A 110,541-nucleotide genomic window follows, 5' to 3' on the forward strand; every position below is an offset into this window, starting at 1 on the left:
CCGAACCTCGCGCCCGTCCGCGAGGTCGTCGACTGTGGCGTCGACGATCTCGGGGGAGTGTCGCCAATCACCGACGACCACATCAACCCCGACTACGCGTGGCCCGCGCTGCGCGAACTGGAGTCCATCGCCGACGATGCGGGCGTCCCTCTCCGCGAGCGCCTGCCGACCCACGACCACTACATCGAGAACGGCTGGCTCGCACCGCGAATCGAGCGCGCCATTGACCGCGACGACGAGGCTGGCGAGCGCTACCGGGCGGTGCTCTCGGCGGCGAGCGACTGACGCCGCTCAGTTGTCGGCGTGCGTACGGTTTTTCGACCCATCGTCGAACAGCGGCGTCCCGTCGGCCTGCGGCCCGAGCTGTGGTCCGGTCGGGTTCGCCGGGTCGATGTCCCGAATCCGCCGGTAGTCCGTCGAGCGCTCGGCGGGCGTCCGTCCGATGGCCGCAATCATCTCGACGTACTCGGCGAAACTCCGGTACTCGCCGAACTCGCCGCCCGCGCGCTTGGTGATTTCCTCCGAGAGGATAGTGCCCATGAAGTCGTTCGCGCCACACGAAAGCATCTTGAGGCCCTGCTGGTCGCCGTATTTCACCCAGCTCGACTGGATGTTGTCGATGTTGTCGAGAAAGAGTCTGGAGACCGCGATCATCAGTTCGTCCTCGTCGTCGGTGGCTCCGGACTCGACGATGCCGCGCTCGGCCAGCGGCGTGTTCGGATGGATAAAGGAGAGGGGAACGAACTCGGTGATGTTTCCAGTTCGGTCCTGCAACTCGCGCACCCGCTGGAGGTGTCTCACCCGATGAGCGGCGTTCTCGACGTGGCCGTACATGATCGTCGCGGTCATGTCGAGACCCACGCTGGCGGCGGCCTCCATCGCCGTCAGCCACCCATCAGTATCGATCTTGCCCGGACAGATGACGTCGCGCACCTCGTCGACGAGAATTTCGGCCGCCGTTCCGGGCACCGAATCCAGCCCCGCCGCTTTCAGTCGGCCATAGACTTCCTCGTAGCTCCAGTCGGTGCCGCGACGGGCGTGATAGGCCTCCTCGGGCGTCATCGAGTGGAGGTGCACTCCACTCGTGCTCATCGCGTCCATCTGTTCGAGATAGGTGCCGGGGTCGGTGTCGTAGGCCGCCGGCGGACGGTAGTTCACCGTTTTGGGGGCGTCGTCGTAGCCCGCGAGGATCTCGTGGTGGTCGTCGTCGAGCGCGAACGCGGGATGCAGCCCCGAAACGGAGGTGACCTCGTAGATGCCGCGTTTCGCTGCCTGCTCGACGATCTCCCGTGATTCGGCGGGCGTCTTGGTGAAGCCACCATGACTCTCCTCGCTGTCCGATTGAAACCGGTGTGAGCTGTCCTTGAAGTTGCAGAACAGACAGCCAGTATTGCAGGCGGTCGTGACGTTGTTGTTGAGGTTCGCGACGAAGGTGACGCGCTCGCCAACTACCTCCGCCCGGCGGCGGTCGGCGGCTTCGAGCACCCGCTCTTTACGCTCGGGGTCGATTCCCGAACTTCCTGTACCAGTGGTGATGAGTTCGATGCCGTCGGCGACCGCGAGGCGCTCTCTCCCCTGTGCCTTCCGGAGAGCGTTCTCGAAGGACTGGTCAGTCTCGGGAACGTACTCGAAGCCGAACTCCCCGCGCGAGCGCTGCATGAGTGAGAGGCGCGGCGAGTGCGTTAAAATCCCACGGTGGTCGTCAGGCGGACTGGCCCGACGGCGAGGGCTCGGAGAGTTCGCCGTCGAGGTCCGCAAAGCAGTCCGGACAGACCATCCGTATCGTCTCGGTCTCCTCGCCGGGACCGCTCTCGTCGATGAGGACGGCCCGGCAGTTCGGGTACTCGCGCGGGCTGAGGTCCGTTCCACAGAGCGCACAGTCCGTCCCGGCCGGGGTCGTCTCGGGCGTCTCGCCGGGTGGCTCCGGGTTCTCGCTCATCGGTCGCCCCCCTCGAAGCGAGCGCTCAGTTCGTTCCAGCAGCCACGACAGAGCCGGTAGGACGACTGGTCGCCGTCCGCGGAGTCGTCTTCGAGTCGGATGCGCCACTGAGACTCGCCACGCGACTCACACTTCGCACAGATGGATTCGGTCATGTGGGAGGTTCTGGCCACACGCTTGGTGACGGAGCGACCTATATGTTTGCTCGCGCGATGACAACCGCTTAGTTCGCCGCCGCCGACCCCCTCCCATGACCAGCGTCAAGGAGTTCCGTGTCGAGCGGGCGGCCACGCCCGACGAGCTCGGTCGCGGACGGTTCGTCTTCACCGACGCCTACTCGATCTTCGATTGGGGGCGCATGCCCGACGCCATCCCCGAGAAGGGCCGGAGTCTCTGTGCGATGGGCGCACACAACTTCTCGCTGCTCGAAGCCGAGGGGATCCCGACACACTATCGAGGTGTCGTCGCCGACGGCTCGGTGACCGACCTCGAAGACGCGGACGACGCGCCGCGTGAGATGGCCATCGATCTCGCGCAGGTGCCAGACCTCCCGGTCGAGGATGGAGCCTACGACTACGGAGCCTTCCACGTCGACGCGGGCGACAACTACCTGATTCCGCTCGAAATCGTCTTCCGGAACTCGGTTCCGGAGGGGTCGAGTCTGCGCTCGCGGCGCGACCCCGAGGCGGTGAGTCTCGACGCCGCCGAGTGGCCCGACGAGTCGGTGGAACTGTCGGAACCGGTCGTCGAGTTCTCGACGAAGTTCGAGGAACAGGACCGCTATCTCACCCGCAAGGAAGCCGACGCGATCGCCGGCCGGGCGACGCTCGACGAACTCGCAACCCTCGCCCGCGAGGTGAATCGCGTCGTGACCGAGCGCGCCGAGGAAGTGGGGCTGACCCACGAGGACGGCAAGATCGAGTGCCTCTATCACGACGGCGAGGTGCGCGTCGCGGACGTCGTGGGAACGTTCGACGAGAACCGGTTTTCGTACGACGGGCACGAACTCTCGAAGGAGGTGCTCAGGCAGTATCACAAACGCACCCAATCCGAGTGGGTCGCGGCCGTGGGCGAGGCGAAAGGCGAGGCCGCCGAGGGTGGCAAAACCGACTGGCGGGCACTCTGTGAACCCGACCCCGAACCGCTCGCCCAAGACGTCATCGCTACGGCGAGCGACCTCTACACCGCCGGCGCGAACGCCTACCTCGGTCGGGAACTGTTCGACGCACCCGACCTCAATAGCGCGGTCGCAGCAGCAGGTGCACTGGAGTAGTTTCGAAGCGCTTTCGCCCGCCCGGACGAGTCAGTATCCATGACCGCTTACACCGCCGTCGTCACCGTGCGACTGAAGCGGGGCGTGCTCGACCCCGAGGCCGAGACCACCCGACAGGCACTCGAACGGCTCGGCTTCGAACTCGGCGAACTGCGCGCGGCCGACCGCTTCGAGATCGACCTCGACGCCGAAAGCGAGGCCACCGCCGAAGAGCGCGCCGACGAGATGGCTGAACGCCTGCTTGCGAATCCCACGATCCACGACTACTCCGTAGCAATCGAGAACAGATGACGGTTTCAGTGATCCAGTTCGGCGGCTCGAACTGCGACCGCGACGCCGTGCGCGCGCTCGACGCGGTGGGTGTCGAAGCCGAGCGCGTCTGGCACGAGGACGGACTCCCCGACGATCCCTCGGGCATCGTCCTCCCCGGTGGATTCTCCTACGGCGATTACCTCCGCGCGGGCGCGATGGCCGGGCGCGCACCCATCGTCGAGGCGGTCCGCGACGCCGCGCGCGAGGGGGTTCCGGTGCTCGGCATCTGTAACGGCGCGCAGGTCGGCTGCGAGGCGGGGCTCACGGTAGGAGCCTTCACCACGAACGCGAGCGCACGCTTCCAATGCGAGCACGTCCATCTTCGTGTGGAGAACGCCGAGACACCGTGGACGCGCGCCTTCGCGGCGGGCGAGGTCATCTCGCTGCCCATCGCCCACGGCGAGGGACGCTTCGAGATCGACGAGGCGAAACTCGCCGCACTCGACGACGAGAACCGCATCCTCTTTCGCTACTGCGACGCGGATGGAAATCTGACGACGGCGGCGAACCCCAACGGCTCGACGGGCGCGGTGGCGGGTCTCTGCGGCGAGCACGGGAACGTCGCCGTGTTGATGCCCCATCCAGAGCGCGCGACGCTGCCGGAACTCGGTGGCACGGATGGACGGGGAATCCTGCGCGGGTTCGCCGAGTGAAGTCGGGCGACCGTGGGTTTTTGTCCGTGGCGATGATACTGCTTTACATGGGTGAGCGCGCGTGTTACCTCGCGATCTGTCCGAACTGTGACCTGCAGGTGTCGATCGCCGACGATACCTGTCCCGAGTGTGGAGCCGCCATCGACGCCGGCGAATGATTCCGAACTGATGGATCGGCCGCTATCGGTCGAACAGCAGGCGAGAACGATCGACTGAAAAGTTCTATCGCGCCAACGGCATCCCGTAACTCTTCTCGCGCTCCATTACCGTCTCCCACGTCCGTTCGCACCCACAGGAGACTTGCGAAAACACGGACGGGTCCTGTCGGAGATCGAAGTCCTTGATCGCGGTTTGAACGTGGTCGTCACACTCCCCGCAGTTGTGCGGACCTCTATCGGAGCCGTGGCCAACAGGATCGGAGATCACGAGCGCGTCGGCGTCGGCGGTCGATTCTAGAACTTCAGCCACCGACCAGAGCCACGGCGGGCGATAGCCACCGTCGTGATACAGTTCCTCGACCATCGTGTGGCGCTGGACATTGCATGGGTTCATCGACACGGTGTGGGCGTACTCCGCACAGCGCCGGACGGACGATTGCATGTCCGCGACGGCCTCCGATTCGCTGAGGAAGGGGGGTTTCATCAGGAGATACGCTTTGATACCCGCGCCCGCATCTTGGGCCTGCTCGCTCGCCGTGACGAAATCGGCAAAATCGAAATACTTGTTCACGCAGTCGTGGCGCACCCTGTCGGTGGCGGTCTCCAGTCCGACCGCCACGTCGACCGCGAGCCCCTGTTCGGTGAAGTCGGCGAGGCGGTCGTGCTCGACGAAATCGGGTAAGGATTCGACGACGATGCGCTCGCGGTCGCCGAAGGTCTCGGCGATCGCTCGGCGGCTTTCGGCGGGCACTTCGCGTTCGTCGAGGAAGCTCCCAGAAGTGTAGATCTTGATCAGCGGACACGGCTCGTCGCTGTTTTCGCGTTCGTGGTCGAGACAGGCGTCGAGTTGGTCCACGAGCGCGTCGTGAGGGACCGTCCCGCCCTCGACCGACTCGGCGACGTAGCCACACATCGTACAGCCACCGGCGCGCGCCCAGCGACAGCCGCCAGTGTTCAGGATGATGGTCAGACTATCTCGTACGCCATCGGGCGTGTTGTCCTCGTCGACCCACACCCGGGTCGGTTCGTGCGGGTCGTAGGTTCGGTCGTTGCGCGCGCGAATCTCGCGCATCGCGGCGTTGTGGGCGTCCATGCCCTTCCCCGTCTCGTAGACTTCGGGGCTCGGCTGACTCATTGGATGGGGTACCGTGCCGAGCGCCAAAACCCCACCGTCCGCTGCCCGTTTCGTGATCTCGTCGTTCTCGTCGCCTACCGCTCCTCGACGTGGCGCACGTCGACGGCCATCCCCCGGGAACTTTCGACCATCGCACGCCCGTGCGTCGTCGCGCGCCCGACCGCGAACGCCTTCGGCCCCCTGACGACGACCTCATCGCCGACTCGAATCTCCTCACTCGCATCGACGATTCCCGGCGCGAGCACGCTTCCGTGGGGGACGAACTCGTCGATCTCGACGGTCTTGGTCGGTGCGTCGCTCGCGACCCAGCGGTGTGCGCCCGCGAGCGTGAGTGCGAGCGTTCCGTACTGGGGCACCATCGTGGCGAGATGATCGTCGCCGTGGACTCTTAGCTTCGGATAGCGCCCCTTCGTCGAGATATCCTCGAATAGGTCGTCGCCGGCAGCGGGGCCGAACTGGTAGTCGGCGATCGCCCGGACGGTGTTGTGCTCGCGCTCGCGTTTCGAGTATTTGAGTTCTCCTTCCAGCGCACCCGCGAGGTTCGACAGGGAGTCGCCCGTCGTGGGGTGATTCTCGACGGTGTACTCGAAGTCGATGTCGAGGGAATCCTCGACGCGCTCGGTGATCTGTCGGTAGTCGTCTGGCACGTGGGCGATGACTCGGGAGTACTGGTTGCGCGCGAGGTAGGCTTCCAGCACGTTCGCAACGAACTCGACCTCGCCGGCGGTCCATTCGCCCGTGACCACCGAATCGTAGTGCTGGGCCGGGTATGTACATTCGAGCTCCTGGGGCACGACGCCGATGGGCGAGGTCATCGACACGGTGTGCGCCCGGAACTGTATCGCGTCGTGGAACTGACCGTGGCTCTGGGATTCGCTGTAGGGTTTCGTCGCCGAGCAGGGCACGAGCACGAGCGGATTGGAGAATCGACTGCGATAACGGGTCGTGACGCGTTCGGCGAAGCGCTGGATCTCCACTCGTCGAAGGCTCTCCTCGCTGGCGGCGAGCAACTCGTTGCGACGGAAGACCGGTGCGTGCGCTTCGAGATACGAATACTGCTGGTCGAACCGTCGGAGGGCGGCGGTGAGCCACGCCTCGTGGCGGACCTGTCCTTCGAGATAGTCCCGCAACCGCCCCCGGCGGATGCGCTCGCGGGCGATGCGGAGTTGGGCGGCGAGCGCGTTCTCGTTGTGGGCCGCACAGTCCTCGCGGTCGAATTCTTCCACATTCTGTTGGCAGGCCGGACACGCACAGGGCAGTTCGTCGAGGCCGGCGAGAAAGTGCTCGCCGTCGCTCGTGAGATATTTTCCTTGTGTGCCCTTCACGACCGCACGATCAGCGTCGAACAGGTCGACGCCCGCGTACGCGAGCAGGGCGACGTTCGCCGGCGTCGCCACGCCCGGCAGATAGAGCGCCGCGTCGCCGGGGATCGCGTCTTTCACGTCGACGATGCCCTCGACGAACGCGCGGCCGTGGCCGACCAGCCCCTGTGAATTCGAGAGGACGTAGGCGTCGCTGCCGTATTCGGTGGCCGTTCCGGAGGAAATCACGGCCGCACTCGGACCGTCGATGGCGGGTGGCGAAACGGCAAATGCATCCTCGACTTCGTCGGGGGTGCCGGCCGGCAGCGCCCGATGTGGAAGGACGGTGAGCGCGTCGGGATCGCCGGCAGGCGGTTCGCGCGCTTCGGGCCAGAGACTGCCCGCATCGGTGATGCTGTCGCCGACGAGTGCGGGCGTCGTGAGCGGTTCCGCGAGTCGGAGTTCGCCGATGCGCGCCGGCCCGTCGCGCTCGTGGATTTCGAAGTGGTCGGTCATGACCGGAGTTCGTCGTGCTCGTCGTATTCGTCCATCGGTTCGTGTAGCACCCGACACCCGAGCGAAACGTTATCACTACCCATGACGTAGTCGATACGGCGTTCACCATGACGAAAGAAGTGATCTGTGGCGAGGTAACCGGAGACTGTGCGTTTCACGTGCGCTCCGACGACGAGGACGAGGTCGTCGACGTCGTCCAACGACACGCCGAGACGAAACACGCCATGTCCCTCTCGCGCTCCGAGACGCGCGACCTCGTTCAGGACGCGTAGGTATCTCGGCACGCACGGGACGTTCGTCGCTCGTGTTTCCCTCTCTTCGCCAGCGCCCTCACTGCCGATCCACGGCGTCGAGGCGCTCGATGTGAACCGCACTCGGCACTCGCGCGAGCGCACTCTCGGGCCAGCCGCGATGAGCGAGCGTGAACTCCCCATCGGAGTTCGTCTCGACCAGTCGGCGAACGCCCTCGGCCGCCTGCTCGTAAGCCTGCTCGTCCATCCTGTCGGGTACCTCGGCGGTGAGCGGGTAGGTCTCCGAGAGCGCACGTGGGAGCGGGCCAAAGGGCGGAACGACGCGCCAGGATTCGTCGTATGCGGCGTTGGTGTCGCCCTCGGTCAGCAGAATCTCGCCGTCGACCGAGAGCCGTGCGAGGCGCTCGTGATGACGGCGGACCTCCGGCCGGCGGGCGCTCTCGGCCGAGAGGTAGAAGAAGGCGTCTTTCGAGGCCGGATCCTCCTTTTCCAACTGGTCGGCGTGATCGAGCAGCGCGCGATAACCGTCGAGCATCGCCGGATGGCCGCGGGCGCGCGCCTCGACGAGTTCGAGCAGGTCACCCCGACGGATGGCCTGCTTGATGCGCCGGAGTTCGCCGAAGCTCACGTAGAGGTTGTGCTGGGCGAGGCGCGTCTCGCGCTCGTCGTCGGGCATCGCGCGGAGTTCGTCGGGCGTGTGTGCGACGCAGACCGGACACTCGCAGGGGAGATAGTCGAGTTCCGGGAGGCGTTCGGTGCCGCGGACAGTGAGATAACGATCGTCGCGGGCGTAGAGCGCGTAGGCCGCCGAATCGAACAGGTCGCAGCCGAGTGCGACCGCGAGCGCGAACATCATCGGATGGCCCGCCCCAAAGAGGTGGACGGGAGAGGCCACACCCAGCCCGCGCTTCGCGGCCGCGATCACGTCGACCATCTTCCCGTATTCGTAGGCGTTCATCAGAGGGACGACCGCGCCGATCGGGTGGATGTCGAGCCCGGTCGCGCGGGCGTCGCGGGCGGCCCGCTCGCGCAGGTCGGTGTGAACGCCACCCTGTACCGGGGCGTTGACGAGCATTGCGCCGGTGTCGACGTCCTGGATCGATTCGAGTCGGTCCTGTGTGGTCGCGAGTTCGTCGGCGGCGCGCTCGCGGCCCGCCTCGGGCGGCGTCGGGATGTCGACCGGCGTACCGATATCGGAGCCGATCTGATACTGGAACTCCAAGATTTCGGCGCTCGTGACGTCGATCTCGCCGTATTCGGCCAGTTGGAACGAGCCCGAGTCGGTCATGATCGCGCCGGAGAAGTCGAGCAGGTCGTGGAGACCCTTCGAGAGCGCTTCCTCGCGGTAGTCGCTCTGAGAAATGATATAGCCGTTAGTGATACATATCTCCGCGCCGAACTCGTTTTCGAGCCGTGCGGGCGAAATCGTCTGGAGGTTCGGGTTGACGACGGGCATGAGGGCTGGTGTCTCGACGACCGTGTCGGACTGTGGCACCCGAAGTTCGCCGATGCGACCGGCGGCGTCGGCGCTGCGGAGTTCGAAAACGTCGTTCATGGGGAGATTCGGCCGGCGCGCGTCTAAGGCACTCCGCTTTCCGCGCCGAATCGGGCGTGATAGAGCAGGCAGAGCGCGCTGCGCCCGTCGCGGAGGTCATCGTTCGCGAGCGCACCGAGTAGATCGTCGTATTCGGCCGTATCGACCCGGATGGATTCGTTGTCGTCCAGTTCCCGTGAGCCCGTGGGCCGGCAGCCGTGCGCGACGAAGTGGTGATGGACCGAATCCGCGAGGCCGTTGAGCGGTTCGACGGTCGTGAGGAGTTCCATTTCCGCGGCGATATAGCCCGTCTCCTCCTCGAACTCGCGTCGCGCCGCCTGCTCGACCTCCTCGCCGGGTTCGACGGTGCCGGCCGGCAGTCCGCGACTCATCCGCTCGACCGCCTGTCGCCACTCCTCGATGACTACGACTTCCCCCTCGGGGGTGAACCCCAACACGACGACTGCGGCGGGATCGGCGACCGAATCGAACCCCGTCTCGGTGCCGTCGGGCAGGCGCACTCGCTCGTGGACGACCTCGAAGCCCGGGCAGGAGTAGGCCGTGTTCGATTCGAGCGTCTCCCAGGCGAGCGGGTCGGGGTCGCTCACGCGAGGAACTCCCCTAACAGCTCGTTCACCTTTTCGGGCACGTCGTTTTGCACCCAGTGGCTCGCCTCTGGCAGGCGCTCGATGCGGACGTCGGAAACCCACCGGCCGAGGCCCTCGGTAAGTTCGACCCCGAGCGCACGATCCCGTTCACCCCAGATCACCAGAGTCTCGGCCTTGATCGTCGGGTCTCGTCCGTTCGATCCCGCCAGCCCGAACCACCGACGCAGTTGGGCGCGGCCGAACGCCCGATAGTAGTTGAGCGCCGCCGTGAGCGCTCCAGGCTGGGCGATGGCGCGTTCGTACCGTTCGATATCGGACTCGTCGAACGCCGCGTTCGTCAGATCGATGCGCAATATCAAGTCGAGCCAGCCATCGGTTCGTTCCAGAACCGCTTCGGGAATCCGAGGAAGTTGGAAGAACAGCGCGTACCACGACCGGGCGAGCTGTGCCGGCGAGCGCAGTTCGCGTTCGAGCGCCGCGGGATGGGGTGCGTTCAGTACAGCGAGCCGTTCGAGGCGCTCGGGATGACGGTGGCCGAACTCCCACGCGACGACGCCGCCCCAGTCGTGGCCAACCACACTCGCCCGCTCGGCCCCGAAGTGGTCGATGAGGTCGGTTACGTCGCCCGTGAGCCGGTCAAGACGGTACGAATCCACGCCAGGTGGCTTCTCCGAGCGGTTGTACCCCCTCAGATCCGGCGCGACGACGTGAAAATCCGCCGCGAGCGCCTCGATTTGGTGACGCCACGCGTACCAGAACTCGGGAAAGCCGTGCAACAACACCACGAGCGGGTTTTCCGGCTCGCCGGCCTCCACGTAGTGCAATACGACGCTATCGAGGTGTGCCCATCCGTGGGTCCACGGTGTCGCCGAGTCGTTCACGGCACACCCACGCTGATAAATCCCATTCGGCGATACCGAATCGAGCTATCTGGACGATGGACGCCCGTACGGATGGTCATTGCTCGATACCCGGTACGTCCTCGCGTTCGACGCCGTCGAAGTCGAGCACGAACTCCGGACCGAACGCGGCGGCCGGCGTCTGAAAGCCAGCCCCGACCGCGCCGTCGAGTACGCGCCGGGCGATTTCGGTCGCGGTTCGTGCGGTGAACTCGTAGGTATCCGGTGTTTGGAGGCGAGCGGCGGCGCGCTCGCCCGCGCCGTTCTCGACTGCGCCCCAGACCCGCGTGGTGCTCCGGGCGCGCTCGTCGGCGGTCGGGCCGCTGACTGCCGCGTCGACGGCCCCGTTCAGCAGTCGTTGGACCGGCGCGGTACCGAGTAGGGGTGTCAGAACTCCCGTCTTCTTCATCACCGATGCGGCGTACTTCGGGACCGTCGCGTAGGTCTCGACGTTCGGAATGCCGGTCGTGTAGTACGCCGTCGCAACGTCGCCCCACGGGATCGTCACTGCCGTACTCGCACCGCCGCCGAGGTCGATCTTCCGAACCTTCCACGCCGGCGGCACGGTCTCGATCGCGCCGTCGATGCGCGCCGCACCGCCGTGCGAGAGTCCCTCAACGACCGACTTCAGAGTACCCGGCGAGAAGGTTCCCAATCCATCGATGGCGAGGCTGAGCCGCTCGGCGTCGGGAAGTTGCGTGTGGAGATACGCCGCGAGACAGTCCGTGGGCACCACGTCGAAGCCAACGCCCGGCAGCAACGTCACGCCGGCCTTCTCGGCGTCGCGGTCGCGCTCGGCGGTGGCCTCGAACGCACCGATTTCGCCCGTGATGTCGAGGTAGTCCGTCCCGCTCTCGATGGACGCAGTCACGAGCGGGTCGGCCGTGGCCGAAAAGGGTCCCGCACAGTTCAACACCGCGTCGAACTCCTCGATGTGCGATGCGACGACCGACGGATGGTCGAGGCTAAACACGCGATGGTCGAGCCCCCGGTCGGTCGCCTGTCGTTCGACCGGTTCGGCACGCCGGCCGGCGAGTGTCGGTTCCAGTCCCGCTTCGTCGGCGGTTTCGGTGATGAGCGCGCCCGTGTAGCCGTACGAGCCGTAGATGAGCAGGTCGTCTCCCATGCGCCGCTGTTGGGCGGGGATATGCAAAACTCACGGGGTAGCGCACACGGACTGACGGCGAGCGGAGCGAGCGTCGGACGGAGTACGCGCTATCTTTGGTCCAGATTTTCCCCTGAGAGAAGCGCGTCGCTGCGCGAGGTGCAAAATGGTGGGATGAATGGGCCGGCGCGAATTCGAATCGCGGTTACGGCCACCCGAAGGCCGAAGGATACCAAGCTACCCCACCGGCCCGCACTCGGTGTCAGGGTCACGGGCGTGTTAACCCTTCCGTTCTACCCAGTCGCGGTGAGATAGACCGCGACGACCGCGAGCGCGATGCCCGCTCCCTTCTGGAGCGTCAGCGAATCGTCGAGAAAGAGCACGCTCAGCAGCGAACTCCCGACGAGGAACATCCCGTAGACGGGTGTGACGACGCTCACCGGGCCGGTCGCGAGCGCGCGGTAGTACGCGAGGATACCGACTGCAAGAAACACGCCCGCACCGACCATGTAGAGAGCGGTTCTGCCGGCGAAGTACGTCGCCACCGACTCGTTTTCGTAGATCGTGAGACCGACTGCCGAGACGAGGAGGATGCCGTTGGCGACCATCGCGACCACGCTCGACGGCGCGTTGTCCATCGCGAGCGACGCCAACGGGGTGAAGATGCTGTAGCCGACGAGCGCGACGAGCGCCCAGCCCAGATAGTGCATACCCCTCCGATTCACCCGAGCCATACATATCCTTCAGCCGCGGCAATCGTCAGTAGCGCACGAACCCACCGGTGTCGAGCCAGTTGTGCGCGACCGTGATGGCGTGGTCGGCGTGGAGCCGTTCCGGACCGAGGCGCACGCGCCGGTCGGCCCACTCGGCCAGCAGCTCCGCCTCGCGTTCAGTGAAATCCCGATGATCCGACAGCACGAACGCCGGCTCCGCGGGCGGTTCGGTCTCCACGACCGATTCGCCCTCCTCGTGGAGTTCGAGCAGTGTCCCATCGAGTTCGTCGAGCACACCCTCGAACCCGCGCCGCGAGATCGACACGCCGGGCGAGCTTTCGGCGGCCATGTGGCCGATCGCGCCGTCCTTCTCGTCGAGCGCGCCCCGAATCAGCGCGGCCGTCGAGCGCTCGTCGGGGTTGAGGTTTCTGAGTTCGGATCCCTCGAAGCGCACGGTGAACTCGTCCTGCAGAACGAGCCAGACGCGGACTTCCTCGCGGATCGCGTGTGAGAGACAGAACGCCGAGTTCACACAGCGACAGAGCACGTCCAGTCGCCCCGCCCCCGTGAGATCGTCGAGCGAGAAATCGGCGGCGAGCGGCACTTCGTGACCGAGAACGACGAACTGGCGCATGGCGCGACTCACCGCTCGATCGGAATAGCGCCGTCGATCACCAGGTCAGCCCCTCGTATGTCATTCCGTCTCGGGAATCGACGATGCGCCGGCCGTCGACCACGATCTGCTGCTCCATGTCGTCGAATTCACCGTCGAGCGCCGCGAACTCGTCCCAGTCGGTGACGACGAGCGCGCCGTGGGCGTCGGTGAGCGCCGCCCCGGCCGACTCGACGTACTCGACGTCGGGGAACTTCTCGGCCATCGCGTCGCTGGCGACCGGATCGTAGGCGGCGACCTCGGCCCCACGGTCTAGCAGTTCGTCGATGACGAGCGTCGCGCGCGACCCGCGGATGTCGTCCGTGCCCGGCTTGAATGCGAGACCGAGCACAGCGATCCGTCGGTCCTCGACGTCGATGTGCCGTTCGAGCAGTTCGAGCATCCGTCGGGGCTGGCCGTCGTTGACCGCGACCACGCTGTCGAGCAGTTCGGGAGTGTAACCCGCCTCGCGGCCCGCCGCCCGGAGGGCGTCGGTGTCCTTCGGGAAACACGAGCCGCCCCACCCCACACCGGAGCGGAGGAACTGCGAACTGATGCGCTCGTCGAGACCGATGGCCTCCGCCACCTCGTAGGAGTCGACGCCGAACTCCTTGCAGAGGTTGCCGAGTTCGTTGATGAGGCTGATCTTCCCGGCCAGAAAGACGTTGTTGGCGTATTTGACCATCATCGCCTCGCGCCGGCCGGTCTCGACGATGGGGATACCGTCGTTGTCGGCGACGAGCGGCTCGTACAGTTCGTCGAGACGATCGAGTGCGCGCTCGTCCTCGGCTCCGAAGACGAGTTTGTCGGGCCCCATGAAGTCGGCGACCGCCGACCCCTGACTCTGGAACTCGGGATTGACCGCGACGCCGAACTCCTGTCCTGCTTTCTTCCCCGAGACTTCTTCGAGCAACGGTTCGAGCCGTTCCTCGACGGTGCCGGGGATCACCGTGCTCTTGACGACCACGAGGTGGTAGCCCTCCTTCTCGGCGAGCGCCTCGCCCACGTCGCGCGTGCCGGCTTCGAGCGCACCGAGGTCGATGCTGCCGTCCTCGCGCGAGGGCGTCTGGAGCGCGAGAAAGGTGATGTCGGTCTCACGGAGGGCGGCGTGGTCGGTCGTCGCAGTCAGTTTCGTGCCGGCGTGGGTTTCGACCAGTTCGGCGAGGCCCGGTTCGTGGATCGGCGTCTCGCCGGCGTTGATGGTGTCGACGATATCGGTATCGATATCGATGGCGGTCACACGATGTCCGAGGTCGGCGAGACACGCTGCAACCGTCGTTCCCACGTAGCCGCTGCCGACGACGCTCACGTTCATACACCCCGTTCCCCGGCGGCCGCTTTGAGGATTGGGGTGTTCTCGTGTGGGGCAAACAGTAATGAGGGTTTGTTCTGTATCGTGAGATATGGTGGATGCTACCATCGACGTCGTCGACCGTGGCGTGCTCGAAACTGACCTGAACTACCTCGTCGAGGGCAACACGCTCGGCAGCCACGACGAACCGAACCCCGACACCGACTACGTCGAAATCCCCGTCCCGAACTTCGTCATCGACCATCCCGAAGGCACCATCCTCTGGGACACCGGCTCGCATCACGAGGCCGGCGAGGGCCACTGGCCCGACGGACTCGTCCAAGCCTTCTATCCGAAGGACGCCCACGAACACCGCCTCGACGACGACCTGGAGGACGCGGGCTACTCCATCGACGAGATCGACTGCGTGTTCCAGAGCCATCTCCACCTCGACCACGCGGGCGGCCTCGAGTTCTTCGACGGGACGGATACTCCCATATTCGTCCACGAAGAGGAACTCAAATTCGCCTACTACAGCGCGAAATCCTCGGAGGGGAGTGCGGCCTACGTCCTCGACGACTTCGACCACGATCTCAACTGGCAGGTGCTCCACCGTGAGGAGGAGACCCACTTTACGGATGTCGAGTTCATCCGCCTGCCCGGTCACACGCCAGGAATGACCGGCACGATGATCCATCTCGACGACGCTACCGTGGTCTTCGCCGGTGACGAGATCTACATGTCCGAAAACTACGACGACGAGATCCCGCTGGGCGCGGGCTTGCTCTGGAGCCACCGTCACTGGTTCCGGAGCATGAAGCTCCTGAAGGAACTCGAACGCCGCCACGACGCCGACATCGTCTACGGCCACGACCCCGACCAGTTCGCGGCCATCCAGGACGGGTGGTCATGAGCTACGACCGCTCGGTGTCGGCTCCCGAGCACACGATGGAGCCGGAGACGGTCTGGCACCTCCAGATGCCCCAGATCAGGTTCGGCCGGAACGCCGTCGGTGAACTCGGCTATCAACTCCGTGACCTCGGCGTCGCCGAGAACGCCCACGGACTGGTCATCACCGACCAGAACCTCACCGACCTCGGCCACGCCGAGCGCGTGACCGACGAACTCCACGACGCCGGCTTCGAGACCGACACCTACGACGACGTCGAGCGCGAACCGTCCATCGCCGACATCGACGATTGCCTCTCGTTCGTCCGTGACGAGCAGGGTGAGGGGGGCTACGATTTCTACGTGGGATTCGGCGGCGGGAGCTGCATGGACACGGCGAAGGCGACCCGTGCGGTCATCGAAAACGGCGGCGGAGCGCTCGATTACGTCGCCGAACCCACGGGCGAGGGCGAGACGCTCACCGAATCGAACGTGCCCCTGATACTGATGCCGACGACTGCGGGCACAGGAGCCGAAACCTCGCCGGTGGCGATACTTTCCGTCGAGGAAAAGGAGGTCAAAGAGGGGATTTCGAGCAATCACGTCCGGGCGGACGCCGCCGTCTTGGACCCCACCTTCACGACGACCCTTCCCCCGGACATCACGGCGAAGACGGCGATGGACGCGCTCGGCCACGCCATCGAGGGCTACACGACGCACGAGTTCGACAGCCTCCTGCACGCGGGCGACCCGGCCTCGCGACCCACCTACGCCGGCCGCACGCCCGTCACGAACCAGTTCTCGGAGGCCGCGATCGACCTGCTCTCCTCGAACGTTCGACAGGTCGTGAACAACGGCGACGACATCGAGGCCCGCTCGGCGATGTTGCAAGGGGCGCTGTTCGGCGCGATTGCAGGGCTTACGGCGGGCGCGACGCTCTGTCACGCGATGGCCTACCCGGTTGGCAATAGCTACCATACCTTCCACGGCGAGACCATCGCGGTGCTCACGCCCGCGAGCACGCTCGGCTACAACGCCGCGAGCAACCCCGAACGGTTCGCGCGTCTCGCCGAGATGCTCGGGGCCGACACGTCGGGGATGAGCACCCGCGACGCGGCGATGGAAGCCAAATCGGAGTATATCCGCCTCCAGCGCGACCTGAACGTGCTGCCGAGTGGACTCGCCGACCTCGCGGGCATCACCGAGGACGACCTCAACTGGCTCGCCGAACAGACCACCGAAACCCAGCAGCGACTGCTCCGGACGAACCCGCGGCCCGTGACGACCGAGGACGTCCACGACATCTTCGCCGACGCACTCCACAACTGGGAGTAGCTCTCGAGTGTCCGTGCGACGCGGTTCGTTTTCCTCCTCGTCGATCACACCGCCACGAAATCGCTCGATGTCTTCGACCCGAACGTTCTCGTGCCGTGATTGTGGTCGGTGGCTCCCAGAGATTGTACACGAAAGTATATGTAGTTTGGAGAACATCTAGGCGGGATGACTATGAGTTCGATGATCAACGACGCCGACGGACGATCGCCGCGCGAGGATGTCGAGTTCCTCGCGCGCTCGGCCCACCGCGTCGGCGTGCTCGGCAGGCTGGCCGACCGACCCCACGAGCGGGTCGAACTACGCGAGGCCACAGGTGCATCCTCACCCACGCTCGGGCGCGTGCTCGGCGATTTCGAGGGACGGCGCTGGGTCGTCCGGCAGGGCCACCGATACGAGCTCACGCCGCTTGGGGAGTTCGTCGCCGACCGTTTCGAGGACCTCCTCGACGCGATGACGACCGAACGAAAGCTCCGGGACGTCTGGCGATGGCTACCACGCGAGATGGAGGGGTTCTCGGTCGAACTGTTCGCCGATGCGGTCGTTTCGTATCCCGGCCCTCGCTACCCCTACGAACCGGTCGAGCGCGTCACGCACCTGATAGAGCGAACGGACGCGATGTTCGGCTTCGGCACCACCGTCTTCAAGACCATCAACGTCGAGGCGGTCTGTGAGGGTGTGCTCGACGATATGACGTACGAGTACATCTACTCGCCCGACGTGTTGGAGGCGACCGTCGCCTGTGCTCCCGAGCGGGTCGCCGCCGCGGCCGCGCGCGATAATTGTACTATTCTCGTCCACGACGCGCTGCCCGACGAGGACCGCTGTGGTCTCGGCATCTTCGACGACTGTATGGGGATCTGCTGTCACGACTCGGCAACGGGGATGCTGGAAGCCATCGTCGACACTGAATCGGCCGCCGCACGCGAGTGGGCCGTCTCAGTCTACGACCGCTATCGGGCCGAGGCCAGACCGCTCGACCCCAAGGAGGCAGAGGCGCTCGTTTCGTCACACCTCGCCTCGTGAACGACGCGAGGGTGGCCCCGTGCCCGATCGGCGGTTTCACGCCGTGAAATATTTCACTAGAAATCTATACTTCATCCCCGAGTCTATCCGTGTGTGGAGGAGATGACCAATGCGACAAGCGAACGAAGAGATACCGACCAAGATCGACATCCCGAACGCCGTCGTACAGCAACAGACGGGGTTCGGCGATGCGAGCGAGTACGGCGAAATGGCCGCGGAATATTTCCGTATCACCGGCGGGACCGATATCTCGCCACTACTCGAAGGACTGCCGGACGACCTGTGTCAGGTTCCACACTGGGGCTACATCGTCGATGGAGCCATCAACGTCCGCTACACCGACGGCACCGAAGAGGACAGTACGGCCGGTGAGTTCGTCTACTGGCCGCCGGGACACACCGTTCGGGCCGACGAGGACTCGGAGCTTCTCCTGTTCAGTCCGAACGAACACGAAGCCGTCTTCGACCACATGCTGGAGAAGATGAACGAGTAGTCCCCGGTCAGCAACACCTCTTTTTCGATCGATGCCGAACGGCTACCCTAACAACTGATGCCGGCTCGTTTGCCTGTATTACCCACCGAGATCGTGGCCTCTCACAGAGACGAGCGTTTTCACACCGTGAAACATTTCACTAGGAATCTATACTTTCCGCCGACGAGTAGTCACTTCTCGTTGGAGGTACCAGCGATGGCAACAGAGCGACACCGACTGGACGAAACGGCAGTGAACGAGTTCGACGAGGGGTTCCGCGGGGAGGTCATCGGGCAGAAGGCGGCGGGATACGACGACGCGCGCGTGATATACAACGCGATGATCGACAAGCGCCCGGCGCTCATCGCGCGGTGTGTCGACGTCGCAGACGTGGTGGCGGCCGTGAACTTCGGCCGCGAGCACGACCTCGACATCGCGGTTCGCAGCGGCGGCCACAACGGTCCGGGTCTCGCGCTGGTCGACGACGGCATCGTCGTCGACCTCTCCGAGATGACCGGCGTCCACGTCGATCCGGAGGCGAAGACCGCACGGGTCGAACCCGGCTGCACGTGGGGTGACGTCGACCACGCGACCCACGCCTTCGGGCTGGCGACCGTCAGTGGAATTATCTCCACGACCGGCGTCGGCGGTCTGACGCTGGGTGGTGGGCACGGCTACCTCACCCGAAAACACGGGTTGACCATCGACAACCTACTCTCGGCGGACGTCGTACTGGCCGACGGACGGCTGGTCCACGCGAGCGCCGATGAACACGAGGACCTGTTCTGGGCGCTGCGCGGCGGCGGTGGCAACTTCGGCGTGGTCACCTCCTTCGAGTTTCGACTTCACGAGGTCGAAACGGTGGTCGCCGGACCGCTGTTCTGGCCGATCGAGGAACTCGAATCGACCATGCGCTGGTATCGTGACTGGCTCGCCCAGACACCGGAGGACGTCTACGCCTTCTATCTCGTCGCCGAGGTGCCGGGCGATCCGTTCCCGCCGGAGATCCACGGCGAGAACATCTGCGGGCTAGTGTGGTGTTATCTGGGACCGGAAGACGACATCGACGAGATACTTCAGCCGGCACGCGAGGTCGCAGAGCCGCTGTTCGAACACGTCGGCGCGATGCCCTACACGGCGCTCCAGGGGTTGTTCGACGGTCTCTACCCGCCCGGCGACCAGTGGTACTGGAAGGGCAACTTCGTCGATGAACTGACCGACGACGCCATCGCCGAACACGAGCGCTTCGCCGCGGTGCCGACACCACAGTCGACGATGCATCTCTATCCCATCGACGGTGCCGTCCACGACGTCGCCTCCGACGCGACGGCGTGGAACAGGCGCGACGCCAACTGGTCGATGGTCATCGCGGGCGTCGCCCCGGACCCCGACGAGCGAGAGACCATCACCGACTGGGCCCGCGACTACTGGGAAGCACTACACACCCATTCGGCCAGCGGCGCGTACGTCAACTTCCTGATGGAGGAGGGCGAAGAGCGGATTCGGGCCACCTACGGCGACAACTACGAGCGCCTCCAAGCGGTCAAAGCCGAGTACGACCCCGAGAACGTCTTTCACGTGAACCAGAACGTGAAGCCCGCACCGGTCGAGTGACCGCCCGTCCGGGAGACCGCTCGTTCAGGCGTGTTCCCCGATGTTCTCGCTGTCGCGGAGGCTCGCCCGCCTGACCTTCCCGGTCTCGGTCTTCGGCAACTCCTCGACGAACGCCACTTCGCGTGGATACTCGTAGGCCGCGAGGCGCTCTTTGACGTGTGTCTGTAGCTCCTCGCGGAGTGCCGCCGACGGTTCGTGGCCGTCGGCGAGCACCACGAACGCCTTCGGGATCTCGCCGCGCTCGTCGTCGGGCACGCCGATGACCGCTCCGTCGGCGACCGCCGTGTGGCCTGCGAGGCTCTCTTCGACCTCCTCCGGGCCGATGCGATAGCCCGCCGAGATGATGACGTCGTCCTTCCGGCTCTTGAACGTCACGTACCCCTCGGCATCCATCGATCCCAGATCCTCGGTGAGCAGCCAACCATTGCGGACTTTCCGGTCAGTGCGCTCTGGCTTGCCCCAGTATTCCTTGAAACACACCGGGTTGCCGTCGTATCGAACGGCGATTTCGCCCGTATCACCGGTCTCGACGGTGGCTTCGGCGGTTTCGGGGTCGACGATTGCGACCTCCATGCCGGGGGCGGCCCGCCCCATCTTGCCCTCGCGGAACTCGGTCAGAACTGTGCAGTCGCCGATAGTGAGGTTCGCCTCCGTCTGTCCATATCCCTCGTGGACCGCCGCGCCGGCGAAGGTCTCTTCGGCCCAGTCGACGATGGACTGACCGAGCGACTCGCCGCCGCTGGCGATGGTCCGCAAGTCGGCGACGTCGTACTCGGGTGATTCGACCTGCATCATCATCCGAAGCGCGGTCGGCGGCGCGAAGTAGTTCGTCACCTCGTACTTCTCGATCAGTTCGAACGCTTTCTCGGCGTCGAACGGTCCGCCGGCGTAGGCGAGTACGGGTTTTCCGTAGTAGAGCGCCGGAAAGAGCACGTCGAACAGCGAGGCGACCCACGCCCACTCCGAGGGCGTCCAGAAGACGTCCGCATCGTTCAGTTCCACGTTGCAGAAGGTGGTGAGAAAGAGCGGGAGGTGGCCCAGGAGGACGCGATGGGCGTGGCGCACGCCCTTCGGTTCGCCGGTCGTCCCCGAGGTGTAGATGACGATGGCGTCGTCTTCGGCTTCCGTCTCCCGGGTCTCGAACTCGCTCGAAATGCCGTCGATGGCGTCCCAGAGGTCGGTTTCGTTCTTCTCGGCTGTGGCGTCCACCGTGACGACCGTCGCCAGCGAATCGCACTCGTCGCGTACCTCGCGCAGCGCATCGACGTTCGATCCGTCGGCGATACACGCCACCGCACCGCTGTCGCCGAGGCGATAGGAAAGCGCGTCGGGCCCGAAGAGCGTGCTCAGCGGGACCGATACCGCGCCGAGTTTCCACGCCGCGACGTGGGCGAAGACGGTTTCGGGCTTCTGTGGGGCGTTCACGCCCACCCGGTCGCCGCGCTCGACACCCTGTTCGTGGAGGTAGTTCGCCAGCCGGTTCGAGATGTCTCGTAACTCGTCGAAGGTGTACGACCGCTCCTCGCCGGCCTCGGTCTCGGCGTACAGTGCCACTCTGTCCTCTCCGGCCCATCGGTCACAGAGATAGCTCGCCATGTTGAATGTGTGAGGGATCTCCCACTCGAAGTCGTCGTGGAGTCGGTCGTAGCTCTCCCAGTCGTCCTCGTAGAAGTGATAGGCGGCGAGGCGTTCCGTGTCGGATTCGTTGGTCATCGGTATCGATCCCCATAGCAGTACGGCTGGGGACGTCATAAAACTCCGTGCCGGTCGCTCCTCGACGTCACCGGATGACGACAGACTCTTGAGACGCCGCGCGCGTTGTAGGTCCATGAAAGCCGTCGTGCTGGCCGCCGGCGAGGGCACGCGCCTCCGGCCGCTGACCGAGGAGAAACCGAAGGGGATGGTCGAAGTCGACGGTAAACCCATCCTCACGCACTGTTTCGAGCAGTTGGCCGAACTCGGCGCGACCGAACTGCTCGTCGTCGTCGGCTATCGCAAGGAGGCCATCATCGAACACTACGGCGACGAGTTCGAGGGCGTACCCATCACCTACACCCACCAGCGCGAGCAGGCCGGCCTCGCCCACGCCCTCCTGACCGTCGAGGAGCACATCGACGAGGACTTCATGCTCATCCTCGGCGACAACATCTTCAACGCGAATCTCACCGACGTCGTCGACCGCCAGCGCGAGGACCGCGCCGACGCCGCCTTCCTCGTCGAGGAAGTGCCGATGGAGGAGGCCAACCGGTATGGCGTCTGTGACACCAACGACTACGGCGAGGTCACCGACGTCATCGAAAAACCCGACGACCCACCGACGAACCTCGTGCTCACGGGCTTCTATACCTTCACACCCGCCATCTTCCACGCCTGCCACCTCGTCCAGCCCTCCGCCCGCGGCGAGTACGAACTCTCGGAGGCCGTCGACCTGCTCCTGCGCTCGGGCCGGACCATCGACGCCGTGCGGATGGACGGCTGGCGCATCGACGTCGGTTATCCAGAAGACAGGGACGAAGCCGAACGCAGACTCCAAGCCGCACGTGGCGACCTCGAATCGGAAGGCGAGGCGAGCGCCGACGCCGCCGTGGACGCCGAAGAGTAGCTACGTCTGCAACCGCTCTCGTACCGTGTCTTCGAGCGAGTGCTCGACGCTCCAGCCGAGTGTTTCGCGGGTGCGCGTCGTATCGACCGGGAACCGATCGACCAGCGTCTCGCCCGAGCGTGGGTTTTCCACCAATTCGACGTCCACCTCGACGTCGCGCTCCTCGCTCGCGACGCGGGCGACGAGTTCGGCGATTGCCATCACGCTCGGGTCCTCGTCGCTCCCGAGTTCGTACTTTTCGACGCCTGTGTCGCCGGCGGCGAGCTGGTCGACCATCCGCTCGGCGCTCCTGACGTACGCCCGGGCGACGTCCTCCACGTGGATGTAGTTGCGCGACTGACTGCCCGGTTCGTACACAGTCAGGGTCTCGCCGGCGAGCGCGCGGTCGAGGAAGAAGTTCGTGACGGTGCCCTTCGAGACGCGCTCGCCGTCGATTTCGTGGTCACCGTAGAGGTTCGACTTCAAGAAGAGGTGTGCTGGGAACGTCCCGTCGGCGAGGTCCTCGATGGCGTGCTCGTTCAGCAGTTTGGTCCGACCGTACCAGTTGAGCGGATTTCGAGAATGGTCGACGGTGATGGGGAACGCTTCAGGGTCGCCGACGGTCGCCATGCTGAACGGAAAGACCAGTCCTGTACCCGTCTTCCGACAGTACCACGCCACGTTCTCGGTGCCCTGTACGTTGACCTCGTAGGCGAGGTCCTGGCGATTTTCGCAGTCGGGAACCCCCGAAAGTGCGGCCAGATGCATCACGATGTCCGCGCCCGCGAATGCTTCTTCGACCCGCCCTCGGTCGCGCACGTCGACGTGCTCGACGGTCACGTCGCCGATCGCCCGAACGTCGCCCAGATAGAAATTGTCGAGCGCCGTCACCTCCCAGTCGGGGTAGGCAGCAGTGAGCTTGTCGACCACGCAACTGCCGATGTAGCCCGCCGCGCCGGTCACGGCGATAGTGGGGATATCGGCCGTCATCCGCGGAACCTCCGGGCGAGATCGTCGACGCCCTCGCGGAGGGTGGTCTCGGGGTCGAAGCCCGTCTCGCCCACACGGTCGAAGTTCACGTGATAGGACGGTCCGGGGTGTTCGTCTTCGAGGTATGTCACGTCGACTGCATCGATTGCCTCGCTAATGAGTGTGGCGACGTCCTCGATCCGGTAGTTCTCGTCGTTCGCACCGACGTTGTAGACGGGTTCCGACCAGCTTTCCGGTTCGAGCGCCGCCGCGCGGTAGGCACGTGCGGCATCCCGAACGTGGATGAAGGGTCGCCAGTTCGAACCGTCGCCGTAGACGGTGAGCGGTCGGCCGGTGAGCGCGCGGAAGACGAACTGGTTGACGACGAGATTGAACCGGATGCCCGGTGCGTCGCCGTAGACGGTGCTCAGGCGCAGCGCCGTCCCGCTCATCCCGTGCTCGTCGGCGTACTCGGCGAGGAGCTTCTCGGATTCGTGTTTGGTCTCGGCGTAGGGATTGATCGGGTCCGGGTCGGTCTCCTCGTCGATGTCGGTGCTCGTCGCTCGTCCATAAATATTGCACGAGGAGGCGAGCACGGTGCGTGTGACACCCGTCTTTCCGGCGGCGGTCAGCACGTTTCGGGTCCCCTCCAGATTGGTCGCGTAGGTCTGCTCGCGGCGGTCGTGGGTGCTGTCCGCGCCGGTGATGGCCGCCAGATGGACGACCGTATCGACGTCTCTGACGGCGCTCTCGACGTCGCCGTACTCGCGGACGTCGCCCTGCCGGAACTCGCACTCCTCGACACAGCCCATCAGGTTCCGTGGCGACCCGGTCGAGAGGTCGTCGAGCACCACCGTTCGATTCACGCGATCGTCGTCGACCAAGAGGGGCACGAGCGCGCTGCCGATGTAGCCACAGCCGCCGGTGACGAGCAGGTCGGTCACGATTCGAGGACGTCCGGCAGGAAGCGGTCCTCGTGGGCCGCGATGACCGCTTTTCGATCGGTCATCGCGTCGAGCACCTCACCGATCCCCGCTTCGAAATCGACCGACCCGCCGCCGATGAGCGCGTCGTATCGCTCATGGTCGATCTCCATCCGGTGGGTCTCGTCCTCGTCGCGCGGGTTCTCGATGTGCTCGACAGCGACGTCGAGACCGTGCTCGTCGCCGACCGCCGCGATGGTCTCGGCGATCTCGACGATGCTGATGGCTCGGGTGACCTGATTGTAGACGGTGTGGGAATCGGGCCGGTCGTCGGGGTCGCCGAGTGCGAGGCGGGCGAGGCCCTCGACGGCGTCTTCCAAACTGACGAACGGCTTTCGCTGCTCGCCCTTGCCATACACAGTCAGGGGATAGCCCGCGACCGCTTGCGCCGCGAACCGGTGGGCGACCACGCCGAAGTAGTAGTCGAAGTCCAATCTCGTATGCAGTCGGTCGTCGGCACGCGTCTCGTCGGTGCCGGCTCCATAGACGATGGCCGTCCGCACGTCGCTGATGGGGATGTCGAACTGGCTGTGGGCCAGTCGGAGGTTGGCCGCGTCGTGGCTTTTCGTGAGGTGATACCACGAACCGGCCATCGCGGGGAAGGGGACCGCATCGTGCTCGCCCTCGTGTTCCATCGTCGCACCGCCCTCCGGAATCGGAAATCCGGGCGCGCCGTACACGCCGGTGGTGGTGGTCTCGATGAAATGGGTATCTGTGAAGCCGGCTTCGTGCAGACCCCACACCAGATTTCGCGTCGCCTGCAGGTTGTTGTGCTGGGTCTCGTTGGCGCGCTCGCCGTTGATCTGTGAGTAGGGTGCGGAAGGCTGGGCGGCGGTGTGGACGATTGCTCGCGGCTCGTGGACCGCGAGCAGCCGGTCCACGAACGCTCGGTCCGTGAGGTCGCCCTCGACAAAGGAGAGATTCGTGTAGCCCTGCTCCTCGGCGGCCGCCAGCCGGTCGTCCATCGAGGCGACCGCCGTGGCACTCGTCGCGCCGACGGAGGCGACCCACTCGCGGCGGGCGAAGTTGTCGACACAGAGCACCCGCTCGTCGGTTCGGTCGGCGATTCTGAGCGCGGTCGGCCAGCCGACGTAGCCGTCGGCCCCGGTGACGATGATGGTCATGAGTTACTCGCTGTCCGAGTAACCGAGCGGGTCGGCAAAAACGTTTGCCGTTCTCTCGCTTGCCACCGACGCTCGATAGTTCGGCTCCCGGAGGCGAGAGAAACGACTGTCACGGGCGGCTGAACGAGCGAAAAGGGTGACTGGGCGAACGCTATTCGACGGTCACACTTTTAGCGAGATTGCGGGGTTTGTCGATGGAGCGGCCGAGCTGGTCGGCGGTGTGGTAGGCCAGCAGTTGGAGCTGGACGTTGGCGAGGACGGCGGCGGTCCGGGGATGGGTTTCGGGGATCTCGAGTACGTGGTCGGCGTAGCGCTCGACGTCCGACTGCCCATCGGTGACGGCGATGACGGGCGCGTCGCGTGCCTCGACTTCCTTGACGTTGCCCACCGTCTTGCGCGCGAGTTCGCCGTCGCCGGTGGTGATGGCGACCACGGGCGTGTTGTCGGTCACGAGCGCGAGCGGGCCGTGTTTGAGTTCGCCCGCCGCAAAGCCCTCGGCGTGGCGGTAGGTGATCTCCTTGAGTTTGAGCGCGCCTTCGAGCGCCACCGGATAGTTCAGCCCGCGCCCGATGAAGAAGTACGCATTCGCGTCGAGATACGCCTCCGCGACCGCCTCGGCGGTCGAGTCGTCGATGACCTCTTGGACTGTGCTCGGAAGGTCACGCAGCGCGCCGAGCGTCTCGCGGTCGTGGTCGTCGGTGGCCGCGAGCGCGAAGAGGTTGAGCGCCGCCAGTTGGGAGGCGAAGGTCTTCGAGGCCGCGACGCCGATCTCGGGCCCCGCGCGTATGTAGAGGGTGTGGTCGCACTCGCGGGCAACCGTCGACCCCACCACATTCGTGAGCGCGAGCGTGCGCGCGCCGCGTCGCTGTGCCTCCCGGAGTGCGCTCAACGTGTCGGCGGTCTCGCCACTTTGAGTGACGCCAACGACGAGCGAATCGCCCAACGGCGGCGGCGAGGTGACGTACTCGCTTCCCAGAAACGCCTGAGCAGGGATGCCCGCCTCGCGGAACAGCTCCGCACCGTACAGCGCCGCGTGATAGGAGGTGCCACAGGCGACGAACTGCACGCTCTGCGGGCTGACGCCAGCGAGTTCCTCCAGTTCGACCTGCCCGCCGAGTTCGTCGACGCGCCCGCGCAGACACTGCCGGAGCGCGCGCGGTTGCTCGTGGATCTCCTTCAGCATGAAGTGGTCGTACCCACTCTTGCCCGTCTCCTCGGCGTCCCACTCGACCGTGTTGACGGTCTTTGTGACCGGCTCGCCGTCGACCGTCGAGACCGCCCAGCCCTCGCCGTCGATGCGTGCGACCTCGCCGTCCTCCAGATAGACCACGCGGTCGGTGAAGTGGCGGAAGGCGGGCACGTCGCTCGCGAGATAGGTCGCGCCGTCGTCGATGCCGAGCACTAATGGTGAGTCCTGTCTGGCACAGAACACCGCGTCGCTCCCCGCAAAGACGGCCGCGATGGCGTAGCTGCCCTCGATGCGCTCGGTCGCCGCGCGGAAGGCTTCTTCGTGACTCGCGCCGTCGGCGAGCGCCGACTCGATGAGGTGGGGCACCACTTCGGTGTCGGTGTCGCTCAGGAACTCGTGGCCCGCCGCCGTGAGTTCGTCCCTGATCTCCTGGAAGTTCTCGATGATACCGTTGTGGATGACCGCGACCTCGCCCTCGCAGTCGGCGTGTGGGTGGGAGTTGCGGTCGCTCGGCGGGCCGTGCGTGCTCCAGCGGGTGTGGCCGATGCCGACGTGACCGGAGAGCGTCGTGTCTTCGAGCGCCGCTTCGAGGTTTTTGAGTTCGCCCTCACGCTTTTCGATTTCGACGGTGCCGTTGGCGAGCGCGACGCCCGCCGAGTCGTACCCGCGGTATTCGAGCTTCGAGAGACCGTGCATCAGCACGTCCAGCGTCTCGTCGGGCCGGCCGACGCAGCCCACGATGCCACACATCAGCCCATCACCTCCGCGTCGGCGGGTATCTCGCCGCGCGCTCGCACGCCCGCGTGCAGTCGTGCGCCCGGACCGACCAGCGTGCCGGGTTCGAGCGTGACCCCACCTCCGGTGTCGACCCGGTCGGCGACGACCGCCCCGAGCGAGCGGTCCTCGTGGATGCGCGTTCCCACCCGGACGTCGGTCTGGCCGCCGGGCACGAGCGTGTCCGCCCCGAGGGTCACGTCCTGGCCGGCAATGCAGTCGAGTATCGTACTGCCCGGTCCGACGCGCGTGTCGCTATCGAGTACCGTGCGCGCGACGGTCGCGTTCGCCTCGACTGTGACGTTGCGTCCGAGCGCGACGTCCGGACCCACCACCGCACCGGGACCCACTTCGCAGTCCGGACCGACGACCACGGGAGCCTGTAGTGTCGCCGCCTCGTGGACGAGCGACGAGTCGTCGACCCAGACGCCCTGTTCGCGCGCCGGTTCGTCCACACGACCCCGTGCGAGGATTTCTTGAGTCACGGTCAGGAGGTCCCACGGGTAGGTGGCGTGTGGCGAGAGACCCTCGACGCGCACCCCACGGATGTCCTCGCCCGCGTCGATGAGCTGGGCGAGCGTGTCGGGCAGTTGGAGTTCGCCGTCGCGGCGGTCGGTCTCCTCGATGGCGTCGAAGATCGTGGTTCGAAAGGCGTAGACGCCGGCGTTGATGAGGCGATACTCGTCGGAATCGGGTTTCTCGACGATCTCGTCGATGCGGCCCTCGCGGAGGTCGACCGCTCCATACCTACTCACGTCGCGGTGTTCGAGCACGCCGAGCGTGGCGGCGGATGCGGGGTGGTTCTCGAACTCGGCGACGACGTCGGTGACCAGCCCGGCGTCGAGGACCCGGTCGCCGTTGACGAGCAAGAACGGCTCGTCGATGACCGAGCGCGCCTGCAGGAGGGCGTGGCCGCTGCCGAGCTGTTTGTCCTGGATCACGTAGTCGAGGGGCGTGTCGCGGTAGGTCGGTCCGAAGTGTTCCTGGACGCGGTCGCGCTTGTAGCCGATGACCACGGTGATCTCCTCGATGCCGGCGTCGATGAGGGCGTCGAAGACGTAGCCGAGGATCGGCCGGTTCGCCGCGGGCAACATCGGTTTGGGACGGTTGTGCGTCAGCGGGCGGAGGCGGTTTCCCTCCCCGGCCGCGAGGACGACGGCGGTGCGAACGCTCATTGAGTATCTGTCCACGGCGAGCGATTTCAACGTTCTGGCTGGCCGCTCGGGCTGGCACGAAACGACTCCGACGACGCTTTGAGGACCGCCCCGGAATCGCCGCCGTGTCCATCGGCAGCGTCGTCGCCGCCGTCCGGCGTCTGCTCGCGCCGGGCGGGGACCTCACCGAACGCGCGGTCACCAGCGGCGTCTGGGTCGCGCTCACGAACGTCGTCGACCGCGTGCTCCAGCTCGCGATGGTGCTGTTGGTCGCGCGCCTCATCGGTCCCGGCTCCTATGGGGTGATGGCGCTCGCACTGGTGGTGATGAGTGCGCTGACCCAGCTCTCCCGGTTGGGCATCGACGCCGCGCTCATCCAGCGCGAGGAGAGCGATGTGGATGCCTATCTCGACACGGCGTGGATGATGCAGAACGCGCGCGGGCTGGTTGTCGCGGCGGTACTGTTCGCCAGCGCGCCGGTGCTGGCCGGCTTCTTCGACGAGTCCCAACTCACGCCCGTCCTGCGCGTGCTCGCGCTCTCGCCGCTGCTGTCCGGTCTCCAAAATCCCGGACTGCTCTATCTCAAGAAGGACCTCCGCTTCGACAAGCAGTTCGTCTACACCATCGCGGGCACCGTTCTGTACGTCGCGGTCGCGCTGGCCGTCGCGCTCGTCACCAGGTCCGTGTGGGCGCTCGTCTTCGGACTGGTCGCCAGCGATTTCGCTCGACTCGTGGTCTCCTATCTCATCGTCGACTACCGGCCGCGACCCCGCTTCGACGTCGACCACGCGCGCGAACTGTTCGGCTACGGCAAGTGGATCTTCGCTTCCGGCGTCGTCCTCTTTCTCATCATGGAGGGCGACGACGCCTTCGTCGGCTGGTATCTCGGGACCGCCGTCGTCGGTCTCTATCAACTGGCCTACCGCGTCTCGAACGCGCCCGCGACCGAGGTCACTCAGACCATCTCCAGCGTGGTCTTTCCGACGTATGCGAAGATGCAGAGTGACGACCGCCAACTCAGGGATGGCTTCTTCAAGACCGTTCAGCTCACGACGTTCGTCTCCTTCCCGATCGCGGTCGGCATCGCCGCCGTCGCGCCGACGTTCGTCGATACGTTCCTCACCGAGCAGTGGGACGCGATGGTCCCCATGATCCAGCTGCTCGCCGCGTGGGGGCTGCTGCGCTCGCTGGGTGCGACCACCGGCCCGCTCTTTCAGGCCATCGGCAAACCCGACGTCCCCACCAAGATCCAGTTCGGAAAGTTACTGATTATCGCGGCATTCATCTACCCCGCGACGGCGCGCTACGGCGCGGTCGGCACGGGACTGGTCATCGTTGGCAACTCGCTCGTGTTCTCCGAGCCGGTCGCGACGTATCTGGCGACGCGAGCGGTCGACGGCTCGTATGCGCGACTCCTTCGCCTCGTCGCCTACCCGGCCCTCGCCAGCGCCCCGATGGGGCTGGCCGTCGTCGGCGTCCACCGCGCGGGCGTCGCCACGGGCGTCGTCGAGTTCGTTCTGTTAGTGCTCGTCGGCGTCGCCGTCTACGCCGCGCTCACGCTCGCGCTCGAACGTTTTTCGAACTACGACAGCGTGGCGCTCTGCCGGCGGCTGGCCACGACCGTCCTCTCGTGACTCAGCCCATCCGCGGCAGCCCGCCGAAGTTCAGCATTACCGACTTCGTCTGGGTGTACTCCTCGTAGGTTTCCTCCGAGAGTTCGCGCCCGAGCCCCGACCGCTTGTAGCCACCGTGGGGAACGGGTTCGAAGAGGTCGTTGTAGGTGTTCACCCACACCGTGCCGGCGTCGAGTTCCTCGGCGACCCCGTGGGCGGTTTCGAGGTTCTCGGTCCAGACCCCCGATGCCAGCCCGTACTGGGTCTCGTTCGCCCGTGCGAGCATCTCGTCTTCGTCCTCCCAGCGAAGCACCGACAGCACTGGCCCGAAGACCTCCTCGCAGGCCACGGTGTGGTCGTTTGTGACATCCTCGATGATGGTCGGCTCGACGAAGGGCGCGCCCTCCAGATCGGCGTCGTCGGGTGCGCCACCGCCGTACCTGACCGTCGCGCCCTCGGCCTTCGCGGTCTCGACGTACGAGAGCACCTCCTCGCGGTGGTCGGCGTCCACGAGCGGTCCCATGTCGGTCCGGCCTTCGAGCGGGTCGCCCACGGTGAGACCGGCGGTGCGCTCCTCGAACAGTTCCATGAACTCCTCGTAAACGTCCTCGTGGAGGAACATTCTCGAGCCCGCGGTACACTGCTCGCCCTGATTGAACCAGATGCTGATGACCGCTCCCTCGACCGCTTTCTCCAGATCGGCGTCGGGATAGACGATGTTCGGACTCTTCCCACCGAGTTCGAGCGACACGGGCGTGATGGTCTCGGCGGCGTTTTTCATGACGTGTTCGCCGGCCCGCGTCGAACCGGTGAGCGAGAGTTTGTCGATGTCGTGGTGGGAAGTGATGGCGTCACCGACCTCGCTGCCGGCACCCGTCACGACGTTCACGGTGCCTGAGGGCAGTACCCCGTCGACGATTTTGGCGATTTCGAGCGTCGAGAGCGCCGCGCGCGAGGAGGGTTTGAACACCACAGTGTTGCCGGCGGCGAGCGCGGGGGCCATCTTCCAGCCGACGAACATCGCGGGGAAGTTCCACGCGCTGATCTGGCCCACCACCCCGTGTGGCTCCTGTTTGGTGTAGGCGAGTTTGTCCGATCCCATCGGCGGGAGTCGGCCCTCCGATTCGGTGCGCGCGAGACTCGCAAAGAACCGGAACTGCTCAACCATGATGGTCGCGTCCACGAACGCCGAGTGCTGGTTGGCCTTGCCCATCTCCAGACTGTCGATGCGGGCGATGCGGAGCTTTTCGTCCTCCAGTTCGTCGGCCACCTCCAACAAAAGATCCGAGCGCTGACGCGGCGATTTCTGACTCCACGTGCCCTCGAAGGCCTCACGCGCGCTCGCCACCGCCCGGTCGACGTCCGCGGGTGTACCGCGCTGGAAGTCGGCAAGCGCTTCGCCCGTGGTGGCGTCGGTCGCGGTCATCGTTTCGGTACTCTCCGATTCGACCCACTCGCCGTCGATGAGGTGGCCGTATTCGTCCTCGGAAATCGCGCTTTCTGCCGTGTTGCGATGCTTCTCGACGATTTCCTCACTCACTCGACCGTCGTCGGTGTATTCCTCTTGCATGGTGTGGCTGACTGTCGTGCCCGTCAACCGGTCCCGTTCCAGCATAACAGTTCTCACGGCTATGCACGGTGGTTTAGGACCCGCGAATCACAACACGTGAGTGTCCAGCGCACGTTTCGAGTTCATGTCCATCCTCGACGACGCGCGGGCCGTCATCGACAGCGGCCCCGTCTGTGATTGCTGCCTCGGGCGCGTCTTCGCCGACCGGAGCTTCGGTCTCACGAACGACGCGCGCGGCCGTGCGCTCCGAACCACGGTCGCGCTCGACGCGGACGAACCGTTCGAGGAATCCGACGAGTGCTGGGTCTGTGAGGGCGAGTGCAACCGCTTCGACGCATGGGCCGAGCGCGCGGTCGACGCGCTCGAGGGCGTCGAGTTCGAGACCTATCAGGTCGGCACGCGCGTCCCGCCGCTGATCGAGGAGAACGACCGCCTGCTCCGCGAGGACAGCGGCTTGCCCACCGACGCCGGCGAGTCGTTCAAATCGGAACTGAACCGCGAGGTCGGCAAGCGCGTCGGCGAGCGCACGGGGACGGAAGTCGACTTCGAGCGCCCGGACGTGCTCGCGCTCGTCAACCTCGACCGCGGCGACGTCGACGTGCAGGTGAACCCGGCGTTCGTCTACGGTCGGTATCGAAAACTCGACCGCGGGATTCCACAGACAGAGTGGCCCTGCCGAGAGTGTGGCGGCAGCGGCAAACAATTGGCTGCGGACGGCGGCGAGGAGTCCTGTGACTACTGCGGCGGCAGCGGCTACCTCTACGCCGAGAGCGTCGAGGAACTGACCGCGCCGGTCGTGAAGGAGGCGATGGACGGTGCCGAAGCAGTGTTTCACGGCGCAGGGCGCGAGGACGTCGACGCCAGAATGATGGGTACCGGCCGCCCCTTTGTGATCGAAGTCAAACACCCCCAACAACGGGCGGTCGACACCACGAAACTCGAAGCCGACGTCAACGAGTTCGCCGAGGGAACAGTTGAAATCGAGGGGTTGCGGCGCGCCACCCACGAGATGGTCGAGCGCGTGAAGGAACTCGACGCGCACAAGACCTACTCGATGAGCGTGGAGTTCGCCACACCGGTCGAGGAGGAAGTGTTCGACGAGGCACTCGACGCCCTCGACGGCGCGCGCATCGAACAGCACACCCCACAGCGGGTGGACCACCGGCGGGCGAGTCGCACCCGCGAGCGCGACGTCTACGAGATCGAAGGCGAACTCGACGACGCGCGCCACGCTACCGTCGAACTCCGCGGTGCCGGCGGTCTCTACGTCAAGGAGCTGATGAGCGGCGACGAAGGGCGGACGGAGCCGAGTCTCGCGGGCTTGGTGGGCGTCGACTGCGAGGTGACGGCCCTCGATGTGCTCGCCGTCGCGGGCGAGGACGAGCGGTTCGACCACCCGGACTATCTCGTCGAAAGCGAAGCGGACGAATAGCCCGCTTCGAGTTCCCTCGCGCCGCGCTCGCCCGACCACGGGAGTTATGGCGCTCCTCGCTGTCCCGTGGGCATGATCGACTGGCGACGGATCGACCACGTGCAGGTGACGATTCCATCGAACGCGATGGACGCGGCCCGCGAGTTCTACGGCGACGTGCTCGGTCTCACAGAACGCGACCAACCCGACTCGTTCGGCGAGGGTGACACCGCCTGGTTTCGCGCCGACGACGTCGAGATTCACCTCGCCGTCGAGCCATCGAGAGAGCGCTCGCGGCGACATCCCGCCTTCGAGGTCACGGACGTCGCCGCGGCACGCGCCCACCTCGAAGCCCACGACATCGAGACGGTCGAGGAGCCGAAGATCCCCGGCCGCGAGCGGTTTTCCTTCCGTGACCCGTTTGACAACCGCATCGAACTGCTCCAGCGAGCGTGACCGAGGACCGCTCGACTCCCGATGGCGAGACGGCCACGAAACGGTTCGGCGTCGACGAGGCGGGTCGCGGCCCCGTGCTGGGGTCGCTGTTCGTCGCATGCGTCAGCGCCGATCCAACTACTCTCCCCGCGGGTATCGACGATTCGAAGCGACTCACGTCGACTCGCCGCGAGGCGCTGGCCGCCGAACTGCGCGCCGACGAGCGCGTGTCGGTCGCCATCGTCGAAGTCACGTCCGAGGCGATCGACGACGGGAGCCTGAACGCGCTCACGGTCACGGCGATGGCCGACGCCATCGACCGCGTGGCCCCCGACTGTGCGGGCGTCGTGGACGCCTGCGACACCGACGCGGGGCGATTCGGCCGGCGAGTCGCGTCGGAAACCGCCTCCGAAGTCGAAATCGTGGCCGAACACGGAGCCGACGAGACACACGAGATCGTCGGCGCGGCGAGCATCGTGGCGAAGGTCGCCCGCGACGAACACGTCGCCGGATTCGCTGCCGAGCACGGGCCGGTGGGCAGCGGCTACCCGAGCGACGGGACCACCCGCGCATTCCTCCGGGAGTACGTCCGCGAACACGGCGACCTTCCGCCGTTCGCGCGCGTGTCGTGGCAGACGAGTCGGGACATCCTCGAAGCCGCCGATCAGTCGGCACTCGCGGATTTCTGAGTCACCGCCGGAGTACGACCCGCACCACCGCCGCGGTCAGTCGCAGGGCTGTTCGAGGGGAGAGTCGTGAGTTACGGCCAATCGGGGCCGACGTCGACGAGCGCGGCGCTCACGTTCCAGAGCTGTTCGCGCAGTCGGTCGTCGCCGACACGCGGGTCGGGGTCGGCCGGATCGCGGCCCTCGAAGTACGTGTGGGTGGTGTCGGGGTCGACGGCGAGATCGACGAGCGGGGCGGCGGCCGCCGGAACCGTGGTGCCGGCGATGGGAAGGCGTGCGGCGAGGGCCATGAACGTCCGGACGGGCAGCGCGGCGTGTCGGTAGAGGCCGCTGCCGGGCACGAACCCCGGATGGACGGCGTTGACGGGGAGGTCGACTCGCGCGGCGAGTTCGGTGGTGAAGAGCAGGTTCGCCAGTTTCGAGCGCGCGTAGGCCGCGAACGCCTCGTAGTCCGCTTCGAGCCGCAGGTCCGCGAAGTCGACCTCGCCGCGGCGGTGCACGGTCGAGGAGGTGTTCACGATGCGGGCGCCGGGAGTGTCGGCGAGGAGACCGAGCAGGTCGTGGGTGAGCAGGTACGGCGCGAGGTGGTTGACCGCGAGGGTCAGTTCGTGGCCGTCGGTCGTGAGCCGACGGGCGTCCTGCGAGCAGGCGGCGTTGTTCACGAGTACGTCGAGGCGGTCGTACCGGTTCCGGAACTCGTCGGCGAGCGCGCGTACGGTCGCCATCGACGCGAAATCCGCACGGAAGAGTTGCGCACTGCCGCCGGCCCGCTCGATTTCGGCGACGGTTTCCTCCCCGCGCTCGCGCGAGCGCCCGGTCACGACGACGTGCGCTCCACGAGCGCCGAGTCGGCGAGCCACTTCGCGCCCGATGCCACCCGTCGCGCCGGTGACGAGCGCGACCTGACCATCCATCGCCTCGGAATCGTTCATACCGATCGAGCGCGCGCAGCGGGCATAACGGCGACGGAACCGACAGACCGTAGTTCGCGCACACCGAAGGCTGGCCAATGAGTTCGCTGGCCGAGGACTGGCGGGCCGACCTCGATGCGGTCGACGGCCGCCTGATAGACGACTACCAGAGCGGGTTTCCGGTCGAGGAGCGGCCGTTCCGCGCGGTCGGCGCGGCGCTCGGCATCGACGAGGACGAGGCGCTCGCCCGCGTCGTGGCGCTCCGCGAACGAGGCATCTTCCGCCGGTTCGGCGCGGTGCTCAACCCGCCCGTCATCGGCTCCTCGACGCTCGCGGCGGTGCAGGCCCCCGAGGAGCGCTTTGCGGAGATCGCCGAGATCGTCAACGACCACCGCCAAGTGAACCACAACTACCGGCGCGACCACGACTGGAACATGTGGTTCGTCGTCACCGCCGGTTCGCGCGAGACGCGCGACGCGATCCTCGCCGACATCGAGGAGCGGACTGGATGTCCGGTCTTGAACCTTCCGATGCTGACTGATTTCTACATCAACCTCGAGTTCCCGGTCGTGAACGCCGACCGCTTCGCCCGCGAGTCGAGCGGCGGGGGCGAGGACGTGCGCGCGACCGCCATCAGCGAGTCCGCGACGGGTGACCTCTCGGCACTCGACGCGCGACTCCTGCTGGCCATCCAAGGTGGGTTCCCGCTGACGGCGACGCCCTACTGCGACATCGCCGCAGAACTCGATGCTTCGACCGACGCGGTGCTCGACGCCATCCACCGGTTGCGCGAGACGGGCTGTATCAAGCGCATCGGCTGCGTCGTCAACCACGTCGTTACGGGCTTCGACGCCAACTGCATGGTCGTCTGGGACGTGCCCGACGACGATCTCGATAGCCGCGGGACCGAGGTCGGCGCGCTGTCCTACGTGACGCTCTGCTATCACCGCCCGCGCAGACCCGAGCAGGGGTGGCCGTACAACCTGTTCACGATGATTCACGGCCGCGACGCCGACACGGTCGACGAGAAGATCGACGACCTCGCCGGCGAACACCTCCCTTACGCCCACGAACGGCTCTACTCGACGGAAACGCTGAAACAGACCGGCGCACAGTACGAAGAGTTGCTCGGGAACTGAATCGGTCGTTCGCCCCGTTTGGTGGCTGTTGCTTTTCGTCCGGATTTCGTGGAGTGGTTCGCGGAGCGAATCCGAGCCGAAAAAGCGGTGAGACGTGAGGCTTCACGGCGCTGTACGGGGTGATCACGGTGATCGAGCACCGCAGGTACGACGGCGGATCGAAAGCGGGTGTGCGAGAATAGTTCTCGTCGGTTCTGCAAGCAACAAATATAACCCACACAGCCTTGAGTCATGGATAAGACATGACTGATATCAATCGGAATCGGCGACGATTCCTGCAACTCACCGGCGCGACGGCCCTCGCAGCCGGCGTCGGAGCGGCGGTCTCGGGGTCCGCCGGCGCGCAGGCGTCGGCGTGGACCATCGCCGACTCGCCGACGGACAAGACGCTCCATGACGTGGTGCAGTCAAGCGAAGGGCCGTACGCCGTCGGTAGCGGCGGGAAAGTGCTCGCGCGCCGGGCCGACGGCTGGGAGGTCGTCGTCCAGAAGGGACCCACGGTCGAATCGAACACGCTGCGGGGAGCCGGCGTCACCGACGACGGGAAGACCGTGTGGTTCGCCGGCGGGTCGGGCGTCGTCGCCCAGTACGACGTGGTCGAAGAGCAGCTCACCGACTACTCCGCGCCGATGGGGAAGACGAGCACGTGGGAGGACGTCGCCGTCACAGGAAAAGCGGGAGCCGAGACCGTCCACCTCGTCAACGGCTCCGGCGAGGTCTTGAACGGAACCAAGACCGATTCAGGGGGAATGGACTGGGGCGAGGTGCAGAAACCGCCGGCAGGAGAGAGCGCCGACGGGTCGAGCATGAAGGGCATCGACTTCGCCAGCGCCTCGGTCGGGCACGTCTCGAACACGAGCACGAAGGTCTACGAGACGACTGATTCGGGAGGGAGCTATCGGGAGATCGGCATCGACGGCGGCAGCGTCGGGCTGTACGGCGTGGCGAGCGTGAGCGAATCGGACGTCAACGTGGTCGGCGGCAGCGGCACCATATATCGCTACGACGGATCGACGTGGACGCCGATGGAGGCCGGGCAGAGCACCATCTACGGCATCGACCGCGACGGGAGTGCGGGACTGGCCGTTGGATCGGGCGGGCGCGTCTACGACCGGGCCAGCCCCGGCACGTGGACCAAGGCCGAGACGCCAACGAGCAAGAAGCTCCGGGGAGCGGCGCTCGACACCGCCGGAGGCTACCCGGACGTCGCCGTCGGCTCCGGTGGAACCATCATCGAACGCGGCGAGTACACCGCCGACCCACCAGCCGAGAAAGAGCCACGGCCCGACCCGGCCGAGTGGACCGAGGCGAGTTCGTCGACGGGCAAGACGCTCAATGATACCGTCCAATCGAGTCAGGGACCGTACGCCGTCGGCGGTGGCGGGCGCGTCCTCGCGCGGGGTTCGACGGGCTGGACGACCGTCGTCGAGAAGGGGCCCACGGGCCAGGGCAACACCCTCACCGGCGCGGCCGTGACCGACGACGGCAAGCACGTCTGGTTCGCCGGCGGCAGCGGCGTCATCGGCGAGTACGACGTCAAGAGCGGGACGAAAACCGACTACTCGAAGCCCGAAGGGGAGACGAGCACGTGGGAGGACATCGCGGTGGTCGGCAGCGCCGGCAGCGAGACGGTCTTCTTGATCAACGGCTCCGGCGAGTTCTTCTCCGGAACCAAGACTGCATCGGGCGGGATGAACTGGGGCGACATCATCAAACCCGGCGGCGGCTCCAGCGCGAAGGGCATCGACTTCATCGACCGGAGTACGGGCTACGTCTGCGATACGAACGCGAAGGTCTACGAGACGACCGACGGTGGGGATAGCTGGGCAGAGATCGGTATCCAGGGTGGAAGCGTCGGGCTGTACGACGTCGCTGCCGTGAGTCCCGAGGAGATCGACGTCGCGGCCGGCGACGGCTCCATCTTCCACTATAATGGAGCGGTCTGGACGAAACTCTACGCCGGCGGGAACGCGCTCAACGCCATCACCCGCGAGGGAGAGAAGGGCCTCGCGGCCGGCGGGGGTGGCACGGTCTTCGAGCGCACCGGAACGGGCTGGCAGCCCGACGAAACGCCCGTGAGCAACACCCTGCAGGGCGTCACGTTCGACACCACGGGATCGTACCCGGACGTCGCCGTCGGTTCCAGTGGAACCATCATCGAACGCGGCGAGTACACCGCCGCGCCCGAGCCGATCGGTGACTTCGAGAATCCTCCACAGGACCTCGATGGCGACGGGAAATACGAGGACGTCGACGGCGACGGCGAACTGACGAAGGCCGACGCGGAGGCGCTGTTCGACAATCTCGATGACCCAGCGGTGACGAACAACGCCGCAGCGTTCGATTTCAACGGCAACGGTCGCATCGACTACGACGACATCGTGACGCTCGACAACATGGCCGAGTGAATCGATGGGCGACGACAGCAGATACCAAATGAGCGAAGACAGACGGTTCGGCGGCTGGAATCGAGCGGCAACAGTAGTGATGATTGGTCTCGTCGTGGCGTCGCTGGCGGTCGCGGGCGTGGCCGTCAGCGGTCCCTTGGTCGGCCAGAGCGTGGCACAGACACAGGAACCGGCGACCATCGCCGCCGGGAGTACGAGCACGTCGCCGGGGGCGAGCGCGAGCGTCGACCTGACGCTCTCGACCGCCCCGGAGGGGGTGTCGGGCTACGACCTCGTGGTGCGGCTGGCCGACCCAAGCGTGGGAACCATCACGAGCGCGTCGGTCGCCAGCGAGTTCGGTCTCGACAGGGTATCGGTCAGCGACGACGGTACGACGGTGATGCTCGCGGGTGTCGACAACGACGAGAACGTCCAGCCGGGCGCGACGGACGTCCAACTGGGAACCGTCGAGCTGACCGGTGAGAGCGCGGGAACGACGCAAGTCGTTGTCGAGGAGGTCAACCTCGATGACGACGACGGCAATGCCGCCAACCCCGGGACTACACCCGGAACGCTGACGGTCGCCGGTGCGGGAACCGACACGCCGACCGGGACGGCCACGGCAACCGAGACGCGTACCGCGACCGAAACGGCCACGCCAACGGCGACCGATACACCGACCAGCACAGAAACGACCGCGACGACCGATACAGCCACCACGAGTACGACAACCGAAACGGCGACCGCGACGGAGACGGCGACCGAAACGACCACGCCGACCGACACCGAGCAGCCGACCGGCACCGAGACCGCGGGTCCAACGGCGACGCCGACCGATACGACGACGCCGACAAGCACGGCGGAGTCGACGACTGCCGAAACGGAGACCGCAACTGAAACCGAGACCCCAACGGGGACCGATACGAGCGCACGGACGGCCACGACGGAGCCGACCGACACGGCCGGTGAGACGACCGCAGCGGAGACCGAGGCGAAAACGGACGAGAGCGGAACGGAGACGACCAGCGAGGGCGGCAGCGGCGGCGCGGAAACGAGCGACGGTGCAGCGGATGACGATGCAACGGATGGATCGCTCGACGAACGCGCGGTCGCCGAATCGCTGGCCGGAAGCAGTCTCTCGGACGGGCAGGTCGAGGGAGTGAGCGCAGCGCTCTCGGCGAGCGGTCTCACCGACGACCGGACGACGGCCATCACCGACGCGCTCGCCGGCGACGGACTGAGCGACGAGCAACGCGGCGCAATCGCCGATACCATCGCGGACGGCGATCTCTCGGATCAACAGTTCGTGGCGCTGAGCGAGGCGCTCGCAGACGGCAGCCTCACGACCGCCGAACGCGACGCGCTCGGCTTCCTCGGCAGCGACGGGGCGACCTACTACCAGATCGACCTCGTGCGCGGCGAGCCGATCGAGCAGTTGCGCGGGCCGAACGGTACCTACACGAACGACCAGTTGGTCCGGTTCGCCCACGGCAGCAGCGAGGAGCCGATCACGCGGCGCTCCGTGGGCGAGTTCACCACCGACGCGGCGCTCGCCGAGCGCATCGAGAGTCGGAACATCACCGTCGAAAACGGCACGGCGAGCACGACGTTCACCGTCGCCGAGGGCGAGTCGGTGACGCTCTCGCTGGTGAGCTACACGAAACCCGGCCCGGTGTGGTCGCCCGCGACCGAGCACCTCCAGGAGTACGTCGACGGCGAAACCCGAACGTTCGAATCGGGCACGCACACGCTCCGCGTCGATCTGCCGCAGAACGCGACCGACGAAGAGAGATAGCTAGCCACACGATTCGAGACGGATAGCAGACTGCGAAACGGTTCACCGGTTGTTTTTCGGTCGCAGTCGAAAAAAGTAGGGGAGAGACGACGGTTCCCGAGCGGTGCGTACACGATCCGGTAGCATCGCTTTCGCGTGGACGGTGGTCGAGACGGTCAGCGGTCGGCGGTCGTGAACAGCAGCGGTGCGACCAGCAGGAGACCGAGCCCGAGATAGAGGTAGTGGCCGGGACCGTCAATGCTCGGGACGACCGCGAACAGCAGGCCGAACGTCATCGTCTGGAGAGCGAGCACCTTTCCGGACCGCTGGGTGAGCGCGGCGAGCGTCGCCAGCACGAACACGACCAACAGCACCTGCCCGAAGTTGTACTGGAGCAGGAATTTGTCGAGCACCTGCAGCGGTAGCGTGAACATCCTCGTCAGGGGATGGGTCGGTCGCCGATTTCAAGGTTACGACCCGTCGCTGCGCGCGCCGAGGTCGATGGGTCGGATCCAACGATACCAGACGAACAGCGCCATCGCCAGATAGCCGACGCCCCAGACGAGCATTCCGATGGTGTCGAAGCCGAGCGACGAGAGCGCGTAGTCGGCCATACCGGGAACGACGACACCGGTGGCGACCACGAGACCGAACAGCAGGCGCTCGTCGATGGTCACGGGCGACCCACCCGACGGCTGCGACGTCGTGAACGGTTCATGCCTACGGAAGGGTCTCGAAGCGCCTCAATTTCTCGGTTCGAGGCCGCCGGGCGAACGGTTCGGTTTCGGTCGGTTCGCGCCGAAACGGTGGGAAACGGCGGGCAACGGTGCTCGTGATTCAAGGCCCAGTCGTGTCTCGGTCCACCCGTGACGGCGGGGATGCCCGCACCGCCCGCCGACAGCCCCACCATGACAGCCACCGACTTGACGCCCGACCGCACCGCCCCCGCCGTCGGGGACGTTCTCTACGAGACCCGCAGTCACGAGCGCTACGCCGTCGTCGTCGCCACCGACCCGGTCGGCGTGACCCTCCGCCGGAACGGGAGCGAGCAGTTCGTCCCGCACGCGATGTTCGGGCGGTGGAACGACAGCTCGCTGCGAGTGGAGCCGGCGCTGGCCGAACATCACGGAACCGAGACGACGGCCCGTCGAAACGAGCGGCTGGACCACGGACGGGAGTTCGCGCCCGCCGCAGCGGTCCGCTGTCGTCACTCCTGACGGCGTCGCGGTCCGACCCGCCCGCATCACTCGATAATCCACACAAAGCTTATGCTCTCAGAGCGCCAACTACTGGTTGGAGCGCGGCGCGCTCCCCGGACAGCGGGGTTCCGTTGCGTGGCATCACCTGTAACTTTCCCCTGCTGTCTTTTTCGACGAATCAGCGACGAGCGACACGACAGTCGACACGAAAACAGTTGTAGACGAATCGGTCAACGGGATGTAAACCACGCGAAGACGGCCCGACTCTCTACGTTCTCGATGCGCACCAAAAATGGGCCGACGCGGATTTGAACCAGAGCAAGACGGTCGCGTTCGCTTCGCTCACGCGCTGCGACTTGCAGGGCTCAAATCCGGTTGCGTTCACGTTTCGCTCCTCACGTCCGTTTTCCATGACTTCGCTTCGCTCCTCACGACGTTTCACTCGCTTTGTTCGTGAAACCGTCGCAGAAACGTGGGCCAACGCGGATTTGAACCGCGGACCTCCCGGTTATCAGCCGAGCGCTCAACCTAACTGAGCTATTGGCCCGACACTCGCCGTTGCTCCCATCCGCTTGTAAGCGTTTCTTTTCGAGCTCTCACTCCCGGCTCGGGTCGCCGTCCGGGTCGTGGACCTCGTAGCTCTCGGCATCGACGTCGTAGGTGTCCTCCTCGTCGGGGAAGCCGCCACCGTAGGCGACGCCGCTGGCGATCCCGCCCATCTTCCGGTCGAGGTACGGGATCACGAGCCATCGCTTGATCGCCTTACGGACGGGCCAGCGCGTCACCGGCACGACCAGCACCAACCCGACGAGGTCGGTCACCAGCCCCGGCGTGAGCAAGAACGCGCCCGCGGCGATGAGCAACCCGCCGTCGAGCAGTTCGTCGCCCGGCAGCGAGCCACGCTGGATCTGGCTCTGGATCTTCTGAGCCGTGTGGCGGCCCTCGGCGCGGACGAGTAACATTCCGATGAGCGCCGTGAGCACGACCAGCGCCACCGCCCCGACCCAACCGAGCGGCGTCTGCGTCGCCACCGCGACGAGCACCACCATGTCGAACAGCGGGATCAAAAGGAGCAATCCGAGTATCCGGAGCAGCATGGCTCACCTACTGGTCGCGCACGCAAAACCCTTTCCTGACGGGCGTGATCGAATCGTTCCGTGGCCTCACGTGATGAACTCCCGATGAGTTTATTGTGGTGGGATGGGACAGGGAGACAATGGCGGACCTCAGCGACCTCGGTCTCTCCGAGTACGAGGCACGCGTCTATCGGGCGCTGCTCGACACCGGTCCAACGACCGCAAAGGAGCTGTCCCGCGCCAGCGGCGTGCCGATGGGTCGCATCTACGACGTGCTCGCGAGCATCGAGACCCACAGCCTGATACGGTCACAGGACGCCTCCCGGCCCAAGAAGTATGTCGCGGTCGAGCCGGAGACGGCCCTCTCGCGGCTGCTCGAGGATCGCCGGCGCGAACTCGACGCCAGAGCCGACCAGTACGAACAAGTCGTCGAGGAACTCGTGAGCGAACTCGACGCCACCCAGCGGACCGACGAGCGGTTCTGGACGGCTGCGGTCGGGCCCGCCGAGACCATCGACCTGCTTGAAGAGCGCATCGCGGCCGCCGACGACAGCGTGGTAATGGTCGCGGCGGCGCTGTCGGCACAGTTCGACACGGACGCGGTCGGCAACCGCGTCGCCGAGCGGCTGAACGCGGCCATCGAGCGCGGCGTCGACGTCTCACTGCTGATGCGCCCCGAACTCGTCGCGGCACTGCCCGAAACGGTCGGCGAGCGCTACGTGAACGCGCTCTCGCCACACGAACGGTTCAGCACGCGCACGAGCGAGACTGTCGAGCGCACGTTCACGATGATCGACGGTGTCGAGACTTGTATCGAGGTGCCACACCCGCTCGACAGCACGCAGTTGTTCGCGATGATCGACATCAAAGACCGGTCGTTCGCCGCCGACATCACCCGCGAGTTCGAACCGCGCTGGGAGCAGGCCGAACCGCTCGAACTGGGCTAGTCGTCGGCCGGAACCGTATCGTCGAGTTCGGAGCGGAGTTGGCCGACGGTCGCAACGCGCTCGGCGTGGGCGTTGTGCTGGTGGATCGATTCGTCGTTCGACTGTTTCATCGTCACCACCGCCTCGTCCGCGAGGTCGGGGAACTCGCCCACGACGCCCTCGGCCATGTCGCGCACGCAGTCCTCGACGAACTTCGCGTTTTCGTGGGCGGCCTCGGTCATGTGGTCCTCGTCGGGGCGCTTGGCGAGGTTGTAAATACGGGCGCTCATCGAATCGCGTGCCACGTCGAGGAGGTCGTGAAAGTCGACTTCGGGCGCGCCGTCGCTCCGTATCCGGAGGGTCGCGTGCCCGCGCTGGGAGTGGCCGGCCTGTGGCACCTCCTCCAAGAACTGCTCGGTGGTCTCGTCGTCGACGCCCAACTCCGAAAGAGTATCGCGGGCGCGCGAGGCCGACATGCCCTGCGAGCACGGACAGACCGTCATGCCCGTGACTCTGGTACCGATCTCCTCGGTCGTTCCTTCCTCGGTCGCGCAGGCGCTGGCGATGATGGTCGCCGTTCCTTGGGTCTCCTTGTCGCTCGCGGGCGTCCGTTCGCGCGTGACGTACTCGGCTTCCATCTCGACCGTCGCCTCGGTCGTGTACTCGTGTTTGTCGAGCAGGCGCTCGGCGGCGTCGCCACAGACGTCCTCCACGCGATAGGCCGGTTCGGCGACGGCCGCCTCTAGGGTCTCGTCGATGACCTCCATGTTCCGGCTCATGTCCGCGCCCTTGCGCCACGAGGGTAGGTCGACGAACACCTCGAAGGTCGCCATCAGGACGATGGGGCGCTTTTCCTCCCGACCGAGTTTGACGAGTTTCTCGACGTCGGTGACGCCGACGTGGTTGAGTCCCACAGTGACATCGGGCTTGGCGGCCTGTACGTCCGGCAGCTGCTGGCTCATTCGGCTGTTCGTTGGTGCTCCTCCCCGTTACACCTTGCGAAAGTCTCCCAGTAACGCGCGTCAGTCGAGTTTGTCGAGCGCGCTGAAGAACTCCAGCGGCGGGCCAGCAATACGGGTCGGTTCGTCGGCGGCACTCACCGTGACCGTCGCGGGTGCGTCGAGCGGGGCGCGGGTGCGGCCGTCGGCGACGACCACCGTGTCGCCGTCGGCGGCAGAGATGACGATCTCGCTGTCGCGGGCGACGACCAGCGGTGGCATTGGATCGGTCGCAGCCATGTCCGTGACGACGAGCGCCGGCACGTCGGGATGGACCAGCGGGCCGCCCTCGCTCAAGTTGTAGGCCGTGCTTCCGGTTTGTGTGGCGACGAGCACGCCGTCGGCATGGCTATCGAGATACTCGCTGCCGTCGATCTCGACGGTGAACGCCGCGCCGCGACCGGGACCGGGACCGCGCTGCCCCATCACGACGATTTCGTTGAGCGCGAGCGGCAGCGAGACGTCCTCGCCAGCGACGCGCAGTCGGGGTACGGTCCGGGTCCGTGGCTCGCCCGCGCGCTCGATGTGGTCGAGTTCGCGCGTGAGTTCGGCGAGCGCGTCGGCCGGCGAGGTCGCGTTGAGGAAGCCGACCTCACCGAGGTTGACCCCCATGATCGGCGTCGTGCCGACCTCGCGGGCGGTGAACAAGAAGGTGCCGTCGCCGCCGATGGAGAGCACGAGCGTGCAGTCGCCCATCTCTGCGACGGGGTAGCCATCGACCGCGAGCACGTCGGCGGTCGCCTCGTCGAGCCACACCTCGGCATCCGACTCGCGGAGGTGTTCGCGGACCTCGGCGGCGAGCGTGGCCGCCCGCTCGTTGCCTCGCCGGGCGACGATACCGACCCTCATCGCCCCTCTTTCACCCCCCGCGAGCAAAAAGCGCGTGGTCCGTCCGCGCCGTGGGCGGTGGCCGCCGGGCGGTAGTGGGAGCAGTGGGGTGCCTGGCGGATGAAGGGCGAGGGGCGTGGCACGAGCAGTGGGCGGCGCTCGCTACGCTTGCGCCGCCAAGCGAACGGGGAGCGGAGCGACCCGTGAGCGGAGTGAGTGCCGCGACCGAAGGGAGTGCGCCGAGGGCTTCAGCGGTGCTGTGCGGTCGGCGGTTGCGGAGGCAGTGCGGGAGCGTCAGCATCCGCGCGAGTGGAGCGAGCGCGGAGCGCGAGTGAGCGGGACGTTTTTAGCGTAGCTTTTTGCGAGGAGTGGTTCGCGCGAAGCGCGAACCCGAAGAAGTAAAAAGGTACCACGGGCACGGTGGGATTCGAACCCACGGCCGTCGGATTAGAAGTCCGACGCTCTATCCGGGCTGAGCTACGTGCCCTCTGGGGTGTCTGAGAGCGAGTGGTTCAAAAGCAATTGGGTCCGGTGCGGAGCGTTTAACAGCGATTCCATCCTTCATCCTGCAATGAGCGTCATCGGTATCGTCGGCTTGCCCGGCAGCGGCAAGAGCGAGGCCGCCGCCGTCGCCCGCGAGATGGGAATTCCGGTCGTGACGATGGGCGACGTCATCAGGGAGGCTTGCCGCGAGCGTGGTCTCGACCCCGCCGAACACCACGGCCGCGTGGCGCAGGCGCTCCGCGAGGAGAGTGGCCAAGGAGCCATCGCCGAGCGGTCGCTACCGGTCATCGAGCGCGAACTCGACAGCTCTTCGACGGTGCTCGTCGACGGCATCCGTTCGGGCGTCGAGGTCGAGCGCTTCGAGGAGCGCTTCGGCGAAGGGTTCTCGCTCGTCGCCATCGAAGCCCCCTTCGAGACCCGCGCCGAGCGCGTCGACGCGCGGGGTCGGGACGCCGCGAGCGCCGACGGCGGCGAGAGTCTCCAAGCCCGCGACGAGCGCGAGCTGGGCTTCGGGATGGATGTGGCCATCGAGCACGCCGACAGACGGATCGCAAACACCGACTCGCTCGAAGCGTTTCAGGACCGTATCCGAACGCTGCTCGCGGAGGAAGGGAGATGATGTACCGTATCGACGTCGAGGTCGTCGCACCGGTCAACGACACCGAGGTCACCGAGCGGGTCGTGACCGCCGTCGAGAACCTCGTTCCGGGTGCGGATATCGAGCGCGCGCCCGGCGAGGTGCGCGCCGAAACCCACAGTCTCGACCACTTCTCCGAACTGCTCCACGAGCAGGAGATCCTCGACAGCGCCCGCGGCGAGTTCTTCGACGGTCGTCGGGGCGACACGGTGAGCGTCGCGCTGAAGAAACAGGCCGCCTTCGAGGGTGTCGTCAACTTCGCGGTCGGCGAGCCGGACGAACTCGGGGACATCCACCTTCGAGTACGGGTCCACGAGCCGAGCGTCGAGGAGTACGTCAATCACGTCGCGCCGCCGACCGAGGACGGACGGCCCATCAGCGACCGTCAGTAGCCCGCTCGTCGAAACCGCTCACGAAGATCGCCAGCCACTCGCTCGTGTCACGGTGCTGGCTGACCTCGATTCCCTCGACCCACTTCACCCACTGGAAGCCGCGCCGGCCGGGCGCGACCAGTCTGAGCGGGAAGCCGTGCCCATGTGAAAGGCGTTCGCCATCGGTGTGGGTCGCCAGCAGTGCGTCGCGAGCTTCCTCGATGGGGAGACTCCAGCGATAGCCCGTCACCGAGCGGAAGGAGACCCACTGGGCATCAGCGGAGGGTTCGACCGCGTCGAGGAGGTCGCCGACCCGCAGGCCGCGCCAGTCGTGGGTCGAGTACCAGCCACTGGTGCAGTCGAGCGTCGTCCGGTGCTCGCCATCGGGTTCGAGGTCCGCCGCGGTGAGCGCCAGTTCGCATTTGACCGCGCCGCCGACCCGAAGTTCCCAGTCATCGGGGTCGATGGGGTCCGGGTCGTCGGCGACCCAACTCGTCACCGGGAAGGCGTTGCCCGCGCCCGTGCCCTGCTCTTCGGAGCCGGTGAATCGCTGGTTGGTGGCGAGGCCGAACAGTCGATTGGCCCCGCGCTGGACGCGCCACGCGAGCGCGCCGAAGCCGACGACCGCGAGCGACGCGATGGCCGTGCGCCGGCCCTCGAAATCACTCGTGGAGGGGAGGCGAACGCGGCCACGGAGATGGACGAGGAGCACGGGAACCACGAGCACGCCGAGGGCCATGTGGACGAACAGGAGCAGCCACGGGCCGAGCATCGGCGTCGCGCCCGACGTCCAGACGAGACCGGTAGCGAGCGCCGCGAGCGCGAGGATCGTCAGCAGGATGGACAACGGCGTTTCGCGGGTCCACGCCGCCCGGTTGGTCACCCGCGGGCGTACGCGCCGGAGTTTCCAGACGAGGAGGAGAACGAGCGCCAGCCCACCCATCCCGTGGAGGACGAACACGACCGCGTCGCCGGGCCGCCCCGAGACGAGGCTCAGCAGGCCGGTGGCGACCGCGAAACTCACAGTGACGAGTATCGACAAGTCGACCAGCCGTGGCGGGAGTTCGAGACGCGATACCACACCGCTCTTAGGACATCCAGCCGGTTGAGTGCTGCGCTCAGCCGTACGAGCGCCGCGCGACGACCGCTCCGGTGGCATCCTCGACGATGACGGTGTCGCCGTCGTTGTTCCAGACCGCGCTCGTCAGCCCCCAGTAGCGGTCGGTTTTCGTGTCGGTTCCGCGGCCCGTGTGCAGCGTGAGGCGCTCGCCGGGTGCGAGGGCGCTCCCGTCCGGAAACGAGTAGGTGTGGCCTGCCTCGTCGCGGACCGTCCAGTCCGAGAGGGCGAGCACGTTCGTTCCACGGTTCTCGAACGTCACCGTCTCCTCGTCGAGGTTCGCGTTGTCGTTGCCCGGCGCGTCGGCAGCGATTGTGGCGACCGCGAGTGGTCCGCCGTCGGAACCGGTCGTCGCAGTTCGTTGCGAGTCGCCCGCACACTCCCAGAGACCGGTATGTGTTCGCTGGGCGCGTGCTTCGGCTCGATAGAACCGTTCCTGATCCCGAAACTGGCTGTCGTAGACCCGTGCGTACCCCTCCTTCACGAGTCGGAAGTTGAGGTTCGAGCCGTCGTGGACGACGAACGCCAGCAGGCGGTCGTAGCGGCCACGGCCATCGCCCGCGAGTCGCACCGTCTCGCCGCCGACCGTTCGGCTCACGAACGCGCTCGCTGCATCGCCCGCCTCGCCGAGGCAGGTCTCGCCGACGTCCGTATCCGGAACGCCCTCGTACTCGCTCGGGTTCTCGGCGACGTGGACTTCGGGCGTGTCGACGCCGAGCAGTCGAACCGTATCGGTCGAGCCGTTTCGATACTTGATTTCGAGCGTGTCGCCGTCGACGACGCGCGTGACGGTCACTCGAACACCCGAACGCGCCGGGGTCGGCGCGGAGAGTCCCGCATCGGCGGTAACAGGAGAGTCGTTGATCGGAGTGTTTTCGACCGACTCGCCGACCGTTGCGGTGGTTGCCGGGTCGGCGGCCGTGCAGCCGGCGAGCACGAGGCAACCGACGAGCAGCCACGCGAGTCGGGCCATACACCCACGAGCACGCCCGTCGTTCTAAATCCCGACGGTTCGAGCGCTCAGACCACGACCCGCACGACGGCGAAGAGCACGAGCACACCCAATACATCCGAGACGTTCGTCACGACGGGAATCACCACGTCGTCGGGATCGAGACCGAAGCGGTAGGCGGCGTAGGTCGCGATCACGGTAACGAGCACGGCGAGCACGGCGAGAATCGCGCCGCTGGTGGTCGCAACCAGCAGGACGGTCGCCAGCGCGAGTCGTGTCCCGCCGAGCAGCGCCGACAGCGCCCACGCGCCGGCCCCCACCACCGGAAAGACGGTCAGCGAGAGGGCAACGGTGGCGACGGCGTTGCCGGCGAGCATGTCGTCGGACGGGGAGAAATCGAGCCGTCCCAGATGAAAGGCCGTCGAGAGCCGTGCGGCGAGCACGCTGCCGAGGTTGCCCGCCGTGCCGATGGTCACCGGCACGAGCACGAGCAGCGACGGGTATCGAAAGAGCGTCGTCTGGAACGAACCGAGAACGAGACCGCTGCCGAGTTCGACCAGCGTGAGCGCGAGCAGCACGGGGAGCGTGGCCCGAGTTATCGCTCGAACGGTCCACTCGGTCGGCACTCACCCACCCCCGCCGAAGCCGAGTCCGAGCACGATGCGGACGGCCACCAGCAGATAGACGAGTCCGAAAACGTCGCCCGTCGTCGTCACGAGCGGGCCGACGAGCGTATCGGGGTCGTAACCGCGGCGATAGCCCGCAAACACCGCGACGACGACGACCGTCACAAGCGTGACGCCCGAAAACAACCCCGCGAGCACCGAGATGGCGACGAGCGTGACCGCCGGCGCGGGCGCGGCCGACGACACCCAGAGGACGAAATACGCCGCCAATGCAGCGAACGCACTGGCGAGCAGCCCGTTTGCGATTGCGGCCGTAACCGCCGCGCGCAGGCGACTGTCGCCACCGCGGACCCGCGGTTCGATGAGTCCCTGATGGAGTGCGGTGGCGATGCGTGCGCCGAGCGAGCTATAGACGTTCCCGCGGGTGGCGAGCAGTGCGGGTACGAGCACCAGCAGTCCCGACACCGCCCGGAGTTCGCTCCGCATCCCGCCGAGGACCACCCCAGCGAGAAGCCCGGCGACGAGGCTCGCAGACAGCGCCGGCAGCGCCTCGCGGTAGGCCTCGCGTGCGACCTCGGCGACGGTCATTGCCGACCGAACCACCGCCAGCGATAAAAGTCCGTCCGGTTGGCGTTATCCGAACGGGCCGCCACCGCCGCCCATTCCACCCATGCCGCCCATCCCGCCACCGCCGCCGTCGCCTTGCTCCATGCGCTTCATCATCCGCTGCATGTCCGCGTCGCCCATCCCCTGGAACTGCTTGAGGGTGCGCTCCATCATCCGATGCTGTTCTAAGAGTTCCTGGACGCGCTCTTCGGGCTGGCCGGAGCCGCGCGCGACGCGGCGAACCTGATTGGCCCCCACCGAGCGGGGATTTTCGAGTTCCTTCTCGGTCATCGAGTCCATGATGACGTCGAAGCTTCGCATTCGGTCCTGCGTGACGTCCATCGCGTCGTCGGGTAGTTGGTCCTTGAGACCGCCACCCAGTCCGGGAATCATGTCGAGCACTTGGTCGAGCGGCCCCATCTTGTTCATCGCGTTCATCTGGTGGCGCATGTCGTTGAGGGTGAACTGCCCGGACATGATGTCCTCGGGGTCCCAGTCGTCTTCCTCGTCGCCGGTTTCCATCGCGCGCTCGACCCGTTCGGCGAGTTGTTTGAGATCGCCCATCCCCAACAGTCGGGAGATGAAGCCGTTCGGCTCGAAGCGCTCGACGTCCTGGACCGTCTCGCCGGTCCCCAGAAAGGCGATCGACGAGTCGGTTTCGTTCACGGCAGTCAGCGCACCGCCACCCTTGGCCGTCCCGTCGAGTTTCGTTATCACGACGCCGTCGACGCCGATGGCCTCCTCGAAGCGCTTGGCCTGGTCTTTGGCCCCTTGCCCGATGGCCGCGTCCATCACGAGCAGGCTCCGGTCGGGGTCTACAGTATCGTCGATAGCTTCAATCTCGTCGATGAGGCCCTCTTCGAGCGCGTGGCGACCGGCCGTATCGACGATGTGAACGTCGGCCTCCTCGGTGGCGGCGAATCCCTCGCGGGCGATCTCGACCGGGTCCTCGCTGTCGGGATCGCCGTAGAAGGTGACTTCGGCGCGCTCGGCCATCTCCTTGGACTGGTCGTACGCACCCGGACGGAACGTGTCGGTCTGGATGATGGCCGGCCGGAGGCCCTTCTTCGAGAACCACCACGCCATCTTCGCCGCCGTGGTCGTCTTCCCGGATCCCTGTAGCCCCGCCAGCAGGATGGTCTGGGACTCCAAGGGCAGGTCGGTCGAATCGCCCACCAACTCGACCATCTCCTCGTAGACGATGCGGAGGACGAAATCGCGCGCCGTCGTGCCGCCCGGGGGTTCCTCTTCGAGCGCGCGCCGCTCGATGCTGTCCGAGAGGTCCATCACGAGTGAGATTTCGACGTCGGCCTGGATCAGCGAGCGCTGGATCTCCCGGACTACCTCCTCGACGTCCTCCTCGTCGAGGCGCGTCTTGCCCTGCAATCGGTCGAGCGTTCCGCGGAGGGAACTCCCGAGGTCGTCGAGTACCATTTGCCGACGCTATGCCGTGTAGCTGGTAAAGGCTTGTCCGTCCCACTTTTTTTGCGTCGGGTCGGTTCGCTCCGCTTACCGATCACTCCTTGAAAAACCTGGACTAAAAAGGTCCGCTCGCTCGCCGACGGTTCGCTCGCGGTTCGATAGCTAACCCCTCAGCTACCGTGCCGCGACGGTCACACCCTCCCAACCGATTCGCTCGTTCGTTTCACTCGCCCCGTCATCCCTCGCACGAGTCGCACCTACTGCTCCCGTGCGCCGCACAACTCGAAAAGATTTCCTACTCCTCGTCCGCACCGAGCAACCGGTCGACGAGCGCGTCGGGGTCGAACCGCTCGATATCGTCGTAGCCCTGTCCAGTGCCCAAAAACAGAATGGGTTTGCCGGTGACGTGGGCGATGGAGATAGCCGCCCCACCTTGGGAATCGGCGTCGGCCTTGGCCAAAATCGCGCCGTCGATGGTCGCGGCGTCGTCGAACTCACGGGCGCGATTGGTCGCGTCCTGGCCGGCGACCGCCTCGTCGACGAACAGCGTCATGTCGGGGTCGACAACTCGGTCGATCTTCTCCAACTGGGCCATCAGATCGTTCGAGGTGTGGAGTCGCCCCGCCGTGTCGCCGAGCACCACGTCGATGTCGTGAGCCTCGGCGTACTCGACGGCGTCGTAGAGCACGGCCGCGGGGTCCGAGCCCTGCTCGTGGGCGATGTATTCCTTGTCCAGATTTTCGGCGTGCTCGCCCAACTGCTGGTTCGCACCGGCCCGATAGGTGTCGCCGTTTGCGAGCACCGTCGAAAGCCCGCGCTCCTCGAAGTAGCGCGCGAGCTTGGCGATGGTCGTGGTCTTGCCGACGCCGTTCACCCCGGTGAAGACGATGGTCACGGGCTTTTCGGCCTCCGCCACGCGCTCTTCGAAATCGAACTGTCCCACCGAGATGACCTCCCGGAGCGCCTCGGCGAGCGCTTCCTCGACGACCAGACCCGTGCCCTTGACCTGCGCACGCGTCGCACCGGTGAGTTCCTCGCGCAGGCGGTCGAGGATTGCTTCAGTTACACTCATCTCGACGTCGCTTTCGAGCAGCGCCATCTCCAACTCGAACAGCGGCCCTTCCAGTTCGGCGGCCTCAATGAGCGATTGGCCGGTGGCGAACAGCTTCGCCCGCGTCCCGAACCCGAGTTTTTCGCCGTCCTCCTCGCCGCCGTCCTCGGTCTCCTCCGCCGGCGATGGCCGCCGCAATCGCGTGCGGGTGGCTTCCTCGTCCTTGGAATCCGCTTCCGCGTCGCCTGCCGCGCGTTCGTCCGACTCGTCCGCAACGGTCTCCTCTCCAGCCGGTTCGGCCGCTTCCGGTTCGACCGCAGTCTCGGTCTCCGTCGTTTCGGTGTCGGACATATCGGATGCTACCGGCGCAGCGTCGGCTTCCGCATCCGATTCGGCCGTCGAAGGGGAGTCGTCGGTCGCCGCGTCGGGGTCGGTCAATGCAGGGCCGGAGTCCGCGTCGGGTTCGGTCGCTGTCGGGACTGTTTCCTCGGGTTCAGTGGAGGGATCAGCCTCGACCGCCGGTTCGGGTTCGTCCGCTGGCTCGTTCTCTTCGACCTCGGCGGTCGCCTCGTCGATCTCCTCCTCGGCGTCGCGCCGGAAGTCGCTGAGCCGGTCTTTGAGTCCGTCGAACATCGCCTACTCGTCGTCCGATTCCGGCTCCTGTCCCAGTCCGCCCATCTGGCCCTGAAGCTGCTGCATCTGCTGCTGTTGGAGCTGCTGGGCCTGCTGTTCGAGCTGGTCGCGCTCGCTTTCGATCTCGGTGATCTCCTCGCGGACTTCCTCGACGCGGTCGTCGAGCGCGTCGTGCTTGCGTTCGAGGGTCTCGATTGCGCCCGCCTCGTCGCGCTCGGCCGCGTAGCCACCGCCGAGGCTGACAACTGTTTCGTCGACATTCTGAACCTCGGCGCGGACGTAGGCATCACCGCCCAGCGGTACTTGGACTGTGGAGCCGCTTTCGAGGTTTTCGAGCGCCTCGGTCGCCTCGTCGATTTCGCGCTGCTCGTCGCGGAATCCCTCGATTTCACCCTCCATCGCTTCCTTCTGTTGTTCGAGGACTTCGAGTTCCTGTGAGAGCTGTTCGAGCTGGCCGCCACCGCCGCCACCCATGCTCATCGACCTGCCCCCGTGATGCACTCTCGACCATGCGTCTCGCTGTCGGTGACGAACGTATCCATATCCCCGCTGGGTGAGCGCGCCGGAAGTATGTTGTCCTCTGCCGGCGCGGCGGGAGCCGAACGGTCCGGGTCTATGACCCGTCGATGTAGCCGAGCGCGTCCTCGATGCGGCCGAGTTCCGGTCCGGTACACTCCTCACCGGCGATGTATCCGTGTGTGTTTGCGAGCAGTCCCGACCCGACGAGCGGCGCGCCGTAGTTCACGGTCCCGATGTCCGCCGGCACGCCCAGTAGTTCTTCCAGAAAGTCGAGTTCCTCGTCGGTCGCCTGCGGGTGACAGAGCACGCCACGGTCGGTGGCGACCGCTGCGGTCCCAACAGTTCGAACGCCGGCGAGCGCGCCCCGCTCGACCGGTACGTCGAGGTGTTCGCCGACCGTCTCAACGGCCTCGTCGGGAAGGTCCGGGTGGACGTACGCACCCTCGTCGTTTGCGAGGACGACGTTGCCGGCGGCGTTGATGCGACCGGGCAGCGTTTCTATGGGTACGTCGACGACGTCGGCGATGCGCTCGCGCTCGACGTCCGTGACGCGGTCGCTCGTGAGCAGCCCATTGGAGTTGCCGGCGACGAGCGCACCCACAGTTCCGGAACCGGCGATGGTCGTCTGGACGGCGGGAACGTCGAGTTCGTCGGTGAGGTCGTCGAGGAACCCGTCGTCGATGTCGGGTCTGACGAGCAAGCAGTGGTCGGTCGCACGGGCGAAGACGCCGACGTACGAGGAACCGGAAAAGGCCGCGCGGAGCACGTTATTCGGCGTACTCGGCTTCGACGACGCGCTCGCCCTCCTCCTCGAAGCGGGCCGCGCGTACGCGAAGCTTGCTCGGCGGGTTCGAGCGGCCGCGCGCCCAGACCGCCTCGTTGATCGAGGGGTCGAGGCGGACAGTCTCGGGATCGGCCTTGAAGTGCTGGGCGAGATGATCCCGGATGATCGTCATCGCTCTGTCGGCACCCTCGTGGTTCGCGCCCGCCTTCACCTTGCGGAGCGGGACCGTGACGACGCGCTCCTCGAAGTCGTCGGCGCTCATTCGTCCGTGTCCGACCGCCGCCAGTTGCGCCGTTTCGGGTTGCGCATCGTGTCGCGGTCGGTCTTCATGATGACCCACGCCGGCACGCGGGAGTTCTGGCGTTCGAGTTTCCCGAGGCGTTTCTTCTTCGCCTTCGTGTTCTTGCTCATGATGGATTCCTTTCCGCCGCGGCGCTTAAATCCTTGTCCTTCTCGTTCACGGGCGTTCAGACGAACCCCAGAGGAACCATCAGCGCCACGCCGACGGCGATGCCGGCGAGGAGTTCGCGCCGACCGTCGTTCGGCAAGCCCGCGCCGATCTCCCGGGCTTCGGGGATGAACTCCGTGAGCACCAGATAGATCATCGCGCCGGCGGCAAAGCCGAACCCGACGGCCATGAACTCGCGGGCGATGCGGACGAAGTAGAAGGCGACGACCGCACCCACCGGTTGGGGCAGGCTCGAAAACACCGCCCACCACACCATGCGAAGCTTCGAGACGCCCATCGACTGGAGCGGGATCGCGATGGCCACTCCCTCCGGGACGTTGTGAATCGAGATGGCGAGCGTCATGAACACCGCGAGCAGTGGGATCGAAAACCCCAGAATTTGCAGCCCGCCAGCGAGGTCGAGTTCGGCGAACGAGACCCCGACCGCGACGCCCTCCGGGAAACTGTGGACCGTGAGCACGCCGAGGATGAGCAGTAGCTTCCGATAGTCGGCCTCCTCGTACTTTCGTGGGTTGACTTCGGCCCCCGAGATGATGCGATGGCTCACGACGACCAATACCACTCCGGCGAGAAGCCCGACCACGAGATCACGAGGAGTGCCCTCGGCGAGTCCCTCCGTGACCAGCCCGAACAGCGAGGCCGAGAGCATGATGCCCGAGGCGAGCCCCCAGAGGATAACACTCGTACGGTCGCTCACGTCGTCGACGAGGAAGAACGGTAGCGCCCCGATACCCGTTGCGAGCGCCGTCACGAGACCCGCGAGGAAGACCAACACGAGGCTCGCCAGTAGCTCCGCCATACCTCGTGTAGCGTCGCCGGCTATTTATCAATTTCCAATAATTTTTAGGCTCGCCTCAATCTTTCTTTGGGTATTCAAAATCTCAGAGTGCGAACCGCTCGACGGTCGAGTATTCGGGGCCGGCCTCGTCGAGCACGCTCTCGGTGATTTCGACGCTCTCGATACGGACGGTTCCGAGTGTCGGGTCCGCGTCGAGCGCCCGCTGGACCTGTTCTTTGCCACCGGCGTGGTCCATCCGCGCTATCGTCGCGTGTGGGGTGAACGCGTGATCTTCGGGGTCGAAGCCCATCTCGACGGTCCGCGCTTCGATGGCATCGTGCAATCGGGCGAGTTCAGTGCCGCCCTCGCGGACGCCGACCCAGAGCACACGAATGTATTCCTCGCTCGGAAACGCACCGAGACCGCCGAACTCGGCGGTGAAGGGGTCGACATCCGACTCCTCGATGGCCGTTTCGAGTGCGTCGACGAGGTCCGGGACGCGCTCCTCGCTCACGTCGCCGAGGAACTTCAGCGTGACGTGGACGTTTGCGGGTTGGGTAAGTCTGACCCCGCTCGCGCCGGCGAATCGCTCCTGAACGCTGGCTATTTCGTCGTCGAGACCCGTGAGCGCGGCGCTGACGAACAGGCGCATGGAGAAAACCACGAGGCCACAGGCCTTAATCACGGTCGTCCCGTAGCCCGGCCATGACCGACGACAGCGATCCCGACGGCGAACCGGAGCGTGGGGCGGACCATCCCTTCTCGGAGGGCGAGGGGTTCGCCGACCCGGAGGGGTTCGACCTCGACCCGCCGGAACTGTCGGTGGATCCGAGCGAGGTCGACCCGGTCGATTCTCGGGTACTCACCGACCTGCTCGACGAGCGCCAACTCGGCAGCGAGGACGTCGACGTCGAGGAACTCATCGACGTGGGGTTGAGCTACATCGAGATCAACAGATACGAACAGGCGACCGAGACGTTCGAGCGCGCCGCGCGGTTCGCCGCGGACGACCGCCTCGAACAGGAGGCATGGGTGAACAAGGGCGCCGCCCACGCCGAACTCGAAGAGTACGACGCCGCCATCGGCGCGTATCGGGAAGCGCTCTCGATCGATGCCGACTCAGAGCACGCCGCGAGCGCCGAGACGAACCTCGCCTACGCGCTCTGGGAGAGCGGCCAGACCGAACAGGCCCTCGACCACGCCGAACGCGCCGTCGAGCGCGACCACCGCTTCGGGCAGGGCTGGTACAATCGTGGCTTCTTCCTGCTCGAACGCGGCCTCGCCGAGGAAGCCGTCGACAACTTCGACAACGCGCTCCGACTGGGCTTCAGGAACGCCGAGGTCCTCGAAGAGAAGGCCCGCGCGCTCGAAGAAGTCGGCGAGGACGAGCAGGCCGAGGAGGTCGCCGAAGAAGCCAGAGAACTGCGCGAGCAGGCCGAGGAGGAACTCGTCCGTGATCGTCAACGAACGCGAAACGCCTGAGGGACGCCTCGTCGCGGTCTGTGACGACGAACTACTCGGCGAGACCTTCGACAACGATGGGGTGCCCTTCGAGGTAACCGAGGAGTTCTACGGCGGCGAGCACGCCGGTGAGGACCGAGTGGTGGCGAGCCTCGCGCGCGCCCGTGTAGCGAACATCGTCGGCGCTCACTCCGTGGGTCTCGCGGTCGAACACGGCTTCGTCGAGGAAGCGAACGTGCTCGACGTGGGCGGGACGAGCCACGCCCAACTGGTGCGACTCGGCTGAGCTACTCCTTGACGAGGCTGCCGAAGTGCTCGATGGGGACGCCCTCCATCGTGGACATGTCGAGACCGTGGCGCTCGGCGGCCAGCGAGAGTTCGAAGACCGAATCGCGGTCGGGGGCCTCGAAGACGAGCAGGAAGTCGTAGCGGCCGAGCAGCGCGTATGTATCCTTGATCTCGGCGTCGATCTCCTCCAGTTCGAGGCTGATGTCTCCCCACAGCGAGGCGAGTTCCTGAAGGTCCTGAAACTCGGTACCGTCGGCTTCGACGAGCGATAGCCACGTCTGCATGGGGCGTGCTCCGCAGGCACACCCTAAAGGGATTCCGGCCACCGAAACGGGTCACGTCGATCTGCTTGCCGATGCCGGCCACAGCCGTATCCACGCCACGCCGTTCGACGCCGTATGGGCTACTCGACGACCATCGGCTGGTCGCTGTTCACATCTGGCGTGGTCACGCTGCTGTTGAAAGTCGCCCCCTACGACTCGCTGTACTGGGGGATCGGGCTGCTCGTGGTGGGGCTGCTGATCATGTCACGGCGAGTTCTCTGAGCAGCCTTCGGGCCCGAAACGACCGACGGGGCGGTTCAGACGACGCGACTGTCCTCCCAGCCGCAGCTACATCTGGTTCTGGCGACGAGCACGCGGCGACCGTCCACGCGGTCCGTGTCGGTCGCCGCCGAGAGGTCGTGGCGCTCTCCATCACCGGCCTCCGGACACTGCCGTACGAGCGGGTCGAGCGACGGCGTCTGCTCGAAGCGAAGCTCCCCAGCCCCGTATGGCTCCCTGGCATCACGCACCATACGGTCGTGGGGAGGAGTCACGACTACTACACTCTTTCCGTTCCTCGGCGACACGACCGAAGAAGTGTTTGCCGTCCGGACCGTAGCGACGGCGATGAGCACCCAATCCGAGGAACCGCTCGACGTCGAACGCATCAGGGCCGACTTCCCGATCCTCGAACGCGACGTTGGTGATGGTCAGCGCGTCGTCTATCTCGACAACGCCGCCACGAGCCAGACGCCAGACCGTGTGGTCGACGCGATGGGCGACTACTACCGGGGGACGAACGCGAACGTCCACCGGGGCATCCACCACCTGAGTCAGGAGGCCTCGCTGGCCTACGAGGAGGCCCACGACCGCCTCGCCGAGTTCGTCGGCGCTTCTGGAGGACGGGAGGAGATGGTCTTCACGAAGAACACCACCGAAGGACTCAATCTGGTCGCCCATGCGTGGGGACTGAACGAGCTCGGGCCGGGCGACGAGGTGGTGCTCACGGAGATGGAACACCACTCCTCGCTGGTCACGTGGCAGCAGATCGCCGAACGCACCGGGGCCGACGTGAAGTTCGTCGCGGTCGACGAGGAGGGTCGCCTCGACATGGACCACGCCCGCGAATGCATCACCGACGACACCGAGATGGTCTCCGTGACGCACGTCTCGAACACTCTTGGGACCGTGAATCCGATCGGCGACCTCGCCGACCTCGCCCACGAGCACGGTAGTTATGTGTTCGCCGACGGCGCACAAGCCGTCCCGCACCAGCGGGTGGACGTCGAGGATCTCGACGTGGATTTCTACGCCTTCTCGGGCCACAAGATGTGCGGACCCACAGGGATCGGCGGACTCTACGGGAAGGGGCATCTCCTCGAAGCGATGGAGCCGTTCATGTACGGCGGCGGGATGGTTAGGAAAGTCGAATTCGACCGGACGACGTGGGCCGACGTGCCCGAGAAGTTCGAGGCGGGCACGCCACCTATCGCGGAGGCCATCGGACTCGCCGAAGCCGCCGACTACCTCGACGAGGTGGGTCTTTCCCGCATCGACCGCCACGAGCGCGACCTCGTCGAATACGCGATGAGTAGGTTAGACGAGTTCGACGACATCGAGATGTACGGCCCGCCGGCCGACGAGCGCGCGGGACTCGTCTCGTTCAATCTCGATGGCGTGCACGCCCACGACCTCGCGTCCATCATGAACGACCACGCCGTGGCCATCCGACCGGGCGACCACTGCACCCAACCGCTCCACGACGTCCTGGGGACGGCGGCCTCGGCGCGTGCCTCGTTCTATCTCTACAACACGAAGTCGGAAGTCGACGAACTGATCGATGCCATCGACGACGCACGAGAACTGTTCGCCTGAACTCGTTTCCCGATTCTATCGCGTTTGCCAAAGGCTATGTGAACGCCGCTCGGAGCCGTAGTCGTGCTATCGACCACCGATTCAAAAGACCAATGTGTCGGCCAGTCGCGGGAGGCGAGCCGCTGATGGGACGGCTCGAAACGCTCGGGCGCGTACTGTTCGGCGGCGTGCTCGCCTTCACGGCCATCGACAACCTCCGCGACATCGAGGGGATGGCCGCCTACGCCGATTCGAAGGGCGTCCCGAAAGCCGACCGCCTCGTGCCGCTGTCGAGCGCGATGCTCCTGTTCGGCGGCGTCGCCACCATGTTCGGGCGCGCCCCGCGGCTGGCCGGCGGCGCGATCGCGGCGTTTCTCGTCGGCGTCACGCCGACGATGCACGACTTCTGGAACATGGAGGACGACCAGCGCGAGGGCCAGCTGATCCATTTTCTGAAGAACACCGCGATGCTCGGCGGTGCGCTCTTCTTCCTCGCACGCGGCCCCGAAGAGAACTGATTACTCGGGATACTTCGGCTCGCGGCGCTCGGCACGTTCGAGCGCCCGCTCGACGACCGCGCGCACGTCGCCGTGGAACTCCTCGCCGTGGCCGGCGTACATGTGCTCGACACTCGCGGGCAGGCGTTCGAGAAGCCGTTCGATGCTCTCGATGAGCACCTCGCGGGACTGGCCGGCCATGTCCGTGCGGCCGAAACTGCCGTCGTCGAACGCGCCGTCGTCGTGGACCACGACGTCGCCGGAGAAAATTGTACTCTCCGAGACCAGCGAGACGTGGTCGTCGGCGTGACCCGGCGTGTGGATCACGTCGAATCGCTCGTCGCCGATCTCGATCGTGTCGCCGTCGTCGATCTCCTCGGTGCGACGTGGATGATCGTCGTAGGCGAGCAGGTCGGCGTCGAAGCGGTCGAGTACGGCGTCGAGTTCGCCGACGTGGTCGCCGTGCTGGTGGGTCAGGACGACGGCATCGAGGTCGTCGGTGTGCTCGGCGACGACGTCCTCGACGCCGGCCATCGTCCCGGCGTCGACCAGCACTGTGCGCTCGCCCGTGACGAGATAGACGTTCGCGGTAAAGGTCTCCGCACCCTCCGTGACGGTGTGGACGTCCATATCCTGTCGTCGGGTGGCGAACGTTTTGAGGCTGCCGGAATGAATGAAACCTGACAAACGTTTTTTCCGTTACCCATCCATAGACTACGTATGGGCTTCGGGAGCTACGACGAATCAGAGCAGGGGAACCAAGAGTACAACACCGACTTCGAGGAGGGCGAAGACGACCTCAAAACCGAAGAGGAGGCACACGCGGGCGAGGTGAGTTTCGAGTTCGGTGCCTCGAACGACGAGCTGCTCGACAGACTCGAGGACATCAAAGAGGAGTGAAAGCCGGGACGCGCGCGCTCGGGGTCGCCGAATCATACCGTGGCGAGCGCGGCCGGAGCACGCTCGCCGGCGCGGTCGTCAGGGCCAGCCGCGTCGTCGACGGGTTCGTCTTCGGCTCCTGTACCGTCGGCGGCACCGACGCCACCGGAACCATCGTCGACCTCCACGCCCGCCTCGACCGCGCCGATGTAAACTACCTTCTCGTCGCGGGCATCGCACCCGCGTGGTACAACCTCCTCGACCTCCAGCGCCTCCACGACGCGACCGACATACCCGTGCTCTCGATCTCCTTCGGGGAGAGTTCCGGTCTGGAGCCGGCGCTCCGCGAGGAATTTTCCGGCGACGCGCTCGCGGCCCGGCTCGACATCTACCGCGCGCAACCGCCGCGTCGCCGATGTTCGGTCGACGACGAGACGCTGTTCGTCAGAGGCGTCGGTATCGACGGCGACGATGCCGAAGCGGTCGTCCGCGGGTTCACGCCCGAAGGCGGCCGGCCCGAACCGCTTCGCATCGCGCGACTGACCGCCCGTGCCGCCGATTCGTGGATGGCTGGTGAGCCGCAAGCCGGTAGCGACGGTTGATTCGAGCAGTATTTGTTACCCATCTCGAAACCGCACGACTGCCACGAGTACCGGCTCAAATGAGAGACCGCTACCGCGCACCGCAAACCGGCCAAAGCACACCAAAGGCGGACGGTTAAGACCCGTCCCGACTCACCCCGTGTGTGAGCGAAACGGGCCACATGGACGGGCTTGAGGTCGATTCCTGCGAGCGCTGTCCCGCACTCTGCGAGTCGCGGAGCCGCATCGTCAACGGGGGCGGCCCCGACGATGCCGAACTGCTGTTCGTCGGCGAGGGACCGGGCGAGCGCGAGGACGAATCCGGCGAACCGTTCGTCGGGCGGAGCGGGACCGTCCTCGACGACGCACTCCGTGATGCGGGACTCGGGCGCGAGGACATCCGCATCACCAACTGCGTGCGCTGTCACCCGCCCGACAACCGCGATCCACACACCGACGAACTCGCGAACTGCCGGGAGTTTCTGGAACAGGAGATCGCGACCGTCGACCCGGAACTCGTCGTCACGCTCGGGAAGGTTCCCACCGAACACCTCCTCGGGCGCGACGCGCGCGTGACGGAGGAATCGGGCAGCATCGAGGAGATCCGCATCGACGGAACGCCGCAGCGAGTGCTCATCTGTGTGCACCCGGCGGCAACGCTGTACGACGCTTCACAGAAGGAGACTTTCGTCGAAACTATCGCCACGGCTGCCGGCGTCGTCGGCGCGGGTGACGGCGACGGCCAGTCGCGCCTCGACGGGTTCTGAGCGGGTACCGCGGACCGTCGCCGGTTACGGGGAGGACCGTAGAACAGGGACGAGTCGAGAAGCAACCGACAGAGAGCCGCGTTACTCCCGATACCCGAACTGCTTTGCCCGCGTATCACGTGCGGCTCGTATGAGCACGGGACACGCCCAGCAGGCGATGGCGTCGGTGGTCGTCGTCGATTACGGGCTCGGCAATCTCAGAAGCGTGACGCGAGGGCTCGAACGCGCCGGGGCCAGTGTAGATATTTCCGAGGACCAGAGCACGTTCGCGAGCGCGGACGGCATCGTCCTTCCGGGTGTGGGCGCGTTCCGCGAGGGCGTCGAGAACGCCGGTCCGTACCGCGAGGCGCTCCTGGAGGCGGCGGAAAGCGGCACGCCGGTGTTCGGCATCTGTCTCGGCATGCAGATGCTTTTGACCACCAGCGAGGAAGCCGACCGCGCCGGCGAGGGCGAGGTCGAAGGTCTCGATCTGATTCCCGGTCGGAATCGACGCTTCGAGGGCGACCTGAAAGTGCCCCACATGGGCTGGAACGAACTCGCCGTCGAGCGCGACCACCCGCTCGTCGAGGGCGTCGATGGAGACTACGCCTACTTCGTTCATTCGTACTACGCAGCGCCCGAGAGCGAGAGTGCGACCGTCGCAAGCACCGAGTACGGGGCGCGCTTTCCGAGCGTCGTCGCCGACGAATCGGGCACCGTCTTTGGGACCCAGTTCCACCCGGAGAAGAGCGGCGAGACCGGGTTACGGATTCTGCGCAACTTCGTCGCCATCTGTACCGACTAGTCCACTCGTCGCCCGCACGTAGAAAGTCCTTTGCGAACGGCGCGAGCAGGGCTGACAATGGCAGAAAGCAGGTCCGTCGTCATCGCCGCCCTCGTCGCCAACGGAGCCATCGCCGTGTTGAAGTTCGTCGGTTTTCTCCTCACCGGCAGCGCCGCGATGCTCTCGGAGACCTATCACTCGATTTCCGATACGGGCAACCAGATCTTCCTCCTGATCGGGATACGGTACGGGGAGAAGGAACCCAACCGCGAACATCCCTTCGGGTACGGAAAGGCTCAGTTCTTCTATAGCTTCCTCGTCTCGGTACTCCTGTTCGGCATCGCGGGCTGGGAGAGCGCGAAACACGGCTACGACGCCATCGTGCACCCACACCCGCCGGGGACGGGCGCGGTCAGCCTGCTGGGGACGAGCTTTCCCGGTGTCTGGGTCAACTATGGGGTGCTCGTCGGTGCGATCGCCTTCGAGAGCTACGCGCTCAAGAAGGCCAACGACGAGATGACCCGCCAGATCGACGAGCACGGGTGGAGTGGGTACCGCGAGGCGTTCCGGAAGACGAGCGACGTGACCACGCTGACGGCGCTGACCGAGGACACCATCGCGATAAGTGGCGCGGGGCTGGCGCTGTTCGGGGTGTTCCTCAGCCGAGTCACGGGCAATCCCCTGTACGACGCGGTCGCCGCCCTGCTCATCGGGCTCATGCTCATGGGCTTTGCCGTCGCGCTCGCGTGGGAGAACAAACGGCTCCTGCTCGGCGAGAGCTTGCCCGCCACCGAGGAGCGCGACCTCCGAAAGGTGGTCGCCGACTGGGACGGCGTCGACGAGATCGTCGACTTCAGAACTGTGTACTTCGGCCCCGAAGAAGTGATCGTTACTGGTGATGTGGAGTTCGACCCGGATCTCGACACCGAAACCATCGACGAACGCATCACCGCCATCGAGGACGCGCTCGTGGACACCAACCCACAGGTCAGGAAGGTCTATATCGAACCCGAAGCCTGACCCGTCCACTTTCGCCGCGCCACGCGAACCCTTTTGGGAGAACGCACACCAATGTTGGGTACTGTGGCCGCCGACTCGTCACCGCTCCGATTCTTCCCCTACGAGTCGCCCTACGAGAACCAGCGCGCGGCGATCGAACGCATCCACGGGGCGCTCGAAGACGAACGCGACGTCCTCTTCGAGGGAGCCTGCGGCACGGGCAAGACGCTCTCGGCGCTCGTTCCGGCCCTGGATTTCGCCCGCGAGGCGGACAAAACCGTGGTCATCACGACGAACGTCCACCAGCAGATGCGTCAGTTCGTCGCCGACGCCCGCGCGATCAACGACCGCGAACCGCTCAAGGCGACCGTGTTCAAGGGCAAATCCGCGATGTGTCACATCGACGTCGACTACGAGGAGTGTCAGGTGCTTCGGGACAGCACGAAGGACCTCGTCGACGCCGAGGAGGACCTCGCGGACCTCGAAGCGCGCGAGGAGAGCCTGCTCGACGCGAGTCAAGAAGGCGATAGCGACGCGGCCGAAGCGCGCAGCGCCGTGATGGACGAACTGGAAAACGTCGAGAGCGAGGTCGAAGAGTTGCGCGAGGAATCGGTCTGCGAGCACTACTACAACAACCTCACCGCCGACACCGAGGGGTTCTACGCGTGGCTCGCAAGCGACGTGCGCACGCCCGAAGAGATCTACGAGTACGCCGAGAGGGAGAACCTCTGTGGCTACGAACTCCTCAAGGACGGGATGGAGAGCATGGACCTCGTGGTGTGCAACTACCACCACCTGCTCGATCCAATGATCCGCGAACAGTTCTTCCGCTGGCTCGGGCGCGACCCCGAAGACGTAATCACCGTGTTCGACGAGGCCCACAACATCGAGAGCGCCGCGCGCGAACACGCCACCCGCACCCTGACCGAGACGACCCTCGACTCGTCGCTCGCCGAACTGGAAGATACCGGCGATTCGCGGGCCGCACAGGCGAGAAACGTCGTGAGCGCCTTCCGGAAAGCGCTGGTCTCGACCTACGACGAGAAGTTGGGGTTCGGCGAGCGCGAGCAGATCGGCGACGACTGGGAGGACCTGGCAATCGCCAACAGCGAGGGCCGCGACGACCTCACGCTGGCCTTCCTCGATGCGTACACCGGGCAGGGAATCGACACCGATGTCGAGGCGGCGCTCGCGCTCGGGGCGGCCCTCGACAGGGAATACGATAGACAGTACCGCAACGGCGAGACGCAGGTCCGCAAGGAGTGCCAGACGCTTCAAACAATCCAGTTCGTCGAATCGTGGCTCGCAGATGGAGGTTCCGGCGGCCGCCATCCCGTCGTTTCGGTGCGCGAGGGTCCCGACGGCGTCTACGGCCGTGCGGAGTCCTTTGCCTCCATCCCGCGCGACGTGACCGAACCGCTCTTTTCGAACCTGCACGCGAGCGTGCTGATGAGCGCGACGCTGCGACCGTTCGACGTGCTCGCCGACGTGCTCGGATTGGAAGACCCCGAGACGATGGCCTACGGGCTGACCTTCCCCGAAGAGCGCCGTCGAACCTTCGCCGTGGATACGCCAGCGCTGTTCGCCAGCGAGCGCGACAACATGGATGTTCAGCGAACGATCACCGACACGCTCGACGACGCGATCCGGTTCACGCCGGGCAACACGCTCCTCTTCTTCCCGAGTTATAGCGAGGCCGAGCGCTATCACGACCGCATCGCCGCCGCGACGGACGCCACGACTTACCTCGACGAACCGGGCGAACCCGTCGAGTCGCTGCGCGAACGATTTGCCGCCGGCGAGCACGGTGCACTCTTCACCTCGCTGTGGGGCACGCTCGCCGAGGGCGTGAGTTTCGACGGTGACGACGCCCATACGGTGGTCGTGGTCGGTGTCCCCTACCCACATCTCGACGACCGGCTCGAAGCCGTCGAAGACGCCTACGACGCTGCGTATGGATCAGGCTGGGAGTACGCCGTCGAGATACCCACCATTCGCAAAACCCGCCAAGCACTCGGGCGGGTGCTGCGCTCGCCCGAGGAGATCGGCGTGCGTGCGCTGCTCGACGCGCGCTATACCGAACGCGGTCGACGAGAGATGGGCAAGTACGGCGTTCGTGAGACGTTCCCCGACGAGGAGCGCGCCGAACTGCTCGACATCGCGCCGGAGAAACTCAAGTTCGCCATGCTCAACTTTTATTCCGATCACGACGCCTACGACGGCGACCCACCGACGCCCTGAACGGTCGAAGAGCGTTCGCGCCTGCTTTCGAGCACGATCGACCATCCCGAGCCGGGGGTCTAGCAGCGACAGATTTATCATGATGTGTAAAGCATGTTTTACTGTAAAGCGTGCTTTACGGAACGTTCGCTTTACACACGAACCATGACACAAACCGAAACAACCGGACGGAAGCGCTTCACGAAGAGACGCCGTTACCGCCGTGTGATGATCGGGACACTCCTCGCCGGCGTCGCCGTCGGCCTCGTCCTCAGATCGATCGGTTATCCGTTCGTGGGGGAGGCAGTGTACTGGCTTGGGATCATCAGCACTCTCGCGATCTGGCGCAGCACGTCCCTGACACTGTTCGACGAGCGCGATCAAGAACTCGAACGACGCACGGCGATGACCACGCTGAGTGTTTTCGCGGTGGTGGTGGTCACCGGCGCGTCAGCCGCTAGAGTGCTGGCGTGGACCGGAATCTACACCGTTCCGCCGGTACTCGCGGGTGCACTATACGGCTACGTCGTACTGTTCCTAGTGGCGTTGTTCATCGGCGCATGGTACCGGTATCGCGGATGAAAAACACGATTCGACGGCATCGAGACAGTGCGGACCTAAGTCAGGCCGATCTCGCGGCAGCAGTCGACGTCACTCGCCAGACGATCAATGCGGTCGAGCGCGAGCGCTACGACCCGTCCGTCGAGCTGGCGTTCAAACTGGCCGCCCACTTCGACTGCCGCATCGAGGATCTCTTCGACCCCGAACTGAACGGAGTTGGGGCCGACCACGACGACTGAGGCCCCACTTCGTTCACCGGTTCGATCACTCGTCGCGGTGGAGTTTACCGCGGTTCGTACTGCGACGAACTGAAGGTTTTTGCCGCCGCCGCGCGAGCGAGTGGGTATGGACTACCGGGAACTCGATGGGGGCCGCGAGTTCGTCGCCGGGCTGGATCACGGCGCGGACTGGCGCGAGGAACTCGAAGCGCTCGCGACCGATGCCGGCGTGGACGCGGGCTTTTTCGTCGCGCTCGGCGCGGTGCAGGACGTCGAGCTGTTCTTCTACGATCAGCGTCGGCAGGAGTACGATGCGGTGGCGTTCGACGAACCGCTCGAAGTCGCCGCCTGCGTGGGCAACGTTTCGTGGTTGGAGGGCGAGCGCTTCGCTCACACCCACGCGGTCTGCTCGCGCGCGGACGGTTCGACCGTCGCGGGCCACCTGAATTCTGGTACCGTGTTCGCCGGCGAGGTCTATCTCCGCGAACTCGATACCCACCTCGAACGCGAGCACGATAGCACTACTGACCTCGACCTCTGGCCGCTCTGATGGAGTCGAACGACGAGCGCTACTTCGAGCGCATCGAATCCGCGCTGGACGAGGCCATCGCGGTCGCCGGGGACGCGCGCGAGCGGGGTGGTGACCCGTCCCCCGAGATCGAGATACCGGTCGCCAAGGACATGGCCGACCGCGTGGAGAACATCCTCGGTATCGAGGGTGTCGCCGAGCGCGTGCGCGAACTCGAAGGCGAGATGAGTCGGGAAGAAGCCGCCCTCGAACTCGCCGCCGATTTCGCCGAGGGCCGTGTCGGCGATTACGAAACACAAGCGGGAACCATCGAGGGCGCGGTCCGGACCGCGGTCGCGCTCCTCACCGAGGGCGTGGTCGCCGCGCCCATCGAGGGCATCGACCGGGTCGAACTCGCGGACAACCCCGATGGAACCCAGTTCGTCAGGGTGTTCTACGCCGGGCCGATCCGCTCGGCGGGCGGCACCGCACAGGCCCTCTCGGTGCTCGTCGCCGACTACACGCGCGCGCTGCTCGGTCTCGGTGGCTATCAGCCCCGTGACGAGGAGGTCGAGCGCTACGCCGAGGAAGTCGATCTCTACGACTCCGAGACCGGACTCCAGTATTCGCCGAAAGATGCGGAAACGAAGTTCATCGCCCGCCACTCGCCGGTGATGCTCGACGGCGAGGCCACGGGACAGGAGGAGGTCTCGGGCTTTCGCGATCTCGAACGGGTCGGGACGAACAACCCCCGAGGAGGAATGTGCCTCGTGCTCGCGGAGGGTATCGCCCAGAAAGCGCCGAAGATCAAGCGCTACACGACGAAATTGGACGAGGTGGACTGGCCGTGGCTCGACGACCTCATCGCGGGGACCGTCGGCGACGGTGCAGACGAGGATGAGGCGAACGAGGAACCCGCCGAGGAGGACGGTGCAGATGCGGACCCGGAGACGGACACTCCCGCAGGACCACTTCGGCCTGACCCCTCCGAGAAATTCCTTCGTGACCTCATCGCGGGTCGGCCGGTCTTCGGTCATCCGAGCGAGGCGGGTGGCTTTCGGCTTCGCTACGGCCGCGCACGCAATCACGGCTTCGCCACCGCCGGGGTGCATCCGGCGACGATGCATCTCGTCGACGACTTCCTCGCGACCGGCACCCAACTGAAGACCGAGCGCCCCGGCAAGGCCGCCGGCGTCGTGCCCGTCGATTCCATCGAGGGCCCCACCGTGAGATTGGCCAACGGCGACGTGCGGCGCATCGACGACCCGGCCGAAGCGCTCGAACTCCGCAACGGGGTCGAAGCCATCCTCGATCTGGGCGAGTACCTCGTCAATTATGGGGAATTCGTCGAGAACAACCATCCCTTGGCACCGGCCTCGTACACCTACGACTGGTGGATTCAGGAGTTCGAGGCCACCGACGCGAACGTGCGCGCGCTCGCGGACTCGACGCGCATCGACCTCGAACATCCCCGTTCGGAAGAGGCGATCGAGTGGGCCATCGAGTACGACGCGCCGCTACACCCCGACTACACCTACTGCTGGCACGACATCACAGTAGCAGAGTTCGAGGCGCTCTGTGAGGCGGTCGCGGCCGGCGAGTTCGTCGATGGCGTGTTGGCGCTCGACCCCGACCCCGGGAATCGTGACGCGCTCGAAGCACTCTTGGTGCCCCACTCGCAGGCCGCCGACGCGCTCAGGATCCCCGACCACGCGGCGTTCGTGCGCTCGCTCGGGTTCGACGGGTCGCTCGACCGCACGTGGGAGGCCCTCTCTGAGGAGGCGCGCGAGTGGCCGAACGCGATGAAGGCCGTCGAGGAGGTCGCACCCTTCGCCGTCCGCGAGCGCGCGCCGACGCGCATCGGCGGGCGGATGGGACGGCCCGAGAAATCCGAGACGCGCGAACTCTCGCCGGCGGTCCATACCCTGTTTCCCATCGGCGAGGCGGGCGGCAACCAGCGCGACGTGGCGAAAGCCACCGAGTACGTCCACGACGACGGTGGCGAGCGCGGCGTCGTCCCCGTCGATATCGGCCGCCGCGAGTGCGTCGACTGTGGCGAACGAAGTTACGAGACGCGCTGTCCGGACTGTGGCGCGCTCACCGAACCGCGCTACGAGTGTCCCGACTGCGAGATCGGGGTCGAACCCGACGAGTCCGGCCGTGCGAAGTGTCCCCGCTGTGGCAACGAGGCCCGCCCGACCGAGTGGCGGGCCGTGGACCTCCGCGAGGAGTACCAGAGCGCCCTCCGTGAGGTGGGCGAGCGCGAGAGCGCCTTCGAGATTCTGAAGGGTGTGAAAGGGTTGACCTCGGAGCGCAAGACCCCTGAACCGATGGAGAAAGGCGTTCTGCGGGCGAAACACGGCGTCTCGACGTTCAAGGATGGAACTGTGCGCTACGACATGACCGACCTGCCCGTCACGAGCGTGAGGCCAGTCGAACTCGACGTCTCGGTCGACCAGTTCCGCGAACTCGGCTATCACGAGGACATGAACGGCGACCCGCTGCGCCACGACGACCAACTGGTCGAACTCAAAGTCCAAGACGTCGTGCTCTCGAACGGCGCGGCCGAGCATATGCTCAAAACCGCCGCCTTCGTCGACGACCTGCTCGAAAGCTACTACGGACTCGATTCGTTCTACGACTTCGACGACCGCGACGATCTCGTGGGGGAGCTCGTCTTCGGGATGGCCCCGCACACCTCGGCGGCGGTCGTCGGTCGCGTGATCGGCTTTACGAGCGCCGCCGTCGGCTACGCACACCCCTACTTTCACGCCTCGAAGCGCCGGAATTGCGACGGCGACGAGGACTGCGTCATGTTGCTGATGGACGGCCTCCTCAACTTCTCGAAGGCCTACCTGCCCGACAAGCGCGGCGGGCGGATGGACGCACCGTTGGTGATGTCCTCGCGCATCGACCCGGCCGAGATCGACGACGAAGCCCACAACATGGACGTCGTGGATTCCTACCCGAGGAAGTTCTACGAGGCCACCCTCGAAATGGCCGACCCCGGGAGCGTTGACATCGAGATCGCCGAGGCAAGCGTCGGCACCGAAAGCGAGTATTCGGGCTTTCGCCACACCCACGACACCTCGAACCTCGCGCTCGGACCGTCGCTGTCGGCGTACAAGACGTTGGGTTCGATGACCGAAAAGATGGACGCCCAGCTCGAACTCGCCAGAAAGCTTCGGGCGGTCGACGAGACCGACGTCGCCGAACGCATCATCGAGTACCATTTTCTGCCGGACCTCATCGGCAACCTCAGAGCCTTCTCCCGCCAGGAGACGCGCTGTCTCGACTGTGGGACCAAATACCGACGGATGCCGCTCACGGGCAACTGTCGGGAGTGTGGCGGCGACGTGAATCTCACAGTACATGAAGGGTCGGTGAAGAAGTACATCGGCACCGCGACGCGCGTCGCCGAGGAGTACGGTACCCGTGATTACACCAAACAGCGCCTCGAAGTGCTCGAGCGCACGCTCGAAAGCGTCTTCGAGAATGACAAGAACAAACAGAGCGGGATTGCGGACTTCATGTGAACGCTATCGGGGTCGGACGGACGTATGCCGCGAGTTCCGCAGCGTTAACCGACCGGCGACCGTAGCACTGCCGAAACGATGAGCGACGAACACACATCCACGGCGGTCGAGCCGGGTTCCGACGAAGGACCGACGGAGGCGCTCCACGAGACCATCGCGGCGTTCGACTGTACGTCGGGAACGCTCCATCGGTGGGACGGGGACGAACTGGTGCTCGTCGCGTCCGTCGACATTCCGGAGTCCGTTCGCACCCGAATCGAGCGGATTCCCATCGGCAAGGGAATGGCCGGGCTGGCGGCCGAACGGATGGAACCGGTCGACGTCTGTAACCTCCAGACGGACGATTCCGGGGTCGCCGAGGACGGTGCGCGCGCGACGGGGATGGAGGGGTCGCTCGCCGCTCCGGTCATCGGCGTGGATGAAACTCTCAAAGGAACCATCGGGGTTGCCAAACCGGAGCGATACGAGTTCACCACCGAGGAGCGCGAACGATTGATGGCCGTCGGCAGACGGATGTTCGCCAATGACGACTGACCCGCCGCTCGGCGCGGAACTGCGCGACCGCCGCGAGGCCCGTGGTCTCAACAAGACGGAACTGGCGGCCCATCTCGGCGTCACGGCGGTCGTGGTTGCGGCGTGGGAACGCGGCGACCGGCAGCCGAGCGACGAGCACGCGGCCGCGCTCGTGGAACTGTTCGGCGAGAGCGAGCGCTCCGCGTAGCCGAGCAAACGGTGTGGGCCGGGCGGTGAGTTTTATATCCGTCGACGGCGAATCATCGATATGGGCCAGGAGAATCCCACGATTGGGGTCGGTACGACCGTCTACACCGAAGATGGCGCAAAGCTCGGCACCGTTCGCGGCTTCGACACGGACGGGTTTTTCGTCACGACCCGCGAGGGGGTGGCATCGCTCTCGGTCGAACACGAGCGCGCGGGCCACGCGCTCGGCGAGGCCGAACTGATGTGGCGCTGTGGCGACTGCGGCGAGATGGGCGACCTCAAAGGTGGCATTCCCGACACCTGCCCCTCGTGTGATGCGCCGAAAGAGGAACTGTACTACTGGACCGAAGACTGACGTGGATATTGTCGTCTTCGGCGCGGGAAGTCTGGGAAGCCTCGTCGGCGGTCTCTGTGCGCGCGAGCACCGCGTGACGCTGGTCGGGCGCGACCCGCACGTCGCCGCGGTCCGCGAATCGGGCCTCGCCGTCGAAGGTACCGTCGAGTTCACGGCCCATCCCGATGCCCGGACGACAGTCCCCGATCGCGCGGATCTCGCGCTCGTCACAGTGAAATCGTTCGACACGCCCGAGGCCGGACGCACGCTCGCCGACTGCAAACCTTCGATCACCTGCTCGCTCCAGAACGGTCTCGGCAACGAGGACACTCTCGATACTCACCTCGACCCCGTGCTCGCCGGCACCTGCACCTACGGCGCACGACTGCTCGAACCCGGACGGGTCGCGTGCATGGGACTGGGTGAGGTCGCGCTCGGCGCGCCCGACGGCGGCCACTTGGCAGCGGCCGAGCGCGCAGCAGCGGCGCTCCGGGCGGCGGGCATCGAGACGAGCGTCACGAGAGAGATGCCCGAACGGCTCTGGCGAAAGCTCGCCGTCAACGCCGGCATCAACCCCACGACCGCGCTCGCCGGCGTTTCCAACGGTGTGCTCGCCGACGGCCCGCTCTACGAGATCGCCAGCGAGGCCGCCCGCGAGACCGCCCGCGTCGCCCGCGAGCAGGACGTCGACCTCGCCGAGCGCGAAGCGGTCGCGGCGCTCGATTCGGTGATCGCGGCGACCGCCGACAACACCTCCTCGATGGCCGAAGACATCCAGAACGGACGGCGAACCGAAATCGACGCCATCAACGGAGCCGTCGTCGAGCGCGCGGAGAGTTCCGTACCGGTGAATCGCACGCTCGCCGCGCTCGTTCGGGCGCGAGAGCACGCCGGCTGAATCGAAGGGTCAGTCGATATAGCCGAGGTCTTCAAGGCGCTGTTTGGCGTCGTCGCCCATCCCCGAGAGCACTTCGTCACCCTCGACCGTTCCCCAGTCGTCGCGGTTGCGCTCGAATTCGCGGAGGGCGCTCTCGATGTCGTCGACGACCGAATCCTCGCTCCCGTGGGTGTCTTCGAGTTCCTCGGGGTCCGTATCGAGCCGGTAGGCCTCGTCGGCGATGCGCTCGTTGTGGATGTATTTCCCATCGGGCCGGCGCGCGGCGCGCATCCGCGAGTAAAAGCGCGAATCTTCGGGAATATCGATGCCGGCGGCGCTGGCCTTGTTCTCCAACTGATTGAGTTCGACCACCGGCCGGTGGTACTCGACGAAGGCGTTCTCGCCGCCGTCGAACTCCCGATAGGACCCCGAGAGCAGCGAGCGCTCGGGGTCGAGCGGGACGCCCTTGCCGCGCGCGTCGGCGTGGTCGAGCACCGTGTGATAGAGGTCGATGAGTTCGACCTGTTCGTCGCGCCGGCCCGGGTCGAGATCGGGATGTTTGACCATGAGCGGGACGTTGACGATGGGGTCGTAGACCGCGAATTCGTGACCATAGAGTCCGTGCTCGCCGTGGAGTTCGCCGTGGTCGGCACAGACGATCACGAGGGTGTCGTCCCACTCGTCGTTGGCGCGCATCCACTCGAAGAGCCGGTGGAGTTGGGCGTCGACGTGGTGGATCTCGGCATCGTACAGCCCGCGGATCGAGTTCCATTCGGCTTCGCTGATGTCGCGCGCGCCGCTGTTGTACTCCTTTGAGTTCTGACAGACCTGCGTGGAGTCCACACCGGGGGCGAACAGTTCCTTGTGCTCGTCGGGCGGGTGGTAGGGCAGGTGGGCGTCCATCAGGTTGATGAAGGAGAAGTAGGGGTCGTCGGTCCCGTCGATGAACTCGATCGTGCGGTCGATGACTGCCGGTGTCTTCGAGTCCGCTCCCTCGCCGCTGGCGAGGAACTCGTGGATCTCGTTGCCGGCGTTGACGAGCCAGTCGGCGGCCTGCCGGAGGCGCTCGTTGTCGTTCATCGTCTTCCACGCCCGCGCGAGCGGTCCCGAGAGCAGGTCGCCGGGCATCACCTCGAAGAAGTTGTCCTGACTGTCGAACCCGTCGGTGAGATGCGTGTAGGGCGTTATCCACGCGTTCGACGAGTAGCAGGAGCTTCGATGGTCTTCGAGCGACTGGGCGAGGGTGGGATGGCCTTCGAGATACGGGTTTTCCTGGGTCGCGTTGTGCTCGCCCGGGTAGCGCCCGGTGAACATCGAGGCGTGGGAGGGGAGCGTCCACGGCGCGGGGGCGACCGCCTGCTCGAAGACGGCGGCTTCCTCGGCGAACGCTTCGAGTCCGGGCGTCGTCTCGCGGTCGTCGTCGTAGACCGAGAGGTGGTCCTTGCGGACCGTGTCCATCACGACGAACAGGACGTTCCGTGCGGGCGTATCGCTCATACCTACCCGTCGCTCTCGCGCCGCATAAATACACGCCGTTCGTCCTCGTCGACCGGGCGCTGGTGCGAGGCGAGGCGTTTAACCGGCCCTATTGAGTATTCGTGGGCATGCTGGCACAGACGGTCGCGGCGACCGAAATCAACCTGCTCGTCGTCTTCATGATCGCCGCGGGCGTCGGCATCTTCGTCGCCAAGGTCGGTCGCTTTCCCTACACCATCGCGCTCCTGCTCGCCGGGTTCGGCATCTCCGGCATCCAAGCGATATTCGGGATCCAACTGTTCGACGTCCAGCTCTCACACGACCTCATCCTCCTCGTGCTCCTGCCGCCGCTGTTGTTCGAGGGTGCGGCGACGACCGACCTCGAATCCTTCCGTGAAAACTTCGTGCCGATCATCACGCTCGCGGTGCCCGGCGTGTTGCTCTCGGTGCTCGTGCTCGGCTATCTCGGCCAGTTCGCCTTTGGCTTTCCCCTCCTGATTTCGCTGTTGTTCGCCGCGATGATCCTGCCCACCGACCCGGTGAGCGTGCTCGCGCTGTTCGACGAACTCGGCGCGCCGGAGCGGCTCTCGACGCTCGTCGAGGGTGAGAGCCTCCTCAACGACGGCGTCGGCGTCGTCGTCTTCACGGCACTGTTGGCGCTCGCCGAGGAGGCCAGACGGACCGGCCTGTCGGCGTCCGAACTGCTCACGCTGCGCGAGATCGGGACGACCACCCTCGACATCCTCGTGACGAGTGTCGGCGGAATGGTCGTCGGGCTCCTCGCGGGCTACGCCATCTACCGCGTGATGGTCAACCTCGACGAACACATGACCGAGATCGTCCTCACGCTGATCCTCACCTACGGGAGCTTCCTGCTCGCCGAACACTACCTCCACGTCTCGGGGGTTATCGCCACCGTCGTCGCGGGACTGTTCATCGGCAACCGCGGCGTCGAGTACGCGATGAGTCCACAGACGAAACTGTCGATCTTCAACACCCTGGAGACTGCGGCGTTCATCGTCAACACGTTCATCTTCGTCGCCATCGGCGCGACGACGCCCATCCGTCAACTGGGTGATTTCGCCGTTCCCATCGCGATCGCCATCGTCCTCGTGTTGCTCGCGCGCGCCGTAGTGGTCTATCCGCTCACCGCGCTCACGAACCGCGTTGCGACCAGCAAGGTGCCCCTCGACTACCAGCACGTGATGGTCTGGGGCGGGCTACACGGCTCGATTCCGGTCGCGCTCGTGCTCGGACTCCCGCCCGGGTTCGAGCCGGGCGGCAAGCTCCGGGCGATGGTCTTCGGCGTCGTCGCGTTCAGTCTCGTGGTGCAGGGATTGACGATGCCGCGCCTGCTCAACGGGCTGGGCATCGCCACCCGCTCGTCCGACCAGCAGCTCTACGAACTGCTCAACGGGCGGGCACGGGCGACCGACGCCGCACTCGACGCCGCCGAGAGCCTCCGCCAGCGTGGTGACATTCCGGGCGACGTCTACGAGGACTTCACCGCCGAGTACGAGCGCGAGCAGGAAGACCTCCGACACGCGATTTCACAACTGATGCAAGAACACCCGGACCTCCGGCGCGAGGAGCTGCTCATCGGCGAGCGCAGGCTGCTCCAGCGCGAGAAAAACGCCATCCGCGAGGCGGTGCGCAACGGCGTCATCGGCGGCGACATCGGCGATCGCCTGCTCGAAGAGGTGGACCTGAAACTCGACCGCATCAACGACGGCCAGAGCACCGTCGACGAACGCGAGGAGGGCTACGAGGAGTTCTGGCGCACGCAGGCCGCCGAGTTCGGTCTCGACATCGAACCGAAAGGCGAGGGCGCGGACGACTGAGCAGTCGTCGGAAGCGAACAGTCGTCCGATGGCGAGCGCGCTATCCGGAAAATCGAGACACGAACAGAAGCGCCCAGTGGTATCGTTTCAGCCGCGGTACGGCCCGTGAATCGGCCGTGACCGGTTTCAGAACGGGGCCTGCGGGCCTTCGTCGTCGTCGGTCGTCTCGCCGGGGAAGGAGGGACTCATCCCGCCGCCACCGAAGCCGGCGTCGCCCGCACCGCCGCCACCCATCCCGGTGTTTGCGTGGACCTGGTTGATCTCGGGGATCTCCTTGACCATCCGGCTCTTGATCGCCTGGATGGTCATCGGCGAGATGCCACAGCCCGAACAGGCCCCGCCGAGCGCGACGGTCACTTCACCGGACTCGCGGTCGAGGTCCTGAATCGCGGCGCTGCCGCCGTGCATCTGGATCTGCGGGAAGTTCCGGCGCAGGAAGTTCGAGATCTCCTCGCGCAGGTCGTCGTCGTTGCTTTGGGTCTCCGTGCTCATGGCTACGGGTAGGGCTGCACGCTTCTTAGACCTTTGGACTCCCTACATTGAGGTCGAACACGTTCGCCAGTTCGGCTTCGAGCGTCGCAACGTAGTCGGCGAGCACGCCCTCGAATTTCTCCTGGCCGACCACCGTCCCCGAAAGGCGCTCGTAGGGGTTCTCGGGGAGTTCGATCCGAAAACCGTCCTCCTCGTCGTAGAACGGCTCGCTCTCGTTCAACACCTGCTGGTCGATGGCGTGGACGAGTTCGGAGTCGTAGCGCTCGCCCATCGATTCGAAAGCGTTGCGGTAGGCGGTCTGGAGTTCGGGGAAGTAGTTCGCGTACTTGTCCTCGAATTGTTCGGGACTGAACTCGGTCATGGGTCGAGAACGCGCGGCAGGGACTAAAGCGAGAGGGTAGGCGGACGAGAGGCTGGGATGTTCGAAACTGATTTGCGACACATCCGTGAACGATGGGCATGGACCCTCGCGTCCGCGAGCACGCGGCAGTCATCGTCGAGCACTGCTGTGACGTCTCCGCGGAGGACAACGTCGTCATCGGGGCACCGTCGACCGCGGAAAACCTCGTCGTTGCACTCTACGAGAGGCTAGGTGAGCGCGGTGCCCGACCGGCGCTTCACTGGTCGAGCGCGCGGGCCGGTCGCGCCTACGCCCGTGCGATGAATCCCGACGACTACCGCACTGCCGAACATCGACTCGCGGAAATGGAAGAGACGGACGTCGTCATCATGATCGGCGGGTCGCACAACACCGCCGAACAGAGCGACGTGAGCGCCGAAATGGGACCGGCGAGGAGTCGTGCCCACGAACCAATCCTCCAAGAGCGCCTCGAAAAGCAGTGGGTCCTCACCCAGCATCCCACGACCGGCAACGCCCAGAAAGCCGGGATGAGCACCGAAGCCTACGAGGACTTCGTCTACCGGGCCGTGAACAAGGACTGGGACGAACAGCGCGAGTTCCAAGCGCAACTGGTCGAGGTTCTCGACCCCGCGAACGAGGTACACATCGTCTCGGGCGATTCGACCGACCTCACGATATCGGTCGAGGGGATGCACGCCGTGAACGACAACGGTAAACTCAACTTGCCGGGCGGGGAGGTGTTCACCGCGCCGGTGCCCGATTCGGTGGAAGGTGAGGTTCACTTCGACAAGCCACTCGTCCGTTACGGACGGGAGATCCAGGACGTGCGACTCACTTTCGAGAAGGGCAAGGTGATCACCCACGAGGCCGCGAAGAACGAGGACCTGTTGACGTCGGTACTCGATACCGACGACGGCGCACGCCGACTCGGCGAGTTGGGCATCGGGATGAACCGCGACATCGACCGCTTCAGCTACAACATGCTGTTCGACGAGAAGATGGGCGATACGATTCATCTGGCGCTCGGCGACGCCATCGACGAGTGTGTCCCGGAGGAAATGGAGGCGAACGAGAGCGCCCAGCACGTCGACATGATCGTCGATATGAGCGAGAATTCGAAAATCGAAGTCGACGGCGAGGTCGTCCAGCGCGACGGAACGTTCAGGTTCGAAGACGGTTTCGAGGGGTAGCGAACGTTTTTGATGCAGCTCCTTCCGAATTCCGACCGACAGTAGACGTTCGGGTTTCGAAACTGGTTTGCACAGTCCGAGAATCGATGGGACATGGACCCACGAGTGCGCGAGCACGCACAGTTGATCGCCGACGCCGTCGACCTCGGGGCTGGCGACGACTTTCTCATCAAATCCGAGCCACCGGCCGACGACCTCGTGACCGCTCTCTACGAGGTCGCCGGCGAGCGCGGTGCGCATCCGCTCGCCATCCGAACGAACCGAAGCGGGCGGGCGATTCGAGCCTATCTCAACGCCGCCGACGAGAGCGAAGTGGAGTTCGAGACGCCCGCCCACCAGCGCGCGCTCGTCGAGGCCGCCGACTGCCACGCCATCATCCGCGCCCACGAGAACGTCACCGAACTCGGCGACGTCGACCCGGACGTGAACTCGGCCTACGAGAAGGCTCACGGACCCATCCTCGAAGAGCGCCTCGGCGACCGCTGGACGCTGACCCAATATCCCACCCCTGCAAACGCCCAGCTCGCCGAGATGAGCACCGAAGCCTACGAGAACTTCGTCTACGACGCCATCCTGAAGGACTGGGACGAACAGGCCGAGTTCCAAGCCCAGTTAGTCGAGATCCTCGACCCGGCCGAGGAGGTCCGCATCGTCTCGGGCGAGAGTACCGATATTACGATGTCCATCGCGGGCAACCACACCATCAACGACACCGATAGCCACAACCTGCCCGGCGGCGAGGTGTTCACGGCACCTGTCCCCGAAAGCGTGGAGGGCGAGGTCCACTTCGACAAACCCGTCTATCGCCGCGGGCGCGAGATCACCGACGTGCGACTCACCTTCGAGGACGGCGAGGTCGTGTCCCACGAAGCCGAGAAGAACGAGGACCTCCTGACGACGATCCTCGACACCGATGCTGGTGCGCGCCGTCTCGGCGAGTTGGGCATCGGGATGAACCGCGACATCGACCACTTCAGCTACAACATGCTGTTCGACGAGAAGATGGGCGACACAGTGCACATGGCCGTCGGCAGAGCCTACGACGACAATATCGGTGATGGCAACGAGCAGAACCAGAGCGCCCAGCACGTCGATATGATCGTCGATATGGGCGACGACTCGCGTATCGAGGTCGATGGCGAAGTCGTCCAACGCGACGGCACCTTCCGATTCGAGGACGGTTTCGAGGCGTAGCGGTCGTTTTTAGCGCAGATTTTTGTGAGTGCCGAGCGAAGCGAGGGACGAAGCAAAAAGGTGCGACTGGGACCTTCCGGTTCGAGGACGGCTTCGAGGCGTAATCAGTAATCAGAACTCTTCCGTGTGTGGTCGGAGGTCGAGTTCGAGCGTCCACGCACTCGGGTCCTGTCCGACTAAGTGCCAGTAGCTTGCGGCGATGGCGTCGGGGTCGAGATACTCCTCTGGATTGTGGACCTCGCTGTCGGGCGGGCGGATGCCGCCGTCGATGACGACGTGGGCGACGTGAATACCTCGAGGACCGAGGTCGCGGGCCATCGACTCGGCCATGCCACGGACGGCGAACTTCGCCGTCGAAAAGGCGAGCGCGCCCTTGTTTCCTCGTACTGAGGAGGTCGCCCCCGTGAAGATCACCGTGCCGCTGCCCTCTTCGAGCATGTCCGCGACGGCCTCCTGTGAGCAGTGAAACCCGCCCTGAGTGCCGACCGCGAGCGCGTGCTCGAACTCCTCACCAGAGAGATCCATCAGTCGCTTCCACGCGCCGCCGCTCGCGTGATTGACGAGCACGTCGACGGGACCGAACGCTTCGCGGACTTCATCGAAGCCCGCTTTGACCGCTTCGGCGTCGGTGATATCGGTCTGGACCGCAAGCGCGTCACCGTCCTCGTTCAGTTCGTCGGCGAGGTCTTCGATGAACTCCGCCGAGCGCGCGAACAGGCCGACCGCACAACCCTCGGCGACGAACTTTCGCGCTATCGACGCGCCCAGACCGGGACCGACGCCCGCGATGACGGCCGTTCGTGTCATACTCTCCTCTCGCCATCCAGCGCCAAAACCGTTCGGTGGCCGGCGGCGTTGCGGCCGCGGTGCGGTCGCGGTCCTTGGTGGATGAAGGGCGAGCGACTGAAAGGAGCGAGGGCTTCGGCGGAGGCGGTGCTGTGCGGAAAGTGTAGCATCCGTGCGAGTGAAACGAGCACGATTCGCCGCGAACGAGCCGTCGGCGAGTGAGCGGGTGTTTTTAGTCCAGGTTTTTGGTCGGGGTTCGAGTGAGCGCCGAAGGCGCGAGCGAGGACCCCGTCTGAAAAAGTGGGTTTAGATAACGCGGTTCTGGAGGTAGTCGAGGTGTTTGGCGTTGTAGACGATCTTCACGGTGTCGGCGGCGGGGCTGCCGATGCAGGTCAGACGCACGTTGCGGTCCTCGACTTCCTCGTCGGAGAGGATCTGCTGCATGTCCATGTCGATCTCGCCCTCCTTGACGATGGCCGCGCAGTTGGCGCACGCGCCAGCGCGGCACGAGAAGGGCCAGTCGTAGCCCTGTGCTTCGGCGGCTTCGAGAATGTATTCCGATTCGTTGACGTCGAGCGAGCCGTAGTCCTCCTCGCCGAGACCGGCGTCTTCGGCCTTCTCGAAGAGGTCGTCGTCGTCGATCTCCCATCCCTGGTCGTCGAACACTTCGTAGTTGACGTATTCTACTGTGGGCATCACCCGCTGTTCTCGCCCCGGACTGTTAGATGTTGCTGTTTGCACCACCGAATCGCTCAAAAGACCGGGAGAAATCGAAAGACGAGGTAGGCCGCAACCGTCGAGATGGCGGGCACGAGGTTCTGGAGGGCGATGACCTTCGCGGTCGTGGTCGGTTCGAAGAGATCCGCGGCCGCCGGCACGTCCTCTTCGCCGATCGCCGGCGGCTCGTGCGCGTCTGGCGTGCCACCCTCGCCGACGGTCGGAACGTCGTCGCCGGCCAGCGCGTCTATCGACACGTCGGGTGGTTCCTCGACGGCCTCGGCGACGGTCGTCGTCCGGGTCGCTCGTCCCCAGCCGAGTCCGACGATGGACATCGTGGCGATGATAACCACACTTACTGGAATATCGAACCACGACAGAACAGTGACGAGCGTCGAACTCACGACCGCGACCACGAGCGCCGCGAGCAGCGGCATCTCGGTGAGGTCATCGCCCATCGTGGCGATGGTCCGCCGGCCGATGGTGAACGCGCCAAGCCCGACCGCCACCCCCACGAGTAGCAGTCCCGGTTCCATCCCGAGCGTACCAGCCCCCACGAGCGGCGCGATGGCGTTGGCCGCGTTCGACGTGCCGGCGCTGAACGCGGTATAGCAGGCCACGGCGACCACCGCGACCGTGCCGACGGCCTCGCGCCGCGTGGTGTTCGTGCCGAGTTTCGGCCGCGGAACCGTTCCCGTGCGGTCGAGTGCGAGCAGCGATCCGTCGGATTGGTTGACGGCGAGCAAGCGGGCGAGTCGGGGGTAGTAGTACCGCCCGATGACGCCGCTGACCCAGAAGGCGATGACTGGCGAGACGAGCCACCACGTGAGGATCTCGGTCATCGTCGCCCAGTCGAGCGCCTCGCTCGCCAGCCCCAGCCCCGCGATCGAGCCGACGCCGGTCATCGATGTCGAGGCCGGGACCCCCACGACGTTGGCGAGGAAGAGCGCGAATCCGATGAAAAAGAGCACGACGACGCTCGTCTCGGGCGTGAAGTAACTCGACGGGACGATCCGCCCGCCCATCGTCTTGACAACGCCACGCCCGACCGTCCAGCCGCCGAGGAAAAACGAGATCGTCATGAGCGCCGCCGCGCCGGTCTTCGAGACCGCGCTCGCGCCGGCGGCCGGCCCGAAGGCGACGCCGATGTTCGATCCGCCGACGTTGAAGCCGACGAACACCGCGACCGCGAGACCGACGACGAAGAGAGCCGAGAGAGCCATGATCCCTCATACGATGCCGAACGGATAGTTCTTGCTCTCTCATCAGAAACCAGTTCGTAAGTTATCGGCGGCGATTCCGACGGGTTTAGGCCGGCGCTCACGGAGTGGCCCCATGTTCGAGGGATACGAGGTGATCCCCGCCGTCGACGTGCAGGCGGGGGCGGTCGTCCAGCTCGTCGGCGGCGAGCGCGGCAGTGGAACGGAGTACGGCGACCCGGTCGAGGCGGCCGAGCGTTGGGTCGCGGCGGGCGCGCGCACGCTCCATCTCGTCGACCTCGATGGGGCCTTCGACGGCGAGCGCGAGAACGCGCCGGCGATCGAACGCATCGTCGAGGCGGTCGACGTTCCCGTGCAACTGGGCGGCGGGATCCGTACCGCCGACGACGCTCGGACGCTGCTCGATAGCGGCGTCGAGCGCGTCATTCTGGGGACCGCAGCCGTCGAGAACCCGGCTCTCGTCACCGAAATCGGTGAGACCCATCCCGGACGGGTGCTCGTGAGCCTCGACGCCAAAGGCGGCGAAGTCGTCGTCGCGGGCTGGACCGAGGGCACAGGTTTGAATCCCGCCGCGGCGGCCGCCGAGTACGAAAAGCGCGGTGCGGGCGGGATCCTGTTCACCGACGTCGACGTCGAGGGTCGGCTGGAGGGTGTCGACGCCGAGCGCGTGCGTCGCGTCGCCGAGGCGGTCTCGATCCCGGTCGTCGCCAGCGGCGGCGTCGGCACCATCGACGACATCCGGACGCTTCGGGAGGCGGGCGCGAGCGCGGTCGTCGTCGGCAGCGCGCTCTACGAGGGACGGTTCACACTGGAGGAGGCCGTCGAGAGCGTCGCGGACGAGTGAGGGCCATCTCACGGAGCACAACGGCCTTACGTCTGCCCGGGAGAGCACCCGTATGCCCCGGACTGGGACCGTGACGCGCGCAACGGCCGAGACGGACATCGAGGTGTCGCTCGTCGTCGATGGCGACGGCGACTCGACCACCGAGACGGGAATCGGTTTCTTCGATCACATGCTCGATTCGTTCGCCAAACACGGCCTGTTCGACCTCGAAATCACCTGCGACGGCGACCTCGCTATCGACGACCACCACACCGTCGAGGACGTCGCCATCGCGCTCGGGACGGCCTTCGACGAGGCGCTCGGCGACCGCGCCGGGATTCGGCGCTTCGCCGATCGGAAAGTCCCGCTCGACGAGGCCGTCGCGGGCGCTGTCGTCGACGTGTCGGGCCGACCGCTCTTTCGGTTCGATGGCGAACTCTCGCAGGCCACGGTCGGGGAGTTCACGAGCGTGATGGCACCCCACTTCTTCCGATCGCTCGCCATGAACGCCGGGCTGACCTTGCACACTGAAGTGACGGGCGAGAACGCCCACCACGAGATCGAGGCGCTGTTCAAGGCCGTCGCGCGGGCGCTCGACGACGCCACCCGGCCCGACGAGCGCCGCGAGGGAACGCCGAGCACGAAGGGTTCCCTGTAGTGTTCGACGAGATCATGGCGAAGTTCGCTGGCAGTCCGGGCCAGCAGGCCGTCGTCAGGCTGCTGCTCGAACGTGGCTTCTCGGTCAGCGAAGAGGGCCGGGTCGTCTCGGGCGACATCGAGATCCCGAACACGCAGGTCGCGACCGAGGTCGGCGTCGATCGGAGAGTCGTGGACTCGACGACCGACGCGCTGCTCGACGACGACGAATTGCGGCCGATCTTTCGAAACATCTCGGCGGTCCCCAGTTTGAAGGACCTCGCGCCGGTGCTCGATCTCTCGGTGCTCACCGTCGCGGTCGGCGACGCCGAGGGGGTCGGCATCGTCGCTCGCGTCACGACCGTGATCGCCGATCACGACGTCTCGATCCGCCAGACGATCAGCGAGGATCCCGAGTTCACCGACGAGCCGCGGCTGTCGATCATCACCGACGAACCGCTGCCGGGTGAGGTACTGACCGAGATTCGAGAGTTGGAATTCGTCCGCAAGCTCGAACTCGAATGAGCGAGACCTACCGCACGGTCGAAGGCCGCGGCGAGGCGGCCTTCGAGGAGCGCGGCTCGCGGTTCATCGGTTACATCGCACCCGCCGAAACGGTCGGCGACGCCGAGGCGTTCGTCGCCGCTATCGAAAACGAACATCCGGACGCGTCGCACAACGTGCCCGCCTACCGGGTGCGCGCCGATCCACTCAGGGAATACGCGAGCGACGACGGCGAGCCCGGCGGGTCGGCTGGCAAGCCCGCACTCACGGTTCTGGAACGCGAGGAACTGGAGAACGTCGCGGCGGTCGTCACGCGCTACTACGGCGGGACGAACCTCGGCGTCGGCGGACTCGCACGCGCCTACGGCCGGGCGGTGAAGCTCGCGCTCGACGAGGCCGGAACCGTCGCACAGCGCCCGCACGAGCGGCTCCGCCTCGCCGTCGATTACGACGATTCGGGGACTGTGCGGGGCATCCTCGAAAGCAGTGCAGTGGACTTCGAGGCCGAGTACGAAGAGCGGGCGGCCTTCGCGGTGCGCGTACCGAGCGCCGACGCCGAGGAATTGCGCGAACGACTACTGAGCGCGACCAGCGGCCGGGCGGAGCTGGAATCGGCCGACGACGAGTGAGAGCGGGGAGAAAGTCAGTCAGCGCCGGCGGCCGATCCGGCCGTCGTCCGTGAGCGCGCGTAGCCGACAATAGCGTAGACCACGGGCGTATCGAGGAGTGCGATGAGGAGTTTGAGCAGGTACTGGCCGATACCGAGCCCGAGCAGGATGGACGGCGGGAGCGCGCTGCCGACGCCGAGCAGTTCGGGCGCGAGGTAGAACGCGACGCCGACGAAAATGACTGTGTCGATCGCCTGACTCGTCGCCGTCGAGCCGACGTTGCGCAGCCAGAGCGCGCGCCCGTCGGTGTACTCCTTGAGCCGGTGGAAGACGAACACGTCCCAGTTCTGGCTGACGAGATAGGCGAGCAGGCTTCCCAGGACGACGTTGGTGCTCGCGCCGAGCACCGCGGCGAACGTTCCAGGATCGACCGCGCTGCTGGCCGCGGCGGGGGCGGCGATCGTCGCCCAGACTAGCCCCAAGAGAACGAGGTTCATCGCGAAGCCGAGGTTGACGAGGACGTGGGCCGCCCGCCGGCCGTACAGCTCCGCATAGCAATCGGAGGCGAGGAAGGTCAGCGCGTAGGCCAGCGACGCCCCCGGCAGGATCAGCTCCGCGCCGACGACCGGCAGCGAGAACGGGATCGAGAACGCGAGCACCTTGGTCGCGGTGAGCTGGGCGGTCACGAGCGCCGTGGTAAAGAGGGCGATCAGCGCGACCTGAATGCCGGAGGCCCCACGATCGCTCATCGTGGCCTCCAGGCGATATCCGTCGAGAAGCGTGTCATATCGGAGGCGAACGCCACGGATAGATAGGCCGTTCGGTCAGTCGGCGCTCTCGCGCTGGCCACGGGTGGTGCGCCGCCCGCCGAGGGTATATATCCAGAGCAAGCCGAGTCCCAATCCGTAGCAGAGCATGATCGGAATCCCGATGATGAACATCATGAACACGCCGCGTGGCGAGGCGTAGGCGGTGAACGCGAAGACGCCGACGGTCACCTCGCGCCAGCGGTTGCGCATCGCGCCGTAGGGGACCAACCCCCCACGGTGAAAGAGCACCATCGTCACGGGGATCATCGCGAGCAAGCCGATGCCGGCGGTCGTGAAGAAGACGAGCCAGCCCGCGGCGCTGATGCGGTAGGCGACCACCATGTTCGAGCCGACGACGTCAGCGGCGAGCCACGAGATGACCGTGGGGGCCACGGTGGTGTAGCCGACGGCGACGCCGCCGGCCAGGCTCGCCAGCATCGCGCCGGCCCAGGCGAACAGCACTCGTCTGTCGCCGCCGGCCAGTCCCCGCTCGCGCAGTGCCGGCCACGCCCAGTAGAGGAAGAACGGGAGGATGGCGAGCACCGCCAGCAGCGTACTGAGCTTGATCTCGAAGACGAGCGCCTCGACGGGGTGGAGTTCGACGACGCCGACCTGTTCAGGGCGGACAGCCGCAGGCAATCGAGTGAGGAAGTCCGTCTGAATGCCGCCGATGCCGCCCTGTGAGAGCCAGATGAACGTGCCGGCGAGCACGGCCATGAACAGTCCGAACAGGAGGAACGCACGCGAGCGCAGGCTGTTGAGGACGAAGGCGATGTCGTAGTAGTAACCGCCGATGTCGTCTTCGGTGGTCTCCTCGGCAGTGAACCCATCGACCACCCCGGCAGTCATTCGGGTGAAGGCGTTGCTTTCGTCCGATTCCGCGATTTCGGCCTCGTCGACCGTGCTCTCGGCTACCGGTTCGGTCTCGTGCACCTCGTCGTCCGCTTCGTCGGCGCTTTGAGCCTCGTCGAAGCGGTCGAGGATAGCCTGTGCCTTGTTCGGGTCGCCGTCGCTCATCGCCATGCTCGCCTGCGCGGTCGCCTCCTGTTCGCTCATCGCGGTGAACGCCTCGACCGGCGCGGCCCGAACGCCCGCCTCGTCGAGGTCGGCGACGTCGATGCTCGCGGGGCTGTCGGGACGACCGGGCTGGCTGGCAGCGTGCTCGACGGCGCGATAGACGTAGTAGACGAGCGCGACGACGACCAGCGCGAGCAGGACGGCGGCCGCAACCACTGCGATGGCCGCGTCCCTGGGCAGGCCGAGCATCGGCCCGATGTACTTGAAGACGGGTTCGGCGGGCGTATAGAAGGGTATCCGAGGGACGATGACCCGGTTGAAGTAGCCGCCGAAGCCCGCGACGATGGCTCCTGCGACGACGCCGGCGACCAGTATGGGAACGCCGAGAATCCGCGCCCAGCGGTCGCGGACGACGCCGCGGACGCTGACCGCGCTGCCACCGCGCTGGAGGGTGACGACGAAGCGCGTGAGGCCGAGACTGAGCACGTAGAGAAAGACGATGGGGACCGCCCAGAGCACCTGGGTGAAGGGGTCCGGGGGCGAGAACAGCGCGCCGAAGCCGAAGGCGGCGACGATGGCGTACTTCCACTTCTCGCGGAAGGTCTCGTAGGGAACGACCCCCGAAAGCGAGAGACCGGTCATCACGAGCGGGAGCTGGGCGGCGACGCCGAAGGACAGCGACAGGAGGAGGATGAACTGTGCCCAGAGCACGATCGAGTAGGTCGGTTCGAAGCCGACCGCCACCGAGTTCGTCGCGAGGAACTCGAACATGAGCGGGAAGAAGACGAAATAGCCGTAGGAAGCGCCCACGAGGAACAACAGCGCGGCGAAGACCACGACGAGAGCGAGTTTCCAGCGCGCGCCGACCTGCGGCCAGTAGCCACGGGCCTTGAGCGCGTCGCGCGAGTAGTAGAGCAGGACAGGGAGTGAAACGAACGCGCCGACGAACAGCGCGATCTTCACTTGAAGAAGGGGCACGTCGAACGGCGTGGTGGCGACCACCGAGGTCTGTTTGGCGACGGCGGGCGGCAATCGTGCGAAGAGATCGGTCTTCAGGCGGTCCCAGACGTAGAGCCAGAGCGCGTAGAACGTGCCGAGGAAGGCGACGAGGAAGACGATGGCCACCTTCTGGAGATGGGTCTGGGCGGCCGACAGCAGCGCACCCAGCGTCTCCCGCCCGCGCGCGACCGAGCGGCGGACGTCGTCGTCGACGGCTCCGGACATCCTACGAGAAGGTTGCTGACTCCCGGTTATCAATCTTGTCGGTTCCGACGGCGAGAAGAAGGCTTACAACACCCACGCCGAAACCACCCGTTAGATGGCCGAATCGACGGGGACGGGTGTCGCCGACGGCGAGAACACGCCGCTCGAAGACACCGAGATGCCGCTGGCCGACCACATCGAGGAGATGATCAAGCGGCTGGCGGTCGTGCTGGTCGTCATGGCGCTGGTCAGCGGCGTCGTCTTCCCCGTCGCCGACGACCTCATCAACTTCATCTGGTACGAGCTGTTGCCCGGACCGATGGGGCCGGGAGCGGCCAAACCCCGTGTGTACGACCCGCTCGCGCTGATCCTCGCGCGCCTCAAGGTGTCCTCGCTCGCGGGCTTCGTCATCGCCCTGCCCCTGTTCGTCTATCAGACCTACCGCTTCATGCGACCGGGGCTCTACCCCACGGAGCGCCGCTACTACCTCGCGGCCGTGCCGACGAGCCTCGTGCTCGCGCTCGCCGGCGTCGCCTTCGCGTTCTATCTCATCCTCCCGGTGATCTTCACCTACTTCCTCCAGTACTCACAGGGCGTGACGGACATCGCGTTCGGGCTGACCGAGACGTTCGGGCTGATGACGCTACTGATGGGCTTTTTCGCGCTCGTCTTCCAGATCCCGCTGTTCGTGATGCTCGCCATCATGATGGGTGTGACCTCGCGGGCGTGGCTCGCGAGCAAGCGCCTCTACTTCTGGGGTGCCTTCCTCGGGATCTCCTTCCTGTTCAGCCCCGACCCCACGGGAATGGCCCCAATTTTGGTGGCGGCGACGATGATCACCCTGTTCGAGGGAACGTTATTACTCCTTCGCTGGACCGGCAACGAGTAGCGTCACAGCCGGTCGCGGATGGCGTCGGCGTCGTAGGAAAGCGAGAGTTCGCGCGAGCGCCCGCGGCCGTCGACCGAGGTGTAGGCGGTCTCGATCAGTCCCACGCGGTCGAGTTTGTTGACCAGTTCCGAATAGCGCGTGTAGCCGAGGTCCGTCTCGTCGTGGAAGGCCTCGTAGACTTCACCGGCGCGCTCGCCGTCGTGGTCGGCGATGGTCGTCAAGAGAGCGCGTTCGGGGTCGGATAGCCCGCGCACGCGCCGCGAGAGGTGGACGTGTCTGGCCGTCTCGTAGGCAGTCTCGACGTCTTCGCGCTCGACCGTGTCGCTCGCGCGCCGCTCGGCGTTCAGTCCCGCTCTCCTGAGCAGGTCGATACCGACTCGGAGGTCGCCCGTCTCGGCGGTGAGGTCGGCGACGCGGTCGAGGACCGTGGTGGCGACCACACCCTCGCGGAAGCCGCGCGCGACGCGCTCGCCGAGGATGTCGACGATGGCTTCCTCGTCGTAGGCCGGGAAGAACACTTCTTCCGGGCGAAAGACACTCTGGACCCTGCCGTCGAGTTCGGCGACCACGTCGAGGTCGAGGTCAGAAGAGACCAGCAGGACGCCGATCTTCGCGCCCGCGTGGGTCTCGTGTGCCCTGAGCAGCGAGTAGAGCGTGTCGGAGGCCTCGCCTTCGTAAAAGAGGTAGTTCACGTCGTCGAGACACACGGTGAGAACGTCCTCCTCGTCGGTGAGGTGGTCGGTGATCTGCTTGAACAGGCTCTTGAACGAGACGCCGCTGGCCGGTGGTTCGTACTCGAAGAGCTGTTCGAAGATGCGTGAAAAGACCGCGTATCGCGTCGAGTCCACCTGACAGTTCACCCGCACAGTTCTCACGCCGCGCCGGCCGTCGAGTTCACCGAACAGTTTCTGGATGGCGGTCGTCTTCCCCGTGCCGGGCGGGCCGCGCACCATCGCGTTGAGTGGGCGCGAGCCACGGACGGCGGGTCGGAGCGCGTACTGGAGTCCCTCCAACTGCTTGTCGCGGTGCTGGAAGGTCTCGGGCAGGTAGTCGATCTCGAAGACGTGCTCGTTCCGAAAGAGCGACTCGTCCCACGAGAGCATGCCGTCCTCGGCCATCACTTTCACCACGCTCCCCGGTGGCTTCAAGGCTTCGGCGGCGGCCTATCCGGTGTTCGTCAGTCCGCCGTCGATGAGGATGGATTCACCCGTGACGTAACTCGCGAGGTCGCTCGCGAGGAACACGGCGACATCGCCGACCTCCTTCGGCAGGCCGGGTCGGCCGAGCGGAATCCCAGGCGTCGCTTGGTCGTTCTGCTCGGGTTCGCCCGAAGCCATATCCTCGGAGGTCATCGCAGTGTCGATCTGGCCCGGATGGATGGAGTTGACGCGAATGTCGTGTTGACCGAGGTCGCCCGCTGCAGCGTACGAGAACAGTCGAACGCCGCCTTTCGCGGTCGAGTACGGGGTGAGGTTCGAGTAGCCCTCGAAGCCGGCCGCGCTCGACATGTTGACTATCGAGCCGCCGTCGTCCCCGTCGATCATCGCCGCCGCTGCGGCTTGAGTCCCGAAGTAGACACCATCGAGGTTGATGTCCATGAGCTGTCGATACTCCTCGTAACCGACCTCCGTGAGCGGCTTCTGGGGACCGATGATGCCCGCGTTGTTGACCATCACGTCGATACCGCCGAACTCCTCAGCCGCCCCGACGGCGTCTTCGACCGATTCGCGATCGGTCACATCACACTCGACGAACGCCGCGCGAACGTCGGTTTCGGCTTCGAGCAACTCGTGTGTCGGTTGCCCGCCGAGACGGTCTTCCTCCTGAATGTCGGCGATGACGACGTCCGCACCCTCCTCGGCGAACCGCCGGGCGATTCCTCGACCGTTCCCGCTCGCTGCCCCGGTGATGACGGCCGTTCGACCCTCCAGTAAACCGGACATGGACGTCACTCGGATAGCCACCCAGGTATGTTTTTTGTAGATGTTTTGTAACTGTTGGAGACGAGCCGAATCCGCAACACCCCGAGCAGCCACCTCGCGTGCCGCCCGGTCCGCGTCGAGACGGTTGTTTTCGCCATCGGTTGGCGGATAATGTATCAGGTAGCGTTAATACGTCGTCATGTGAGTTCCGGACGCATGGCACACGATGACAGCCAGCGGAAAGCGGACGAAGAAGGGACAGAAATCGAATACGAATCAGTAGATGGGGAAGCGGGCCGAACCCGGCGGCGGACGTTTCTGAAGGGGTCGGCCGTCGCGCTCAGCGCGGGTGCGTTCCCCGTCGCGGCCAATCGTGCGGCCGCCAACGACGGACCGGATGACACCGAGCGCGTCGACCGGGTCGAGACGGCCACGGGCGACGAAGGGATGGTCGCCTCGTCGGACCCGCGGGCGAGCACCATCGGGGCCGACGTGCTCGACGCAGGCGGCAACGCGGTCGATGCGGCGGTCGCCGTCCAGTTCGCGCTCAACGTCGTCCAGCCTCACACATCAGGAATCGGCGGCGGCGGGTTCATGCTCGTCTACGACGCGGGCGAGGACGAACTCTATTCGGTGGACAACCGCGAGCGCGCGCCGTTCGGCGCGACACCGGATATGTTCCTCGACGACGGCGAACCGATACCGTTCGACGAGCGCATCACGCTCGGGCAGGCGGTCGGCGTTCCCGGCACGCTCAAAGCCTGCGACATCGCGCTGAAGCGGTTCGGCACGCGGGAGATCGCCGACCTTATCGACCCGGCCATCGACCTCGCGGGTGGCGCACGTGTCGACTACTACCTCGGGCGAACCATCGAGGAAGAGCACGAGAAGTTCAACGACGCCGCGCGATCGGTGTTCGCGCCCGGTGGGACACCCCTCAGTATCGGCGATCGGGTCGAACAACCGGACCTCGCGGCGACCTTCGAGACCATCGCCGAGGAGGGCGTCGGCGCACTCTACAAAGGTGGCATCGGCGAGGCGGTCGCCAACGTCGTCCAGGAGAACGGCGGCAGCATGACGCCCGCCGATCTGGGCGCGTACAACGTCACCATCGACACGCCCGAATACGTCGAGTACGGCGACGTCACCGTCCGAACCCAGCCGCTCCCGAGCTCCGGCGGGCTGACGATCGCGAACATTCTGTCGCTACTGGAACCGTTCGACCTCTCTCAGTACGACCGCCAGTCGGTCGAGGTTTCGCAGTTGCTGGCCGAGGTGTTCAAACTCGCCTACGCCGACCGCGGCGAGTACATGGGCGACAAGCAGTTCGTCGACGCGCCGTGGCAGGGGCTGCTCGACGACGAATACCTCGACGAGCGCCGCGGGATGATCGAACTCGGGGAGGCGACGACCGAGACCCAGCAGCCGGGCGACCCGTGGAGCTACCAGCCCGGCGAGCCGTACGCCATCGACCCGCTTACTGTCGACGACGCCTCCCAAGCCAAGGACGCACCGCGACCGTACATCCCCAGTCCGCGCGGCAGCACGACGCACTTCACGGTCGCCGACAGCGAGGGGAACATGGTCTCGTGGACGAGCACCATCGAGCAGCTGTTCGGGAGCGGCATCATGGTTCCCGACCACGGATTTATGCTCAACAACGAGATCACCGACTTCGACGCCGAACCCGGCGGACCGAACGAGGTCCAGCCCCTCAAGCGGCCGCTCAGCTCGACGAGTCCAACCATCGTCTTCCGCGACGGCGAGCCGTTCTTTACGGTGGGATCGCCCGGCGGCACGACCATCATCACGACGGTCGTCGAGACGATACTGAATATCGTCGAGTTCGACATGAGTTTGGCAGAAGCGGTCGCCGAACCGCGCCTCTACGCCAACTCCGAACCCGCGGTCTACCCCGAGGCGAGCGTTCCGGGGGACGTCCAGCAGGGGCTGCGCGACCTGGGCTACGAACTCTCGCCGTTCACGACGCTCGGCAACGTCATGACGATTCAGCGAGACCCGAAAACCGGCGCGTACACCGGCGCGGCGGACTTCCGGAACGGCGGGGCGACGCGCGGACTCTGAAAACTCACTCCCTTCCCCACCCCGACCATCTGCCCCGACTCAGTCGGTCGCCGCGGCATCAGCCCGCTCGACCGCCGCGAAGCCGCGTTCGAGATCGGCGAGCAGGTCCTCAGGGTGTTCGATGCCGACCGAGACCCGGATCAGGGTGTCGGTGATGCCGTTTGCGAGGCGCGTCTCGCGCGGGATCGGTTCGTGGGTCATCCCGGCGGGATGCTCGATGAGGCTCTCGACGCCGCCGAGGCTCACGGCGAGCGAGAAGACGTCGAGCGCTTCGAGGAAGGCCCGCGCATCGCCGAAGTCGCCGTCGAGTTCGAAGGAGAGCACGCCGCCGAAGCCCGATTGTTGGGCGCGGGCGAGCTCGTGCTGGGGATGGCTATCGAGGCCCGGATAGTGCACATCCCGAACCGCCTCGTGCTCGTCGAGATGGGTGGCGAGGATCGATGCGTTCTCCTCGTGGCGCTCCATCCGGACGGGCAGCGTCTTCAATCCGCGCGCGACGAGGAACGAATCGAAGGGCGCGAGCATGTCGCCCAGCCCGACCCGCTGGTGGAATTCGAGCGTCGCGGCGAGGTCGTCATCGCTCGTGATCGCCGCGCCGCCGACCGAGTCGGAGTGGCCGTTAATGTACTTGGTCGTGCTGTGGACCACGACGTCGGCACCCAGATCGAGCGGCTGCTGGAAGTACGGACTTAAGAACGTATTGTCGACGATGAAGGTCGCGTCGCCGACCGCCGCCGCGATGGCCTCGATGTCGCAGAGTTTCAGCAGGGGGTTGGTCGGCGTCTCCATCATCACGAGCGTCGTCTCGGGTTCGATGGCCGCCGCCACGGTCCCAGGGTCGGTCGCGTCGACGAAATCGACGGCCACGTCGAGACGGCTCTCGAAGACGGTCTCCAGGAGTCGCTGCGTCCCGGCGTAGAGACCGTCGAACGCGACGACGTGGTCGCCCGGTTCGACGACGGACAGTACTGTGGTCGCGATCGCCGCCGTCCCCGAGGAGAACGCGAACGCGCGGTCGCCGCCTTCGAGCGCCGCGAGGCGTTCTTCGAGGGCGTGTCGCGTCGGGTTCGAGAGCCGCGAGTAGAGGAACTCGCCGGCCGCCGGATCGGCGTCGTCGAGACCGATGCTCGGGTCGAGCGCGTCCAGCTCGAACGTCGAGGAGAGGTGGATCGGCCGCACCACATCGCCGGTCTCCGAGGAACGCCCGCCCGTGCCGATGGCCGTCGTGTCGAACCGCCGGTCGTCGTCCATGTCGGCGCTACCGGCTCCCCTACCAAAACTCTTCATCAGTTGTCAGTAATTATTGCCGGCGCGATATGAGCGATGGTTATTCGAGACGGGTGGCGTCGCTCGACGAGACGTGTAATCGTGGCAAAAGTATATCCGTAACAATACGGAAAACGAACGTATGGACCGCCGTGTGGTGCTCGGTCTCGGGGTCAAATACGGCGTTCTGTACGCCGGTGGCACCGTTCTCGCCGTACTCGTCGGGAGTCAGGTCGTCGGGTATGCGTTCGGTCTCGCCGCGCTGGTCATGTTACTGGGCACGCTCGTCGTTCTTCCGTTGCTGTTCGGTGCGTCGGACGCCGATCTCGATACCGTCGAGGAGGGTGGTACGGTCGGCTTTCAAGACGTTACGGACCCATCGCAGTACCAGCCCGATTCGCTCTCGTTACCCGGCAAGTTCCAACTCGGCATGTACGTGCTCGGTATCGCGGCGTACAGCGCGATCGGACTGGCGGTAACGATGTAGCCACCGAAAATGGGACCAAAAACGATGGTCTACTCGAACTTCTCCAGTAATCGCTCGTAGAACTCGCCGTTCACGCCCGTTTCGTCCTCGGTAGCGAGTTTCTCGACGATGAGTTCGGGCGTCGAGCGCGCGAGAACGCCCTTCTTCGGCGAGCGCTCGACCACCAACTCGCCGTCTTCGAGTCCGACGGCCTCGATACCGTCGACCGAAACCTCGAAATCGGCCGCCTCGCGGATCTCGCCGGCGAGATGCGAGACGAACACCCCTGTGGTCTCGCCGGCGAGCGCTTCGAGGATGCCGGCGATGATGGTCGCCGACGCGCCGGGTTCGGTGATGCTTTCGAGTTCGTCGACCAGCACGAGCCGTCGCGTCTCGCCGGCGACGAGCCCGGCGAACTCCCGAAGCGTGGCCTCGAACGCACCCGCATCGAGCGTGCCCTGACTTTTCGCTTGGTAGTGCAACGCCTCGTAGCGCTCGATGCGCACCGATTCGGCGGGGACGGGCAAGCCCATGTGGGAAAGCACCGTCACGAGCGCGAGCAGGTCGAGCGTCGATGTCTTGCCCCCCGAGTTCACCCCCGAGAGCAGCGTCGGTCCCGACACCGCGTAGTCGACCGGCTCGACGTCCGCGAAGGCGCAGTCGAGCAGCGGTGAGCAGCCACCTTCGACGGCGATGCCCGTCCCCTCGAATGCGGGGAGGACGCAGTCGAAATCACGGGCGAAGCGCGCAACGGCGAGTTCGACGTCGCGGTCGAGCGCCGCCCGGACGAGGTCGTCACAGCCCTCGCGCATGCCGGCGAGGTCGGCCGCGAGACCGCGCTTCAACTGTGCCGCCCGGCGGTCGCGCGCCACCGTCAGATCCTCGCGCAGCCGATTGACGACGCCCTCGTCGTGTTCGACCGGAAACGTCGGCTCCTCGGGGAACGCCCGCACCGCAAGCTCCGCCTCGCTGTCGGTGAGCGCCAGCGCGTCGACGAGTTGCTCGCGCGCGGCGTCGATGGCGGCGGCGTGTTCGTCTTCGAGTTCGCGCGAGAGCAACGAGTCGACGCCCGCACCCTGCTCGACCAGCGAGAGCAGATCAGCGCCCTCGATAGTGACGTCGCGTTCCTCGATGGCCTCACGGAGCCGGTCGTTGGCGACGCTCTCGGCGGTGGAGACCGCCGCGTCGAGGTCCGCGACGGCGCGTTCGAGCCTGTCGAGCTCCTCGTCGCCGATCACCCCGCCATCGTCGTCGAGGTTCGAGAGGCGGGTCTCGAGCGCCGCGAGGTCGAGAGGGGATTCGAGATCCGCGGCGCGGTGGACGGCGGCGGCTGCTCGAAGGCGCTCGCGGTTGTGCGCGAAGAAGGCGAGCGTGCGCTCGGGGACCACCTCTTCAGGACTGTCGAGCGCGTCGGGCATGACGCGCACGTCGCCGTCGATATCGACGCCGGCAAAGGTTTCGTCGAGCGCGATGACCGTCGCGTAGCCGCGCGCGAGGTCCGCCAGCTCTCGGGTGTTCTCGACCGCCTCGACCGACAGCTCCGGGAACGCGTCTTGAGCCTCGGCGTGGCGCTCGGCGTCCGTGGTGGCGAGACAGCGCTCACGGATCCGTCCCGTGGACGGTGATTCGAGCGGCGCGACGCCGGCGAGTGCCTCGAGCACGTCGGGGTCGGCTTCGCGCTCCATCGCCCGCTCGACCCACTCGCGGACCTCCTCGATGCGCGAGGCACTGCCGGTGGGAAAGAGCGTCTCCAGCCGCCGGGCGGCGTCGTCGGTGACCGCGCGCTCCTGAAGCAGACCGAGTACGTCGCGGTATATCTCCCGCGAGCGTTCGGTGGCGAGGAACTCCCCGGAATCGTCGTGTTCGGCTCTGATGGCTCCGCGCGCGATGGCCGCCGCCCGCCCCGGCGAGATGCCGGGCGCGCGGGCGAGCGCCGCCACGTCGCCCTCCCGCAGCGCCCGTTCGGGATTCTCCAGCGAATCGAGCCGCTCGGCGGTCTTCGCGCCGACCCCCGGAACGGATTCGAGGTCCATCGCTTCGGTCGAATCGTGCCGGGGGCAAAAACCATCCGGGCAGCACACGAGCGCCGTGCTTTTGACGCATGGCCCCCGACGGGTGGCATGAGCGTCGCAGACAAGGCGACCGCCGCTCGCGAGGACCTCGCCGACCGCGACGGCGTGCTCGTCGCCTTCTCGGGCGGGGTGGATTCGAGCGTGGTCGCGGCGCTGGCCCACGACGCGCTCGGCGACGACGCGGTGGCCTGCACCGCAAAGAGCGAGACGCTGCCCGACGCCGAACTCGAGGATACGAAACGAGTGGTCGACGAAATCGGGATCCGCCACGAGATCGTCGAGTTCTCGGAACTCAGTAGTGATGAATTCGTCAGAAACGACGGCGAACGCTGCTATCACTGCCGGACGATGCGGCTGTCGGCCATGTTCGACGCCGCCCGCGAGTTGGGAATTTCGACTGTCTGTGACGGCACGAACGCCTCGGACCCCGGCGAGGGCCACCGCCCCGGCCTGCGCGCGGTCGAGGAACTCGATGCGTACTCGCCGCTGCTCGAACACGACATCACGAAGGAGGAAGTCAGGGAGATCGCCCGCGACTATGGATTGTCGGTGTCGGAAAAGCCCTCGATGGCGTGTCTCTCCTCGCGGATCCCCACAGGGTTGGAAGTCACCGAGGAGCGCCTGACGCGCGTCGAGAAGGCCGAAACCCTGCTCCGAACGTGGGGGTTCGAGCAGTTTCGTGTGCGCGACCACGACGGACTGGCCCGCATCGAGGTCGCGCCCGCGGAGTTGGAGCGCGCGCTCGACCCCGACTTCGCCCGGGCGGCCCGCGAGCATCTCTCGGACATCGGTTTCGAGCACGTGACGCTCGACCTAGAGGGGTATCGAACTGGAAGTGTGAGCCCCGCCGAGACCGACACTGACCTCGACCTCGGTGCGGAGTACCCGACCGCCGAGGACTGACCCACGTCGAACCCGATAGTCGTCCGAAATTTTACAACAGTTCGCGAAGACGTGTTCCACATGGCGCTTCGTCTCGATCGGGAGAGCTTCGACGACACGCGGCAGGCAGAGGCAGGGGTGGTCGCCGGTGCGACGGGCGCGGTCGTCGCCATCGGTTCCGGCGCGAGCGGTGCCGTCGAGATCGCGCTGGTGACCGGTCTGGTCGCGCTCGTGTTGGGATACGGGATCGTGCTGGCGGCGATGGCCGAGTGGAACTGACCGCGGGCGGGACGGCTGCGGCGGCTACAGCGACCAGAATCGTTTTCATCGCCACCGCTGAACGATGAGTATGGCCGGTCTTCCACGTCGCGCTCTCGCCGTTCTCGTCGTCCTCGTCGTCGTTTCGAGCGGCTGTCTCACGCTCGACCCGACGATCGCGGCCGACACGGGCGGGTCGGCGGTCTTCGAGAGCGTCTCGGTGGACGAACCGTGGGCGAGCGAGCACGTTCGCGCCAACGCCACGCTGGCTTCGACGCCGACGGCGGGCGACGTCACGACGATAACGATAATCGGCGCGGACGGACGAGAGTACGACACGGTGAGCGTCGCGTCGGGCCAGTCGGTCGTCGCGCTCTGGATCCCGACCAACAAGAACACGACGCTCGTCGCCTCCAATAGCGTGAATTCGACGACGCTCGATTCGCTCAACGTCTCGACGGGCGGCGACCGGATCCCCTGAGTCGGGACGGAGGGACTTTTAGCGCCGACGGCTCTGGGTGGCGTATGGACGACCCGGACTCCCCGCCGAGATGGGAGTACGAAATCATCAGACCGCCGCGCGACGAGACGAAAAAGGAGGCCGCGAACCCGAAAGCCGAGATCAACGCCCTCGCGGCCGACGGCTGGCGACTCGTCGAGACCATCGACTATTCGAGCGGCGGTACCAAGTACATGGTCTTCGAGCGACCGTGTGCCGAACAGTCAGAGGATGCCCCGTGACGGCCGAGGTCGACGAGTCGAACGTCGATACCGACGTCGACGTCAGTACGGCGAACACGATGCGGGCGCGAGCCGACGAGAGCCGCGTCAAACTCTGGATACTGCTGAAGGCGAACCGACTCGTCCTCACGGGCGGGCTCGCGGTCGCCTTCTTCGTCGTCTTCGTCATCGGCATCACGGTGTTGCCACCGCCGTTGATCCCCCAACTCAACAACAGCGACACGATCGACACGCTGTTTTCGACGATGATCAGCGCCGTCATCACCGGCGTGACGCTCGTCGTCACCATCTCCCAGCTCGTGCTCTCACAGGAGAACGGCCCGCTCGGTGACCAGCGAAAGCGCATGGAGGACTCGATGGACTTCCGGGACTACACCGAGGAACTCGTCGGCTCGCCGAGTCCCGCCGATCCATCCGCGTTCCTCCGGAACCTCATCGACGTCTGTCAGGAGCGCGCCGAGGCGGTCCGCGAGGAGTTCGGTGACATCGAGAGCGACCAACTCCGCTGGGAGGTCGACCAGTTCACCCAGAGCGTCATCGGCAACTCCGAGGAGGTCCGCGAGCAGCTCGAAGGGGGGACCTTCGGCGATTTCGACGTGACCTTCGCGGCACTGAACTTCAACTACGGCTGGAAGATATTCCAGGTCGAACGGCTGCTCCACGACCACGAGGAGGACCTCGGCCAGCCCGAAAACGAACTGCTTCACGAACTGAAGACCGCGCTGTCGATGTTCGGGCCGGCACGCGAACACGTGAAGACGCTGTACTTCGAGTGGGCGTTGACGTCGCTGTCGCAGTTGATACTCTACGCGGCGATGCCGGCACTCGCCGTCGCGGGCATCATGACGGTCATCGGCGAGGCGGGAACGCTCACGGGGAGCACGCTCGGCGTCGAGAACATCGCCTTCCTGGTCGGCGTGACGCTGACGATAACCCTACTCCCTTTCTTCCTGCTCGTCTCGTACGTCTCACGCATCGTGACGCTCGCCAAGCGGACGCTCGCCATCGAGCCGCTCATCCTCCGGGAGTCCCAGCGGTAGGGCGATCGACCGGCTCTACACCGACTCCCGATAGCTCGTGTCGTTTCGGCGCACCAGCTCGAACGTCTCCGCAGTTGGTTGGAGTTCGTTCACCGCGCAGTTGTCCTGTGAGTGCTCGTCGATGATCGTCGCGTAGTCGAGTCCCATGACGTGGCTGCAGACCGCGTACAGCGGCCCGCCGTGGGTGACGACCAGCACCGTTTCGTCGACAGCGAGCGCATCGAAGCCGGCCAGCACGCGCTCGCGCAGGTCGAGCAAACTCTCGCCGCGCTCGGGCGTCGCCGCGAGCGCCGCCTCGCCCGACTGGCCCACGGAGAACTCGGGATACTCCTCGAACATCGTCTCGTAGGTCAGTCCCTGATAGACGCCGAAATCGCGCTCGCGCCAGCGTTTCTCGAACGTGGACTCGGGGTCCACGCCCGCCCGGTGGATGCGCTCGGCCGTCTCGCGGGTCCGCCGGAGGTCCGAGGCCACGGTTCTATCGAATTCGTAGCGCGCGGCGAGGTGTTCGCCGACGCGGGTGGCCTGTTCGCGCCCGCGCTCGGACAGCGGCGTCGGTGCCCAGCCCTGGAGGCGTCGCTCGGCGTTCCAGTCGGTCTCGCCGTGGCGAACGAGTACGACGGTCATGGGTCGTGTGAGACGGCCATCCGAAAGAGCGTTCGTATCGGCTCGCCGCTCGCGTGAGTCAGCGTTTTGTACGGCTCGGCATTCGAACTACTATGTTCGGCACCAGCGGCATCCGTGGACCGGTCGGTGAGGAGGTCACCGCGGCGCTCGCCCTCGACGTGGGGCGCGCGCTCGGCGTCGACTGCGAGCGCGTCGTCGTTGGGCGCGACCCCCGCGAGAGCGGTCGTCTCCTCACTGACGCGCTGACCGCCGGCCTGCGAGAATCGGGTACCGATGTACTGGACGCGGGCCTCGCGGCGACCCCGACCGTGGCCAGGGCGGTCGGCTGGCAGGACGCCGAGGCCGGCGTCTCGGTGACGGCGAGTCACAACCCGGCACCGGACAACGGGCTCAAGCTCTGGCAGCCGAGCGGACAGGCCTTCGACGAGAAGCGTCGCGAGGAAATTTCTCGGCGCGTGCGCGAGGGCGAGTCGAACCTCGTCCCGTGGGACGATCTCGGCGAGCGACGCGAGATCGACGCGGGTGAGTACCACCTGAACGTACTCGGCGAGATCGAGATCGACGACCCCGCATCAGTAATCGTCGATCTCGGCAACGGTGCCGGCGGCGTCACGGTCGACGCCCTCCAGCGGCTCGGCTGCGAGGTCGAGACGCTCAACGCCCAGCCCGACGGCTCCTTTCCGGGACGGCCCTCCGAACCCACCGCCGAGAACTGCGAATCGCTACGTGCGCTCGTCGAGGCGAGCAATGCTGCAGTGGGACTCGCCCACGACGGCGACGCCGACCGCTTGCGGGCCGTAACCGACGACGGGGAGTTCATCTCCGGCGACGTCCTGCTCGCGCTGTTCGCCCGTGAGGCGGTCGCCGAGAGCAACGTCGGCGATCCCCAGGTCGCCGTCCCCGTGGACACGAGCCTCGCGGTCGACGACGCGCTCGCGCCGGCGGCGTCGGTCACCCACACGAGAGTGGGCGACGTCTTCGTCGCCGAGCGCGCCACCGACGCGGACGTGGTATTCGGCGGCGAGCCGAGCGGCGCGTGGATATGGCCCGCTCAGACTCTGTGTCCGGACGGCCCGCTCGCGGCCTGCCGGTTGGTGGCCCTCGCCGCCGAGCGCTCGCTCGCCGAGCGCGTCGACGAGATCGAGACGTACCCGATCCGGCGCGAGAGCATCGAAGTCACGGACAAGGGTGGAGTGATGGAGCGCGTCGAGGAGCGAGTGACAGGGGAGTACGAGGCGGTGCGAACGCTCGACGGGGTTCGGGTCGATTTCGACGACGGCTGGGTGCTGGTGCGCGCGAGCGGGACCCAGCCGCTGGTGCGGATCACCGCCGAGGCGCGCGACGACGGGCGCTGCGAGGCACTGTTCGAGAGAGCGGGCGCTATCGTCGAGGACGCACGAGAGAAGTAGGCCGGTTCAGCTTCGTCGCGTCGAGCGCGCCTGCCTGACCTCCGCACCGTCGCGGATCTTGTCCTCACACTGGGGACAGACGCGTGGTTCGTCGATGCCGCTCGGGGTGAACACTCGCGCGTAGGCCGCCGTCACGAACGCACCACAGTTTTGGCATTCCGGCATGGAGTGTGATTTCGTGGCATCCAATATATAGGCCACGGTACGCTCGTGCACGGTCTGCCGGTTTCTCCGCCGGTCCAAGCGCTCGATGCGGCCGCGTGCCGGTCACGGCGCGCGATGAATCGAGCGCTGTCGCTGGCGGCGAGATGACCGAAAAATCGGGGGTTCGACCTTACAGGTCGCGCGGCTGGACGGTCTTTCGGTCGTTCTCGTCGGCGCGACGGGCGGCGTTTTCGAGCAGCGTCGAAACCTCCTCGTCGAGGGCGTCGTAGAAGTCCGACGAGACGTTCATGTCGCTCAGCTCATCCTTGACGGCGGCTTTGACGATCAGGTCTGCCATACAAAGTCGTTTTCAGAAGGGCGCTTTATAAATATTCCCATAATCGTTCGATATCGGCACTCTCGAAGCGGTTCGCGCGTGGTCGAACGCGAGCACCGATGTCGTCGGTTCGAAAACGCTCGTTCGCCGAGACGATCCGTTCGTGCTTCCCTCGGGCGGTTTTTCGCTGAGTCGGGACGGTCGGTGGCGGAGTCGATGGGAAGTAGTGTGTCGAACCCCGAGCGGGGTCATGCACGAAACGCTGGCGGCGCTCGCGGCGGGCGACATCTCGGTGGCGACCGCCGAGGCGCGGCTCGCGGGCTACGCGACGGGCGAGAGCGGGCGCTTCGACGCCGCCCGCGAGGCACGAAGCGGGCTGCCGGAGGCGGTGTTCGCCGAAGGGAAAGAGGACGAGGAAGTGGTCGAACTGCTCGATCTCGCGCTCGAAACCACGGGTCGCGGGCTGGCGACGCGAATCGACGACGAGACGGCCGCAGTGGTGCGAGCAGGGGTCTCGGAAAAGTGGCCCGAAGCGGAGACCATACACGACGAACGAGCGGGCGTGCTCCGGGCGCACACGCCGGAGTACGAGCCGCCCAGCCTCGACGCCGTCGTCGGCGTCGTCACGGCGGGCACGGTCGATGGGGGACCGGCCGGCGAGGCAGCAGTGATCGCCCGCGAGATGGGAGCGACCGTCGAGCGCTACGACGACGTGGGTGTCGCCGGCCTGCACAGACTGCTCGACGACCTCGACGGGATTCGAGGGGCGGACGTCCTGGTGGTCGCCGCCGGACGCGAGGGGGCGCTGCCCACGGTGCTGGCGGGTCTCGTCGATATACCTGTCATCGCCCTACCAATCGCCTCGGGCTACGGCTATGGAGGGGAGGGCGAGGCCGCTCTATCGGGGGCGCTCCAGTCGTGTACCGCGTTGACCACGGTGAACATCGATGCGGGGTTCGTCGCGGGCGCACAGGCGGGGTTGATAGCGCGGGTACTCGACGGGGCCCGGTGATGAGTGAAATCGTCCGCCGGGAGTACGGTCGTGCGCCGGCGATACCGCCGCGGAAAGGGTATTTACCGCGTGAGACCCTAGTATTTCCACCGGCAGGAGGACTGCCAACACACCTCATATGCCAGAATGCAATTACTGTGGAGAGCACGTCTCGGAGCGCTTCGAACGGGTGTTCGCCGACGAGCACGGTCGGCTGTTCGCCTGTCCCGGCTGTGCGGCCAACGCCGGCATCGCCGAGGCGGCCAAAGAGCGCGCGAAGAACGCCTGAACGGTCCCCGTGAGCCACCACGTCTACATCGTCGAGTGTAGCGACGGCACCCTCTACACGGGCTACACGACCGACGTCGAGCGCCGCGTCGGCGAACACAACGCCAGCGAGGGGGCGAAGTACACCCGCGGACGGACGCCCGTCGAGTGTCGCCACACCGAGGAGTTCGAGTCGAGAGGAACCGCGTTATCGCGCGAACACGAGATCAAGCGGCTGTCGCGGGCGGAGAAGGAACGGCTGTGCGAGTGACGGGAAGCTTTTGTTCACGGCGGCGACACCCGAGGCATGGACGCCATCTCCTTCGGCACCGACGGCTGGCGGGCGACGCTCGACACCTTCACCGCGCCGCGCGTGCGGATGGTCGGGCAGGCGGTCGCTACACACCTCCGCGAGGCAGGTCACAGCGCGCCAGTGGGCGTCTGCTACGACGCCCGCGAGACCTCCAGGGGATTCGCCGAGGACCTCTCACGGGTGCTCGCGGCCAACGGATTCGACGTCCTGCTCCCCGAGCGCGACCGCCCGACGCCGCTGCTCGCGTGGGCCATCGACGAGCGCGAACTGGCGGGCGGGCTGATGGTCACGGCCTCGCACAACCCCGCCGACTACAACGGCGTGAAGTTCATCCCCGACGACGGCGCGCCCGCCCTGCCCGAGACAACCGAAACAATCGAGGCGAACCTCGCCGAGCCGGAGGCGCTGCCCGAAGGGGAGTGGGGAACCGTTCGAGAGGTTGATTTCGTCGCCTCGCACGCCGAGCACGCCCGCGACCTCGCCGGCGACTATGGAAAAAGCGCACTCGACGGTCTCACCGTCGCCTACGACGCCATGCACGGCAGCGGTCGCGGCGTCACCGACGAACTGCTCTCGCGGGCAGGGGCGTCGGTCAAGCGACTGCGCTGCGAGCGCGCACCGGATTTCGGCGGCACGCCGCCCGAGCCAAACTCCGAGCATCTCACAGAACTGGAAGCGTGCGTCCGGGATGGCGCGGCGAATCTCGGCATCGCCAACGACGGCGACGCCGACCGGCTCGCAGTCGTCACCCCGGAACGGGGCTATCTCGACGAGAACCTGTTTTTCGCCGCGCTGTACGACTACCTCCTCGAATCGGATTCGGGTCCCGCAGTCCGGACCGTCTCGACGACGTTTCTCGTGGACAGGGTCGCCGAGGCCCACGGTGAGGAAGTCGTCGAGACCGCGGTCGGGTTCAAGTGGGTCGCGCGGGCGATGGCCGAGCACGACGCGCTCGTCGGCGGCGAGGAGTCGGGTGGGTTCTCGGTTCGTGGTCACATCCGCGAGAAGGATGGGGTACTGCTAGCGCTGCTCGCGGCGGCCGCCGAAAAGGAAGAATCGCTCGACAACCGGGTGGATCGCTTACTCGAAGAGTATGGAGAAATCCACCAGTCGAAGGTCAGCGTCGAGTGTCCTGAGAGCGAGAAAACACGGGTACTCGACGAGTTGGAGGGAGAACTGCCCGAGCGCGTCGCGGGCGAGGCGGTGGCGGAGGTGGTCACCAAAGACGGGTTCAAGATCCTGCTCGACAGCGGCGCGTGGCTACTCGTTCGTCCCAGCGGCACCGAACCCGTGTTGCGGGTGTATGCCGAAGCCGAAAGCGAAGAGCGAGTCGGGGAGTTGCTCGACGCCGGTCGGGAGTTGGTCACGCCGCTCGTCTGATGTGGTATGGGCGGCGAAAGCGTTTTGCCCGTCAGCGAAGCACCATCCGTCGAACAGCACATGCTCGAACTCACGCTCGACGTCGAGCAGTACGACTGCCCGTACATCGCGGCGACCGACGACCACAGGGTGGCCTTCTCGACGCTGAACTGGGAGTTCGACCGCACGGCGGCGGAACTCGAAACCCGGATGGTCGTCGAGGGCGCGGACAGGACGAGCCTCGATGCGGGACTCCGGACGCTGCGCGCCCGCGACGAAATCCTCGATTACGAACTGGTGGCCAAACGCGACGGCGTCGCGCGCATCCGCTCGACGATCCCGACGACGGACGCGATGGGCGTGATTCGAGACCACGAGGGCTACATCACCGGTCCGTTCCAGATCGAGTCGGGCAGCGAGCGCTGGCAGGTAGGCTTCGACGCCGAGGGAGCCGCCGAGGGAGCGCTCGCGGCGCTCGAAAAGAACAACGAATTTACCGTCGAGACGCGCGAACAACTCGAACTCCCGGCGATGAGCAGCTACGTCCGGACCGTCGGCGCGGCGATGACGCTCGTCGACGGCTGTCGTGACCTCTCGGCGACCGAGCGCCGGACGCTCGAAGCCGCTGTCGATGGTGGCTACTTCGAACGCCCGCGCGATGCCGACCTCGGGGCGCTCGCCGACGAGTTCGGCGTCTCGAAACCCGCGGTCTCGAACACCCTCCGCCGGGGCCAAGAGCGCGTGCTCTCGCGGGTCGTGGACGCGCTCGACGACCTCAACGCGACCGAAGTACGGCGGAGCGACTAATTGCCAGGGGAGTGCAGTTCGTTTGGCAGATGAGAGCCGTTCCGTGAAAAGTGTCGAAACCGTCGACGAGAGTCGTTTTATCGGCGGTGTCGGGTAATTTCCTAGCCACACTCAAAGATATAGGACGATCGTCGTGAGATACCGACCGATCTTCATACACCATACAGTGCTATAGAGAGTATCGATGATGACCGAGGTCGCGCTCGGTGAAAGCGACCCGGCGAAAATCAACCACCGAGAGGAACTGTACTGTCGGTCGAATCCGTGACGGGATGCTCCGATACAACCGAAAGCCAGCGAAACGTCTCACGATGGCTACGGCGGATTTCCGGCCGACAGTAGCCGAGTTTGTCTGTGTGATCCCGAGACATCAATCACGGGCCGGGGCGGACTGTAAACGCAAGAGGTTCGAGCATCACGAGACGGTTCGAGGGCTGGTAGAGGTTCGGATCCGACACCGGACTCCGCTCGTTCAGCGGTCCGGGGATGGCGTGGACAGACCACCGTTCGGCCTGCTGGCCAGCGCGCCCGCGCCGATCGATGGCTGCCGAACTGGTGCGTCGCTGGCCGGCACGGTGGTCCACACTCACACGGCGAAAGCTGGTTCTCGAAGAGGGTTCGTTCGGCGTTCGAGAAGGATGATTTCGTGTGCAACGGCGTCGGCGAGACGATGTTTCGCTCCGTGCTCCGGCTCACGCCGTGCGGGACCAGTTCGGTATCGTGGCATGGGATGTATTAGATGGCATACCTGCGAGGAATGGTATCGGCTGAACACCTCGAAGAGCGCGTCATCTCGCAATCGATGGCCGAAACCGTACTATCGGTGCGTGATCACCGGTTGCATCGAGCGCCGCTGACGGTTTCGGTTCACTCGCGACACCCGCGGAACCGGTCCGGCTCGTCGGTCGGCTTGATCGCGAACCCGAGCGCGTCGTAAAACGGACGGCTGCGGCGATGAAAATCGGCCCACAGTGCTCCATCGACCGACGTGGCGGCGTGTTCGACCAACGCGGTACCGATGCCTTGCCCGCGCCGTCGGCGGCGGACGGCGATGGCGTCGATTTCCCGACCGTCGAGAACGCACGTGCCGAGGACCCGGCCATCGGCGACGGCAACGAGCACCACGCCCGCCGCGATGCGCTCGCGGACGTTCTCGGCATCGACCGACAGCGACGCGCCGTCGAGCACGTTCATCACCGCCGGGAGGTCCGCCGGGCGTGCGGTGCGGACGTCCACGGGTCAGCCGCCCTTGATGAGCCTGAGCACGCGCACGAATTCGGCGTCGATCTCCCCATCTGCGGGAACGGGCCGGCCATCGCGGAGGACCGTCGCCTCGTGACGGCTCAGGCCGACCGCGTCGAGCAGGTCGCCGTAAGTTCCCTCGACGGCGAGTTCGTGGGTCTCGCCGCCGACGATGTCGACCGTGACCATGCCGAGACGAGTCGACGAGCGCGCTTGAGCGTGTCGTCCGCGTGCTCGCCGGTCGGCGGCGGCTATCGGTCTCGGGTGGCTTAAGAGTGGGCCACCCATCGTACTGCCATGAGCGAGGCAAGCGAGTCGGGGGGCCGTGGCGAGATCTGGATCGAGAAATATCGCCCACAGACGCTCGCGGCGGTCGCCGGACAGGACGACATCACCGAACGCCTCCGGAGTTACGTCGCACAGGACGACCTGCCACATCTGCTCTTTTCGGGACCGGCAGGCGTCGGGAAAACCACCTCGGCGATGGCCATCGCGCGCGAGGTCTATGGCGAGGACTGGCGCGAAAATTTCTTGGAACTCAACGCCTCGGACGAGCGCGGCATCGACGTCGTCCGGGACCGTATCAAGAACTTCGCGCGGGCGAGTTTCGGCGGCCACGACTATCGGGTCATCTTCCTCGACGAGGCCGACGCGCTGACGAGCGACGCCCAGTCCGCGCTCCGCCGGACGATGGAGCAGTTCGCGGGCACCACCCGCTTCATCCTCTCGTGTAACTACTCCAGTCAGATCATCGACCCGATCCAGTCGCGCTGTGCGGTCTTCCGGTTCGGGCCACTTCCCGAGGAGGCGGTCGCCGAGTACGTCCGAACGATCGCGGGTGAAGAGGGCATCGACGTCACCGACGACGGCGTGGATGCGCTCGTGTACGCCGCCGACGGCGACATGCGCAAGGCCATCAACGGGTTGCAGGCCGCCGCCACAACGGGAGGAACGGTCGACGAGGAGGCGGTCTACGCCATCACGGCCGCCGCACGCCCCGAGGAGATCGAGGCGATGGTCCAGCACGCTGTCGGGGGTGATTTCGCCGCTGCGCGCGCGAAACTCGACGACCTGCTCACCGACTGGGGGCTCGGCGGCGGCGACGTCATCGACCAACTGCACCGCTCTGCGTGGGCGTTCGAGTTGGACGACCGAGCGACCGTGCGGCTGCTCGAACGAGTTGGAGAAACCGACTACCGCATCACGCAGGGCGCGAACGAACGCCTCCAGTTGGAGGCGCTGCTCGCATCGCTCGCACTCGAAGCGGAGTGAAGCAGGACGGAAACGACAGCAATCAAATAACCCACTGCCGAAACGTACCCAATGTCGTTCGGCGCGCTCGCAGTCAGTATCGGACAGCTACCGCCGATAACGACCGGGATGGCCGTCGTCTTCGCCGTCACCATCATGGCCTTCGCGCTCTTTGCGAGCGAACTCGTCCCCGTGGACGTCACCGCACTGCTCGTCATGGTCGCGCTGATGGTGCTCGAACCGTGGACGCAGGTCTCAATCGAAGAGGGTGTCTCGGGGTTTTCGAACAGCGCGACCATCACGGTGCTTGCGATGTTCATCCTGAGCGCGGGCATCAGCCGGACGGGCGCGGTCCAGCGCCTCGGGAAGTGGATGGCCGGCGTCGCCCGCGACGACGAACGCCGGCAGCTCCTTTCGGTCATCGGCGTCGCCGGTCTTCCGTCGGGGCTGCTCAACAACACGCCCATCGTTGCGATGCTGATTCCGGCGGTCTCCGATCTGGCGCGCGAGGGCGGGACCTCGCCCTCGAAACTCCTGTTGCCGCTGTCGTACGCCTCGATGGTCGGGGGCATGCTCACCCTGATTGGAACCTCGACCAACCTCGTGGCCAGCGACGTCTCGGCACGCCTGCTCGACCATCCCTTCTCGATGTTCGAGTTCACCGGACTTGGCGCGCTCGTCTTCCTCACGGGAGCGTTGTATCTCCTGTTGGTCGGCCATCGGCTCATCCCCGAGCGCATCGCGACCGGCGAGGGATTGCTTGCCGAGTTCGAGATGAGCGAGTATCTGACCGAGGTGGCTCTCGACGAGGGATCGCCGCTCGTCGGGCGGACGGTCGCGGCGGTCAACGAGGAGATCGGGCCGACCGTCGTGCAGGTGATTCGTGACGGCGCGGGCCGCATCGAACCGTTCGCCGCGGAGCGACTCGAAGCGGGCGACGCGCTCATCGTGCGGGGCGGAGTCGAGGAACTCCGCGCGTTCACTACGATGGACGGGCTCACGATTGCGACGACCGACGTGGACGAGCGCGATTTCGCGGCGGGCGAGCGCCAGCGCTTCGTCGAACTCGTCGTTCCCACGGGGTCGTCGCTCGTCGGCGTTCGACTCGCCGAATCGCCGTTCGGCGAGGGGGTAAACCCCCTGTCGCTGCGCCGCGGGGCCGAGTTGCTCCATCGCCGGTTGGGCGACGTGGCGCTCGACCGTGGCGATACGGTTCTCGTGCAGGCGACCGCCGAGCGCATCGAGCGGCTGGCGACCGACCCGAACGTCATCGTCGCGCGCGAACTCGAAGGAACCGACTACCGAACCGAGAAAATGCCCGTCGCCATCGGCATCGTGCTCTCGGTCGTGGGTCTGGCCGCGTTCGGCGTGCTCGACATCCTCGTGGCGGCGCTCGCTGGCGTCGTGGCGATGGTGCTCGGGGGCGTGCTCGACCCCGACGAACTCTACGACGCCGTCGAGTGGGACGTCATCCTCCTGCTCGCGGGATTGATTCCGCTCGGTATCGCCTTCTCCCAAACCGGGGCGGCCGGCCTCATCGGTGCGCTGGTCGCCGAGAGCGCCCAATATCTCCCGCCGCTGGGCGTGCTCTGGGTGTTTTACGTGATTACGGCGCTCACGACCGCCGTGGTGAGCAACGCCGGCAGCGTCGTGCTCATGATTCCGGTGGGCGTGGCGACGGCGGTTCAGATCGGCACGAATCCCTTCGCGTTCGTTTTGGCTGTCACGTTCGCAGCGAGCGCCGACTTCATGACGCCCATCGGCTACCAGACCAACCTGCTGGTGTACGGCCCGGGCGGCTACCGCTTCACTGACTACTTCCGGGTCGGCGCACCCCTTCAAATCCTGCTGTCGGTCGTGACGGTCCTCGGCATTTCGGTATTTTGGGGGCTGTGAGTCAGTTGAGCGTCCAGATGGCGTAGTTCAGCGCCGTCGCAAACGAGACCCACGCGAGATACGGCACCAGCAGGGCGGCGGCCCGGCGCTCGACGCGCGCGGCGGTCCCGATGGTGGCGACGATGGCGATCCAGAGCGGGACGATGACCGCCAGCCCCAAAATCGGCGATTCGAGACCAAAGAAGGCCGGCGACCACGCGAGGTTG

General features: G+C 66.0%; 123 protein-coding genes and 3 tRNA genes (2 of these 126 only partly in view). 64 read left to right on the plus strand and 62 right to left on the minus strand.

All coding sequences use genetic code 11. The annotated features are described in order from the left end of the window. On the plus strand, positions 1-285 hold the 3' end of the coding sequence (cofG, locus tag ACP97_RS10835) for a 7,8-didemethyl-8-hydroxy-5-deazariboflavin synthase subunit CofG (RefSeq protein ID WP_049997829.1). It extends 792 nt beyond the left edge of the window; only the last 285 of its 1,077 coding nucleotides appear in the window; its start codon lies off the left edge, out of view; it ends in the stop codon at positions 283-285. Positions 286-291: 6 nt separating this feature from the next. On the opposite strand, the gene cofH is transcribed toward cofG, so the two are convergent. The 3 genes from cofH to ACP97_RS19920 are packed head-to-tail and all read right to left on the minus strand — an operon-like array spanning position 292 to position 2,112. After that, the gene (gene cofH, locus ACP97_RS10840) at positions 292-1,659 is read right to left on the minus strand and encodes a 7,8-didemethyl-8-hydroxy-5-deazariboflavin synthase subunit CofH (protein WP_049997830.1); all 1,368 of its coding nucleotides are present in this window, start codon (positions 1,657-1,659) and stop codon (positions 292-294) included. Between the two features lie 43 nt (positions 1,660-1,702). Next, positions 1,703-1,939 carry a hypothetical protein gene (locus tag ACP97_RS10845; RefSeq protein ID WP_049997831.1) on the minus strand — a complete coding sequence of 79 codons (237 nt, stop codon included), beginning with the start codon at positions 1,937-1,939 and terminating at the stop codon, positions 1,703-1,705. Continuing rightward, positions 1,936-2,112 (minus strand): hypothetical protein, encoded by a 177-nt coding sequence (locus ACP97_RS19920; RefSeq protein WP_154019996.1) that lies wholly within the window; start codon positions 2,110-2,112, stop codon positions 1,936-1,938. Before ACP97_RS19920 ends, ACP97_RS10845 begins: the two co-directional genes overlap by 4 nt. A gap of 77 nt (positions 2,113-2,189) precedes the next feature. Here ACP97_RS19920 and ACP97_RS10850 point away from each other — a divergent pair, with 77 nt between their 5' ends. Genes ACP97_RS10850 through purQ form a run of 3 tightly spaced genes read left to right on the plus strand, consistent with a single transcriptional unit; the run spans position 2,190 to position 4,177 of the window. Beyond that, the gene (locus tag ACP97_RS10850) at positions 2,190-3,212 is read left to right on the plus strand and encodes a phosphoribosylaminoimidazolesuccinocarboxamide synthase (RefSeq protein WP_049997832.1); all 1,023 of its coding nucleotides are present in this window, start codon (positions 2,190-2,192) and stop codon (positions 3,210-3,212) included. A gap of 39 nt (positions 3,213-3,251) precedes the next feature. Then, positions 3,252-3,503 carry a phosphoribosylformylglycinamidine synthase subunit PurS gene (gene purS, locus ACP97_RS10855; RefSeq protein WP_049997833.1) on the plus strand — a complete coding sequence of 84 codons (252 nt, stop codon included), beginning with the start codon at positions 3,252-3,254 and terminating at the stop codon, positions 3,501-3,503. Beyond that, positions 3,500-4,177, plus strand: coding sequence for a phosphoribosylformylglycinamidine synthase I (purQ, locus tag ACP97_RS10860; RefSeq protein WP_049997834.1), 678 nt, complete (start codon positions 3,500-3,502; stop codon positions 4,175-4,177). The genes purS and purQ overlap by 4 nt, the downstream gene beginning before the upstream one ends. Before the next feature lie 222 nt (positions 4,178-4,399). Here the strand turns inward: purQ and ACP97_RS10865 are convergent, their stop codons facing one another. Continuing rightward, on the minus strand, positions 4,400-5,470 hold the full coding sequence (locus ACP97_RS10865; protein ID WP_049997835.1) for an archaeosine biosynthesis radical SAM protein RaSEA: 1,071 nt from the start codon (positions 5,468-5,470) through the stop codon (positions 4,400-4,402). 74 nt (positions 5,471-5,544) lie between these two features. After that, a complete protein-coding gene (gene arcS, locus ACP97_RS10870; protein WP_049997836.1) occupies positions 5,545-7,287 on the minus strand; it encodes an archaeosine synthase subunit alpha in 1,743 nt (580 codons plus the stop codon). Positions 7,288-7,394: 107 nt separating this feature from the next. Between arcS and ACP97_RS19090 the strand changes: the two genes are divergently transcribed. Next, complete coding sequence (locus ACP97_RS19090; RefSeq protein ID WP_079977617.1) at positions 7,395-7,559, plus strand: DUF1059 domain-containing protein; 165 nt, start codon at positions 7,395-7,397, stop codon at positions 7,557-7,559. A gap of 58 nt (positions 7,560-7,617) precedes the next feature. Here ACP97_RS19090 and tgtA read toward each other — a convergent pair whose 3' ends face one another. The 8 genes from tgtA to aglM form a co-directional block, all read right to left on the minus strand. Next, the gene (tgtA, locus tag ACP97_RS10875; protein ID WP_049997837.1) at positions 7,618-9,093 is read right to left on the minus strand and encodes a tRNA guanosine(15) transglycosylase TgtA; all 1,476 of its coding nucleotides are present in this window, start codon (positions 9,091-9,093) and stop codon (positions 7,618-7,620) included. Between the two features lie 23 nt (positions 9,094-9,116). Continuing rightward, entirely contained in the window at positions 9,117-9,680 is a 564-nt protein-coding gene (locus ACP97_RS10880) for an NUDIX hydrolase (protein WP_049997838.1), read from the minus strand. Beyond that, positions 9,677-10,561, minus strand: a complete 885-nt coding sequence (locus tag ACP97_RS10885; RefSeq protein ID WP_079977618.1) for an alpha/beta fold hydrolase — start codon at positions 10,559-10,561, stop codon at positions 9,677-9,679. Before ACP97_RS10885 ends, ACP97_RS10880 begins: the two co-directional genes overlap by 4 nt. Before the next feature lie 76 nt (positions 10,562-10,637). Beyond that, positions 10,638-11,705: a saccharopine dehydrogenase family protein gene (locus ACP97_RS10890; RefSeq protein ID WP_049997840.1), complete on the minus strand. Its 1,068-nt coding sequence runs from the start codon at positions 11,703-11,705 to the stop codon at positions 10,638-10,640. A gap of 158 nt (positions 11,706-11,863) precedes the next feature. Then, a tRNA-Pro gene (locus ACP97_RS10895) sits at positions 11,864-11,936 on the minus strand. Positions 11,937-11,977: 41 nt separating this feature from the next. After that, positions 11,978-12,394 (minus strand): EamA family transporter, encoded by a 417-nt coding sequence (locus ACP97_RS10900; RefSeq protein ID WP_154019997.1) that lies wholly within the window; start codon positions 12,392-12,394, stop codon positions 11,978-11,980. 49 nt (positions 12,395-12,443) lie between these two features. After that, on the minus strand, positions 12,444-13,031 hold the full coding sequence (gene trmY, locus ACP97_RS10905; RefSeq protein WP_049997842.1) for a tRNA (pseudouridine(54)-N(1))-methyltransferase TrmY: 588 nt from the start codon (positions 13,029-13,031) through the stop codon (positions 12,444-12,446). 37 nt (positions 13,032-13,068) lie between these two features. Then, positions 13,069-14,364, minus strand: coding sequence for a UDP-glucose 6-dehydrogenase AglM (gene aglM / locus ACP97_RS10910; protein ID WP_049997843.1), 1,296 nt, complete (start codon positions 14,362-14,364; stop codon positions 13,069-13,071). Between the two features lie 88 nt (positions 14,365-14,452). On the opposite strand from aglM, the gene ACP97_RS10915 reads away from it, so the two are divergent. The 5 genes from ACP97_RS10915 (at position 14,453) to ACP97_RS10935 (ending at position 19,672) form a co-directional block, all read left to right on the plus strand. After that, complete coding sequence (locus ACP97_RS10915) at positions 14,453-15,253, plus strand: N-acyl homoserine lactonase family protein (RefSeq protein ID WP_049997844.1); 801 nt, start codon at positions 14,453-14,455, stop codon at positions 15,251-15,253. Beyond that, entirely contained in the window at positions 15,250-16,563 is a 1,314-nt protein-coding gene (locus ACP97_RS10920) for a hydroxyacid-oxoacid transhydrogenase (protein ID WP_049997845.1), read from the plus strand. Before ACP97_RS10915 ends, ACP97_RS10920 begins: the two co-directional genes overlap by 4 nt. Before the next feature lie 180 nt (positions 16,564-16,743). Further along, positions 16,744-17,586, plus strand: coding sequence for a helix-turn-helix transcriptional regulator (locus ACP97_RS10925; RefSeq protein ID WP_049998487.1), 843 nt, complete (start codon positions 16,744-16,746; stop codon positions 17,584-17,586). Between the two features lie 109 nt (positions 17,587-17,695). Continuing rightward, the gene (locus tag ACP97_RS10930) at positions 17,696-18,079 is read left to right on the plus strand and encodes a cupin domain-containing protein (protein WP_049997846.1); all 384 of its coding nucleotides are present in this window, start codon (positions 17,696-17,698) and stop codon (positions 18,077-18,079) included. Between the two features lie 195 nt (positions 18,080-18,274). Next, positions 18,275-19,672: an FAD-binding oxidoreductase gene (locus tag ACP97_RS10935; protein ID WP_049997847.1), complete on the plus strand. Its 1,398-nt coding sequence runs from the start codon at positions 18,275-18,277 to the stop codon at positions 19,670-19,672. Positions 19,673-19,696: 24 nt separating this feature from the next. On the opposite strand, the gene ACP97_RS10940 is transcribed toward ACP97_RS10935, so the two are convergent. Next, positions 19,697-21,385: an acyl-CoA synthetase gene (locus tag ACP97_RS10940; RefSeq protein ID WP_049997848.1), complete on the minus strand. Its 1,689-nt coding sequence runs from the start codon at positions 21,383-21,385 to the stop codon at positions 19,697-19,699. Positions 21,386-21,500: 115 nt separating this feature from the next. On the opposite strand from ACP97_RS10940, the gene aglF reads away from it, so the two are divergent. Beyond that, the gene (gene aglF / locus ACP97_RS10945; protein WP_049997849.1) at positions 21,501-22,274 is read left to right on the plus strand and encodes a UTP--glucose-1-phosphate uridylyltransferase AglF; all 774 of its coding nucleotides are present in this window, start codon (positions 21,501-21,503) and stop codon (positions 22,272-22,274) included. Here the strand turns inward: aglF and ACP97_RS10950 are convergent, their stop codons facing one another. The 5 genes from ACP97_RS10950 to ACP97_RS10970 all read right to left on the minus strand — a co-directional run bounded on the left by ACP97_RS10950 (position 22,275) and on the right by ACP97_RS10970 (position 28,467). Beyond that, positions 22,275-23,243 (minus strand): NAD-dependent epimerase/dehydratase family protein, encoded by a 969-nt coding sequence (locus tag ACP97_RS10950; RefSeq protein WP_049997850.1) that lies wholly within the window; start codon positions 23,241-23,243, stop codon positions 22,275-22,277. Continuing rightward, complete coding sequence (locus ACP97_RS10955) at positions 23,240-24,166, minus strand: NAD-dependent epimerase/dehydratase family protein (protein WP_049997851.1); 927 nt, start codon at positions 24,164-24,166, stop codon at positions 23,240-23,242. Before ACP97_RS10955 ends, ACP97_RS10950 begins: the two co-directional genes overlap by 4 nt. Further along, on the minus strand, positions 24,163-25,329 hold the full coding sequence (locus ACP97_RS10960) for an NAD-dependent epimerase/dehydratase family protein (protein WP_049997852.1): 1,167 nt from the start codon (positions 25,327-25,329) through the stop codon (positions 24,163-24,165). The genes ACP97_RS10955 and ACP97_RS10960 overlap by 4 nt, the downstream gene beginning before the upstream one ends. Before the next feature lie 151 nt (positions 25,330-25,480). Beyond that, positions 25,481-27,268, minus strand: coding sequence for a glutamine--fructose-6-phosphate transaminase (isomerizing) (gene glmS / locus ACP97_RS10965; protein ID WP_049997853.1), 1,788 nt, complete (start codon positions 27,266-27,268; stop codon positions 25,481-25,483). Continuing rightward, positions 27,268-28,467, minus strand: coding sequence for a sugar phosphate nucleotidyltransferase (locus ACP97_RS10970; RefSeq protein ID WP_049997854.1), 1,200 nt, complete (start codon positions 28,465-28,467; stop codon positions 27,268-27,270). The genes glmS and ACP97_RS10970 overlap by 1 nt, the downstream gene beginning before the upstream one ends. A 104-nt stretch (positions 28,468-28,571) precedes the next feature. On the opposite strand from ACP97_RS10970, the gene ACP97_RS10975 reads away from it, so the two are divergent. After that, entirely contained in the window at positions 28,572-30,080 is a 1,509-nt protein-coding gene (locus ACP97_RS10975) for a lipopolysaccharide biosynthesis protein (RefSeq protein WP_049997855.1), read from the plus strand. 1 nt (position 30,081) lies between these two features. Here the strand turns inward: ACP97_RS10975 and ACP97_RS10980 are convergent, their stop codons facing one another. Further along, positions 30,082-31,674 carry an aldehyde dehydrogenase family protein gene (locus tag ACP97_RS10980; RefSeq protein WP_237561151.1) on the minus strand — a complete coding sequence of 531 codons (1,593 nt, stop codon included), beginning with the start codon at positions 31,672-31,674 and terminating at the stop codon, positions 30,082-30,084. Positions 31,675-31,753: 79 nt separating this feature from the next. Between ACP97_RS10980 and ACP97_RS10985 the strand changes: the two genes are divergently transcribed. From ACP97_RS10985 to rnhB, 3 genes are all read left to right on the plus strand, one after another. Further along, a complete protein-coding gene (locus tag ACP97_RS10985; RefSeq protein WP_049998488.1) occupies positions 31,754-33,061 on the plus strand; it encodes a tRNA pseudouridine(54/55) synthase Pus10 in 1,308 nt (435 codons plus the stop codon). 72 nt (positions 33,062-33,133) lie between these two features. Beyond that, a complete protein-coding gene (locus ACP97_RS10990; protein WP_049997857.1) occupies positions 33,134-33,496 on the plus strand; it encodes a VOC family protein in 363 nt (120 codons plus the stop codon). Further along, entirely contained in the window at positions 33,493-34,164 is a 672-nt protein-coding gene (gene rnhB, locus ACP97_RS10995; RefSeq protein WP_049997858.1) for a ribonuclease HII, read from the plus strand. Before ACP97_RS10990 ends, rnhB begins: the two co-directional genes overlap by 4 nt. A gap of 71 nt (positions 34,165-34,235) precedes the next feature. Here the strand turns inward: rnhB and ACP97_RS11000 are convergent, their stop codons facing one another. Next, a complete protein-coding gene (locus tag ACP97_RS11000) occupies positions 34,236-35,093 on the minus strand; it encodes an SDR family NAD(P)-dependent oxidoreductase (RefSeq protein WP_049997859.1) in 858 nt (285 codons plus the stop codon). Between the two features lie 77 nt (positions 35,094-35,170). Here ACP97_RS11000 and ahbB point away from each other — a divergent pair, with 77 nt between their 5' ends. The 3 genes from ahbB to ACP97_RS11015 all read left to right on the plus strand — a co-directional run bounded on the left by ahbB (position 35,171) and on the right by ACP97_RS11015 (position 40,393). Beyond that, a complete protein-coding gene (gene ahbB / locus ACP97_RS11005) occupies positions 35,171-36,211 on the plus strand; it encodes a siroheme decarboxylase subunit beta (protein WP_049997860.1) in 1,041 nt (346 codons plus the stop codon). 242 nt (positions 36,212-36,453) lie between these two features. Then, positions 36,454-38,619: a hypothetical protein gene (locus tag ACP97_RS20435; protein WP_049997861.1), complete on the plus strand. Its 2,166-nt coding sequence runs from the start codon at positions 36,454-36,456 to the stop codon at positions 38,617-38,619. A gap of 4 nt (positions 38,620-38,623) precedes the next feature. Then, positions 38,624-40,393: a hypothetical protein gene (locus ACP97_RS11015; RefSeq protein WP_154019998.1), complete on the plus strand. Its 1,770-nt coding sequence runs from the start codon at positions 38,624-38,626 to the stop codon at positions 40,391-40,393. 155 nt (positions 40,394-40,548) lie between these two features. Here the strand turns inward: ACP97_RS11015 and ACP97_RS11020 are convergent, their stop codons facing one another. Together ACP97_RS11020 and ACP97_RS11025 are read right to left on the minus strand one after the other, a co-directional pair. Continuing rightward, entirely contained in the window at positions 40,549-40,806 is a 258-nt protein-coding gene (locus ACP97_RS11020) for a hypothetical protein (protein ID WP_049997863.1), read from the minus strand. A 36-nt stretch (positions 40,807-40,842) separates the two neighbouring features. Next, a complete protein-coding gene (locus tag ACP97_RS11025; RefSeq protein ID WP_049997864.1) occupies positions 40,843-41,049 on the minus strand; it encodes a hypothetical protein in 207 nt (68 codons plus the stop codon). Between the two features lie 231 nt (positions 41,050-41,280). Between ACP97_RS11025 and ACP97_RS11030 the strand changes: the two genes are divergently transcribed. Then, entirely contained in the window at positions 41,281-41,589 is a 309-nt protein-coding gene (locus ACP97_RS11030) for a hypothetical protein (protein WP_154019999.1), read from the plus strand. Positions 41,590-42,044: 455 nt separating this feature from the next. Here the strand turns inward: ACP97_RS11030 and ACP97_RS11035 are convergent. Then, a tRNA-Ile gene (locus tag ACP97_RS11035) sits at positions 42,045-42,118 on the minus strand. Positions 42,119-42,167: 49 nt separating this feature from the next. Further along, a complete protein-coding gene (locus tag ACP97_RS11040) occupies positions 42,168-42,668 on the minus strand; it encodes an FxsA family protein (protein ID WP_049997866.1) in 501 nt (166 codons plus the stop codon). 119 nt (positions 42,669-42,787) lie between these two features. Between ACP97_RS11040 and ACP97_RS11045 the strand changes: the two genes are divergently transcribed. Next, complete coding sequence (locus ACP97_RS11045) at positions 42,788-43,594, plus strand: TrmB family transcriptional regulator (RefSeq protein WP_049997867.1); 807 nt, start codon at positions 42,788-42,790, stop codon at positions 43,592-43,594. On the opposite strand, the gene mptA is transcribed toward ACP97_RS11045, so the two are convergent. From mptA to ACP97_RS11060, 3 genes are all read right to left on the minus strand, one after another. Continuing rightward, a complete protein-coding gene (gene mptA / locus ACP97_RS11050; RefSeq protein ID WP_049997868.1) occupies positions 43,591-44,535 on the minus strand; it encodes a GTP cyclohydrolase MptA in 945 nt (314 codons plus the stop codon). The genes ACP97_RS11045 and mptA overlap by 4 nt on opposite strands. 60 nt (positions 44,536-44,595) lie before the next feature. Further along, positions 44,596-45,420, minus strand: coding sequence for an NAD(+)/NADH kinase (locus ACP97_RS11055; protein ID WP_049997869.1), 825 nt, complete (start codon positions 45,418-45,420; stop codon positions 44,596-44,598). A 391-nt stretch (positions 45,421-45,811) separates the two neighbouring features. Next, positions 45,812-45,886: transfer RNA gene (locus tag ACP97_RS11060), tRNA-Arg, on the minus strand. A gap of 84 nt (positions 45,887-45,970) precedes the next feature. Between ACP97_RS11060 and ACP97_RS11065 the strand changes: the two genes are divergently transcribed. Then, positions 45,971-46,522 carry an AAA family ATPase gene (locus ACP97_RS11065; RefSeq protein ID WP_049997870.1) on the plus strand — a complete coding sequence of 184 codons (552 nt, stop codon included), beginning with the start codon at positions 45,971-45,973 and terminating at the stop codon, positions 46,520-46,522. Continuing rightward, complete coding sequence (locus ACP97_RS11070; protein ID WP_049997871.1) at positions 46,519-46,932, plus strand: RNA-binding domain-containing protein; 414 nt, start codon at positions 46,519-46,521, stop codon at positions 46,930-46,932. The genes ACP97_RS11065 and ACP97_RS11070 overlap by 4 nt, the downstream gene beginning before the upstream one ends. Here ACP97_RS11070 and ACP97_RS11075 read toward each other — a convergent pair. The 12 genes from ACP97_RS11075 to thpR all read right to left on the minus strand — a co-directional run bounded on the left by ACP97_RS11075 (position 46,916) and on the right by thpR (position 56,520). Beyond that, a complete protein-coding gene (locus tag ACP97_RS11075; protein WP_049997872.1) occupies positions 46,916-47,992 on the minus strand; it encodes a molybdopterin-dependent oxidoreductase in 1,077 nt (358 codons plus the stop codon). The genes ACP97_RS11070 and ACP97_RS11075 overlap by 17 nt on opposite strands. A gap of 37 nt (positions 47,993-48,029) precedes the next feature. Beyond that, a complete protein-coding gene (locus ACP97_RS11080; RefSeq protein WP_049997873.1) occupies positions 48,030-49,001 on the minus strand; it encodes a lamin tail domain-containing protein in 972 nt (323 codons plus the stop codon). A gap of 47 nt (positions 49,002-49,048) precedes the next feature. Beyond that, positions 49,049-49,606 carry a magnesium transporter gene (locus ACP97_RS11085; RefSeq protein WP_049997874.1) on the minus strand — a complete coding sequence of 186 codons (558 nt, stop codon included), beginning with the start codon at positions 49,604-49,606 and terminating at the stop codon, positions 49,049-49,051. After that, positions 49,607-50,194, minus strand: coding sequence for a magnesium transporter (locus ACP97_RS11090; RefSeq protein ID WP_049997875.1), 588 nt, complete (start codon positions 50,192-50,194; stop codon positions 49,607-49,609). Between the two features lie 45 nt (positions 50,195-50,239). After that, positions 50,240-51,646 carry a signal recognition particle protein Srp54 gene (locus ACP97_RS11095; RefSeq protein ID WP_049997876.1) on the minus strand — a complete coding sequence of 469 codons (1,407 nt, stop codon included), beginning with the start codon at positions 51,644-51,646 and terminating at the stop codon, positions 50,240-50,242. Positions 51,647-51,929: 283 nt separating this feature from the next. Continuing rightward, entirely contained in the window at positions 51,930-53,318 is a 1,389-nt protein-coding gene (gene ftsY, locus ACP97_RS11100) for a signal recognition particle-docking protein FtsY (RefSeq protein ID WP_049997877.1), read from the minus strand. Between the two features lie 3 nt (positions 53,319-53,321). Then, on the minus strand, positions 53,322-53,798 hold the full coding sequence (pfdA, locus tag ACP97_RS11105; protein ID WP_049997878.1) for a prefoldin subunit alpha: 477 nt from the start codon (positions 53,796-53,798) through the stop codon (positions 53,322-53,324). Between the two features lie 133 nt (positions 53,799-53,931). Then, the gene (locus ACP97_RS11110) at positions 53,932-54,603 is read right to left on the minus strand and encodes a translation initiation factor IF-6 (protein WP_049997879.1); all 672 of its coding nucleotides are present in this window, start codon (positions 54,601-54,603) and stop codon (positions 53,932-53,934) included. A gap of 1 nt (position 54,604) precedes the next feature. Continuing rightward, complete coding sequence (locus tag ACP97_RS11115) at positions 54,605-54,883, minus strand: 50S ribosomal protein L31e (protein ID WP_049997880.1); 279 nt, start codon at positions 54,881-54,883, stop codon at positions 54,605-54,607. Next, positions 54,880-55,032, minus strand: coding sequence for a 50S ribosomal protein L39e (locus ACP97_RS11120; RefSeq protein ID WP_049997881.1), 153 nt, complete (start codon positions 55,030-55,032; stop codon positions 54,880-54,882). The genes ACP97_RS11115 and ACP97_RS11120 overlap by 4 nt, the downstream gene beginning before the upstream one ends. Before the next feature lie 56 nt (positions 55,033-55,088). Continuing rightward, on the minus strand, positions 55,089-55,889 hold the full coding sequence (locus tag ACP97_RS11125) for a ZIP family metal transporter (RefSeq protein ID WP_049997882.1): 801 nt from the start codon (positions 55,887-55,889) through the stop codon (positions 55,089-55,091). Between the two features lie 82 nt (positions 55,890-55,971). Next, complete coding sequence (gene thpR, locus ACP97_RS11130; protein ID WP_049997883.1) at positions 55,972-56,520, minus strand: RNA 2',3'-cyclic phosphodiesterase; 549 nt, start codon at positions 56,518-56,520, stop codon at positions 55,972-55,974. 53 nt (positions 56,521-56,573) lie between these two features. Here thpR and ACP97_RS11135 point away from each other — a divergent pair, with 53 nt between their 5' ends. Further along, positions 56,574-57,350: a tetratricopeptide repeat protein gene (locus ACP97_RS11135; protein WP_049997884.1), complete on the plus strand. Its 777-nt coding sequence runs from the start codon at positions 56,574-56,576 to the stop codon at positions 57,348-57,350. Next, on the plus strand, positions 57,322-57,615 hold the full coding sequence (locus ACP97_RS11140; protein WP_049997885.1) for a DUF424 domain-containing protein: 294 nt from the start codon (positions 57,322-57,324) through the stop codon (positions 57,613-57,615). The genes ACP97_RS11135 and ACP97_RS11140 overlap by 29 nt, the downstream gene beginning before the upstream one ends. Before the next feature lies 1 nt (position 57,616). On the opposite strand, the gene ACP97_RS11145 is transcribed toward ACP97_RS11140, so the two are convergent. Further along, on the minus strand, positions 57,617-57,901 hold the full coding sequence (locus ACP97_RS11145) for a GYD domain-containing protein (RefSeq protein WP_049997886.1): 285 nt from the start codon (positions 57,899-57,901) through the stop codon (positions 57,617-57,619). A gap of 114 nt (positions 57,902-58,015) precedes the next feature. Between ACP97_RS11145 and ACP97_RS20440 the strand changes: the two genes are divergently transcribed. Further along, positions 58,016-58,162: a hypothetical protein gene (locus ACP97_RS20440; protein ID WP_202593599.1), complete on the plus strand. Its 147-nt coding sequence runs from the start codon at positions 58,016-58,018 to the stop codon at positions 58,160-58,162. 35 nt (positions 58,163-58,197) lie between these two features. Here the strand turns inward: ACP97_RS20440 and ACP97_RS11150 are convergent, their stop codons facing one another. Further along, positions 58,198-58,413, minus strand: coding sequence for a hypothetical protein (locus ACP97_RS11150; protein ID WP_049997887.1), 216 nt, complete (start codon positions 58,411-58,413; stop codon positions 58,198-58,200). Between the two features lie 94 nt (positions 58,414-58,507). On the opposite strand from ACP97_RS11150, the gene ACP97_RS11155 reads away from it, so the two are divergent. Beyond that, a complete protein-coding gene (locus tag ACP97_RS11155) occupies positions 58,508-59,755 on the plus strand; it encodes an aminotransferase class V-fold PLP-dependent enzyme (protein WP_049997888.1) in 1,248 nt (415 codons plus the stop codon). A 125-nt stretch (positions 59,756-59,880) separates the two neighbouring features. After that, positions 59,881-60,252 carry a DoxX family protein gene (locus ACP97_RS11160; RefSeq protein ID WP_049998489.1) on the plus strand — a complete coding sequence of 124 codons (372 nt, stop codon included), beginning with the start codon at positions 59,881-59,883 and terminating at the stop codon, positions 60,250-60,252. On the opposite strand, the gene ACP97_RS11165 is transcribed toward ACP97_RS11160, so the two are convergent. Further along, positions 60,253-60,861, minus strand: coding sequence for an MBL fold metallo-hydrolase (locus ACP97_RS11165; RefSeq protein ID WP_049997889.1), 609 nt, complete (start codon positions 60,859-60,861; stop codon positions 60,253-60,255). It abuts the gene before it with no gap. 90 nt (positions 60,862-60,951) lie between these two features. Between ACP97_RS11165 and ACP97_RS11170 the strand changes: the two genes are divergently transcribed. From ACP97_RS11170 to ACP97_RS11235, 14 genes are all read left to right on the plus strand, one after another. Next, the gene (locus ACP97_RS11170; RefSeq protein ID WP_049997890.1) at positions 60,952-61,131 is read left to right on the plus strand and encodes a DUF5786 family protein; all 180 of its coding nucleotides are present in this window, start codon (positions 60,952-60,954) and stop codon (positions 61,129-61,131) included. After that, positions 61,128-61,712: an endonuclease dU gene (locus ACP97_RS11175; RefSeq protein ID WP_049997891.1), complete on the plus strand. Its 585-nt coding sequence runs from the start codon at positions 61,128-61,130 to the stop codon at positions 61,710-61,712. Before ACP97_RS11170 ends, ACP97_RS11175 begins: the two co-directional genes overlap by 4 nt. Positions 61,713-61,873: 161 nt before the next feature. Then, positions 61,874-62,458: a uracil-DNA glycosylase gene (locus ACP97_RS11180; protein WP_049998490.1), complete on the plus strand. Its 585-nt coding sequence runs from the start codon at positions 61,874-61,876 to the stop codon at positions 62,456-62,458. 130 nt (positions 62,459-62,588) lie between these two features. Next, on the plus strand, positions 62,589-63,242 hold the full coding sequence (gene hisH, locus ACP97_RS11185; RefSeq protein ID WP_049997892.1) for an imidazole glycerol phosphate synthase subunit HisH: 654 nt from the start codon (positions 62,589-62,591) through the stop codon (positions 63,240-63,242). Between the two features lie 57 nt (positions 63,243-63,299). Then, entirely contained in the window at positions 63,300-64,241 is a 942-nt protein-coding gene (locus ACP97_RS11190; RefSeq protein WP_049997893.1) for a cation diffusion facilitator family transporter, read from the plus strand. A gap of 51 nt (positions 64,242-64,292) precedes the next feature. After that, positions 64,293-66,461, plus strand: coding sequence for an ATP-dependent DNA helicase (locus tag ACP97_RS11195; RefSeq protein WP_154020000.1), 2,169 nt, complete (start codon positions 64,293-64,295; stop codon positions 66,459-66,461). Positions 66,462-66,668: 207 nt separating this feature from the next. Next, complete coding sequence (locus ACP97_RS11200) at positions 66,669-67,022, plus strand: DUF2178 domain-containing protein (protein ID WP_079977619.1); 354 nt, start codon at positions 66,669-66,671, stop codon at positions 67,020-67,022. Then, complete coding sequence (locus tag ACP97_RS11205; RefSeq protein ID WP_049997896.1) at positions 67,019-67,240, plus strand: helix-turn-helix transcriptional regulator; 222 nt, start codon at positions 67,019-67,021, stop codon at positions 67,238-67,240. Before ACP97_RS11200 ends, ACP97_RS11205 begins: the two co-directional genes overlap by 4 nt. A gap of 106 nt (positions 67,241-67,346) precedes the next feature. Beyond that, a complete protein-coding gene (locus ACP97_RS11210) occupies positions 67,347-67,769 on the plus strand; it encodes a PPC domain-containing DNA-binding protein (RefSeq protein ID WP_049997897.1) in 423 nt (140 codons plus the stop codon). Then, positions 67,769-71,263: a DNA polymerase II large subunit gene (locus tag ACP97_RS11215; RefSeq protein WP_049997898.1), complete on the plus strand. Its 3,495-nt coding sequence runs from the start codon at positions 67,769-67,771 to the stop codon at positions 71,261-71,263. Before ACP97_RS11210 ends, ACP97_RS11215 begins: the two co-directional genes overlap by 1 nt. A 78-nt stretch (positions 71,264-71,341) precedes the next feature. Next, on the plus strand, positions 71,342-71,797 hold the full coding sequence (locus tag ACP97_RS11220) for a GAF domain-containing protein (protein WP_049997899.1): 456 nt from the start codon (positions 71,342-71,344) through the stop codon (positions 71,795-71,797). Beyond that, positions 71,787-71,984, plus strand: a complete 198-nt coding sequence (locus ACP97_RS11225) for a helix-turn-helix transcriptional regulator (RefSeq protein ID WP_049997900.1) — start codon at positions 71,787-71,789, stop codon at positions 71,982-71,984. The genes ACP97_RS11220 and ACP97_RS11225 overlap by 11 nt, the downstream gene beginning before the upstream one ends. Before the next feature lie 60 nt (positions 71,985-72,044). Continuing rightward, positions 72,045-72,338 (plus strand): DUF7130 family rubredoxin-like protein, encoded by a 294-nt coding sequence (locus tag ACP97_RS11230; RefSeq protein ID WP_049997901.1) that lies wholly within the window; start codon positions 72,045-72,047, stop codon positions 72,336-72,338. A gap of 1 nt (position 72,339) precedes the next feature. Beyond that, positions 72,340-73,215, plus strand: a complete 876-nt coding sequence (locus ACP97_RS11235; protein ID WP_049997902.1) for a ketopantoate reductase family protein — start codon at positions 72,340-72,342, stop codon at positions 73,213-73,215. Positions 73,216-73,224: 9 nt separating this feature from the next. On the opposite strand, the gene ACP97_RS11240 is transcribed toward ACP97_RS11235, so the two are convergent. Then, on the minus strand, positions 73,225-74,691 hold the full coding sequence (locus tag ACP97_RS11240; protein ID WP_049997903.1) for a sulfatase: 1,467 nt from the start codon (positions 74,689-74,691) through the stop codon (positions 73,225-73,227). A 107-nt stretch (positions 74,692-74,798) separates the two neighbouring features. Between ACP97_RS11240 and ACP97_RS11245 the strand changes: the two genes are divergently transcribed. After that, the gene (locus tag ACP97_RS11245; RefSeq protein ID WP_049997904.1) at positions 74,799-76,511 is read left to right on the plus strand and encodes a cation:proton antiporter; all 1,713 of its coding nucleotides are present in this window, start codon (positions 74,799-74,801) and stop codon (positions 76,509-76,511) included. Between the two features lie 126 nt (positions 76,512-76,637). On the opposite strand, the gene ACP97_RS11250 is transcribed toward ACP97_RS11245, so the two are convergent. Together ACP97_RS11250 and ACP97_RS11255 are read right to left on the minus strand one after the other, a co-directional pair. Next, the gene (locus ACP97_RS11250; RefSeq protein WP_049997905.1) at positions 76,638-77,003 is read right to left on the minus strand and encodes a NifU family protein; all 366 of its coding nucleotides are present in this window, start codon (positions 77,001-77,003) and stop codon (positions 76,638-76,640) included. Positions 77,004-77,028: 25 nt separating this feature from the next. Continuing rightward, a complete protein-coding gene (locus ACP97_RS11255) occupies positions 77,029-77,364 on the minus strand; it encodes a DUF5783 family protein (protein WP_049997906.1) in 336 nt (111 codons plus the stop codon). A gap of 98 nt (positions 77,365-77,462) precedes the next feature. On the opposite strand from ACP97_RS11255, the gene ACP97_RS11260 reads away from it, so the two are divergent. Together ACP97_RS11260 and ACP97_RS11265 are read left to right on the plus strand one after the other, a co-directional pair. Then, the gene (locus ACP97_RS11260; RefSeq protein WP_049997907.1) at positions 77,463-78,554 is read left to right on the plus strand and encodes an aminopeptidase; all 1,092 of its coding nucleotides are present in this window, start codon (positions 77,463-77,465) and stop codon (positions 78,552-78,554) included. Between the two features lie 93 nt (positions 78,555-78,647). Continuing rightward, the gene (locus tag ACP97_RS11265) at positions 78,648-79,748 is read left to right on the plus strand and encodes an aminopeptidase (protein ID WP_049997908.1); all 1,101 of its coding nucleotides are present in this window, start codon (positions 78,648-78,650) and stop codon (positions 79,746-79,748) included. Between the two features lie 111 nt (positions 79,749-79,859). Here the strand turns inward: ACP97_RS11265 and ACP97_RS11270 are convergent, their stop codons facing one another. From ACP97_RS11270 to ACP97_RS11280, 3 genes are all read right to left on the minus strand, one after another. Next, entirely contained in the window at positions 79,860-80,555 is a 696-nt protein-coding gene (locus ACP97_RS11270; RefSeq protein WP_049997909.1) for an SDR family NAD(P)-dependent oxidoreductase, read from the minus strand. 285 nt (positions 80,556-80,840) lie between these two features. Continuing rightward, a complete protein-coding gene (gene fer, locus ACP97_RS11275; RefSeq protein ID WP_049997910.1) occupies positions 80,841-81,230 on the minus strand; it encodes a ferredoxin Fer in 390 nt (129 codons plus the stop codon). Positions 81,231-81,286: 56 nt separating this feature from the next. Then, complete coding sequence (locus ACP97_RS11280) at positions 81,287-82,474, minus strand: inorganic phosphate transporter (protein WP_049997911.1); 1,188 nt, start codon at positions 82,472-82,474, stop codon at positions 81,287-81,289. Positions 82,475-82,586: 112 nt separating this feature from the next. Between ACP97_RS11280 and hisA the strand changes: the two genes are divergently transcribed. The 4 genes from hisA to ACP97_RS11300 are packed head-to-tail and all read left to right on the plus strand — an operon-like array spanning position 82,587 to position 85,063. Then, on the plus strand, positions 82,587-83,315 hold the full coding sequence (hisA, locus tag ACP97_RS11285; RefSeq protein ID WP_049997912.1) for a 1-(5-phosphoribosyl)-5-[(5-phosphoribosylamino)methylideneamino]imidazole-4-carboxamide isomerase: 729 nt from the start codon (positions 82,587-82,589) through the stop codon (positions 83,313-83,315). A 52-nt stretch (positions 83,316-83,367) separates the two neighbouring features. Then, on the plus strand, positions 83,368-83,952 hold the full coding sequence (hisB, locus tag ACP97_RS11290; protein WP_049997913.1) for an imidazoleglycerol-phosphate dehydratase HisB: 585 nt from the start codon (positions 83,368-83,370) through the stop codon (positions 83,950-83,952). After that, a complete protein-coding gene (locus ACP97_RS11295; RefSeq protein ID WP_049997914.1) occupies positions 83,952-84,455 on the plus strand; it encodes an amino acid-binding protein in 504 nt (167 codons plus the stop codon). The genes hisB and ACP97_RS11295 overlap by 1 nt, the downstream gene beginning before the upstream one ends. Further along, entirely contained in the window at positions 84,452-85,063 is a 612-nt protein-coding gene (locus ACP97_RS11300; RefSeq protein ID WP_049997915.1) for an IMPACT family protein, read from the plus strand. The genes ACP97_RS11295 and ACP97_RS11300 overlap by 4 nt, the downstream gene beginning before the upstream one ends. A gap of 14 nt (positions 85,064-85,077) precedes the next feature. On the opposite strand, the gene ACP97_RS11305 is transcribed toward ACP97_RS11300, so the two are convergent. Next, the gene (locus tag ACP97_RS11305; protein ID WP_049997916.1) at positions 85,078-85,791 is read right to left on the minus strand and encodes a queuosine precursor transporter; all 714 of its coding nucleotides are present in this window, start codon (positions 85,789-85,791) and stop codon (positions 85,078-85,080) included. Positions 85,792-85,866: 75 nt separating this feature from the next. Continuing rightward, positions 85,867-88,092 carry a twin-arginine translocase subunit TatC gene (locus ACP97_RS11310; RefSeq protein WP_049997917.1) on the minus strand — a complete coding sequence of 742 codons (2,226 nt, stop codon included), beginning with the start codon at positions 88,090-88,092 and terminating at the stop codon, positions 85,867-85,869. Between the two features lie 94 nt (positions 88,093-88,186). Here ACP97_RS11310 and tatC point away from each other — a divergent pair, with 94 nt between their 5' ends. After that, positions 88,187-88,960 carry a twin-arginine translocase subunit TatC gene (gene tatC / locus ACP97_RS11315; RefSeq protein ID WP_049997918.1) on the plus strand — a complete coding sequence of 258 codons (774 nt, stop codon included), beginning with the start codon at positions 88,187-88,189 and terminating at the stop codon, positions 88,958-88,960. Between the two features lie 2 nt (positions 88,961-88,962). On the opposite strand, the gene ACP97_RS11320 is transcribed toward tatC, so the two are convergent. Both ACP97_RS11320 and ACP97_RS11325 read right to left on the minus strand, forming a co-directional pair. After that, a complete protein-coding gene (locus tag ACP97_RS11320; RefSeq protein ID WP_049997919.1) occupies positions 88,963-90,078 on the minus strand; it encodes an ORC1-type DNA replication protein in 1,116 nt (371 codons plus the stop codon). Positions 90,079-90,123: 45 nt separating this feature from the next. After that, on the minus strand, positions 90,124-90,903 hold the full coding sequence (locus ACP97_RS11325) for an SDR family oxidoreductase (protein ID WP_049997920.1): 780 nt from the start codon (positions 90,901-90,903) through the stop codon (positions 90,124-90,126). A gap of 195 nt (positions 90,904-91,098) precedes the next feature. On the opposite strand from ACP97_RS11325, the gene ggt reads away from it, so the two are divergent. Next, the gene (ggt, locus tag ACP97_RS11330) at positions 91,099-92,967 is read left to right on the plus strand and encodes a gamma-glutamyltransferase (RefSeq protein ID WP_049997921.1); all 1,869 of its coding nucleotides are present in this window, start codon (positions 91,099-91,101) and stop codon (positions 92,965-92,967) included. A gap of 39 nt (positions 92,968-93,006) precedes the next feature. On the opposite strand, the gene ACP97_RS11335 is transcribed toward ggt, so the two are convergent. Then, positions 93,007-94,218 (minus strand): trans-sulfuration enzyme family protein, encoded by a 1,212-nt coding sequence (locus tag ACP97_RS11335; RefSeq protein WP_049997922.1) that lies wholly within the window; start codon positions 94,216-94,218, stop codon positions 93,007-93,009. A 157-nt stretch (positions 94,219-94,375) separates the two neighbouring features. Here ACP97_RS11335 and ACP97_RS11340 point away from each other — a divergent pair, with 157 nt between their 5' ends. Further along, on the plus strand, positions 94,376-94,720 hold the full coding sequence (locus ACP97_RS11340; RefSeq protein ID WP_049997923.1) for a hypothetical protein: 345 nt from the start codon (positions 94,376-94,378) through the stop codon (positions 94,718-94,720). Positions 94,721-94,749: 29 nt separating this feature from the next. On the opposite strand, the gene ACP97_RS11345 is transcribed toward ACP97_RS11340, so the two are convergent. Further along, positions 94,750-96,732, minus strand: a complete 1,983-nt coding sequence (locus tag ACP97_RS11345; protein WP_049997924.1) for a MutS-related protein — start codon at positions 96,730-96,732, stop codon at positions 94,750-94,752. 87 nt (positions 96,733-96,819) lie between these two features. Between ACP97_RS11345 and larE the strand changes: the two genes are divergently transcribed. From larE to ACP97_RS11370, 5 genes are all read left to right on the plus strand, one after another. Beyond that, on the plus strand, positions 96,820-97,674 hold the full coding sequence (larE, locus tag ACP97_RS11350; RefSeq protein ID WP_049997925.1) for an ATP-dependent sacrificial sulfur transferase LarE: 855 nt from the start codon (positions 96,820-96,822) through the stop codon (positions 97,672-97,674). Positions 97,675-97,734: 60 nt separating this feature from the next. Further along, positions 97,735-97,932 (plus strand): hypothetical protein, encoded by a 198-nt coding sequence (locus tag ACP97_RS11355; protein ID WP_049997926.1) that lies wholly within the window; start codon positions 97,735-97,737, stop codon positions 97,930-97,932. A 70-nt stretch (positions 97,933-98,002) separates the two neighbouring features. Further along, entirely contained in the window at positions 98,003-98,392 is a 390-nt protein-coding gene (locus tag ACP97_RS11360) for a hypothetical protein (RefSeq protein ID WP_049997927.1), read from the plus strand. Positions 98,393-98,436: 44 nt separating this feature from the next. Continuing rightward, positions 98,437-98,652: a DUF4177 domain-containing protein gene (locus ACP97_RS11365; protein ID WP_049997928.1), complete on the plus strand. Its 216-nt coding sequence runs from the start codon at positions 98,437-98,439 to the stop codon at positions 98,650-98,652. Next, complete coding sequence (locus tag ACP97_RS11370) at positions 98,649-99,692, plus strand: hypothetical protein (RefSeq protein WP_049997929.1); 1,044 nt, start codon at positions 98,649-98,651, stop codon at positions 99,690-99,692. Before ACP97_RS11365 ends, ACP97_RS11370 begins: the two co-directional genes overlap by 4 nt. A 15-nt stretch (positions 99,693-99,707) precedes the next feature. Here ACP97_RS11370 and ACP97_RS11375 read toward each other — a convergent pair whose 3' ends face one another. Then, the gene (locus ACP97_RS11375; RefSeq protein ID WP_049997930.1) at positions 99,708-100,319 is read right to left on the minus strand and encodes a histidine phosphatase family protein; all 612 of its coding nucleotides are present in this window, start codon (positions 100,317-100,319) and stop codon (positions 99,708-99,710) included. A gap of 92 nt (positions 100,320-100,411) precedes the next feature. On the opposite strand from ACP97_RS11375, the gene glmM reads away from it, so the two are divergent. After that, positions 100,412-101,728: a phosphoglucosamine mutase gene (gene glmM, locus ACP97_RS11380; protein ID WP_049997931.1), complete on the plus strand. Its 1,317-nt coding sequence runs from the start codon at positions 100,412-100,414 to the stop codon at positions 101,726-101,728. Between the two features lie 6 nt (positions 101,729-101,734). Here glmM and ACP97_RS20445 read toward each other — a convergent pair whose 3' ends face one another. Continuing rightward, the gene (locus ACP97_RS20445; protein WP_202593600.1) at positions 101,735-101,893 is read right to left on the minus strand and encodes a DUF7563 family protein; all 159 of its coding nucleotides are present in this window, start codon (positions 101,891-101,893) and stop codon (positions 101,735-101,737) included. Positions 101,894-102,062: 169 nt separating this feature from the next. Then, positions 102,063-102,230, minus strand: a complete 168-nt coding sequence (locus ACP97_RS11385; RefSeq protein WP_049997932.1) for a DNA-binding protein — start codon at positions 102,228-102,230, stop codon at positions 102,063-102,065. Positions 102,231-102,459: 229 nt separating this feature from the next. On the opposite strand from ACP97_RS11385, the gene larB reads away from it, so the two are divergent. The 5 genes from larB to ACP97_RS11405 all read left to right on the plus strand — a co-directional run bounded on the left by larB (position 102,460) and on the right by ACP97_RS11405 (position 105,946). Beyond that, entirely contained in the window at positions 102,460-103,221 is a 762-nt protein-coding gene (gene larB / locus ACP97_RS11390; protein ID WP_049997933.1) for a nickel pincer cofactor biosynthesis protein LarB, read from the plus strand. 118 nt (positions 103,222-103,339) lie between these two features. Beyond that, complete coding sequence (locus tag ACP97_RS20450) at positions 103,340-103,489, plus strand: DUF7563 family protein (RefSeq protein WP_202593601.1); 150 nt, start codon at positions 103,340-103,342, stop codon at positions 103,487-103,489. Between the two features lie 9 nt (positions 103,490-103,498). After that, complete coding sequence (locus tag ACP97_RS11395; RefSeq protein WP_049997934.1) at positions 103,499-103,738, plus strand: GIY-YIG nuclease family protein; 240 nt, start codon at positions 103,499-103,501, stop codon at positions 103,736-103,738. Positions 103,739-103,774: 36 nt separating this feature from the next. Continuing rightward, entirely contained in the window at positions 103,775-105,160 is a 1,386-nt protein-coding gene (locus ACP97_RS11400; RefSeq protein ID WP_049997935.1) for a phosphoglucomutase/phosphomannomutase family protein, read from the plus strand. A gap of 60 nt (positions 105,161-105,220) precedes the next feature. Next, positions 105,221-105,946: a helix-turn-helix domain-containing protein gene (locus tag ACP97_RS11405; protein ID WP_049998491.1), complete on the plus strand. Its 726-nt coding sequence runs from the start codon at positions 105,221-105,223 to the stop codon at positions 105,944-105,946. 374 nt (positions 105,947-106,320) lie between these two features. Here the strand turns inward: ACP97_RS11405 and ACP97_RS11410 are convergent, their stop codons facing one another. From ACP97_RS11410 to samp2, 3 genes are all read right to left on the minus strand, one after another. Then, on the minus strand, positions 106,321-106,530 hold the full coding sequence (locus ACP97_RS11410) for a hypothetical protein (protein WP_049997936.1): 210 nt from the start codon (positions 106,528-106,530) through the stop codon (positions 106,321-106,323). 283 nt (positions 106,531-106,813) lie between these two features. Next, positions 106,814-107,182 (minus strand): GNAT family N-acetyltransferase, encoded by a 369-nt coding sequence (locus ACP97_RS11415; protein WP_049997937.1) that lies wholly within the window; start codon positions 107,180-107,182, stop codon positions 106,814-106,816. Positions 107,183-107,185: 3 nt separating this feature from the next. Further along, on the minus strand, positions 107,186-107,377 hold the full coding sequence (gene samp2, locus ACP97_RS11420) for a ubiquitin-like small modifier protein SAMP2 (protein WP_049997938.1): 192 nt from the start codon (positions 107,375-107,377) through the stop codon (positions 107,186-107,188). Positions 107,378-107,485: 108 nt separating this feature from the next. Between samp2 and ACP97_RS11425 the strand changes: the two genes are divergently transcribed. Both ACP97_RS11425 and ACP97_RS11430 read left to right on the plus strand, forming a co-directional pair. Beyond that, on the plus strand, positions 107,486-108,460 hold the full coding sequence (locus ACP97_RS11425; RefSeq protein ID WP_049997939.1) for a replication factor C small subunit: 975 nt from the start codon (positions 107,486-107,488) through the stop codon (positions 108,458-108,460). Positions 108,461-108,511: 51 nt separating this feature from the next. Beyond that, positions 108,512-110,335 carry an SLC13 family permease gene (locus tag ACP97_RS11430; RefSeq protein ID WP_237561152.1) on the plus strand — a complete coding sequence of 608 codons (1,824 nt, stop codon included), beginning with the start codon at positions 108,512-108,514 and terminating at the stop codon, positions 110,333-110,335. A 1-nt stretch (position 110,336) separates the two neighbouring features. On the opposite strand, the gene ACP97_RS11435 is transcribed toward ACP97_RS11430, so the two are convergent. After that, positions 110,337-110,541, minus strand: the final stretch of a protein-coding gene (locus ACP97_RS11435) for a TspO/MBR family protein (RefSeq protein WP_049997940.1). Its footprint extends 299 nt past the window's final position; the window shows 205 of its 504 coding nt (coding positions 300-504); its start codon lies off the right edge, out of view; the stop codon is at positions 110,337-110,339.

This window comes from Halococcus sediminicola (assembly GCF_000755245.1).
In the GTDB taxonomy this organism is placed as follows: domain Archaea; phylum Halobacteriota; class Halobacteria; order Halobacteriales; family Halococcaceae; genus Halococcus; species Halococcus sediminicola.

Coding starts and splice junctions, on each gene's coding strand:
- cofH (WP_049997830.1), bottom strand. CDS start 1,659: ATGCAGCGCTCGCGCGGGGAGTTCGGCTTCGAGTACGTTCCCGAGACT.
- ACP97_RS10845 (WP_049997831.1), bottom strand. CDS start 1,939: ATGAGCGAGAACCCGGAGCCACCCGGCGAGACGCCCGAGACGACCCCG.
- ACP97_RS10850 (WP_049997832.1), top strand. CDS start 2,190: ATGACCAGCGTCAAGGAGTTCCGTGTCGAGCGGGCGGCCACGCCCGAC.
- purS (WP_049997833.1), top strand. CDS start 3,252: ATGACCGCTTACACCGCCGTCGTCACCGTGCGACTGAAGCGGGGCGTG.
- purQ (WP_049997834.1), top strand. CDS start 3,500: ATGACGGTTTCAGTGATCCAGTTCGGCGGCTCGAACTGCGACCGCGAC.
- ACP97_RS10865 (WP_049997835.1), bottom strand. CDS start 5,470: ATGAGTCAGCCGAGCCCCGAAGTCTACGAGACGGGGAAGGGCATGGAC.
- arcS (WP_049997836.1), bottom strand. CDS start 7,287: ATGACCGACCACTTCGAAATCCACGAGCGCGACGGGCCGGCGCGCATC.
- ACP97_RS19090 (WP_079977617.1), top strand. CDS start 7,395: ATGACGAAAGAAGTGATCTGTGGCGAGGTAACCGGAGACTGTGCGTTT.
- tgtA (WP_049997837.1), bottom strand. CDS start 9,093: ATGAACGACGTTTTCGAACTCCGCAGCGCCGACGCCGCCGGTCGCATC.
- ACP97_RS10890 (WP_049997840.1), bottom strand. CDS start 11,705: ATGGGAGACGACCTGCTCATCTACGGCTCGTACGGCTACACGGGCGCG.
- ACP97_RS10900 (WP_154019997.1), bottom strand. CDS start 12,394: ATGCACTATCTGGGCTGGGCGCTCGTCGCGCTCGTCGGCTACAGCATC.
- trmY (WP_049997842.1), bottom strand. CDS start 13,031: ATGCGCCAGTTCGTCGTTCTCGGTCACGAAGTGCCGCTCGCCGCCGAT.
- aglM (WP_049997843.1), bottom strand. CDS start 14,364: ATGAACGTGAGCGTCGTCGGCAGCGGCTACGTGGGAACGACGGTTGCA.
- ACP97_RS10915 (WP_049997844.1), top strand. CDS start 14,453: ATGGTGGATGCTACCATCGACGTCGTCGACCGTGGCGTGCTCGAAACT.
- ACP97_RS10920 (WP_049997845.1), top strand. CDS start 15,250: ATGAGCTACGACCGCTCGGTGTCGGCTCCCGAGCACACGATGGAGCCG.
- ACP97_RS10925 (WP_049998487.1), top strand. CDS start 16,744: ATGATCAACGACGCCGACGGACGATCGCCGCGCGAGGATGTCGAGTTC.
- ACP97_RS10930 (WP_049997846.1), top strand. CDS start 17,696: ATGCGACAAGCGAACGAAGAGATACCGACCAAGATCGACATCCCGAAC.
- ACP97_RS10935 (WP_049997847.1), top strand. CDS start 18,275: ATGGCAACAGAGCGACACCGACTGGACGAAACGGCAGTGAACGAGTTC.
- ACP97_RS10940 (WP_049997848.1), bottom strand. CDS start 21,385: ATGACCAACGAATCCGACACGGAACGCCTCGCCGCCTATCACTTCTAC.
- aglF (WP_049997849.1), top strand. CDS start 21,501: ATGAAAGCCGTCGTGCTGGCCGCCGGCGAGGGCACGCGCCTCCGGCCG.
- ACP97_RS10950 (WP_049997850.1), bottom strand. CDS start 23,243: ATGACGGCCGATATCCCCACTATCGCCGTGACCGGCGCGGCGGGCTAC.
- ACP97_RS10960 (WP_049997852.1), bottom strand. CDS start 25,329: ATGACCATCATCGTCACCGGGGCCGACGGCTACGTCGGCTGGCCGACC.
- glmS (WP_049997853.1), bottom strand. CDS start 27,268: ATGTGTGGCATCGTGGGCTGCGTCGGCCGGCCCGACGAGACGCTGGAC.
- ACP97_RS10970 (WP_049997854.1), bottom strand. CDS start 28,467: ATGAGCGTTCGCACCGCCGTCGTCCTCGCGGCCGGGGAGGGAAACCGC.
- ACP97_RS10980 (WP_237561151.1), bottom strand. CDS start 31,674: ATGCTGGAACGGGACCGGTTGACGGGCACGACAGTCAGCCACACCATG.
- ACP97_RS10985 (WP_049998488.1), top strand. CDS start 31,754: ATGTCCATCCTCGACGACGCGCGGGCCGTCATCGACAGCGGCCCCGTC.
- ACP97_RS10990 (WP_049997857.1), top strand. CDS start 33,134: ATGATCGACTGGCGACGGATCGACCACGTGCAGGTGACGATTCCATCG.
- ACP97_RS11000 (WP_049997859.1), bottom strand. CDS start 35,093: ATGAACGATTCCGAGGCGATGGATGGTCAGGTCGCGCTCGTCACCGGC.
- ahbB (WP_049997860.1), top strand. CDS start 35,171: ATGAGTTCGCTGGCCGAGGACTGGCGGGCCGACCTCGATGCGGTCGAC.
- ACP97_RS20435 (WP_049997861.1), top strand. CDS start 36,454: ATGACTGATATCAATCGGAATCGGCGACGATTCCTGCAACTCACCGGC.
- ACP97_RS11015 (WP_154019998.1), top strand. CDS start 38,624: ATGGGCGACGACAGCAGATACCAAATGAGCGAAGACAGACGGTTCGGC.
- ACP97_RS11020 (WP_049997863.1), bottom strand. CDS start 40,806: ATGTTCACGCTACCGCTGCAGGTGCTCGACAAATTCCTGCTCCAGTAC.
- ACP97_RS11030 (WP_154019999.1), top strand. CDS start 41,281: ATGACAGCCACCGACTTGACGCCCGACCGCACCGCCCCCGCCGTCGGG.
- ACP97_RS11040 (WP_049997866.1), bottom strand. CDS start 42,668: ATGCTGCTCCGGATACTCGGATTGCTCCTTTTGATCCCGCTGTTCGAC.
- ACP97_RS11045 (WP_049997867.1), top strand. CDS start 42,788: ATGGCGGACCTCAGCGACCTCGGTCTCTCCGAGTACGAGGCACGCGTC.
- mptA (WP_049997868.1), bottom strand. CDS start 44,535: ATGAGCCAGCAGCTGCCGGACGTACAGGCCGCCAAGCCCGATGTCACT.
- ACP97_RS11055 (WP_049997869.1), bottom strand. CDS start 45,420: ATGAGGGTCGGTATCGTCGCCCGGCGAGGCAACGAGCGGGCGGCCACG.
- ACP97_RS11065 (WP_049997870.1), top strand. CDS start 45,971: ATGAGCGTCATCGGTATCGTCGGCTTGCCCGGCAGCGGCAAGAGCGAG.
- ACP97_RS11070 (WP_049997871.1), top strand. CDS start 46,519: ATGATGTACCGTATCGACGTCGAGGTCGTCGCACCGGTCAACGACACC.
- ACP97_RS11080 (WP_049997873.1), bottom strand. CDS start 49,001: ATGGCCCGACTCGCGTGGCTGCTCGTCGGTTGCCTCGTGCTCGCCGGC.
- ACP97_RS11090 (WP_049997875.1), bottom strand. CDS start 50,194: ATGACCGTCGCCGAGGTCGCACGCGAGGCCTACCGCGAGGCGCTGCCG.
- ACP97_RS11095 (WP_049997876.1), bottom strand. CDS start 51,646: ATGGTACTCGACGACCTCGGGAGTTCCCTCCGCGGAACGCTCGACCGA.
- ftsY (WP_049997877.1), bottom strand. CDS start 53,318: ATGTTCGACGGACTCAAAGACCGGCTCAGCGACTTCCGGCGCGACGCC.
- pfdA (WP_049997878.1), bottom strand. CDS start 53,798: ATGAGCATGGGTGGCGGCGGTGGCGGCCAGCTCGAACAGCTCTCACAG.
- ACP97_RS11115 (WP_049997880.1), bottom strand. CDS start 54,883: ATGAGCGCCGACGACTTCGAGGAGCGCGTCGTCACGGTCCCGCTCCGC.
- ACP97_RS11120 (WP_049997881.1), bottom strand. CDS start 55,032: ATGAGCAAGAACACGAAGGCGAAGAAGAAACGCCTCGGGAAACTCGAA.
- ACP97_RS11125 (WP_049997882.1), bottom strand. CDS start 55,889: ATGGCGGAGCTACTGGCGAGCCTCGTGTTGGTCTTCCTCGCGGGTCTC.
- thpR (WP_049997883.1), bottom strand. CDS start 56,520: ATGCGCCTGTTCGTCAGCGCCGCGCTCACGGGTCTCGACGACGAAATA.
- ACP97_RS11135 (WP_049997884.1), top strand. CDS start 56,574: ATGACCGACGACAGCGATCCCGACGGCGAACCGGAGCGTGGGGCGGAC.
- ACP97_RS11145 (WP_049997886.1), bottom strand. CDS start 57,901: ATGCAGACGTGGCTATCGCTCGTCGAAGCCGACGGTACCGAGTTTCAG.
- ACP97_RS20440 (WP_202593599.1), top strand. CDS start 58,016: ATGGGCTACTCGACGACCATCGGCTGGTCGCTGTTCACATCTGGCGTG.
- ACP97_RS11150 (WP_049997887.1), bottom strand. CDS start 58,413: ATGGTGCGTGATGCCAGGGAGCCATACGGGGCTGGGGAGCTTCGCTTC.
- ACP97_RS11155 (WP_049997888.1), top strand. CDS start 58,508: ATGAGCACCCAATCCGAGGAACCGCTCGACGTCGAACGCATCAGGGCC.
- ACP97_RS11160 (WP_049998489.1), top strand. CDS start 59,881: ATGGGACGGCTCGAAACGCTCGGGCGCGTACTGTTCGGCGGCGTGCTC.
- ACP97_RS11165 (WP_049997889.1), bottom strand. CDS start 60,861: ATGGACGTCCACACCGTCACGGAGGGTGCGGAGACCTTTACCGCGAAC.
- ACP97_RS11170 (WP_049997890.1), top strand. CDS start 60,952: ATGGGCTTCGGGAGCTACGACGAATCAGAGCAGGGGAACCAAGAGTAC.
- ACP97_RS11180 (WP_049998490.1), top strand. CDS start 61,874: ATGGACGGGCTTGAGGTCGATTCCTGCGAGCGCTGTCCCGCACTCTGC.
- hisH (WP_049997892.1), top strand. CDS start 62,589: ATGAGCACGGGACACGCCCAGCAGGCGATGGCGTCGGTGGTCGTCGTC.
- ACP97_RS11190 (WP_049997893.1), top strand. CDS start 63,300: ATGGCAGAAAGCAGGTCCGTCGTCATCGCCGCCCTCGTCGCCAACGGA.
- ACP97_RS11195 (WP_154020000.1), top strand. CDS start 64,293: ATGTTGGGTACTGTGGCCGCCGACTCGTCACCGCTCCGATTCTTCCCC.
- ACP97_RS11200 (WP_079977619.1), top strand. CDS start 66,669: ATGATCGGGACACTCCTCGCCGGCGTCGCCGTCGGCCTCGTCCTCAGA.
- ACP97_RS11205 (WP_049997896.1), top strand. CDS start 67,019: ATGAAAAACACGATTCGACGGCATCGAGACAGTGCGGACCTAAGTCAG.
- ACP97_RS11210 (WP_049997897.1), top strand. CDS start 67,347: ATGGACTACCGGGAACTCGATGGGGGCCGCGAGTTCGTCGCCGGGCTG.
- ACP97_RS11215 (WP_049997898.1), top strand. CDS start 67,769: ATGGAGTCGAACGACGAGCGCTACTTCGAGCGCATCGAATCCGCGCTG.
- ACP97_RS11220 (WP_049997899.1), top strand. CDS start 71,342: ATGAGCGACGAACACACATCCACGGCGGTCGAGCCGGGTTCCGACGAA.
- ACP97_RS11225 (WP_049997900.1), top strand. CDS start 71,787: ATGACGACTGACCCGCCGCTCGGCGCGGAACTGCGCGACCGCCGCGAG.
- ACP97_RS11230 (WP_049997901.1), top strand. CDS start 72,045: ATGGGCCAGGAGAATCCCACGATTGGGGTCGGTACGACCGTCTACACC.
- ACP97_RS11240 (WP_049997903.1), bottom strand. CDS start 74,691: ATGAGCGATACGCCCGCACGGAACGTCCTGTTCGTCGTGATGGACACG.
- ACP97_RS11245 (WP_049997904.1), top strand. CDS start 74,799: ATGCTGGCACAGACGGTCGCGGCGACCGAAATCAACCTGCTCGTCGTC.
- ACP97_RS11250 (WP_049997905.1), bottom strand. CDS start 77,003: ATGAGCACGGAGACCCAAAGCAACGACGACGACCTGCGCGAGGAGATC.
- ACP97_RS11255 (WP_049997906.1), bottom strand. CDS start 77,364: ATGACCGAGTTCAGTCCCGAACAATTCGAGGACAAGTACGCGAACTAC.
- ACP97_RS11260 (WP_049997907.1), top strand. CDS start 77,463: ATGGACCCTCGCGTCCGCGAGCACGCGGCAGTCATCGTCGAGCACTGC.
- ACP97_RS11265 (WP_049997908.1), top strand. CDS start 78,648: ATGGACCCACGAGTGCGCGAGCACGCACAGTTGATCGCCGACGCCGTC.
- ACP97_RS11270 (WP_049997909.1), bottom strand. CDS start 80,555: ATGACACGAACGGCCGTCATCGCGGGCGTCGGTCCCGGTCTGGGCGCG.
- fer (WP_049997910.1), bottom strand. CDS start 81,230: ATGCCCACAGTAGAATACGTCAACTACGAAGTGTTCGACGACCAGGGA.
- ACP97_RS11280 (WP_049997911.1), bottom strand. CDS start 82,474: ATGGCTCTCTCGGCTCTCTTCGTCGTCGGTCTCGCGGTCGCGGTGTTC.
- hisA (WP_049997912.1), top strand. CDS start 82,587: ATGTTCGAGGGATACGAGGTGATCCCCGCCGTCGACGTGCAGGCGGGG.
- hisB (WP_049997913.1), top strand. CDS start 83,368: ATGCCCCGGACTGGGACCGTGACGCGCGCAACGGCCGAGACGGACATC.
- ACP97_RS11300 (WP_049997915.1), top strand. CDS start 84,452: ATGAGCGAGACCTACCGCACGGTCGAAGGCCGCGGCGAGGCGGCCTTC.
- ACP97_RS11305 (WP_049997916.1), bottom strand. CDS start 85,791: ATGAGCGATCGTGGGGCCTCCGGCATTCAGGTCGCGCTGATCGCCCTC.
- ACP97_RS11310 (WP_049997917.1), bottom strand. CDS start 88,092: ATGTCCGGAGCCGTCGACGACGACGTCCGCCGCTCGGTCGCGCGCGGG.
- tatC (WP_049997918.1), top strand. CDS start 88,187: ATGGCCGAATCGACGGGGACGGGTGTCGCCGACGGCGAGAACACGCCG.
- ACP97_RS11320 (WP_049997919.1), bottom strand. CDS start 90,078: ATGGCCGAGGACGGCATGCTCTCGTGGGACGAGTCGCTCTTTCGGAAC.
- ACP97_RS11325 (WP_049997920.1), bottom strand. CDS start 90,903: ATGTCCGGTTTACTGGAGGGTCGAACGGCCGTCATCACCGGGGCAGCG.
- ggt (WP_049997921.1), top strand. CDS start 91,099: ATGGCACACGATGACAGCCAGCGGAAAGCGGACGAAGAAGGGACAGAA.
- ACP97_RS11335 (WP_049997922.1), bottom strand. CDS start 94,218: ATGGACGACGACCGGCGGTTCGACACGACGGCCATCGGCACGGGCGGG.
- ACP97_RS11340 (WP_049997923.1), top strand. CDS start 94,376: ATGGACCGCCGTGTGGTGCTCGGTCTCGGGGTCAAATACGGCGTTCTG.
- ACP97_RS11345 (WP_049997924.1), bottom strand. CDS start 96,732: ATGGACCTCGAATCCGTTCCGGGGGTCGGCGCGAAGACCGCCGAGCGG.
- larE (WP_049997925.1), top strand. CDS start 96,820: ATGAGCGTCGCAGACAAGGCGACCGCCGCTCGCGAGGACCTCGCCGAC.
- ACP97_RS11355 (WP_049997926.1), top strand. CDS start 97,735: ATGGCGCTTCGTCTCGATCGGGAGAGCTTCGACGACACGCGGCAGGCA.
- ACP97_RS11360 (WP_049997927.1), top strand. CDS start 98,003: ATGGCCGGTCTTCCACGTCGCGCTCTCGCCGTTCTCGTCGTCCTCGTC.
- ACP97_RS11365 (WP_049997928.1), top strand. CDS start 98,437: ATGGACGACCCGGACTCCCCGCCGAGATGGGAGTACGAAATCATCAGA.
- ACP97_RS11375 (WP_049997930.1), bottom strand. CDS start 100,319: ATGACCGTCGTACTCGTTCGCCACGGCGAGACCGACTGGAACGCCGAG.
- glmM (WP_049997931.1), top strand. CDS start 100,412: ATGTTCGGCACCAGCGGCATCCGTGGACCGGTCGGTGAGGAGGTCACC.
- ACP97_RS20445 (WP_202593600.1), bottom strand. CDS start 101,893: ATGCCGGAATGCCAAAACTGTGGTGCGTTCGTGACGGCGGCCTACGCG.
- ACP97_RS11385 (WP_049997932.1), bottom strand. CDS start 102,230: ATGGCAGACCTGATCGTCAAAGCCGCCGTCAAGGATGAGCTGAGCGAC.
- larB (WP_049997933.1), top strand. CDS start 102,460: ATGCACGAAACGCTGGCGGCGCTCGCGGCGGGCGACATCTCGGTGGCG.
- ACP97_RS20450 (WP_202593601.1), top strand. CDS start 103,340: ATGCCAGAATGCAATTACTGTGGAGAGCACGTCTCGGAGCGCTTCGAA.
- ACP97_RS11400 (WP_049997935.1), top strand. CDS start 103,775: ATGGACGCCATCTCCTTCGGCACCGACGGCTGGCGGGCGACGCTCGAC.
- ACP97_RS11405 (WP_049998491.1), top strand. CDS start 105,221: ATGCTCGAACTCACGCTCGACGTCGAGCAGTACGACTGCCCGTACATC.
- samp2 (WP_049997938.1), bottom strand. CDS start 107,377: ATGGTCACGGTCGACATCGTCGGCGGCGAGACCCACGAACTCGCCGTC.
- ACP97_RS11425 (WP_049997939.1), top strand. CDS start 107,486: ATGAGCGAGGCAAGCGAGTCGGGGGGCCGTGGCGAGATCTGGATCGAG.
- ACP97_RS11430 (WP_237561152.1), top strand. CDS start 108,512: ATGTCGTTCGGCGCGCTCGCAGTCAGTATCGGACAGCTACCGCCGATA.